This is a genomic window from Paracoccus lichenicola (assembly GCF_009708075.1).
Lineage (GTDB): Bacteria > Pseudomonadota > Alphaproteobacteria > Rhodobacterales > Rhodobacteraceae > Paracoccus > Paracoccus lichenicola.
In genome coordinates this window covers 1-115,343 of the sequence record NZ_WMBT01000010.1, presented here as the reverse complement: position 1 = coordinate 115,343, position 115,343 = coordinate 1, and the positions used below count along the sequence as shown (strand labels likewise).

Genomic DNA, 115,343 nt, shown 5'->3' with positions numbered 1-115,343 from the left:
GGCTTTTCAAGCCGCGTCCCGTGTCCTGCCGGGCCGCCCCTGGCCATCACGTTCGTTGCACCTTGACCGATCCTGCCCCAATTCATAAACGAACGTTCGACTATTGATTCGAGGTGGCTATGGGACGAAAGCGTACCATCGACCGGGATGCCCTCATGGGGGCCGTGGAAAGCGTGGCCCGGCGCGAGGGGGTCAGCGGTCTCAGCATCGACGCCGTGGCCAGGGAAGTCGGCATCAGCAAGTCCAGCGTCGTTTACGACTGCGGCAGCAAGGCCGCGCTGCTGGCGGCCTTTACGCGGCATCAGCTTTGCCAGTATCGCGCGCGCTTCGACGAAGCCCTCCAGGCCCATGCGGGACGGCCCAACGCCTGGTTGCGCGCGATGATCGACATGGCGCGCGACGCGCCCACGGACGACGACGTGGCGATCACCATGCTGATCAGCGCCAGCATGGGCGAACACGCCGAATGCCGCGACCTGATGCGCGCGTCCCTGGCCGAGGATGCGCAGCGCGTCGCGGCGGATGCGGAAGACCGGGCAAGGATGCTGCAGGTGCTTCTGGCGGTCCACGGCCTGTTCTTCCTGGAATGCTTCGGCCTTCACCGCTTTGACGAGATCACCCGTCAGGAACTGCTCGACGGTCTCGTGGACACTCTCGACACCGACAAGGGGGCGTCTGCCGCCTCCTCCGCCCCTTCCGATACATGACCCTCCTTTCCGAAAGACCGATCATGCACAGATCACGACTTCTGCCCGGGCTTCTTGCGGCGATGCTGGCCCTGCCGCTGGCGTCGCGCGCGACCGCCCAGGACATGCCGCCCACGCCGGTCAGCGTGCTGACCATGACCCCGCGACCCTTGCCCGTCGTGAACGAGCTTCCCGGCCGCGTGGCCGCGACGCGCACCGCCGAGGTGCGGCCCCGCGTGGGCGGCATCGTGGTCGAGCGGATCTTTACCCAAGGCTCCGTGGTGAAGGCCGGCGACGTTCTCTACAAGATCGACCCGGCCCCCTATGCCGTGCGCGTGGCCAGCGCCGAGGCCACCCTGCGACGGGCCGAGGCGACGCGGCGGAACGCCCAGGACCAGCTGGCCCGGACCGAGGCGCTGCGCGAGCGCCGCGTGACCGCCGGGGTCGAACTGGAAAACGCCGCCACCACCCTGGCCCAGGCCGATGCGGACGTGGCCATCGCCGATGCCAGCCTGCAGGAAGCGCGGCTGAACCTGGGCTATACCGACGTGACGGCCCCGATCGACGGCGTCGTCGGCCGCGCCCTGGTGACCGAAGGCGCGCTGGTCACGGCCCAGACCGACATCCTGGCCACCATCCAGCAGCTTGACCCCGTCTATGTGGACGTGACGCAATCGTCCTCGGAGCTGTTCGCGCTGCAACGCGCGCGGGCCACGGGCGAACTGATGATGGCCGAACCCGACAAGGCGCAGGTGCGGCTGTTCTTCGACGACGGGTCGGAATACCCCCATCCGGGCAAGCTGCTGTTTTCAGAAGCCAGCGTTGACAGCTCGACCGGTCAGATCACCCTGCGCGCGGAATTTCCCAATCCCGACGGAATGCTTCTGCCCGGCCTTTATGTCCGTGCCCGGCTGGAACAGGCGGTCCGCAAGGACGCGCTGAGCATCCCGCAGATGGCGGTCCAGCGCGACACCAACGGCCAGGCCTTCGTCTACGTGATGAAGGGCGAGGATGCCGTCGAGCGCCGCGACCTGACCCTGGGCCGGACCTCGGAAAGCGGCTGGCTGGTCGAGGAAGGCTTGCAGCCGGGCGAGCGTGTGGTCGTCGAAGGCGCGCAAAAGCTTTATCCCGACGCCAAGGTGGTTCCCGAACCCGTGGGCGCGCAGCCCCGGGCGGATGCCCAACCATCCGCCCCGCCTGCCGCGCAGGCCGCCAACACCAAGGGCTGAGACCGCAGCATGGCACAATTCTTCATTCTTCGCCCGGTCCTGGCCTGGGTGATCGCGATCTTCATCGTCATCGCGGGGCTGATCGCCCTGCCGCAGATGCCGATCGCGCAATATCCGCAGGTCGCGCCGCCGCAGATCCAGATCTCGACCGTCTATACCGGCGCCTCGCCGACCGAGATGTATCAATCCGTCGCCCAGCCGATCGAGGAGGAGCTGAACGGCATCCAAGGCATCCGGTATTTCGAATCCACCTCGGACGTGTCGGGGGCGATCTCGATCACGGCGACCTTTGAACCCGGAACGGATGTCGGCACGGCCCAGGTCGATATCCAGAACGCCGTCAGCCGGGTCGAACCCGTGCTGCCGCAAACGGTCGTGGACCAGGGCGTCACCGTCGAGGAGGCCGGCGCGGGCTTCCTGATGATGGTGTCGCTGACATCGACCGACGGGTCCATGGGCGACGTGGCGCTTGGCGACTATATCAACCGCAACGTCGTGGGCGAGATCCGCCGCATCGACGGGGTGGGCCGCGCCCAGGTCTTCGCGTCCGAGGAGGCGCTGCGGATCTGGCTCGACCCCGACAAGCTGACCGGCCTGAACCTGTCGCCTGCCGACGTGTCGGCCGCGATCCGCGCCCAGAACGCCCAGGTGGCGGCGGGCCAGATCGGCGCGGATCCCAATCCGGTGAACCAGCAGCTGACGGCAACCGTGCTGGTGCGGGGCCAGCTGACCCGGCCCGAGGAATTCGGCGACATCGTGCTGCGCGCCAACACCGACGGCTCGACCGTGCGGCTGCGCGACGTGGCCCGGATCGAGGTGGGGGCGGACACCTATACCTTCGCCTCGCGCCTGAACGGCCAGCCGACGGCGGCGGTGGGCATCCAGCTGTCCTCGACCGGCAACGCGCTGGCGACCTCCGAGGCGGTGCGGGCCACCATGGAGGAGCTGTCGGCCTTCTTCCCCGAGGGCATCGACTATGCGATCCCCTATGACACCGCGCCCTTCGTGGAAAAATCCATCGAGAAGGTGATCCACACCCTGGTCGAGGCGGTGGTCCTGGTCTTCGTCGTGATGTTCCTGTTTTTACAGAACTTCCGCTACACGCTGATCCCGACGATCGTCGTGCCGATCGCGCTGGCGGGCACCGTCGCGGTGATGCTGGTGGCGGGCTTTTCCATCAACGTGCTGACGATGTTCGCGATGGTGCTGGCCATCGGCATCCTGGTGGACGACGCCATCGTCGTGATCGAGAACGTCGAGCGGATCATGGCCCATGAAGGCCTGCCCCCCAAGGAGGCCACGCAAAAGGCCATGAACGAGATTTCGGGCGCGATCATCGGCATCACGCTGGTGCTGGCCGCCGTGTTCATCCCCATGGCCTTCTTTCCCGGAGCGACCGGGATCATCTATCGCCAGTTCGCGCTGACGATGGTGGTGTCGATCCTGTTCTCGGCCTTTCTGGCCTTGACGCTGACGCCCGCGCTGTGCGCGACCTTCCTCAAGCCCGTCACGGGCCATCACGAGAAGAAGGGCTTCTTCGGCTGGTTCAACCGCCGCTTCGACGCGGCCACCGAACGCTATGGCCGCGGCGTGTCGATGCTGACCCGGCGGACCGGGCTGGTGATGCTGGTCTATGCGGGCATCGTCGTGCTGACGGGCCTTGGCTTCACCGCCTTGCCGACGGGGTTCCTGCCCGACGAGGACCAGGGCTTCATCCTTTCGGACATCCAGACGCCGCCCACCGCCAGTTCGCAGCGCACCGACGCCGCCATCCAGGTGATCGAGACCCATTACGGCCAGAACCCGGCGGTCGAGAACGTCGTGGGGATCCGGGGCTTTTCGTTCTCGGGGCAGGGACCAAATGCGGGGCTGGCCTTCATCACCTTCACCGACTGGTCCGAACGCGACCAAAGCGCGAGCCAGATCGCCAACGACGCCAACATGGCCCTGTTCGGGACCAAGGACGCGCAGATCTATTCGCTGTCGCCCCCGGCCATTCCGGGCTTCGGCACCTCGGGCGGGTTCAGCTTCCGCTTGCAGGATCGCGGCGGCAACGGCCAGCAGGCCCTGACCGCGGCGGCCCAGCAACTGATGGCCGAGGCGGGGACCGGCGGCGTCGTCACCGGCCTGCGGGTCGAGGGGATGCCGGCGGCGGCCCAGGTTTCGGTCCTGATCGACCGCGACAAGGCCCAGACCTTCGGCGTGGCCTTTGCCGACATCAACCAGACGCTGTCGGCGAACCTGGGGTCGGCCTATGTCAACGACTTCCCGAACGAAGGCCGGATGCAGCGCGTGATCGTGCAGGCGCAGGAAGAAAGCCGGATGCAGGCCGAGGACATCCTGAACCTGACCGTGCGCAACGCGAACGGCGGCATGGTGCCGTTCTCGTCCTTTGCCACGGTGGACTGGAGCCAGGGCGCCAGCCAGGTGGTGGGCTACAACGGCTATCCCGCGGTGCGGATCGCCGGGAACGCCTTGCCCGGCTTCTCGTCGGGCGCCGCCGTGGCCGAGATGGAGCGGCTGGCGGCCGAACTGCCCGAGGGCTTCGCCTATGAATGGACCGGCCAGACGCTGGAGGAGATCAGCTCGGGCAACACCTCGACGATCCTGTTCGCGATGTCGATCCTGTTCGTCTTCCTGCTGCTCTCGGGGCTTTACGAAAGCTGGTCGATCCCGCTGTCGGTGATGCTTGTGGTGCCCTTGGGGGTGATCGGCTGCATCGCGGCGGTGATGCTGCGCGACATGCCGAACGACGTGTATTTCAAGGTCGGCCTGATCGCGATCATCGGTCTGTCCGCCAAGAACGCGATCCTGATCGTGGAATTCGCCAAGGATCTGCGGGAAGAAGGAATGAGCCTGATCGACGCGGCGGTCAAGGCGGCCAAGCTGCGCTTCCGCCCGATCCTGATGACCTCGCTGGCCTTCACCCTGGGCGTGGTGCCGCTGGCCATCGCCACGGGCGCATCGGCCGCGTCGCAGAACGCCATCGGCACCGGCGTGATCGGCGGCATGGTCTCGGCCACGATCCTGGCGGTGTTCTTCGTGCCGGTGTTCTTCGTCTTCGTGCTGGGCCTGTTCAGCCGGACGCGCCGGAAAGCCGCGAAACCCGCCGTTGCCTGATCCCCGGGCCGATCCTTCGCGGGCGGGGTCCGTCGATCCCGCCCCTGTCCCTTCGGACCGCTGCCGCCGGCCTTGGGCCATGTCGGGCCGCTGCGGTCCCACGTCCCCGATGCCCGCTTCCCGGGCACGAGGATCGTCCCGGCTCAGATGTCCTTCACCAGCCGCAGCGCGTCATAGATCGCGGCATGGGTGTTGCGGGCGGCCACCGCATCGCCGATGCGGAACAGGCGGAAGGCGCCGCCGGGATTGGTGCGCACGTCTTGCAATCCGCCGGTGGTCAGCGCCTCGTAATCGACCTCGCCCCCGTTCGAGGACAGGGGCTTCAGGTCGAAATACAATTCGTCCAGCGGCCGGGTGCCGTGGTTGACGACCACCTGATCCACGATCCGCTCGCGCGTGATCCCGCCGTAATCGCTGCCCAGGGTGGCGCGCAGCCGGTTGCCGTCCCGCGCGACCGATTGCAGCCGCCAGGTCACGGTGAAGGTCGTGTCGCGGGCCTGAAGGCTGCGCATGTAGGGGACCAGGTTCATGGCCATCACCTCGGGCGCGAAGGCGCGGTCGGGCGTCACGATTTCCACCCTGGCCCCGGTCGCGGCGATGAGATCCGCGGCTTGCAGCGCCGCGTGGTCGCCCGCGTCGTCATGGATCAGCACGTCGCCGCCCGGCTTCACGTCGCCCGACAGGATGTCCCAGGCCGAGACGACAAGGTCGTTGCCCTCTGTCAGAACCTCGGTATGGGGCAGGCCGCCGGTGGCGATGATCACCTCGTCGGGATCGGTGGCCAGCACGTCGCCCGCCTCGGCGACGGTGTTGAAGCGGAAGGTCACGCCGTGACGCTCGCACATGGCCTGGCGCCAGGCGATGATCGCCATCATCTCGCGCCGGCGTTCCTGCAGCGCGGTCAGGCGGATCTGGCCGCCGGGCCGGTCGGCGGCCTCGAAGACGGTGACGGCATGGCCGCGTTCGGCGGCGACGCGGGCGGCCTCCATGCCGGCGGGACCGGCGCCCACGATGGTCACGCGCTTTCTGATGGGCGCCGCCGGGATCACATGCGGCATCGTTTCCTCGCGCCCCGTGGCGGCGTTGTGCAGGCAGAAGGCCAGCTCGCCCTGATAGATGCGGTCCAGGCAATAGTTCGCGCCGACGCAGGGGCGGATGTCGTCCTCGCGCCCTTCGACGATCTTGCGCACCAGGTGCGGGTCGGCGATGTGGGCGCGCGTCATGCCGACCATGTCCACCAGGCCCGCCGCGATGGCGTGGCGCGCGGTCGGCACGTCGGGGATCTTGGCGGCGTGAAAGGTGGGAAAATCGGTGGCGCGCCGGATCGCACCCGCGAATTCCAGATGCGGGGCGTTGCGCATCCCCTGCACCGGGATCACGTCGGTCAGGCCCGCGTCGGTGTCGATGTGGCCGCGCACCACGTTCAGGAAATCGACCAGCCCGCTGTCCTTCAGCTTGTGCGAGATGGCGATTCCGTCCCCGGCATCGAACCCGCCCGCCAGGCATTCGTCGCCGGTATAGCGCACCCCCAGGATGAAATCCGGCCCGCAGCGGTCGCGGATGCCGCGCAGGATGTCGAAGGTGAAGCGCAGCCGGTTGTCGAGGGAGCCGCCATAGGGACCGTCCAGGTCGTTGGTCAGCGGCGACCAGAACTGGTCCATCAGGTGGCCATAGGCCTGCAATTCCAGCCCGTCCAGGCCCGCCGCCTTCATCCGTTCCGCCGCATCGACGTAATCGCCGATGATGCGGGCGATGTCCCAATCCTCCATCTTCTTCGGGAAGGACCGGTGCGCGGCCTCGCGTTCGTGGCTGGGCGAGACCACCGGCAGCCAGTCGGCCTTGTCCCAACGGGTGCGCCGGCCCAGATGCGTCAGCTGGATCATCACGGCGCAGCCATGATCGTGGCATTCGTCGGTCAGCTTGCGCATCCAGCCGACCACCTCGTCCTTCCAGGCCAGGATGTTGTTGAAGACCGGCGGGCTGTCGCGCGACACGGACGCAGACCCCGCCGTCATGGTCAGCGCCACCCCCGCCCTGGCCCGTTCCACGTGATAGGCGCGGTAACGGTCCTTGGGCATCCCGTCCTCGGGGTAGGCGGGTTCATGGCTGGTGATCATGATCCGGTTGCGAAGCGTCAGGTGCTTCAACCGATAGGGCTGCAAGAGGGGGTCGTTGGACATGATCTGCCTGCGAAAGGGGGGATTTGCGTGCCGGCGATGTTTCCCGGAATGTTCAGCCCTGTCAAGTTATAAAACATGGGTGAACGCAAGGCGTTCAAGGTTGGATGCGATGCTTGCCGGCAGGGGCGCGACAGCCTATCCAGGGGATCATGGATCAGGCGAATGCAGCGGATACCGGATGGCGCGGATCGCGCGAAGGCTGGCTCGAGGCCGGCTATCGGGCGCTGATCGAGGGCGGCATCGACGCGGTGAAGATCCTGCCCCTGGCCAAGCGGCTGAACCTGTCGCGCACCAGCTTCTACTGGTTCTTCGCCGATCGAGAGGCGCTGCTGGCCGCCCTGATCGACGGCTGGGAGGACCGCACGACCCGGCCCCTGGTGGATGCCACCACGCAATACGCCGAAAGCGTGTCCGAGGCGATGCTGAACGTCCTGACCTGCTTCCTGTCGGCGAACGTCTTCGATTCGCGGCTGGAATTCGCGGTGCGCAGCTGGGCCTTGCAGGACGAACGGGCCGCCGCCCGCGTCAAGGCCGCCGACGAGGCCCGGCTTGGGGCGCTGTCCCGGATGATGGCCCGCTGGGGCCATGACGAGGCCGAGGCCGACGTGCGGGCGCGCACGGTCTATCTGGTGCAGATCGGCTATATCTCCATGCAGGCCCGGGAAGACATCGAGACGCGGCTGGAGCGTATTCCGATGTACGTGAAGATCTACGCGGGCCGCGAGCCTGAGCCGCGCGAGATCGCGCGCTTCAACGCGGGCATCCGCCGCCTGTACGCTTGACCGCACCGTCATGCCTCGCCTTGGCGGAGCGGCCGTCACATGGCCGCGACGGCAGCACCGCGCAACGCTAAAGCCCCATGTAGGTTTCCTGGATCCGGCGGTCGTTGCGCAGCACCTCGGCCCGGTCCGATTGCACGATGCGGCCATGGTCCAGCACATGCGCCGTGTCGGCGACCTCCAGGGCCTCGGTCACGCGCTGTTCCACGATCACCACGCCCAGCGTCTCGCGCCGGGCCAGGGCGGTCACCGTGTCGAGCACCTTTTCCGTCATCAGGGGCGACAGGCCGACCGAGGGTTCGTCCAGCATCAGGAACCGCGGCCGGCTCATCAGGGCGCGGGCGACGGCGCACATCTGGCGCTCGCCCCCCGACAATCGTCCCGCAAGCTGGGTCCGCCTTTCGCCCAGGATCGGGAAGATGGCGATCAACTCCTCCATGCGGCTTGCGGATTCCCGCCTCGAGACCGCGCCATAGGCGCCCAGTTGCAGGTTGTCCTGCACCGACATGAACGGGAAAAGCCGCCCCCCTTCCGGCACCAGCGCCAGACCAAGGCCCGGCAGCACATGCGCCGGCAGGCGGGTGATGTCGCGATCCCCCAGGACGATCCTGCCCCCGGTGGGCCGGATCAGCCCCGCGATCGTGGACAAAAGCGTCGTCTTGCCCGCGCCGTTCGCGCCGACGATGGCGGACACCTCGCCCTCGGCCACGCTGAACGAGATGTCGCGCAGCACCCGGATCTGGCCATGGCCGGACGACAGGTCGCTGATCGTCAGCCGAAGCCCGCTCATGCCGATGTCCTTCCGATATAGGCTTCGATCACGGCGGGATCGCCCAGAACCTCGTCCGCGGTCCCCTGGGCCAGCAGGGCGCCGCGGTTCAGCACCAGCACCCGCCGGGCAAAGGCGCGCACGACCTTCAGGTTGTGCTCGATCACGAGAAAGGTCGTGCCCAGCCTGTTCAGCCGCAGGACGAGATCGACGATTTCCCGGACCTCGGTCTCGTTCAGCCCGGCCATCAAAAGGACGATCTTCGGGTCCATGGCCAAGGCTGCGTGTGGACGCGACCCCCAGTTTCTCGGAGTTCGATAAGGGGTGGAAAGCGTGGGCGCACGGGACGATGCCGTTGCGCGCGACTGGCTTGCTGTCCGAGGGCACCGCTTCCGTTTCGAGCGCCGCGCCGGATTTGAAGGATCCCACACGATCTAGAGGGGGCGCCGAAACGATTGCAAGCAGGATACCGCCCCGCCGGGGGGTGAATGTGGGTCAGAGCTTGGCAAGGCTGCGTTCAGGCCCGTGACCGGACGCGTCTTTGTCCTGCAAGGGCGCCCGGCAGCAGGCTCAAAGGTTCGCGCCGACCACGCGGGCGCACAGCGCCAGCGACACCGCGCCCGCGTCCGGGTGGCCCAGGCTGCGTTCCGCCAGGGGACGCGCGCGGCCCAGACGGGGGACCAGCCCGGCGGTGGCGTCCGCGGCCTCGGTCGCGCGGGCGGCGGCGGCGGCCCAGGCCACCCCCAGGGTTTCGCCCGCGCCAACCCGTTCGTCCAGCACCTGAACGAACGGCACAAGCGCATCGACCAGGGTCTTGTCGCCGACCTTGGCGCCGCCCAGCCGGACGATGGCATCCTGCGCCGCCCGCGCGCCTTGCGCGACGGTTCGGGCAGAGGGCTTGCCGGCATCGCCAAGCGCCTGGCCCCACGCCCGCAGCGCCACGCCCCACAGCGCGCCCGAGGTGCCGCCCGCGCGGTTCGCCCAGGCATCGCCCGCCCGCGACAGGACCGTGCCCGCCCCTGCCCCCGCCATAACCGCCCTTTCGGCAGCGGCCACGGCGGCGGCGGACCCGCGCGCCATGCCCTGCCCGTGGTCGCCATCGCCCGCCTGGGCGTCGATGCGGCCCAGTTCCTCCTCGGCATCGGCCAGGGCATTCGCGACATGGCCGATCAGCGCGGCCACGCGGCGACCGGCCTCTTGCGAGGCGGCGCTGCCGGGGGCGATCGCGGTCGCGGTCTCGGTGCCCGCGTCCACCGCCTCGGCGTCCAGGGGCCGCGCGACGGTGCCCTTGCGGAAGGCGGGGGCGTCGGCGGGGGCGCGCCAGTAGCCTTCAAGCTGATCGTCCAGCCAGGTCAGGGTCAGCGAACAGCCCGCCATGTCCAGGCTGGTGACGAATTCGCCGACCTCGGGGTCCACCGGGGTCAGGCCGGCGTCCGCCAGCATCCCGGTCAGGTGATGCCACAGGACGAACAGTTCCTCGTATTTCGTGCGGCCCAGGCCGTTGAGGATCACGGCCACGCGCCCGTCATGGTCCCCGGGGCGTTCGGCCAGCAGCGGTGCCAGCAGCGTGCGCGCCAGATCGGCGGCGGGCATCATCGCCTGCGTGCTGATGCCCGGCTCGCCATGGATGCCAAGGCCCATGCCCACCTGGCCCGCATCCACCGTGAACAGCGGCTTGCCCTGGCCGGGCAGCGTGCAGCCGTCGAAGGCCAGGCCGAAGGACACCGTGGCCCCGTTCGCCTTGGCCCCCACGGCCATCACCGCGTCCATGTCCAGGCCCGCCTCGGCCGCCGCGCCGACGATCTTGAAGACGGCCAGATCGCCCGCAACGCCGCGCCGCCTGGAACGCTCATGCGCCCCCGCGCTGGCCACGTCATCCGTCACGGCCAGGAGGCGCGCGTCGATCCCCTCGGCCCGCAGGCGTTCGGCGGCCGCGCCGAAGTTCAGCACGTCGCCCGCATAGTTGCCGAAGCCCAGGATCACCCCGCCGCCCCGGTTCGCGGCCCTGGCGACGCCGTAAATCCACGCGGCCGAGGGCGAGGCGAAGACATCCCCCGCCACCGCCCCGTCGGCGAACCCGGTGCCGACATAGCCCAGGAAGGCCGGGTAATGCCCCGACCCGCCGCCCACCAGCAGCGCCACCTTGCCGCGCGGCCCCGGCGCGGCGCGCACCGCGCCATGCGGGACGGCGCGCACGCGGTCGGCATTGGCGGCGCAGAAGCCCTGCAAGGCCGTTTCGGCGAACCGGTCGGGCGCGTCGAAAACCTGTGTCATGTGCGGATCCCCCCTCGTGATCTGTCGGATGCGGTCGCGGTTGCGGGCGCAGACGCCCGGGCCGCGGCCGTTGTGATGGTCCACCGGGAAGCGGCTGTCAAAGCCCGCCTGTTGATCGCGCCCCCCCGGCAAGGGCGCGGTCGCAAGGCCGGCCCCGGCCTACCGCCCCGCCAACAGCCGCCTGGCCGCCGCCACGGTGCGGTCCAGCCATTCGTGTTCCAGCGCGCGCGTGGCCTCCATGTCGTCGGACGGGGGCAGCCAGTGTTCCAGGATCACGCTCATGTCCGGGTCGCAATGGGCCAGCGCGTCCAGAACCTCGGCCAGTTCGGCGCGGCCCTGGCCTAGGGGCGTGCCGTGGATGCGGAAGCCCACGCCGTAAGGGTCGGGCGTGATCCGGTAATCCTTGAAGTGCAGGTTGATGGCATGGGGCGCCAGCATCCGCACGGTCTGCATCGGCCATTCGCCCGCGCAGATCGAATTGGCCACGTCCAGGCAGACGCCAAGCGCGTCGTCGGCCACCGCGTCCAGAAGCTGCACCATCCGGGGCGAGGGATAGTCGAAGTGGTTCTCGATGGCGAAGCGCAACCCCGCCGCCTTGCCGTCGGGCAGCAGTTCGCGCAGTTGCGCCGCCAGATCGGGCACCGGGATCAGCGCGTCCTCGGCATCCAGCGCCACGCGCAGGATATTCGACCCGATCCGCTGGCCGATGGGGATGTAGCGGGCCAGTTCGGCGGCATTGAAGCCTTGCGTGCCCAGTTCCAGCGTCATGCCGTATCCGTCCGCCCGCGCCTTCAGCGCCCGGTGGTCTTCGGCAGACAGCCGGTCCAGCGGCAGGTTGTCGGCATATTGCACGACGGACAGGCCGTGACGGTGCGCGATCTCCAGCACCTCCATCGCCGTCATGGGCGTTGGGGGCTGCCTGTCCTTGATGCCGATGGACCAGCGAAAGGCATAGCTGCCCAGGCCGAGTTTCACCAGGCGGACGGTGATGGCCAGCGTGGCCAGGATCACCAGGGCGGCGCCCCCGGACAGCGCGAAATAGCTGTAGGTGGCGGGCAGGCCCAGCACGGGGCTGAGGTCGATCCAGGACATGTTGCCCACCTGGAACGCCACCACCATCACGACGGCATTGCCGCCGATCACGCAAAGCTGGGCCAGGACGTAAAGCGCCTGCTTGCCGCGCCGGTCGAACATCTCGGGCAGGGCCTCGACCGGCCCCGGGGGCGGATGCGGCGCGGAAGGCCTCCTTGTCCAGCTCGTTGACCTTCAGGTTCGGGTCGGCGCTGAACTGGTCGAAGAACTTCCTTTCGCTGTCCGCGATCAGCCCGCGCTGCATCGTGGTCGCCGCATCCGCAGGCGGGCAGGACCGGCCGCATGGTCGTGGTTGTGGAAAACCACACCGTCATCGGCGGCCTGGGCGAGGCGGTCGCGGGCGTCCTGTTGCGCGCAGGCGTCGCCCCGAAGTTCCGCCATGTCGGCCTGCCGGACGCGTTCCTGGCGGCAGGCGCCCTGCCCACGCTGCACGACCGCTACGGCATCTCGGCCTCGGCCATCGCGGCCAGCATCAAGGGCTGGCTGTGACGAACGCCTGCCGCGCAACGCAGGTCGCGCGGCAGGCCCCCGGTTTTCTCGGTCCCGGCGCGATGGGCGTCCGGTCCCTGCCTGGCGGCGAAAGGCCCGGCCCTCGGGGCAGCACGTCCCCATCGCGGCCGTCGACAGGCCGGACGGCATGGAAAAGCCCCGCCGGGGGGCGGGGCCTTCGGTTTCATTGCCTTGCCTCAGATCTGGCGGCGGGTGGGGATCACGCGGTCGGCATAGACCGGATGCACGACCCCCGACCGGCCGCCCAGCCAGCCGGCGATGGCGCCCAGGACCAGGGCCACGAAGGCCAGGATCGCGCCGGTCGAGACCCCCGTCGCGGCGGCGTCCGCGGCCTCGGTCGCGCGTTGCTGGACCCGATCGACCGTCTGCTGATAGCGCTGCTCGATCTGGGCGACCTGTTGGGTCGCTTCCTCGACCGGGATGCCGCGGGCATTGGCAAGGGCCTGCGCCGCCTGCTGGCGGGCCTCGTCCCGGCCTTCCTCGTCGCCCGTCACGAGGGCGCGCGCGGCATTCACCGCCGCCGTGTTCAGGGCCTCGGGGTCGTTGCCGGTGGCGCGGACCTGGGATTCGATCTCGTCCAGGGGGTTGATGTTCTCGAGCGCGGGCGCGGCGGTCTGGGCGACTGTCTGGCTGACGCCGCCGATGGCGCTGGAAATGCCGCTGAAGGCGCCGCCGACAAGGCTGCCCACGGTGGTGGACAGGAAATACAGCACCAGAAGCGTGGTGAAGGCCCAGGTGGTCAGGCCGTGCAGCGCGCCGGTGGTGGGCACGGTCTTGCCCGACATCCGCGCGGCGATATAGCCGCCCGCGAAGGACGCGATGATGCCCGAGACGACGTACCAGATGCCCGCCGCGATCGAGAAGGTCGAGGCGGCCGGGTTGTCGGCGGTGCCGGGATCCAGCGTCGCAAGCCCGATGCCGACGCCCAGCATGGTCAGAAGCACCTGGACCACCAGCGCCACCACGACGCCCGCGAAGATCGCGCCCCACGAGACCTTGTTGACCATGATGGTGTGGGCGTCCTCGGACACGCTCGGATGGGTGTGGACGGTCCCGGCCGACAGGGGGGGTTCGCCGGAAGAATAGCTCATCTGTGGAAACCTCTTGCAGGGGCGACGGCAAGACCCGGCGCGGATAAGGAAAGTCTGCCCCTTAAACCATCCAGCAAGACTTTCGTTCCGACCGGGCCGGAGGCTCTGCCGCCCGGACCCTCTGCCCGTCGGGCTTCCCTGCTTGAGGATCCCCTTTCGGACGCCGGCCGCAGCGGGTCCCCGGGGCTTGAGCAGTCTTCCGCGACGGGACACGCCCGGCACGAGGGGATCACCCGCCCAGCGTCTGGTCCTGTTTCCCGAACCAGTCCAGCGCATCCTGGAAATGCTGCGGACTGAAGTCCGGCCAGTGCTGATCGACGACGAAGAAGTCCGCGTAAACCGATTGGACGGGCAGAAAGCCGCTCAGGCGCCTTCCGCCGCCCCACCGCACGATGAGATCAAGCCTGGACACGTCCTGCGAGCGGATCTGGCCCTGCTTCAACCCGGCAAGATCCCATTCCCAATGATAGTTCACCAGGAAATTGACCTTGATGCCTTCCCCCTGGCGGGTCCGGAAGGGCCGAAGCTCCTCGGGGAACTGCGGGGATCTTTCGTCGCCGACCACCAGAAGGGCAGCGCCCCGGCGGACGATTTCCGTGGCGAAGGCCACGCAGGCCGCGCGAAAGGCCCGGATCTGCTCGGAAGGCCGCTTGGTGTTGTCCTGGGTGAAGCCGAAGACCGAGACCTCGGGGATGCCCTGGCCCTTGCACATCTCGTAGAGAGCCAGCCCCGGCGCGATCCCGGCCTGATAGCCCGACTGCTTGGGCAAGCCCTGGCCCGCTGCCCAGCGTCGATTGCCGTCCGGAATGAAGCCGACATGGGTTGGAAGCGTCCGCCTTGTCATCATCCTGCTCCTGAGTGCTTGCTGGGGACTGCACTCCGACGTGTTCGGTTCCGTGACGGAACAGCCCAGGCGGCGCCTTCATCCTTGTGGACAACGCAGGTCGTGTCAACGTGATCCGACGACGGCCAGGGTCCCGCGCCGATGCCGGGCCTTCCCCTTGCCGGCAACGCGCGGCGGGTCCACAATATGGCCCGCTTGACCCCTGGGCCGCCCGTTGCCCTTCAGGAAAGCGCCGTGCGGAAACAAGACAGGAATTTTTCCTTTTAAAAGCTTGTTAGATTGTTGAAGCCCCTGCATTGTTTGCCTGGGGCAGCACGGGGGAAGGCTGCCCGGTCATGGACGATCGGCTTGCCAAGCACCGTCCGCAAGAGGAAAGCGCCCTTGGGAGAGAAAATGAACAGGATCCTGGTAGCAGCCACCGCAGTCGGCCTTTTCACGATGCCCGCCTTTGCCGAGATTTCGGACGGCATCGTCAAGATCGGCATCCTCAACGACCAGTCGGGCGTTTATTCCGATTTCGGCGGCAAGAATTCCTATGAAGCGGCCCTGATGGCGGTCGAGGATTTCGGCGGCACCGTGCTGGACGCGCCGATCGAGGTCGTGACCGCCGACCACCAGAACAAGGCCGACATCGCGTCCAACATCGCGCGCCAATGGTATGACACCGAACAGGTGGACAGCATCATGGAGCTGACCACCTCGTCCGTGGCGCTGGCCGTGCAGGCCCTGTCGCGCGAGAAAGGCAAGATCACCATGACCACGGGGGCCGCGACGACGGAACTGACCGGCGCGCAATGTTCGCCCTATGGCTTTCACTGGGCCTATGACACGCACGCCCTGGCCGTGGGCACCGGCGGCGCGCTGGTCAAGGAGGGCGGCGACAGCTGGTTCTTCCTGACCGCCGACTATGCCTTCGGCTATTCGCTGGAGGAACAGACCAGCGCCTTCGTCACCGAAAACGGCGGCACCGTCACCGGATCGGTGCGGCACCCGCTGGCCTCGACCGACTTCTCGTCCTTCCTGCTGCAGGCGCAATCCTCGGGGGCCAAGGTCATCGGGCTGGCCAACGCGGGCGCGGACACGCAGAACGCCATCAAGCAGGCCGCCGAATTCGGCATCACCCAGGGCGGGCAGAAACTGGCCGCGCTGCTGTTCACGCTGGCCGACGTGCACGGGTTGGGGGCCGAGGCCGCGCAGGGCCTGAACCTGACCGAAAGCTTCTACTGGAAGCGCGACGCTGCCAGCGAGGAATTCGGCCGCCGCTTCATGGAGCGCACCGGGTCGATGCCCAACATGATCCACGCGGGCACCTATTCCACGGTGATGTCCTATCTGAAGGCCATCGAGGCCGCAGGCACGGACGAAACCGAAGCCGTCGCCGCGAAACTTCACGAACTGCCGGTGAATGACGTGTTCGCCCAGGGCGGCAAGGTCGGTCCCAACGGCCGCCTGATCAAGGATGTCTACCTGATGGAGGTCAAGGCCCCCGCGGACATCACCGAGGACTGGGATTACTACAACGTCCTGGCGACCATTCCGGGCGACCAGGCCTTCCTGGATCCGGCGGAAAGCGGCTGCCCGCTGGTCACGCAGTAAGGCGCGGCCATGACCGTTGCGCCAGTCCTGACGCAATCTCAGCCGCGGGTGGTCCTGTCCGCCCGCGGCCTGGGCAAGGATTTTTCGGGCTTCACCGCCGTCAACGATGTCGATCTGGACGTGGAACACGCCCGCATCCACGCGCTGATCGGTCCCAATGGCGCGGGCAAGACCACCGTCTTCAACCTGCTGACCAAGTTCCTGCAACCCACGCGCGGCACCATCACCCTGCGGGGCCAGGACATCACCCGCGAACGGCCCGACAAGGTGGCGCGCATGGGCCTGGTGCGGTCCTTCCAGATCTCGGCGGTGTTCCCGCACCTGACGGTGCGCGAGAACGTCAAGGTCGCGCTGCAACGCCCGGCGGGCCTGGCCGTGCAGTTCTGGAAGCCCTTGTCCGCGCTGGACCGGCTGAACGGGCGCGCCGACGAGCTGATCGACGGCCTGGGCCTGTCGCCATACCGCGACCACCGCGCCGCCGACTTGTCCTATGGCCGCAAGCGCGTGCTGGAGATCGCGACGACCCTGGCCTTGGACCCCGAGGTCCTGCTGCTGGACGAACCCATGGCCGGGATGGGGCAGGAGGACGTGCGCATGGTCGCGAACATCATCCGCGACGTGGCGCAAACCCGCGCCGTCCTGATGGTCGAGCATAACCTGACCGTGGTCGCCGACATCTGCCACCACGTCACCGTGCTGCAACGCGGAGAGATCATCGCGACGGGCGATTACGCCACCGTGTCCGCCGATCCCCGCGTGCGCACCGCCTATATGGGAACCGAAGCATGACGGGTCCGCTTCTGGAAACCGCCGGACTTCAGGCCTGGTACGGCGAAAGCCATGTGCTGCACGGCGTGGACCTGCACGTCAACGAAGGCGAGATGATCTGCATCCTGGGCCGCAACGGCATGGGCAAGACCACGACCCTGCGCGCGATCATGGGCATCCTGCGCAAGCGCACGGGCCGCATCACCTTCGCGGGCCAGGACATGATGGCCGTGCCCCTGCACAAGACCGCCCGCGCGGGCCTTGGTTTCGTCCCCGAGGAACGCGGCATCTTCGCCACCCTGTCGGTCGAGGAAAACCTGATGCTGCCCCCCAAGGTGGCCGAGGGCGGCATGACCGTGGCCGAGATCTATGACCTGTTCCCGAACCTCCAGGAACGCCGCAACAGCCCCGGCACGAAACTTTCGGGGGGCGAACAGCAGATGCTGGCCATGGCGCGGATCCTGCGCACGGGGGCGCGCTGCCTGTTGCTGGACGAGCCGACCGAGGGGCTGGCCCCCGTCATCATCAACGCCATCGGCGACGTGCTGCGACAACTGAAACGACGCGGCATGACCGTGGTGCTGGTGGAACAGAATTTCCGCTTCGCCGCCACCGTCGCCGACCGCTTCTATCTGATGGACCATGGCACGGTGACCGCCGAATTCCCGGTGTCGGACCTGGCCCATCGGATGGACCTGCTGCATCGGGAACTGGGGGTTTGACATGACCATGATCTTCGGCATTCCCATCCAGGCCCTGATGGGGCAGTTGCTGGTCGGGCTGATCAACGGCAGCTTCTATGCGCTGCTCTCGCTGGGCCTGGCCGTCATCTTCGGCCTGCTGCGTGTCATCAACTTCGCCCATGGCGCGCAATACATGCTGGGCGCCTTTGCCGCGCTGCTGCTGCTGACGGTGGGGGGCGTCAACTATTGGCTGGCGCTGATCCTGGCCCCGCTGATCGTGGGCCTGTTCGGCGCCATCGTCGAGCGCACGATGCTGTCGCGGCTTTACCAGCTGGACCACCTGTATGGCCTTCTGTTCACCTTCGGCCTCGCGCTCGCGATCGAGGGGACGTTCCGGTACTTCTACGGCGCCTCCGGGATGCCCTATGCCCCGCCGCCGCAACTGACCGGGGCGGTGAACCTGGGCTTCATGTTCCTGCCGATCTATCGCGGTTGGGTGGTGATCGCGTCCCTGATCGTCTGCCTGGGCGTGTGGTTCATGATCGAGAAGACCAAGCTTGGCGCATACCTGCGCGCGGCCACCGAAAACCCGGTGCTGGTGCAAAGCTTCGGCGTCAACGTGCCCTTGCTGCTGACGCTGACCTATGCGCTTGGCGCGGGGCTTGCGGCCTTCGCGGGCGTGCTGGCCGCGCCCATCTATCAGGTCAGCCCGCTGATGGGGACGAACCTGATCATCATCGTCTTCGCGGTCGTCGTGGTCGGCGGCATGGGGTCGATCCTGGGGGCCATCGTCACCGGCTACATGCTGGGCGTGGTCGAGGGGCTGACCAAGGTCTTCTACCCCGAGGCATCGAACATCGTGGTCTTCGTCATCATGGCGATCGTCCTGATCCTGCGGCCCGCGGGCCTTTTCGGAAAGGATGCCTGACATGGCCGGAAAATCCGAACCTGTCCCCGGCGAACGGATCGCCATCCACCCCAGGGCCGGGACCATCCAGCTGGCGCTGCTGGCCGTGATCGCGGCGGGGCTGCTGCTCGCGCCGCAGTTCCTGTATCCGATCTTCCTGATGAAGCTGTTGGCCTTCGGCCTGTTCGCCGCGGCCTTCAACCTGCTCTTGGGCTACACCGGCCTTCTGTCCTTCGGCCATGCCACCTTCTTCGGCGGCGCAGCCTATTTCACCGCCCATGCGGTGAAGGAATGGGGCTGGCCGCCCGAGGCGGGGATCCTGCTGGGCGTCGTCGGCGCCGCCGTCCTGGGCCTGGTGATGGGCGCCATCGCCATCCGCCGCCAGGGCATCTATTTCGCGATGATCACGCTGGCGCTGTCGCAGATGTTCTTCTTCTTCTGCCTGCAGGCGGGCTTCACCCATGGCGAGGACGGCATCCAGTCCGTCCCGCGCGGCCGCCTGTTCGGGGTCTTCGACCTGTCCGACACGATGACCATGTATTACTTCGTGCTGGCGGTGTTCGTCCTGGGCCTGCTGGTGATCTGGCGCTTCGTCAACTCGCCCTTCGGCATGATCCTGAAATCCATCCGGGAAAACGAACAGCGCGCGATCTCGCTGGGTTATTCGGTCAGCCGCTACAAGCTGGGGGCCTTCGTGATGTCGGCGGCGCTTGCGGGCCTGGCGGGCGGCGTCAAGGCGCTGATCTTCCAGTTCGCGACGCTGACCGACGTGACCTGGCAGATGTCGGGCGAGGTGATCCTGATGACCCTTCTGGGCGGCATCGGCACGCTGGCCGGGCCGGTCGTGGGCGCGGGCGTGGTGGTCACGCTGCAGAATTACCTCGCGACCTCCGACTTTCCGGTGACGATCATCACCGGGGTCGTCTTCATGGTTTGCGTCCTTGTCTTCCGGCGCGGGCTGATCGGGGAACTTCTCGAAAGCGCGTTCGGCCGCCGCTTCTTCGCGGGGCGCCGGACGCGTGAGTGACGGCAGCGGGCGGGACGCAGCGAGGACGCGGCGGATGAATCGGTCTACGGACTGCCGAATATGCTTGATAAAAGGCCGGCAGTTCCTGTCAACTCCGCGGTATTGCGAAAAACGAACGGTTAGCTGGTAGCTTGTCTTGATCGCCCCTTCCCCCCTGCAGACCACGGACATGACCGCCGCCGCATCCGTCCGGTGGGACGCGGTCGTGATCGGAACCGGCCTGGGCGGTGCCCATGCGGGCGCGCGGCTTGTGCAGGCGGGCATGAAGGTCCTGTTCGTCGAACGCGGGACAAGGCCCCCGGACGCCGGCGATCCCGCCCCGCTGGAGCAGCTGGAGGCGGACGTGACGGTCAATGGCCGGGCCGCCCGGCGGGTCCCCACCTCGCTGTCGGCGGTCGGCGGAACCTCGGTCGTCTATGCGGCCTCGCTGGAACTGCCGGCGCGGCACGACCTTGACGATCTCGAGGAAGCGCCTCATCCGACCGGGGGCTGGATCGTCGGGTATGACGGGTTCAGGCCCTATTTCTCGCAAGCGCGCCGTCTTGTCGGCATCTGCGGCACGCGCGATGCGCTGTGCGCCGACGACGGGGACCCGTTCGCCGACCCGCCCCCGCTTTGCGCGGGCGATGCGGAAATCCGCGACGATCTGGCCCGGCGCGGATACCACCCTTATCGCGCGCATCTGGGGATCGCCTATCGGTCCCCGTGCCAGGAATGCATCGGCCGCGAATGCTTCAGGGCCTGCAAGGCCGATGCCCGCCAGCCCCTGGGGCAGGCCCTGGATTCCGGCCGCGCGGCCCTTTTGTCGGGATGGACGGCCCGCCGGATCGAGGCGGACGGCACGGCGGCAACCGGCGTCGTCGTGGGCCGCGCGGGCCAGGACCCGGTGACGCTTGCGGCCGACCGGGTGGTGCTGGCGGGGGGCGCCATCGGGTCGGCGCAGTTGCTTCTTGCGTCCCGCGGCGCGCACTGGGCGGACGGCATCGGAAACCGGGAAGGCCTGGTCGGGCGGAACCTGATGTTCCACCTGTCCGAACGCATGGCCGTATTCCCCAGGCATCGGGCGCCGCTGGGCTTTCCGGCCAAGTCGCTGGCCTTGCGGGATCTGTATCTTCGCGACGGGACCAGGATGGGGATGGTCCAGTCCATGGGGTTGCAGGCGGATTACGGCAACATCCTGATGCACCTGCGCGGCCGGTTCGACCGGGGGCGGCTGCACCGCGCGCGGCCGCTGCGGCCGTTCCTGCGCATCCCCGCCAAGATCGCCGCACTGGCCCTGGGGAACGCACGGGTCTTTGTCGGCATCCTCGAGGATCTGCCCTACGGGACGAACCGCATCCTGCCCGGCAGCAATCCCCTGGACCCCCCGGCGATCGTGTATGATGTCGCCCCCGAGCTTGCCGAGCGCCGGCGCCTGTTCCGCCGCGCGATCCGCGAGATGTTCGGGGGACGGCGCTTCTTCTTTCTGAACGATGATGTCGAACTCAACTATGGCCATGCCTGCGGCACCGCGCGGTTCGGGCGCGATCCGCGCGACAGCGTGCTGGATGCGGATTGCCGCGTGCACGGCCTGCGCAATCTTTACGTCACGGACGCGTCGTTCATGCCGACCTCGACCGGGGTCAATCCCGGTCTCGTCATCCTGGCCAACAGCCTCCGCGTGGCCGACCGCATCGTCGCGGCACGATAAGGGCGAACGGGGGCGCATCGTCGGTTGCGGCAGGCGCAGCCCCTCCCTAAGGTAAGGAATGACGGCGGCGATCACCCGAGGGTTGCCGTCCCCTTCCTTATTCGATTGATCTGCTCTTGACCAAACACAACCCCGACGAGATGGATCCGTCAACGACAGTTCTGGTGGCGACTGCGGCGGTCCTGGCCTTGTCGCGGTGGTTCGGGATGAACGACCTGGCCGTTTCCATCGGTGCGGGCAATCCCGGGCATGAATGCCGCGCGGTCATCCGGACCGGCATGACCGCAAGGGACATCGCCGACCTGCTGGAACCGCCGGTCCCCGCCTGGGGGACGGACGATCTGCTGATCGCTCCGGCACAGGCGCCGGGGGCGCCGGACCTGCCGGGCCTGCGCGCGCGGCGCGACGCAGGACGGGTGCGGTTCGAAAGCACCGATCCCCGGGACCCCGGCCTTGCGGACCTTGCCTCGCGGCTGCTGGCGGCGATCGCAAGCCAACCGGATGCAGACCTGTCCGAACTTGCCCCGGCCCGCTTCGCCCCGGTGGAAGGGCGGGCGCCGCCGCCCTTGCGCGGGCTGGACGGCGCGCTGGCCGGCAGCTGCGTGGACATGGCGACCGGCGAGACGCTGGCGGGCGAGGAGCTGGAGCGGCGGGTCGCCGCCATCGCCGGTCTGCTTGGGGACCAGGGGGCGGGACCGGGCACCATCGTGGGCGTGGCCCTGCCCCGCGGCATCGACGCGGTGGCCGCCTGGGCCGCCATCCTGCGCACGGGCGCGGGGTTCCTGCAGATCGACCCCGACCTGCCCGCCGGACAGCGCGGGCGGATGATCGAGGATGCCGCGCCCGCCTTTCTGCTGGTCGCGGACCCCGGCCTTGCCCGGGGGCTTTCCGGCGCGACCCGGACCCTGACCCTTCCGCCCGGGGACATGCCGCCCCGGACGGCCGCCCGCAGGCAGGCCGGACCCGAGGATCCCGCCTATCTGATCTTCACCTCGGGCAGCACCGGCCAGCCCAAGGCGGTGACGATCGGCCATGCCGCGCTGGACCACCATTCCCGCGCCGTCGCGGCGGCCTTCGCGCTTTCGCCCGCCGATCGCGTGCTGTCCTTTGCCGCCCTGGGCTTCGACGTGGCGATCGAGGAAATCCTGCCGACGCTTCGCGTGGGCGCCACGCTGGTCCTGCGCAGCGACGCGATGCTGGACACGCTGGAACGCTTCGTGGACGAACTGCACGACCACCGCATCACCGTGCTGAACATCCCCACCGCCTTCTGGCGGCTGCTGACCGGCAGCCTGCAGCACCCCTCCTCGCGCGGTCTTCCACCAGAGCTTCGGCTGGTGATCGTCGGCGGCGAACGGGTCCCCTCGGCCACGCTGGAGCAGTGGCGGAAGGTGGCGCCGGGCGTGGTCTGGATGAACGGCTATGGCCCGACCGAGACGACGGCGACCGCCACCATCCATGTCGATCGCGGCGCCCCGCTGGAACTGGACAGCGTGCCCATCGGCGCGCCCCTGGGCGCGGCGCGGCTTGTGCTGCTGGCCCCCGACGGCTCGCCCGCGCCGCCGGGACGCCCGGGCGAGATGTGGATCGGCGGGGCCGGGGTCGGCCTTGGCTATGTCAACCGGCCCGACCTGACCGCCGAAAAGTTCCGCACCCTGCCGGGACCGCCGGGGCGCGGCGATCCCGGGCGCTGGTACCGCACCGGGGACCGGGTCCAGCCGACGCCCGGCGGAGAGCTGGTGTTCATCGACCGCATGGACCGGCAGTTCAAGCTGAGCGGATACCGCATCGAGCCGGGCGGCATCGAGACCGCCCTGAAGAAGATCCCCGGCGTGCGCGAGGCGCGCATCGCGGCCCAGCATGGCGCCCTGGCCGTGTGGGTCGCGGCCGATGCGGATCATCCCGACATCCGCGCGGTCCTTCAGGCAGAGCTGCCCAAGGGCGTCTCGCCCCGCCTGATGGTCCTGCCCGAGATGCCGCTCAACGAACGCGGCAAGCTGGACGAGGCGGCGCTGCGCGCCATGATGGCCAGCGCGGGCGATCAACCGGCGGGCGCGCCGGCCGACCCGGCGGCGGCCGCCATCGGCCGGATCATGGGCGATCTGCTGGGCCAGCCGCCGCTGGGCGCCAGGCAGTCCTTTTTCGACCAGGGCGGCAACTCGCTGATGGCGATCGAGCTTTCGGAACACCTGGTGCGCCTGTTCGGGCGGCGGCCGACGCTGCCCGCGATCTACAACCACCCCACGCCGCAAGCCCTGGCCGGGATCATGCAGTCCGCCCATGCGCTGCCCGACGACAGCCTGATCGCCGTGCAGCCCGAAGGCGACGGGATCCCGCTGGTGGGCATTCACGTGCTGGGCACGAACGGGGATTTCTACCGCCCCCTTGCCGCCGCGCTGGAACCGCGCCATCCCGTCTGGGGGGTGACGACCGGCCTTCTGACCAGCGAGACGCCGACCGACATCGACGGGCTGGCGGACCTGTATGTCCGCCGCATCCAGCAGTTCCGCCCCCACGGTCCCCTGGCGCTGGCCGGCGTGTCGCTGGGTGCCTTCGTCGCCTTCGAGCTTGCCGCGCGGCTGCGTCGGGCGGGGCGCGAGGTGGCCATGGTGGCGATCTTCGACGCGGATGGTCCCGCCCCCTCGCGGCGGTCCACCCTGGCGGAACGGCTGGGCCGGGCGGCGTCGCGGATCCGGCAGGACCCGGGCGCCGCCCTGCGCCGCTATGCCGAACGGGCCGGGGGCGAGCTGATGCTGGCGCGCCAGGTGATCCGGCTGCGCCTTGACCGGCTGCGCGGGCGCAAGCGCGACGGGCACAGCCTGGACGAATTCATTGCCGCCAACATCGTCTCGGTCGCCGCCTACAGCCCCGCCGTCTATCCCGGACGGGTCGTGATCTTTGCCGCGCGGGACGATCTGGCGAATATCGACCGGGTGCGGCGGACGGCCCTGGGTTGGGCGCCCGTCGCGCCGGACCGGCGCTTCGTCTGCGTTCCCGGCAACCACCTGGGCATCCTGGACGACCCGGGCGTCCGCGACATCGCGCAGGTGATCCGGGAAGAACTGGGCCGCGTCAGCCCTGGGCGATGACCGGCTGTTCGGGCTGGCCGCGGCTCAGGTAAAGATAGCCGCCCGCCGCGATCGCGGCCAGGACGATGGCCAGGGCGACCCCGAAGCGCCTTGTCTGCAAGGCCCGCGCTTCGGCCGAGGGCAGCAGCGGCACCGCGGCGATGGGAACGACGCCCAGTTGCCGTTCCACCGACAGGGCGTTGCGCATCACCGGGCGGCGCAGGTCCAGCAGGAAGACCAGCAGCAGGGCGGCCCCGGCGCTGAGCATTCCGCCCATGGCCAGCAACCGCTTGCGGCTTGAGGCCAGGGCGTATTCCGGCGGCTGCGCGTCTTCCAGGACGATCATGCCGGCGGCGGTGCCGGTGTCCTGCATCGACCGCTGTCCCTGCGCCTGCGCCAGTTGAAGCGCCACCTCGGAAAGCTGCTGGACCAGCTGCGTCTGGCTGCGCGCAAGGCCGGCAAGCTCCTGCTCGACCTGGGGCATCCGTTCCAGGGCGCTCGTGATCTGTTGCTGGCGGGCGGAAACGACCTGCTTCTGGTCCTCGATCATGCGCCGCTGCGATTCGATCAGGTCCAGCTCGCGGTTGGCGATCGTTTCGCCCGCCGCCTCGGGGTTGTCGCGCAGGGCCTGGATTTCCGCCTCGATCCGCTGCACCTCGGGGTGTTCGGGGGGCAGGACGCGGCGGCTGCGCGCCAGTTCCGAATTCAGGCGCGACAAGCGCGCCGCCAGCGAGACATCGGCTTGCGCCGTCCCCTCGGCCTCGGGGCGCAGCTCGGCCTCCAGCCGGTCGCGCTCCAGCGCGAGAAGCTGGCGGTCCAGTTCCAGTTGCAAGTCGCGCAACTGGGTCAGCTCGGTGCGCAGGGATTCGGCCACTTCGGGAAGGGCCTCCTCGTTGGCGTTCTTCACCGCGCCGATGCGGCGGTCGATCTGCGCAAGCTGGTCGTTCAGCCGCCGCGATTCGGAGTCCAGAAAGCCCACCAGCTCCTCGACGGTGCGGGTGCGTTCTTCGGCATCCTGCGCCATCAGGCTGGCGGCAAGGTCGTTGGCCACCTGGGCGGCCTGCCGGGGATTGCCCGCCCGGCTGGTGATCAGCAGCGCGGACACCTGCGCGCCGGGACCGGGTCCCGCCCCCGTGGCGTCGATCATGCGGATGGTGTTCTGCTCGCGGAACGCGAACACCCGGTCGTCGTCCGACAGGGCGGGCTGGTCGGCGAAAAGCCCGTGCCTGTCGATCAGGGCCAGCACGTTCTCGCGCCGCATCAGGCGTTGTTCGATCACCTGCAACCGCCGCGCGGCGGAAAGCGAATCGTCCCCCGCAAGGCCGGTGTTGCGAAGCTGGATCAGCGAGGTCGCCTCATAGACCGAGGGCCGCGAAAGCGCATGGGCAAGGCTGGCCAGCAGCCCCAGCGACAGCACGAGCGTGAACGGCACGATCCTGCGCCGCAGCATCGAGACGACATCGGCCATGGACTGGATCGGACCCATCTACCGCTCCGCATCCACCAGGACCACGCCCAGGATCGGGGGACCCCCGTCCAGCAGGCGGTCGCATTGCCGCAGATCCGACGGAACCGTGCTGGTGCCGTCCGACACCATCAGCAAGGTCTCGGCCATGCCCGCCCCGGCCAGGCCCGCATCGCCTTCCAGGATGGGCGGCAGCAGCAGCAGCGTCACGTCGGGCGACAGATCCGCGACCAGCCGGGCAACGGACGCGGCCACCCCCGGTTCCTGAAGGGTTTCCGCGGACCGGGGATCCGCGACGGCGTTGCCGACAAAGGCAAGATTGTCGCCGAAGCGGCCGGCGGCCAGGCGCAGGTCCCTGCCCTCGCGCAGCGCCTGGCCCAGGTCGGGACCCTGGTCCAGTCCGAACATCCCCGTCAGCCGGGGAAAGCGCAGGTCCAGATCCGCCAGCACCACCCGCAGGCTTGGCCGGCGCGCAAGGCTGAAGGCCAGGTTTGCCGCGGCATAGGCGGCGGCGGGCCGGTTGCGAGGCTGGGTCACGCCGATCCGGCTCCAGCCGCTCTTGCCGGTCACGCCCAGCACCCGGGTCCGCAGCACGTCGAACTGCTCGGCCGCGGCAGAGAGGGCCGGCATCGCCGCCGGAAGCCGGTGCCGCAACGCCGGGGCGTCCGGCAGCCGCAGCGCGGGCAGATGGCTCCAGTCGCGGCCGGGCGGCGCGGGATCAGGGGGAACAAGGCCGCGCTGCGGCGGTTCGGACTGGATCACGCTGATGCTCATTCAATTTCGCTCGAAGCGTCCGGCTGGACGAGGATGGCTGAAGTCATCATTATGATAAGATCATCGCCCACGACAGCACAACCGGCACATGCAATCCGACACCCCGTCCTTTCCCGCAATCGGCGCCGTGGCCATCGGCCGGAACGAAGGCGAACGCCTTGCGGCCTGCCTGCGCTCGCTTGCCGGACGGGTGGACCGGCTGGTCTACGTCGATTCCGGTTCGACCGACAACAGCGTCCGGCGCGCCCGGGATCTGGGGGCCGAGGTCGTGCAGCTTGACCTGTCGCGTCCCTTCACCGCCGCCCGGGCCCGGAACGCGGGATTCGCGCAACTGATGGAAGGCGGGCGGCCGCCGGTCTTCGTCCAGTTCGTCGATGGCGACTGCGAGATCGTCGAGGGCTGGATCGAAACCGCCGCCGCCCGGATGCAGGCCGACCCGGGCCTTGCGGCGGTCGCGGGCCGCAGGCGCGAACTGCGCCCCGAGGCCAGCCGCTACAACCGCCTGATCGACGCCGAATGGGCCACGCCCGTCGGACCGGCCCGCGCGGTCGGCGGCGACGCCATGCTGCGCGCCGCGGCCCTGGCGGGGATCGGCGGCTATCGCGGCGACCTGATCGCCGGCGAGGAACCCGAGATGTGCCTGCGCCTGTTGCGCGCGGGCTGGCGGATCGAACGGCTGGATGCCGAGATGACGCGCCACGACGCCGCGCTGCTGCGCTTTGGCCAGTGGTGGAACCGGTCGCGGCGCGCGGGCCATGCCTTTGCCGAAGGCGCGGCGCTGCATGGCCTGGGTCCCGAACGGCACTGGGTGGCCGAAACCCGCCGCGCGGTCCTGTGGGGGGCGGCGCTGCCGGCGGCTGTGCTGGCGTCCCTGGCGGTCAGCCCGGCCGCCGCCGCCGCGCTGCTGCTGGCCTATCCCCTGCAGGTCGCCCGCCTGAGCCGCCGCATGGGACTGGAACGGGCGCTGTTCACGACCCTGGGCAAGTTCCCCGAGGCGTTGGGCGCCATCGAATACCACCTGCGCCGGACGCGCCTTGCCCGCCCGCGCGGGCTGATCGAATACAAATGACCGGCCCTTCCCTCAGCATCATCATCCCGGCCAGCAACGAAGCGGCACGGATCGGCGGGTGCCTGGACGCGCTGCTTGCCCAGCAGGGGCTTGGGGACAGGACCGTGCAGGTCGTGGTGGTGCCGAACGGCTGCCGGGACGACACCGCCGCCGTCGCGCGCGCGCGCGAACCCGCGTTTGCCGGCCGGGGCTGGCCCCTGACCGTGGCCGAGCTGGACGAGGGCGGAAAGATCGGCGCGCTGAACAAGGGCGACGAACAGGCCCGGGCCGCGGCGCGGCTGTATCTGGACGCCGACATCCTGTGCGGTCCCGGTCTGCTGCGGGGGCTGATGGATGCGCTGGACCGCCCCGGTCCCGTCTATGCCGGGGCAAGGCTTCGGGTGCCGCCGCCCGTGTCCGCCCTGTCGCGGCGCTATGCCCGGTTCTGGCAAGGCCTGCCCTTCCTGACACGCGGGGTGTCCGGTGCCGGACTGTTCGCGGTGAACGGGCCGGGGCGCGAACGCTGGCACCGCTTTCCCCCGATCATCGCCGACGACGCCTTCGTGCGCGGCCTGTTCGCCCCGTCCGAGCGGGTCCTGGTCGATGCCCCCTATTCCTGGCCCATCAGCGAAGGGTTCCTGGCGCTGACACGGGTGCGGGGCAGGCAGAACGACGGGATGCGAGAGCTTGCGCGGCTTTACCCCGACATGATGCGGAACTTCGACGACCGGCCCGCCTGGCCAGAGCTTGGCCGCCTTGCCGCAGCCGACCCGCTCGGCTTTCTCAGCTACGCCGCCGTGGGCATCGCCACGCGGCTGCGCCGCAAGCGGAACGGCTGGGCGCGGAACCGCTAGGGCGCCCGCCGCGGGTGTTCCGCGCCGCGCAGGCATCACCCCTGACGCGATCACCCTTGACGCGAACGCCCTGTCCCGAATCCGGTCTCCGCCGGAACCGGTTTCGTGCGTTAACGTTAACGAAACGCCGCGCCTAACCAAAAGGATAGTCAAATAACACCAATTACCAACTTCCCAAGTGATCCCATGTTATGCAATCGTTAAGAGAACATTAACGGGCAAAAAAAGCCGAGAATTTTACCGAGTTCAGTGTTTCAGGGGCTGTCGGCAATGTTTCACAATTCTGAGTTGCAGTTTCTCGATATTACACCAAACGTGATTTGTCCTCCGTCGGAATCCCCGGGCCTGTATCGCCGGGCCGGCAAGCGCGTCCTGGACATCGCCATCGTTCTTGCCGCCGCCCCGATCGTGCTGTTCCTTGTCACGATGCTGGCCGTGATCGTGGCCTGCGACCGCTCGAACCCCTTCTACAGCCAGAACCGGGTCGGCCTGGAAGGGCGCACGTTCCGGCTGTGGAAGCTGCGAAGCATGGTGCCGGACGCCGACACCTGCCTGGCCGCCTATCTGGCCACGAACGAGGAAGCCCGGCTGGAATGGGAGGTGACGCAGAAATTGCGCAACGATCCCCGGATCACCCGCTTCGGCCGTTTCCTCCGGCGCAGTTCCCTGGACGAATTGCCCCAGCTTTTCAACGTCCTGCGCGGGGACATGAGCCTGGTCGGGCCGCGCCCGATGATGGTCGAGCAGCGCCCCATCTATCCCGGGACGGATTATTACCTTCTTCGCCCCGGCCTGACCGGCCTATGGCAGGTGTCGGAGCGGAACGGCACGAGTTTTGCCGAGCGGGCCAAATACGATGCCGAATACAATGCCACGCTTTCCCTTGCCGCCGATCTGCGGACCCTCTGGCGGACGACCTCCGTCGTGATGCGGGGCACCGGGGTCTGACCCTTCACGGGGCGCCCGTGCGGATCCCAGGTCGGCGCCGTTGCCGCCAAGCGGCATCGGTCCCTGACCCGATCCCGAACGCATGTCCCGGATCATCCCAAGCACCAGCAGGACAAGGGCGCCGCTGACGGTATAGGCCACGATGCCCCACCAGATGCCCAGGAACCATGCCGCCAGTCCGCCTGCCGTCATGGCGAACACGATCGCGGCCAAGAGAGAAGCTACCGTCACGGGCGACCCAGAATCTATTTCAACCAAGGATGGAACTAGTGCGTCATTAACCACGTTACGTCAATCGGCGTCGTGGGAACATGAAAACCCTGCCCGCCCGAACCGCCTCGGCGGAGCCTCGCCGACCGGCAGCGGCGGTGCCTGTCAGATCGACCAGAACAGGGCCGCGGCCACCGCCCCTCCGGCCAGTCCCAGCAGCATGTCGGACCGGGGCTGCCAGGCGCCATAATGGCGCACCATCATGACCGTGACCGGATACATCAGCACCGCGGCCGCCGCCTGCCCGCCAAGGGCGCCATGAAGCCCCCAGACATGCGCGCCCGTCAGCAGGCAGCCCATGTAGATCACGGCGCGGATCGCCTGCACGACGAAAAGCCGCCGGGAATCGCCCCGCGCCAGGGCGATCACGTCATAGCCCAGGATGACCAGCGCCGGGATCTGGATCAGCGCGATCAGCTTGACCAGGTATCCCGCGCTGGCATAGCGCGGATCATAAAGCAGGTTGACCAGCCACTCTCCGCTGAAGGCCAGCACGGCCACCAGCACCAGCAGAAAGCCCGACAGGCGCAGCCTGATGGCGGCGATGCGCCGGGCGTTTTCGGGTGATTCCGCCGGCGGCGAATCGCGGTACAGCGGAATGAACAACCGCCCCGAGATCGCCGAACCCAGCAGGATCGGCACGCTGCCCAGGAAATAGGCGATGTTGTAGATGCCAAGCTCGTCCATCGAAAGATAGGCGCCCAGCACCAGCCGGTCGCCGTTGAAGATCAGAAAGCCGCAGATCGTGCTGAGAAGGATCCAGCGCCCGAAGCCGCTGAGTTCCTGCAAGGGTCCGGGCGCCCAGCACAGGCGGTTGGCGCGGCCACCCAGGCCGAACCGCATCACCGCCACGCTGATGGCGCTGGAAACGACGCCCCCCCAGACCAGCGCCCAGACCGATCTCATGGCGGCGGCCAGCGCGATGGTGACGGCGATGCCCAGCAGTTGCGCCAGCAGTTCCAGCCGGGTCAGCCTGCCCACCTGCAGATGCCGCATCGCGGTATCCACCGCCGTCGGCATGAAGCCCCCGATGAACAGGGAAAGCGCCGCGACGGGAAAGACCTGCGCGAAGATCGGCTCGCCGTAAAGCCAGGCCACGGGCCAGGCGATCGCCGCGGCCAGACCCGTCAGGACGACGCCCCGCACGACCTGCACCGTCCAGACGGTGTCCAGGAATTCCGGGTCGTCGCCGCTTGCGCTTTTCTGCACCGCCGGACCCGTTCCCATGTCGCTGAACATCTGAAGCCCGACGATCAGCGAGGTGACCAGCGCCATGACCCCGAAGGCCTCGGGCACCAGCAGGCGCGTGAGGATCAGGTTCGAGGCCAGCCGGATGGCTTGCGAGACGACATAGCCGAAGGTGGTCCATGTGGAACTGCGCAGCGCCCGGGCACCCAGGCTGTCGCGACGCCACATCATCGAAAGGCTGGAAATCGGTTTGGTCAAGATACGTGGTCAACCATGCGGAGGGATGTCGGGAAGGGCAGGGCCGGGGCCGGTCAGGCGGCCTCTATGGACTTTGCCGCCTGCTGCGTCCAAGGTAAAATCGCCCCTGCCCGAGGATCCAGATGACTTTCGGCCACAAGCCCGCGATCGGTTATGTCATCAACACCTATCCCCGCCCGTCGCACAGCTTCATCCGCCGAGAGATCCTGGCGCTCGAAGCCGCGGGCTGGACGATCCATCGCTTCGCCATGCGCGGCAACGCGGCCGAACTGGTCGATCCGGCCGACCAGTCGGAACATGCGCAAACCGAACATGTCCTTGAATCGGGGGCGATCCGCCTGGGGCAGGACTTCATGCGCGCGGCCTTGCGTGCGCCTGCTGCGGCCCGTTCGGCGCTGCGGGACGCGCGGCGCGGGGGCGTCCGGCACCTGGCCTATCTGGCGGAAGGGGCGCGGGTCGCCAACCGGGCGCGCGCGCTTGGCATCAGTCACCTGCACGCCCATTTCGGCACCAACTCGACCGACGTGGCGCGCCATGCCGCCCGGCTTGCGGGGATCGGCTACAGCTTCACCGCCCATGGTCCCGAGGAATTCGACGCCCCGCGCGCCCTCCGCCTGGGCGACAAGCTGGCCGGGGCGCGCTTTGCCGTGGCCATCAGCCATTACGGGCGCAGCCAGCTTTGCCGCTGGGTGGATCACCGCCATTGGGACCGCATCCATGTCGTGCATTGCGGCATCGAACCGGCCCGCTTTCCCGATCCGCCCCCCCTTCCGGTCGCCCGCCCGCTGCGGCTGGCGGCGATCGGGCGGTTTTCCGAACAGAAGGGCTTTCTTGCGCTGCTGCCGGCGCTTGCCGCGGCCCGCCGCAACGCCGACATCCGCCTGACGCTTGTCGGCGACGGAGAGTTGCGCCCCGAGATCGAGGCGCTGATCGCCGCCCATGCCCTGGGGGATGCGGTGACGCTGACCGGCTGGCTGGACGAGGCGGGGGTGCGCGGCCAGCTGGCCGCCAGCCATGCGCTGGTTCTTCCCAGCTTCGCCGAAGGCCTGCCGATGGTCGTCATGGAGGCGATGGCGCAGGGCCGCCCCGTCCTGGCGACGGCCATCGCCGGCGTGCCCGAACTGGTCCGTCCCGGAGAGACCGGCTGGCTTGTCCCCGCCGGCGACGAGGCCGGGCTTGGCGAGGCGATGGTCGCCCTGGCCGCGACCCCGGTCGAGGTGATGGCCGGGATGGGCCTGAACGGCCGGGCGCGCGTGCTGGCCCATCACGACGTGGCGGCCGAGGCGGAAAAGCTGGGCGCGCTGTTCGCCGCCGCCTGCCGCGGGCAGGCCGCCTGAACGCGGCCTTCCCGCTGGTCGCGTCCCCCTGTCAAAGCTGGTGCCCCTGCTGGCGCAGGGCACGGCGGCGGGCCATGGCGTCCGCCTGATTGCCCGGCCCGGGGGCAGGCGCCGCCTCTGGCGCGGCAACGGTTTTCGGGGCTTGGGCCGGCGCGGCGCCGTTCCCCGGCGCCGCTGCCCTGCCGCCCACATGCGCGGCAAAGTCGCCCAGGACCGGAAAGCGGAAGATGTCCGTGATGGAAAGCCGCGGCAGGTCCAGATCCGCCTTCATCGTCCGATGCACCTGCACCGCCAGCAGCGAATGCCCGCCAAGCGCGAAGAAGTTGTCGCGCGACGACACGCCTTCCAGGCCCAGGGCCTTTGCCCAGATCGCGGCCACCCGCGCCTCGAACTCTGCCGGATCCCGGGACGGATGGGGATCGGCAGCCGCCGCCGCGATCCGCACCGCGGGGGCGGGCAACGTTTCCCGCGACGGGGCGGTTGCCACGGGCAGGTCCATCCGGGCCAGCATCTTGCGGTCCAGCTTGCGGTTCGGGGTCAAGGGCATCTCGGGCAGGACGACGACCCGGGACGGAACCATCACCTCGGGCAGGACATCCCGAAGCGCCGTCCGCAGCGCGGTCGGGTCAAGGCCGGGATCGCCTGCGGCAAAGGCCACCAGCGCCACGCCGCCCGCCGCATCGGGGCGCGCCACGACCGCGGCTTCGCGCACGCCGGGCTGCGCTTCCAGGCGGGCCTCGATCTCGCCCAGCTCGATGCGGTGGCCGCGCAGCTTGACCTGCTGGTCCACGCGGCCCAGGAATTCCGGCACGCCTTCCTCTGTCCAGCGGACAAGATCGCCCGTGCGGTACATCCGCGCGCCGTCACCGGGCGCGAACGGATCGGGCCGGAAGGCCGCGGCGGTCAGATCCGCCCGGTTCCAGTAGCCGCGCACCACGCCCGCCCCGCCGATCCACAACTCGCCCGCCACGCCGGGCGGCAGAAGGCGGCCATCCGGGTCCAGCACGTAAAGGCGCGTGTTGCTGATCGGCCGGCCCAGCGTGACCTGCGCGCCGCCCGCGCCGAGGTCGGCGGTGGTGGACCAGATCGTTGTCTCGGTCGGGCCATACATGTTCAGGATGCGGGCGCGGGTCAGCGCCTGCAATTCCGCCAGCAGCGCGGGCGGCAGCGCCTCGCCGCCCAGAAGCAGCGCGTGCAGCCTGCCGATGGCCCGGGCCGCAGCCGGGTCGGCGACCAGCAGCCGCGCCATGCTGGGCGTGCATTGCAGATGCGTCACCCCATGGCGGCGGATCTGCGCGGCGATGGAAAAATCGTCATGCGCAGGCCCGGCCGCCGCGTTCACCCGCCGCACCAGTTCGGCCAGGGGCCGCAAGCCGTGCATCACCGTCGCCTTGGGAATGCCATAGTCGATCAGGCAGGCGACCTCGGTCACGCCGATGTCGTGAAGCTGGGCCACGCGGGCGGTCGCGTCCTCGATGGTCCCGAACAGCCCGCTGTCGTTGAAATAGCGCAGGAACGCGAATTCGAGGATCCCTTCCAGCTCGTCGTCGGTCAGCGTGCTGAGGTCGATCGCCATCGGATCGCTGACGCCCGCCGGCTTCTTGAAGGCGGGAAAGGCCCAGGCGTATTGCTTGACCAGTCCGGCGGCGGCGCGCAGGTAATCCTTCATCGGTCCGCGCGCCACCTCCATCGCCTCGTCGCGGCTGTCGGCCAGGAAGGTGTGCAGCATCAGCGTGACGGTGAAATCGGCCGGATCGTGGCCCGCCTCGCGCAGGGCGGCGTGATATTCGGTGATGCGCTGCTTCACGTCGGCGATGCTTTGTCCCAGAAGGTGCGTCAGCACGTTCGCGCCATGCCGCCCCGCCTCGGCCCAGGTGGCGGGGCTTCCGGCGACGGTGACCCAGACCGGCAACTCCTTGGACACCGGGCGGGGCTGCGTCACCACGCCGAAGGTGCCGCCCGCCGCCGTCGGGAAATCGACCGCCTCGCCGCGCCACAGGCGGCGGACCTGATCCATCGCCGTGAACATCGCCGTCTTGTTGGCGGGGGGCGTGTTCTCGGGGCGCAGCACGAAGTCGTCGGGCTGCCAGCCCGAGGCGATGGCGATGCCGGCCTTTCCGTCGGTCAGGTTGTCGATGACCGCCCATTCCTCGGCGATCCTGGCCGGATGGTGCAGCGGCGCCACGCAACTGCCGGCCCTGACGGCCAGGTTCTTCGTCACCGCCGCCACCGCCGCGCCCGTGACCGAAGGGTTGGGATAAGGGCCGCCGAAGGCATGGAAATGCCGCTCGGGCGTCCAGACCGCCTTGAAGCCGTGGTTGTCGGCAAAGCGCGCGCCGTCCAGAAGCAGGTCGTACTTGCGCGCGCCGACGCCGTCGTCGTTGCCCCAGTAATACAGGCTGAAGTCCATGGCCCCGCCCTGCGCCTGCCCGCCGACCGCGCCCTTCATCGCATCGCCCGCCAGCACCACGGTGAAGCCGCGCGACAGCGTCCAGAAGATCTCCAGCACCGAGATGTCGAAGGACAGGCTTGTCACGGCCAGCCAGACGCCATCCCCGTCATGCGGGATCCTGTCGTCCATGCCGGCAAAGAAGTTGGCGACGTTGCGGTGTTCGACCATCACGCCCTTGGGCGTCCCGGTCGAGCCGGACGTGTAGATGAGATAGGCGAGGTTATCGGGCGTGGTCCCGTTCCCGGGCGCGGTGTCGGGTTGCGCGGCGATCAGGGGATCGCCGAAGGTCAGCACCCGCGCCCCGTGGGCGGGAAGCTGATCTGTCAGGCCGGCGTCCGACAGGATCACCGCCGCACCCGAATCGGTGATGTAATGGGCGATGCGGTCCGCCGGATAGGCGGGGTCCAGCGGCACATAGGCCCCCCCGGCCTTGAGGATGCCAAGCGCACCCGCGACCATGTCGGGACCGCGCGCGGCGAACAGCCCGACCGGGCGGTCCGGTCCCGTGCCAAGCGCCTTCAGCGCATGGGCGATCCGGTTCGACAGGCGGTCAAGCTCGGCATAGCCGATCTTGCGGTTCTCGAAGACCAGCGCCGTCGCCTCGGGCGTTTTGGCGGCCTGGGCGGCAAAGGCCGCGTGGATCGTCACGGGGTCCACGGATCTTGCCGTGTCGTTCCAGGGACCCAGGATGCGGGCGCGGTCCTCATCCGTCACCAGTTCGGCGGCGCGAAGCGGCGCATCTGCCGGCGCGGCGGCCAGGCGGGCCATCAACCGCCCGAGGCCCTGGACCGTATGCGGCGCAAGCCGGGCCGCATCGAAGGACAAGGCCAGCCGGTCGGCCCGGCCCTGCGGCAGGCCAAGCGTCAGGCCCGGGGCATGGGCCGCCGCCCCGGGGGCGGCCACCGTGGCCAGCGGGCGCTGCATCGACGCAAGCTCGGGCACCCGCAAGGGCAGGTCGGCAAGCCAGCCCGCGCCTTCCAGCGTTTCGCGCGTCCTGGCGATCTGCGCGGCCAGCCCGTCCAGCGTCAGGCCGGGATCGCCGGCATCGACATGCAGCGGCACCCAGTCGGCGACATGGCCCGCGGCATCCTGGGGCACGGCGCGGGCGAAGGCCAGGTCATGCGCCTCGAGGTCGGCGGCCCGCGCCAGGGCGGCGGCGAACAGCGCGATGGCCTCGTCGCCCGAGACCGCGCGGGGCAGCACCACCTCGGTCACGCGGGGCCGGGCCTCGCCCGTCTCGGGCAGCAGCTCCAGCACGGCGGGCGTCATCCCCACCAGCCGCCGGCGCCAGAAGCCTTCGCGCAGGGCGGCCGCGCTCACGGCCTGGTCCAGCGCCCCGGAGTCCCCCGGCGAGGGCAGAACGCGGCCGGGCGGGAAAGAGAAACCATCCGTGCGCCCGTCCGCCGGGACAAGCCGGTCCAGCCGGACCGCCCCGTCGGCGCAGGCGACCACGATGGCGTCGCCGTCACGCGCCAGGATCGTTCCGGGCGCGCCCCCTCCCGACGCAGGCTCGATCGCGCCCACCGCGAAGACCCGCCCGTCCAGCGCGATCTTGGCCGTCAGCAGCGGGTTCGCATAGGGTCCGTGGTCCAGCCCGCGCACAAGCGCGACCAGTTCGGCCGCCGGGCGCGTGAAGTCCAGCCGCCCCGCCGCGCGTGGCCGCTTGGCCCGCTCGAACAGGCTGCGCCGCGACAGATCCTGCACCATGCCCGGCGCGTCCGATTCAATCGCGTCCAGCAGGTCGGGAAAGCTTTCCCGCCCCGCCTCCCAGGCCTTGGCGTTCAACGTCAGCGCGGTGTCCTCGGGTTCGATGGCGAAGGGACGCTGGACAAGGATGCGGCCCTCGTCGATCCCGCCCTCGATCCGGTGCCAGGAAATGCCGTGCCGCCGTTCGTCCGCGATCCGCGCCCAGGCCGGGGCATTGAGACCCGCATAGCGCGGCAACGGCCCGTCGTGAAAGTTCACCGCCCCCTTCCGGGCCAGCGCCAGAACCGCGTCGGGCACCAGGTTCAGGTTCGCGATGCTGAGGATCCAGTCCACCTCCAGGCTCAGGGAGCCGTCCCGCAGGCTGGCGGGCGCGTGAACGGGGATGCCCGCCTCGCGCGCCCAGGTGGCGGTTCCGGGATGGCGGGTCACGACCGCGGCGATCCGGTGTCCCCGTGCCGCGGCCAGCAGGCCGCATTCCCGCGTCAGGGATTCATTGCCGATCAGCAGCAGGGTGAGAGGGACCATGATTACCTCTTGCGTCGAAGTGAGAAACCGTGCCGGGCGATGGCACGCAGATGTCCGGGACCGTCGCGGTCCAGATGCCGCTCGACCATGCAGCGCAGGCGGAACAGCAGGCCCCCGGCGATATGCGCCAGGTTCGCCGCCACGGCGCCGGCCGGTCCCAGGGTCTTGCGAAAGTAATGCTGGCGCGAGTCGAACCAATAGGCCGGCGGCAGCGCCATTTCCTTGATCCCGGTGCTGGCCGATCCGACATGCGTGACCACGCTTTCGGGCACGTAATGGGTGAACCAGCCCGCGCGCGCCGCGCGGCGGCAAAGATCGGTTTCCTCGAAGTAAAGGAAGAAGGTCTCGTCAAAGCCCCCGATCCGGTCCAGCATGGCGCGCCGCATCATCAGGCTGGCGCCTGCCGTCCAATCCACCCTGGCCGCGCTTTCCGGCACCGGCAGGGACACGACATGGCGGCGCAGCAGGCGCGTCACGGGACCGGTCCGGATCGCGCCCTCGAACTCGCTGGCGACCGAGGGAAAACGGAACGCCGTGTCGTGCAGAACGCCGTCTTCCCCGACGATCCTGCTGCCCGCCAGCCCCACCGAGGGGTGCCCGTCCAGGTAATCGCGCAGCGTCGTGATCGCATCGGGTTCGGGAAAGGCGTCGGAATTGAGAAGATAGACATAATCCGGCGCCCCGCCCCCCGGCAGCGGGTCGAACATCGCGACGTTGTTGCCGGCCCCGAAGCCGCCGTTGCGGCCCGATTGCACCACCCGCACCCGGTCGAGACCGGCATGGGCCACATGCGCCGCGATGCGTTCAAAGCTGCCGTCGCCGGAATCGTTGTCCACGACGGTGATCATGCCCCGGACGGGCTGCATCGCGGCGGCGGCATGGTCCAGCGCCCGGATCGTCATGTCGGCGGTGCGCCAGTTCAGGATGATCGTGTGCACGCTTCCCGCCATCTCAGGCGGCCCCTTGCAGCAACCGATCGGCACCCCGGTCGCGGGCATCGACGGCCTTCAGCTGCTGCGCGATGCGCGCGGCCAGGATGCGGACCGACGGCTCCAGCACCATCGAATCGTGGTCGCCCGGCACCTCGGACACCTCCAGTCGCGGCAGCCACGGTCCCCAGTCGTTGTCGGCCGAGACGTATTCGCGCCCCGTGCTGACCCAGCGTCCCTGCGACACCTTCCAGCGGCGGTCCAGGCGCGGGCGGTAAAGCGTCACCGGCCCGTCCCAGACCTGCATCGGAAAGCCCGGCAGCGCGGCCAGGAAGGCGGCATGGATGGCATCGTTGTGAAAGCTTTGCGCGCCAAGCTGCGCCTGTCCGGCCGCGCGGCGGCGCAGTTCGCGTTTCCAGGCGCGGCGCTTGCGAAGATATTCGCCCAGGAAGGCCCCCTTCTGTTCCCGCATCTCGCCCAGCCGGATCAGCAGCCGGTCGCGGCGGCTGAGCGCGGGCCGCAGCGGGATCGGCGTATCCAGAAGGATCAGGCGCCCCACGTCCTCGCCCGCCGCGTCAAGCTGCCGCGCGATTTCCAGCGCCGTCAGGCCCCCGCCCGAGAAACCGCCCACCAGCCACGGTCCCTGCGGCTGCACCTGGCGCATTTCCGCGATGCAGCTGGCCGCCGCGTCGGCAAAGCTGTCGTGCGGCGCATCCTCGCCGTAAAGCCCGCGCGCCTGCAATCCATAGACCGGCCGGTCCGCAGAAAGCCGCTGCGCCAGCGAACGCAGGTTCAGCACGTTGCCGAACATCCCCGCGACGATGAAGAACGGCAGCCCCGGTCCCGGCGCGCCGCCGTTCATCGGCACCAGATGGGTAAAGCGCGACGCGGGCGCGACCGCGACAAGGCGCGGCCGTTCGGACGCCTGTTCGCCCGATGCGGGGTCGATCCCCGTTTCGGCCACGATCCTTGCGGCGATCTGCGCGATGGTGGGCGCCTGAAACAGGGTCGAGATCGGCAGGTCGGCGCCATAGTTGCGGCGGATCATCGCGAACAGGCGCACGGCCAGCAGCGAATGCCCCCCCAGGTCGAAGAAGCTGTCCTCGACGCCCACCGCCGAGACGCCCAGAAGGTCGCGCCAGTAACCGGCCAGCGCGCGTTCCAGATCGCTGCGCGGCTCGACCATGGCGGTGCCCAGGTCGGGCCGCTCGAACCCCGGCGCGCCGTCCGCAGGGGCGCGGGCGCGGGACGCGGCCTCTGCCTCGGCCTTCAGTTCGGCCAGATCCATGCTGGACACGGCGAGGACGGGATGGCGCGCCGCCAGCGCGCGGCGGAACGCCTCGGGACCCCGCGCTTGCGGGATGCCTTGCGACAGGTTGTGAAGCAATCGCCGGCGCCCCGGATCCTGTTCGGCATCGGCGGCGGGATCGCGGACCAGCTGGCCCCTGGCCGACAGCACGTCGGCCGCGTTGCCGATCAGGCGCAGCGTCAGCCCCCGCGCTTCCACCAGGACCTCGCCGTCCGGGCTGGCGATGGTGATGTCGAAGCGGGCAAAGCCGTCCTCGGCATGGTTGCGGTCGGCATTGCGGACCCAGCTGACGATCCGGGCGGGAAGCGGTCCCCGCACGACCACGCGTTCATAGGACACCGGAACCCACAGCGATTGCGGCGACCAGCCCTCGATCAGCTCCATCGCCCAGCCGGTCGCGATGTCCATCAGCGCCGGATGCAGGATCCAGCCCGCGGCAAGATCGGCCTGCGCGGCCTCGGAAAGGCACAGGCGCGCCAGCCCCTCGGACGCGCCAAGGCGATAGCTGCGCAGCACCCGCCAGCGCGGGCCGAAGTCCAGCACGTCTTCCTGCGCCAACCGGAGGGGATGCCCGCGGTCCCCGACCTCGCGCGGCATCCGCGCCGCCAGCGCGGCCAGGTCCACGCGGTCCGCGGCCGCCGCCCCGGTTCCCGTGATCCGCCCCGTCGCGGTGCGCAGGCGGGTGCCCGCATCGCCGGTCGTGCCCAGGATGTCGAACCGCTGCCCGTCGTCGTCCGGCACAAGGGTGATCCGCAGCCCCCGGCTTTCGCCGTTCCCCACGGCGAAGGGGCTGAGGAAGGTCACGTCCTCCAGCGCATAGGGGGCCTGTCCGCCGGCGGCGGCCACGGCCTCGGCCGCGATTTCCAGAACCCCGGTGCCCGGCAGCAGCGCGTCGCCGCTGGCGCGGAAGCGGTGTTCGCCGACGATCCAGTCCCCGGTGGACAGCGTGCCCTCGAAGCTGGTGGCGCCCTGCCCGTCGATCCGGCTGCGCAGCAGCGGCAGGCCCGCCACCGGGCCGCGCGCGTCCCGGTCCCGGCGCGACAGCGCGGCGGCGGCCATGCCGGTATCGGCCCAGATGCCCCAGTTCACGGCGACCGTGCGGCCAAAGGCGGCAGGCCGGGCCAGGGCGAGGGCGTTCAGGTATTCGTTCGCCGCCACATAGTCCACCTGACCCGCAGGCGCGATCGCCGTGCTGGTCGATGAGAACAGGACCGTCAGCGCCAGCGGCCGCGCCGCGAACACGTCCAGCAGCGCGCGGCTGCCATGAACCTTGGCCGCGAACACGTCCTCGATCTCGCGCTCGGTCCTGGTCAGCAGGGGACCGTCATCGACATGCCCTGCCGCGTGAAGCAGCACGGCGACCGGGCCAAGCCGCCGCTCGACGACGGTCACGGCAGCGGCCAGCGATTCCCGGTCGGCCACATCGCCGGAAACGACGATCACCTCGGCCCCGCCGCGGCGCAGGTCGCGCAGGGCCGCAAGGCGCAGCGCCAGGGTCGAACCGGGGTCGGCCGCGACAAGGCCGTCCCATTCGGCCTCGGGCGGAAGCGGCGTGCGGGACAGCAGCGCCAGGCGCGCCCCCCGCCGCCGGGCCAGATCCGCGCCCAGCGTCAGGCCGATGCCCCCCAACCCCCCGGTGATCAGGACCACGGCGCCTTCCGGCACCTCTGCCTGGTCCACGGGTTCGGGCAGGGGCGCATGGACCCAGGTGCGGGCAAAGCGCCTGCCGCCCCGCCAGGCGGCAACGGGCGGGCCGTCGCCGGCCAGCAGATCCTCGGCCAGCCGGTCGGCCAGATCTTCGGTGCCCCCCTTGCGGGCGGCGGCATCGACATCGACCAGCCGCGCGGTCAGCCAATCCAGTTCCCGCGGACCGACGCCCACCGGGCCGAAGGCCAGGGCGTTTTCGGGGAACGGCACCGGCTCGTCGGCCACGGCCAGCGCGCCGGTGGTCACGGCGACAAGCTGCAGCGGCTTTTCCGCCCCTTCGTCGGCCAGCGCCTGCAGCAGATACAGAAGGCTGTAGAAGCCCTGCTCCAGATGGCGGTGGAACAGGCTCGATCCCGCGCGGGCCGCCTGGCGCGGATCGGCCAGCCACAGATGGGCCACGCGGTCCGGCAGGCGGTTCTGCAACATCAGCGCGGCGACCAGCAGGTCCACGTCCCGGCGGCCAAGCTCGGGCGAGATCTGGAAGCGGTCCGGTCCAAGCTCGGCATAGCCGTCGCCCGCCACGACCTCGATCACCGACTGGCCATGGGCGCGCAGCCGGTCCGCCACCGCCTGGCCCAAGTCGGATTCATCGACGAAGACCAGCCAGGTGATCGCGCCGTCCGCCGGAACGGACCGGCCGTCCGGGCCGATCTCGACATCGGGGGCGCTTTGCCGCCAGGCCGGACGCCAGCCCCACCCGGCCAGATCCTCGCGCCGCATCGGCAGATCCGCCGCCTCGTCCGCGCGCGGGGCCGAGGCCTCGATGAAATAGCGCCGCGACTGGAAGGCATAGGTCGGCAGGGGAACGCGGTTGCGCGCGGCCTCTCCCCAAAGGGGCGTCCAATCGACCGGCGCCCCGGTCGCCCACAGGCGGCCCAGGGCGGTCACGAACCACCTGTCGTCGGCGATGGCGTCATCGCGGTGCCGCAGCGCGCTGACCACCCGGTTGGCGGGAAAACCGTTGGCCTGGGACAGCGCGCTCATCGCGCGGCCCGGCCCGGCTTCCAGGATGACCCGTGCGGGATCCTGCTTCAGGGTGGCGGCGCAGGCGGCGAAATCGACGGTGCCGCGCAGATGGGCCACCCAGTATTCCGGGTCGGTCGCCTGATCCGCCGTCAGCCAGGTCCCGGTCCGGTTGGACACCACCGGAATGGCGGGCGCCGACAAGGGGATCGACCGCAGGAAAGCCCGCCATTCGTCCAGCATCGGTTCCAGCATCCGCGAATGGGCGGCGATGTCGATGGCGATGCGCTGGCACTCGATCCCTCGGGCGGTCAGCGCGGCCTGCAAGGCATCCACGCGGTCCAGAGGACCCGACAGGACGCTGAGCGCCGGTCCGTTGACGGCGGCCAGATCCAGCCCCTCACCCGCCTCGGCCATGGCCTCTGCGGCGGGCAGCGAGACGCTGAGCATCCCGCCCGCGGGCACCCGGTCGAAAAGCTGCCCGCGCAGCAGCACCAGCCGGATCCCGTCCTCGAACGAGAACACGCCCGCCAGGCAGGCCGCCGTGTTCTCGCCCATCGAATGACCGCCCAGGGCCGAGGGCTGGACCCCCCAGGACATGAACAGCCGGGCCAGCGCGTATTCGGTGATGAACAGCAGCGGCAACTGGACCGACGGCCGGGTCAGCGCGGCATCGGCCCCTGCCTCGTGCCCCGGTTCGGGCAGCCACAGCGGGCGGGGATCGGTGCCGGTCAGCCCGGCCAGGGCCCCAAGCCCCTTGTCCATCCAGTCGCGGAATTCGGGTTCGGTCGCATAAAGGTCACGCGCCATCCCGGCATATTGCGCGCCGCCCCCGGGAAACAGGAACGCGACCGAGGCCACCCCGCCGGCAACAAGGTCGTGGTTGAAGACGCGCCGCGTGTCGGCGGCCTCCAGCAGTTCCGCCGCCTCGGCCGCGTCGCGCGCGACCAGGACCCGGCGCTTGTCGAACGGACGGCGGCCTTCCTTCAGCGTCCAGGCCACGTCGGCCAGGTTCGCCCGGGGATTGGCGCGCAGATGGGCGGCAAGCGCCGCGGCATTGCCGTCAAGCGCCGCCCGGTTGCGGCCCGAAAGCACCAGCAACTGGAACGGCCAGTCGGATTGCCCGCCATCCTCGCGCGCGGGGGCCGCCTCGATCACCGCATGGGCGTTGGTCCCGCCCACCCCCAGCGAGTTCACCGCCGCGCGCCGGGGCCGTCCCCGGTCGGGCCAGGGCGTCAGCCGGTCGTTGACGGCAAAGGGCGACGCCTCGAAGTCGATCACCGGGTTCGGCGCCTCGTAGCCCAGGCTGGGCGGCATTTCCCCATGATGCAGCGACAGCGCCACCTTGATGAGGCCGACCCCGCCGGCCGCCGTGTCGAGATGGCCGATATTGGTCTTGACCGAGCCGATCCGGGCCTGCGCCGGTCCGCGCGCCGTCCGGGCAAAGGCGTCCGTCAGGGCCGCGACCTCGATCGGGTCGCCAAGCGCCGTGCCGGTGCCGTGGCATTCGACATAGTCGATCCCGTCCCCGCCGATCCCGGCGGCATGATGCGCCTGGACCACGGCCTGCGCCTGGCCGCCGACGCTGGGCGCAAGATAGCCCGCCTTGTCGGCGCCGTCGTTGTTGACGGCGGTGCCCTTGATCACGGCCCAGACGTGATCGCGGTCCCGGACCGCATCCTCCAGCCGCCGCAGAAGGACGACGGATGCGCCGCTGCCGAACACCGTGCCTTGGGCGCGGTGATCGAAGGCGTGGCAATGGCCGTCGGGGGACAGGATCTCGTTGGGGTTGTAAAGATAGCCGCGGCCATGGGGCAGCTCGATGGTCACCCCGCCGGCCAGGGCGGCGTCACATTCGCCGTTCAGCAGCGACTGGCAGGCCTGGTGCACCGCGACAAGCGAGGTGGAACAGGCCGTCTGCACGTTGATCGAGGGACCGCGCAGGTCGAAGACATGGCTGACCCGGGTGGACAGGAAATCCTTGTCGTTGCCGGTATGGCGCAACAGGAACGTGCCGGTGTTGTCCACCAGGTCGCGGTTCGTCATCACGTTGAAATAGAAATAGCTGCCCATGCCGCAGCCGCCGAAGACGCCCGTGGGACCCAGGCTTTCCGGCCTGTGGCCCGCATCCTCGATCGCCTGCCAGCAGCATTCCAGGAACTTGCGGTGCTGCGGATCCATGATCGCCGCGTCCTTGGGGCTTAGCCCGAAGAAGTCGGCGTCGAAGCTGTCGAACCCTTCCAGGATGGCGGCGGCGGGCACATAGCGCGGATCGGCGATCCGGGCCTGCGCTTCCCCGCGTTCAAGCAGCTGTTCGGGGGACAGGCGGGTGATCGATTCCACGCCGTCGCGCAGGTTCGTCCAGAACCGGCGGTGATCCAGGGCGCCCGGCACCTGCAACGCCATGCCGACGATCGCGACATCACCAACGGATTGCGGGGAAGCGGCGGATTGGGAAATGCTCACTTGAATGACCGTCTTGAAATTAACGCAGAGGTTGCGCCCACCTTAACCTCATGCGCGGCGTTCCACCAATAGCCAGAAAGGACAAGTTTACAGGATTGTCCGCAGCCCGGGCGCCCGGCCAGCGGCGGCGGGCGCCGCCGCCGGGCCGGGACCCGCGCCCGCGCGGCGGGGCGCGCCTTGCGCCGCGGCCAGGCGCAGGTGTTCCACCCGGCCCAGGACCAGGCCCGCCGTCAGGAACGTCAGGGGCGTCAGGGTCGCGTTCGGGATCAGGTCGATCAGCATCACGGCATGGATCAGGACCAGCGACGCCAGCAAGGGTTCGTCGCGCACCGCGGGCGTGCGCCAGGCGGCGATGACCGGCAGGGTGAACAGCCCGAATTCGGCGACATAGCCCGGCAGGCCCGCGACCCCCAGCGTGATGATCCAGCGCCCGTCCGCGATCGTCTCGTACGCCCCGCTTGCCGGGTTCACGAGGAGATTGCGCCCGTATCCGCCCCAACCGGTCCACAGCTTCTCGACCGCCCGGTCCAGCAGGATGCCTTCGTTGCGCAGGCGGAAGATCAGCGAGGCCGCGCGCTCGGCGTCGATGGCCAGGGCGGCGGCGGTCACCTGCTCGACCGGGATCAGGCCGGCCAGGCGCAGCAAGGGAAAGACCAGCACGGTCGCGGCGATCACGGCGGCCACGGACAGCATCAGCCGGGGCGGGACCAGCAGCAGCAGGGGCAGGACGGCCAGCGCGTAAAGGATCGGCGCCATGCTCTTGCACAACAGCAGCATCAGCCCGAGCCACAGCACCGCCAGCACCGTCCTGCGGGTGAACCCCTGCTCTCGGGCCAGGGCCGCCGCCGAGGCGAGCGCCGAGAACGTGAACAGCGCGACCCACAGGCCATGGCTCATGAACACCATGGGGCGGAACCCGCCATAGCGCATCATCTGGATGAAATCATGCGCGAAATAGCCATAGATCCAGACGTTGATCTGCGGGCTGAGCCGCACCTCGACCAGCATGGGCAGGGAATAGGCAAGCCCCCCGACCAACAGCGCGCGCAGCATCAGCCGTTCGCTTCCCGGCGAACAAAGGACGTTGCGGGCGGCCAGGAAGGGCAGCAGCATGAAGGCCTGCCCGATCATCGTCGAAAACGTGTCATAGGGCGTCAGCCCCGGACGAAGGCTCGTGCCCGCCACCAGCGGTTCGGGATTGCCCAGCATCGTGGCCCAGGGCCACAGGACGAAGACCAGGATCATCGCCCTCAGCACCGGGTCGCGGGGCAGCGCGAAGACGCGAAAGCCCGCGCCCAAGGCCAGCAGCGCCGCCGCCCCCGTGGACAGGGAATCCTTGCCCAGGTCCGGGATCACCGGCATCGCGATGGAGGTCAGCGGCGACAACAGCATGTAGGCGCCCAGGATCGACCAGATGAAGGCCAGCCGCGCCTCGAGCCGCCGGAACAGGACCGCCGAGACGACCGGCCAGCTCAACAGCATGAGATAGGAGAAGGCGTTTCCCATGGCGCGCCGCGTGATCCTGCTTGCAAGTCGCCCCCGTATAGACTGACTACACGGACAAGGCGAGCGGACAGGCGCGCCCTCTTGGCGGTTTGCGGGCGGAGGAAGGGCATTGGAGTTCAGGGTCGGCGGAGAGGTTGTCCGAATCACCTGCCGGGACCGGCAGGCGCTGCTGGAGGAGGTGCGGCACCGGCTGGCCCTGGGCCGGGGCTTCACGCTGGCGACCCTGAACGTGGATCACCTGGAAAAGCTGCGCCGCGACGGGGATTTCCGCCAGGCTTACGGGGCGCACGACCTTGTCGTGGCCGACGGGAACCCGATCGTCTGGCTGTCCCGCGTCGCCGGGCATCCGGTCGGGCTGGCGCCCGGCTCGGAACTGGTGGAGCCTCTGGCCCGGATCGCGGCGGGGGCGGGGGCGCCCGTGGCGCTGGTGGCCGGCAGCGATGCCGCGGCCCGGGGCGCGGCCGCGCATCTGAAGCGGATCGTGCCGGGGTTGCAGGTGGTGCTGCAATCCTCGCCGGGCTTTCCCTTCGATCCCGTGGGCGCGGAAGCCCGGGCCTTGGCCGAGGCGATCCGGGACAGCGGCGCGCGGTTGTGCTTTCTGGGCGTCGGCGCGCCGCGGCAGGAACGCTTTGCCGCCTTCGCGGCCCCGATGCTGCCGCAGGTGGGCTTTGCCTCGGTCGGCGCGGGGCTGGACTTTCTTGCGGGATTGCAGCGCCGCGCGCCCGCGGTTGTCCGCCGGGCACGGATGGAATGGCTGTGGCGCGCGCTGTCCAGCCCCCGGCGGCTTGGCCCGCGCTATGTCAAGGGCGCGACGATCCTTCCGGGGCACCTGCTGGATGCCTTGATGCAGCGCCGCGCCCGCTGAAGGCCGGGCGGCGGGCGATGGCCGCCAGGTGTTCCATCCGCCGGGCGAATTCCTGCTCGAAGTCGTGGGCGCGCGCGAAATCCAGCGCGTGCCGGCCTGCGGCGGCGATCCTGTCGCGCCGCGCCGCAAGCTGCGCCATGCAGTCCGCCACGGCCCCGGGCCGGCCCATGGGCAGGACCCATCCGGCCTGCGTGTCGGCGGCCATCGGGCGCCACATCTCGTTCGCGGTGCCGATCACGGCAAGGCCGCAGCCCATCGCCTCGAGATAGCTGCAGGACGGATCGCCCTGCCGGTGGCAGCTGAGGAAGATGTCCGCGTCACGCCGCATCCGCGGCACCAGCCCGGTCTGGAAATCGACGGGGGGGTGCAGCCGCACCCGGTCCCCGACATCGCCCCCGGCGATCGCGGCGGCGATGGCAGGCGCCAGGGTGCCCGCGCCGAAGATGTCCAGCGTGAAATCCACGCCCGCCTTCCGCATGGCCCGGGCCGCCGGCACCAGATCCTGCGCCCCCTTCATCGGCTCCAGCCGCCCCGAGGCGATCAGCCGGATCGGCCCGCCGGCCCGAAGCCGCGCGGCGCGGTCCATCATCTCGTCCTCGGTCGCCATCATCGCGCGGCTCATGCGCCCGTCGAAATACAGGCACCCGCCGGGATCGAGCGCGCGATAGGCCCCGTGGGCCGGATAGCCGTTGAACTGCAACCCCGCCGCCGCCCCTAAGGCCCGGCGGCGGCGGCGTTCCTGCCCAAGCACCCAGGCTGCCGACCGCAGCCGCCGCAAGGGGCCGCGCTGCGGATCCATCAGCGCCGTGCGAAGCCGGGTGGGCAGCGTGTATTCCACGGCATAGACCAGCCGCGTCCCGGTCGCGGCGCAAAGCGGCGCCAGATCCATCTGGTCATGGCTGTCGCCCGAGGCCAGCAGGACATCGGCGCCCGCCAGATGCCCGGCCCGGATCGGCTCGTCCGCGCGCAGCAGGCGAAGCTCTCCGGGAAAGTCGGCTTCCGTCACCAGCCGGGAAAACGGCAAGGGCGCGCTGTCCACCCGCAAAAGGATGCGCATCGGACCGTCCCACATCTCGGCATGGCGTTGCAGGCCGGACAGGAACTTGTCGTCGGCCCGCAGCCCGCCGTCTTCGGCGATGATGTGCACGGAAGGTGCCAGAACCAGAAGGGGCATCGTGGTCGTCCCTCGAAACGCCTGCACCCTGCCCTAGGCGCGGCCATCATGCAATCCTTGCCGGACGGCCCCGCCGCAGGCAGGCGGGCGGGCCAGGTTTCGGTTCCCGTCGGGACCCGGATTGTCTAGAACGGTGCGGTGGCGCCCGGTCACGGAGCCGGGACTTGGCAGAAGGTTGCATCGCGGCATGAATCGGCGCATCGCCCTGGGATCGTTGCTGGCCGCCGCGGGCGGGCTTTCGGCTTTCGCCTGGCACCGGCGCGGCAGGCAGCCCCCCGTGATGCCCGCCACGGTGCATCCGCCCCTGCCCGCCCCCGAAAGGATCGGCAGCATCTATCACCTGGGGCACAGCCTGGTGGGACCGGACATGCCCGCCATGCTGGCGCAGCTTGGCGGCCATGCCTACGCCTCGCAGCTTGGCTGGGGCACGACGCTGAAGCAGCATTGGACCGACGGCAAGGACATGCCCGGCTTCGAGTTGCGCGCCGGGGGGATTTCCCCGGTCCCGGCCCGGCAGGCGCTGGCATCGGGCGCCTTCGACGTGCTGGTCCTGACCGAGATGGTCGAGATCCGCGACGCGATCCGCTGGCACGACAGCGCGGCGTGGCTGGCCGCATGGGCCAGGCTTGCGCGCCAGGGGAACCCCGCCATCCGCGTCTATCTGTATGAAACCTGGCACAATCTCGACGATCCCGCCGGCTGGCTGGAACGGATCGAGACCGACCTGCCGGAACAATGGCTGGGCCGCGTCCTTGCCCCGGCCGAGGCGCGCGAGGGCACGGGCGACATCTTCCTGATCCCCGGGGGCCAGGCGATGGCCGCCGTGGCCCGCGCGGCCGAGGCGGGCCGCCTGCCCGGCGTCTCGTCGCGCGACGACCTGTTCCGCCGCGATGAAAGCGGTGCCCTGGACACCATCCACATGGGCGATCTGGGCGCCTATGTGGTCGCCCTGGCGCATTGGGCGGTGATCTGGCAGCGCAGCCCCGTGGGCCTGCCCCACCGGCTGAAGCGCGCCGACGGCATCGACGCCCGGTGGTTCGACGAAGACGCCGCCCCCCGGGTGCAGGCCATCGTCCGCGATGTCGTGGCCGGGATGCCCCATGCGGGCGTGCCGCCGGACAGGCTGATGGACGGGGGCGGCGCGGCGGGCTGAACGGCGTTCCGCCCGCGTTCCTTCAAGGCGTCCCGCGCCAGACGACCGTCAGCACATGGCCGGCGGCCACGGCCTGGAAGGCCGCAAGGCGCGTGCCCGCCCGCCATTCGCCGCCCCAATCCTCGGCCAGCGTCAGTTCGACGCCCGGCGATCCGGGCCGGAAGGACGCGGGCCAGCGGACCCTTGCCGCCTCGAAGCCGCGGAACCGGCGGGTGTGCGGGAACAAGGCCTTGTAAAGCGCCTCCTTGGCCGAAAAGGCCCGCGTGATCTCCTCGGCCAGCGGCAGGCCCGAGGCGCCGGGCAAGGTCTCGGGCATGATCGTCGCGGCAATGTCGGCGGCCGTGTCCGGGTCGATAAGGGGTTCCAGGTCGATCCCCAGGACCGGGACTTCGCCGCCCCTGACGGGCACGGCAATGGCCGTGGCGACCGTTTCGGCGTGGCTGATGCTTCCGAACCAGCCCGGCGGCCAGGCGGGCAAGCCGTCCGGCCCTATCCCCGGGACGGTGTCGCCCCGGCATCCGGCCGCGCCAAGCGCCCCCGCCGCCGCGCGCCGTCCCGCGGCAAAGCCGTTCCGGCGGCGCGCGGCCCAGGTCCGGGCCGCCTGGGGCAGACGGTCGGGGTCCGCCGGTTCCACCGGCACGAAGGCCAGCCGCGCCCCGGGCGGCAGCGGAATGGCCTGCGACGCCCGCGCCAGGGCATCGGCGGCCTGCCCTGCAAGGCACACCTCACCCGCCGCCGCTGTAATGCGCATCGGGATAGGCCAGCAGGACCCCGTGGACCAGTTGCTTCATCCAGGCCGCCGTGGCGGGGTCGCGGGGTCCCATCCCGCCCCGCGCATCCGACAGGGTCCGGGGGTCGATGTCGTAAAGGACCGCGAAATGCGCCAGGGCGATCAGATAGGCGCCCATGTCGTTCACATGGATGTCGTCCTCGAACAGATCGGCGATCGCCCGGATGCCGGGGGCATCCCCGGCCGCGATCGCATCAAAGGCGGCCGCCATCACCAGGGGTCCGGGGATCACCCGCATGGGCGGCGATCCGGGCGGGCGCCGGGCGTTGACATGGTCGGCGATGGCCTGCCAGCGCGCCATCTCCAGCGGCAGCCGGTCGCGGAAGGGGACATGCGCCTCGGGGTCGTTGTTGGGGTTCGGGTTGCCCGGCCCGCTGTCAACCTCGACCCAGGTGGCGTAAAGCACCGTTTGCGCCCCCTTGCCGCCTCTGCCATGGGTCCAGCTGTTCTCGAACCAGCGCAGGGCCATGTTCTCGGAATCGTGCCAGGGCACCGTGTTGGCCAGCGATCCGCGTTCGGTGATCACCAGCACGTCATAATCGGCGATGTCGTGGCGGGCATCGGGACCGGGCCGGACGCGATGGTTCCAGCGCCATTCCATCGGACTGCCGGGAATGGTCGAGCGTTCGATCCGCTGCGGCCTTGCCGGCGCGACCCCCTCGGCCGCGAGGATCGCGTTCAGCATGGGCACGATGGGATCGGTCAGGGAATGGCCCGACTGGATCACCCGCAGCGCGAAGCGGTCGTCGGCAGGTCCCGCCATCGCGCGTCCTGCCAGCGCAAGCGCCAGGGACAGCCCCAGGACGGCGCGCCTGCCCCAGGTCTTGCCGCCACGGCGCGGATCCTTGTTCACGGTCATCCTGACAGCCCTTCGGAACGTTCGATCGCCAGCCGGTCGCCCCGTCCCGTCTTCACGACCGGGGGATTCGCGGCCAGCAGGATCATGCCTGTTGCTTTGGTCCCGTCCAGCGGCTTTCTCGGCCGCATCCTCGGCCCCCATCGTGGCCGCGGCAGAAAGCCGGCCCGGAACACCGGGATGGACCGTCACGCGAACGGGTTGCGGATCCGCAACTGGCCTTCGACCAGCAGGCCGTCATGCATGTCCTCGGACCAGAGCGTCTCGCACCCCGCGATCAGGGCCGCGGACACGATCATGGAATCATAGACCGAAAAGCCGTAGCGGGCCTGAAGGGCAAGGCCGACATCATGGGTGGGCAGGTCCAGGTCCCGCACCCGGCACAGCCGGCGGATGCCCGCCAGGAATTCCCCGGCCTCGTCCCGGTCCATGCGGGCCTTGCGCAGGCAGTTCACCAGGGTTTCGTTCAGGACCTGGACGCTGATGGTGCCGCCTTGCGCCAGCAGCGCCTCGGCCCGGTCGCTCTTGGGACCGTCGTCCAGCAGATAAAGGATGACGTTCGTGTCGAAAAAGCCGCCCGGCATCAGCGGCTGTTCGCCCCGTCCCGATCCAGCCGGTCCCCTGCCGCCAGACGGCCCCGGAAGCGGCGCAGCCCTGCCAGGATCTCGGCGGGCCGGGGCTGACGGGCCACGGCAAAGCCGTCAGGGTCGGGCCGAAGGTCGATATGGTCCCCCTCGCGCAGGTCCAGCGCCCGAACCAGATCCGCGGGCAGCCGCACGGCCAGCGAATTGCCCCATTTCGCCACTTGCATGACCGGTCTCGCCTTTCCCTGATCTACACGGGGGAATGTATATCCTTGCGCGCGTTTGCGCAAGGGCAGGGGCTTGGGCGGTTGGCGCCTCCGCCAGGACGGCGCAGGATCCGAAACATATGGTGACGCTTCGCGACATGCTGTCTTGGCCGCGCTTCAAGGCGGTTCTGCGGATTACTGGATGATGCTGCCGATGACAGGCTAGGCTCTCGGAAAATCCCCTTCACCCGCGCGTCCCGGTCCCCGCGCCCCGCAGCCAGCGCAGGTTTTCCATCCCGGGCCGCCTGTTGCAGTTCCTTCCAAACGACCGTTTCCTCGCACCTTCCTGAATTGTATGCAGGTCCCGCCGTTGCCCTTCAGCCGATCTGGTCCAGAAGGGCCGCCACTGCCGATTCCAGCTTGCGCCTGTCCACCGTCGAGAAATCGCGCGGCAGGCGGATCTCCAGCCGGCCGTTGGCGGCGGTGCATTTCGCGTTGCCTTGCGGCCGGGGGATCTGGAAGGTCGTCTTGGCGCGGCCCTGGGGCAAGGGGGCATGGGCGGGCTTGGCGGGGGCGGGCAGGTCCTCGGACGGCTCGGCCCCCTGCCCCGCGAAGCGGCGCAGCATGTCGAGTTCGTCCTTGATCGACCGCGTGTCCCAGTCCTTGAATTCGGCAGCGATGGCGGTGGCAAGGCCCGGCATCTCCTGCAACCGCTGCGCCAGCGACAGGCCGAGCGCGCGGGGGATCTCTTGCGGATACATCAGCACCTCGCCCAGGGCATGGACCACGGGGATGAAGTTGCGGATGTAGCTGCGCTTCTGGTAGCCCGCCGACTTGAACAGCACCGCCACCGCGCGGTCGGGATCGTGTTCGGCGGTCTGCGGGTCCATCGCGTAATGCAGGGCCAGCTGCGCCATCTCGGCGAAAGAGATGTCCTTGCGCACCATGTTCTCGTCGACCATGCGGCGGTAAAGCTGTTCCAGCGCGTCGCCGCGCGCGGCGATGCCCGCGGGGATGCGGCCCCAGGTATCCGCATCGCCGGTGTCCTCCAGCAGCTTGCGAAAGGCGCACAGGCGGCGCCAGCCCTGGATCAGCTCGTACCGGCCGTCCCTGCCCGGCTCGACCCGGATCGGGTTCGACAGGCCGATGTCGCGGATGGACTGCACCAGTTCGGCCAGCTCGAAATCGGCCGCCGGCGCGCGGTCGCGGATCAGCTTGTGGGTGTCGATGGCGTCCAGCGGGATCAGATCGACGATCAGGCCCGCGCGCTTCAGCCGCACGTGTTCCTGGGCCAGCGCGTCGTTTTCGGCGCGGATGCTGGCCTCGACCAGGGCGCGGTCGCGGGTAGATTCGGCGGTTTCGGAAATCGCGGTCGCCATGGGTCCGCGGCGCTTGCCATCCTCCTTCCCCGCGGGGAAGGTTTCGGGTTCCTCGGACGGAACCTCGATGTCGAACATGCGGCGCTTGCGGGTCATGCCTTGTCCTCCAGCTTGTCCCAGGCAGCCAGCACATGGGACCGGAATTCCTCGTAGGCCTGGTCGAAAGTGGCCCGGGCGCGTCGCCAGGTGCCGCGCGTCATCTCGCGATAGTCGATTTCATAGACCGAGCTGAGAAAGCGGCCGGACTGTTCGACGGCGCGGGTCAGCTCGATGGGATGTTGGGCCATGCGGTCGCCGAAGACCTGACGGAAGGCGCCCAGCATGGCCTGGTGCAGCTCGTTCGCAGGCTCGAAGCGGGTCATCAGGAAGCGGATGTCGGCAAAGGCCTTGGGCAGGGCGATCTTCCCCGTGGGGAAGTTCTCGAAGCCGTGGGACAGATCCTCCAGCGCCTCGGCCAGCTGGCCGATGAAGCTGGTGGTGGAATCGTATTCCCAGTAACCGGGACCCGAGGGGATATAGAGCATGTCGGCGGCAAAGACCGCGTTCATCGACTGGTATCCAATGGCCGGGGGGCAGTCGAACAGGATCAGGTCATAGGCCTCGTCCGGCAGGGAATCGAGGAAGCGCGACACCGCGCCGAAGAAGGTCCATTCGGGGTTCAGGTGCCGGTACTGGGCGCTGGCGAATTCCACGAAGGCCGCGTTGGCGCAGGAGGGCACGATGTCGATGGTGGGCCAGGCGGTCGGCTTGATGAAGTCGGCGGGGCGCAGGGAACCCAGACCCATGTCCCGGATCGAGGCCGGCAGCTTCCGCCGGGGCAGGCTGGTGCCGCTTTCGGCGCCTTCGGCGGCGGTGTTCATGCGGTCGGTTTCGCGTTCCAGGTCGCGGGCCATGATGCCCCAGACGGTGTGATCCTCGCCCACGTCGGTCAGGCCCATGGAATGCGAGAGCGTCGCCTGGGGGTCGAAGTCCACCAGCAGCACGCGGTAGCCGTCCAGCGCCGCGGCATGGGCGAAGTGCAGCGCCACCGTGGACTTGCCCGCGCCGCCCTTGAAGTTGGCGATGGCGGCGCGAAAGGCGCGGCGGTTCGCCGGGCGGGGCGGCATCAGGGATTTCTTGCTGACCCGGATGCGGCGGCGCAGCTCGTTGATCTCGTCGAGGGAAAACCACCGCTGCCGCCCGTCCTCCTCGACTTCCCCGAGGGGAAGGTTCGGGTCGGCCGCCAGCTTGCCCCGGAAGGTGGACTGGTTCATGCGGAAGATCAGCTCGGCCACCTCCCAGCTGGAAAAGCGGCGCAGGGTCTTCTCGTTGTCCGGGCTGAAGGTCTGGCGGCGGATCCAGCCCTGCATCTTCAGGGACTGGGCCTGCAATCGGGCAAGGTCTTGGTGGGTGTACATCATGGGCCTGTCGCAAAGGACGCTGTTTGTCGTCGTTTCCGCTTTTACGCCGGATTTGCGTTCTTGGCAAAAGGCAAGTTCACTGAACCCGCAGGATAGCACAACCGCAGCCCCTGTTGCGCGAATCGCCCCTGGTGCGCGCGGCGGTGTTGCAATCACGGCGCAACCGATTGGGGGACATGCGGAAAACGACCACAGCCGATTGGGGGACATTTCCGCCGCATTGGGGGACATCCAGCCTGTCCCCCTATACCAGTGATACCGGTTTTTCATCGACCGGAAGCGCGCGTTGCTTCGGCAACAGGCCGAATCCCTTGACAGAATCGGAAAGCCGGACGCAAATGGGGGTGCGATGGTGAAAAGCGTTTGAATGCCCCCCTCCACGGCCGAGGGGCACCGCCGCAGGGGCAGTTCGGACAAAGGCGGGGCATGACGGGAATGGGGCTGATCCGGGCCGTCGGCCGAGAGGCGGCGGCGAAGAAATACGACATCCTGTCGGCCATGATGGCCCATGCCCTGGCGGGGGATCCCGGGGACCAGCGGCTGGTGCTGCGGCTAATGGCGCTGATCACCACGCGCTACAACTGGCAGGGCGACGAACTGGCCATCGGCCAGCGCGAGATCGCCCGGCTGTGGTGCGTGGACGAACGCACCGTCAAGCGCGACATGGCCCGGCTGCGGGCCTTGGGCTGGATCACCGTCAAGCGCCAGGGCGCGCGGGGCAGGGTGTCGGTGCTGGGCCTGGATCTGGAGCGCATCCTGCTGGACACCCGGCCCGCCTGGGCGAACATCGGGCCGGATTACCTGGCCCGCATGGGCGGCGACAGGCCCGAGGCCGCGGCCCCCCCCGATACCACCGTCGTGCCCTTCCGCCGCCCCGAGATCGCGCCCGCCGACGGGGTCTGGGGCAGGGCGCGCGCCCATCTGGCCGCCGAGGACCGGGCGCTGTTCGACGCCTGGTTCGCGGGCCTTGCCGATGGCGGGACCGAGAACGGCTGCCTGGTGCTGATCGCCCCCAGCCGGTTCCATGCCGCCTATCTGCGCACCCACCTTCTCGAACGGCTGCGCACCGCCGTCCGGCGCGCGGACGGGGGCATCGCCCAGGTGCGGATCGAGGCGGGGTAGCCCCTGGCCCGCGACCGGGGGTGGCCTGCCTGGACGCCGCCATGTCCGGCGACATCGAAGCGGTTCGGTCTTTCGGTGACAGGTGCCCGGGCGATCGGTCCCGCCATCCGACAAGGCTTCCCAAAGGGCAATCCGTGCCCTATCGAGAAGAAAAACCTTCAGGGGGCGGCCATGGACATCGACTACAATCAGATGACGCTTGAACAGTTGAAAGAGATCAACCGGAAATCGGCCGCCGCCATCGCGGATCACGAAGGCCGCCAAAGGAAACAGGCGATCCAGAAGGCCACCGAGATCGCCAGGGCGGCAGGCTTTTCCTCGCTCGAGGAGATGATCGCGGCCGGGCCGGCGAAGAAGGCCCAGGGCGAGGCCAGATACCGACACCCGGACAATCCCGCCATGACCTGGACGGGCCGGGGCCGCAAGCCGGGCTGGATCGTCGAGGCCCTGGCGGCGGGACGGTCGCTGGACGATTTCGCGATCTGACCCGGGGGCTTGAGGGGGCAGGGGAAAGCCCCTGGCCCCTTGCCGCCGGGATCGGTGCGCCTGCCGGAAAGGCGAGGGGCCGGGCCGTGGGGGGTGCCGGCCGGACAGCGACGTGCCCGGCCGGCCTGGTCGTGCCGCTGCGGATCAGCCCGCGGCCATCGCCTCGACCGAGATCGACACCTCGACCTCGTCGGACACGGCGGGGGCGAACATGCCCAGGTTGAAGTCGCTGCGCTTCAGCGTGGTGGTCGCGGAAAAGCCCAGCCAGGGCTTGTTCTCCATCGGGTGGTTGCCCTGCTGGTTCAGCACGGTGTCCAGCACGGTTTCCTTGGTCACGCCGTTCAGCGTCAGGTCGCCCGTGATCAGCGCGGTGTTGTCGCCCGTCACCTCGATGGATTTCGACACGAAGGTGACCTCGGGCGCGGCGGCGGCGCTGCCGAAGAAGTCGGCGGACAGGAAATGCTCGTCCCGGCCCTTGTCGCCGGTCATCAGCGAGGCCACCGGGAAGCTGGCGTTGACCGAGGATGCGGCGGGGTCTTCGGCGTCAAAGGCGATGGTGCCGGTGATGCCGCCGAACATGCCCGTCGTGGTCGAGAAGCCCAGGTGGTTGTAGTCGAAGACGATCTGGCTGTGCGCGGTGTCGAAGGCATAGTCCTGCGGCTCGGCCAGGGCGGCGGTGGCGGCCAGGGCCAGGGCGGCGGTCAGGGTGGCGGTCTTGAACATGAAGGCTCCTTGGTGGGTTGTGGCATGATGCCGGGGGAAAACGGGGATCAGCGGGTGGCGGTCAGTTGCACCGTCAGCCGCACGGGGAAACCGACGGTGGCTTCGTCGCCATAGCCCGCGCCGATGGTCCAGTCGCGGCGGTCGAGCACGGTTTCGCCCGACATGGTGGCGGTGCCGTCCGCGATCTGCAGGGAAAAGGGCAGGGTCACGGGGACCTCGCGGCCCTTCAGGGACAGCGGGCCTTGGGCCAGGTAGCCGTCACCCTCGGGGCGGATGTCGGCGCGGAAGACGGCAACGGGGTGCTGCGCCACATCGAAGAATTCGGGACCCTTCGCCTGGTCGGTCACGGTGCCGACCGTGGCCGAGGCCATGTTGATCGTGACCTCGACATGACCCGTGCCGGTGTCGGGATCAAAGGCGATGGCGGCGGTCCAGTCGGAAAAGCCGCCCGCGACCTCGGTCCCCATCTGGCGGATGGAAAAGCCCAAGGTTCCTTCGGTGACGCGCCAGTCCGAGGCCGCCTGTTCCAGCGGCGCGCCGGCTGGCGGTTCCGGGGCGCGCGGGGCGACGGCCAGGGCGGTGCCCGCCGCGAAGACGGCGATGGCCGCCAGGGCGGGGGTCCGGCTGTGGCGCGCGGTGGCCGGGCCTGCGGGACGGCCGCGCAGCATCCGGGCCAGCACGCCGTCGCGGTCGATCAGCGCGTGCTTCAAGGCGCCGGCCACATGCAGGGCGACCGCGCCGATCAGCAGCCAGGCGAAGGTCCCGTGAACCGCCGCCATGGTTTCGGCCAGATGCGGCGATTTCGGGACCAGCGGCAGGCCCTGGCCCAGGGACCAGAGGATCGGGGCATAGCCCTCGGTCGCGGCATGTTCGATCCAGCCGGTCAGGGGCACCAGCAGCAGCGCGGCATACAGGATCCAGTGGACGCTTTCGGCAAGAAAGGTTTCCAGCCTGCGTTCGGGATGGACCGGCACCGGGCGCGGCTGGCTTATGGCCCACAGGATGCGGACAAGCGCCACCGTGAAGGCCGCGATCCCCAGCGTCTTGTGCAGGGAAAACAGCCGCACCTTGGTCTCCAGCGCCTCCAGCGGCAGGCGGTTCGCCACCAGGCCCAGGGCGATGTTGGCCAGAATGATTAGGGCCGTCAGCCAGTGCAGCGTGCGGGCGATGCCGCCATAGCGGTGGGGCGTGTTGCGGGGCATCTTTTCTCCTGGCGGGTCCTTGGGGCTTGTCTAGCGGGACTTGGGCCGGAACTGAATGGGACCGGGCGCACAGGGGCTGTGCGCCACCGCAGGGCCGATGCTCCTCTGGACAGGGGGCGCGCCTTGTGCCTTGCTGGGACGGACCGCTGCGGATGGAGGAGGGCCATGCGCGACAGGGACCATGTGGCCGAGATCGACCGCGTGCTGAAGGGGCAGGCCACCGGCCGCGACAGCGTGGTGTCGCGCAGCTGGCGGCGCTGCGTGGAACGCCATGGCCTGGACCCCGCGCGTCCCTCGCCTGCCCATATCGTGACCGCCGCCGAACTGCGCAGCCACCGCGAACAGTCCGAACGCCTGATCGCCATCGCGCGGTCCGGTCTTGGCGCGCTGTTCCGGCAGGTCGCGGGGCAGAACTATGTCCTGCTGCTGGCCGATGCCAAGGGCGTGACGGTGGATTTCTTCGGCGATCCCCGCTTCGAGGGAGAGCTGCGGCAGGCAGGGCTTTACCTGGGGTCCGACTGGTCGGAACACCTGGCGGGCACCTGCGGGGTCGGGGCCTGCATCGTCACCGGCGAACCGGTCACGATCCACCAGACCGATCATTTCGACCTGCATCACACGCCGTTGTCCTGCACCGCCGCGCCGATCTTCGACACGGCAGGGCAGTTGACGGCGGTGCTGGATCTGTCGCTGCTGCGATCCCCGCAGCCCAAGGCCAGCCAGAACCTGGCGATGACCCTGGTCCGCACGGCGGCCCGGCGGATCGAGATGGCGAACCTGATGGCGGTGTCGCGGCGGGACTGGGTGCTGCGCCTGTCATCCAGCCCCGATTTCCTGGAGGTGGACCCCGAGGCCGCGATCGCGCTGGACGCCGCGGGCCGGGTGATCGGCATGACCCATGGGGCGCAAGCGGCCCTGGGCGCGGACCTGCTGGGCCGGCGCCTGGACGAGGTGGCCGAGGCCAGGATGGACGACCTGCCCGACCTGATGCGCGGCCGCCCCGCCGAGGACCGGGTGATCCGGTTGCGCGACGGGCGGGCGCTGTTCGGCCATGCCATCGCGCCCCCCACCGCCCGCCTGCCGCGCGGCCAGCCGCTGCTGCCGGGGGGCCTGTCCAGCCTGGCCGGTTCCGATCCCGCGATGGGGGCGCTGCTGGCGCAGGCCGCGCGTCTGGCGGCCAGCGCGGTCCCCCTGCTGATCGCGGGCGAGACCGGCACCGGCAAGGAACGCCTGGCCCGCGCCATCCACATGTGCCGTGCTGAGGCCGCGCCCTTCCGGGTCATCGACTGCGCCGGGCAGGACGCCGCCGCGCTGGCGCGCCTGGATCTGGGGGACGAGCCGTGCGGCACGCTGCTGCTGCGCGGGATCGAGGATCTGGACGCCCCTGCGCAGGCCGTGCTGCTGCGCCGCCTGGACGGGTGCAAGCTGCGCATCATCGCCACCGCCCGGCGCGACATGGCGGGGGCGGTGGCAGCGGGTGCCTTTCGCACTGACCTGTTCTTTCGCATCGCGGGCGCGGCGCTGCCCGTGCCGCCCCTGCGGCTGCGGCAGGATTTCGACTGGCTGGCGGACCGGCTGCTGCGCGCCGCCCATCCGGGCGAGTTGCGCCTGTCGGCGGGCGCGCGGGCCGATCTGAAGGCGCGGGACTGGCCGGGCAACCTGCGGGAACTGGCGGCGACGTTGCAGGCCGCCGCCCTGCTGGCGGACGGTCCGGTGATCGACGCGGCCGACCTGCCCCCGCCGCTGCTGGCCCCCGCCCCCCGCCCCGATCCGCAGGCCGAGTTGCAGGCCGTGCTGGAAGCCTGCAACGGGAACATGGCGCTGGCCGCGCGCCGGCTGGGCGTCAACCGGTCCACCGTGCTGCGGCGGATGCGACGCGGGGGCGCGGCCCCCTGATCCGTTGCGCGGGTGTTGCACGTGCAACGCTTTTGCGCTGCGGCATGGATTTGCCGCGCTGCGGCGGCGGTTTTTCCTGTTTCCGCCGCCCGCCCCGTTCCAGCCTGCCCCCCGGGAGAACCACTTTACGGGAGGATGACATGCTCGATTTTTCGGTGACCGACCGCGCCCGCGCGGTGCTGGACGACCTGGGCGCGGCGCTTGAAGCGGGCGACATCGACCGCGCGGCGGCGCTGTTCGTGACCGACTGCCATTGGCGCGACCTGGTGAGCTTCACCTGGAACATCCGCACCATGGAGGGACCCGACCAGGTGGCCGACATGCTGCGCGCGCAACTGGGCCACATCAAGCCAACCGGCTGGCACCTGGACGAGAACGAGGCGCCGGGAGAGGAGGACGGCATCATCACCGCCTGGTTCCGCTTTGAAACGGCGGTCGGGCGCGGCCAGGGACTGGTGCGGCTGCGCGATGGGCGCATCTGGACGCTGCTGACCGCGTTGCAGGAACTCAAGGGCTTTGAGGAAGCCAAGGGTTTCGCCCGGCCCCTGGGCGCGAAGCACGGCGCGGGCAAGAACCGCCCAAGCTGGAAGGAGGAACGCGAGGCCGAGGCGGCGGAACTGGGCTATACCCGCCAGCCGCACACCCTGATCGTGGGCGGCGGGCAGGGCGGCATCGCGCTTGGCGCGCGGCTGCGGCAGCTTGGGGTGCCCGCGATCATCGTGGACAAGCACGACCGCCCGGGCGACCAGTGGCGCAACCGCTACAAGTCGCTCTGCCTGCACGACCCGGTCTGGTACGACCACCTGCCCTATCTCAAGTTTCCCGACACCTGGCCGGTCTTTGCCCCCAAGGACAAGATCGGCGACTGGCTGGAGATGTACACCAGGGTCATGGAGCTGAACTATTGGACGCGCAGCGCCTGCAAGTCCGCCAGCTACGACGCGGCCACCGGCGAATGGACCGTGGTGATCGACCGCGACGGGCAGGAAGTCACGCTGCACCCCAAGGAACTGGTGCTGGCGACCGGCATGTCGGGCAAGCCGCGCCTGCCGACCTTTCCGGGCATGGAGCGGTTCCGGGGCGAGCAGCACCATTCCTCGGCCCATCCCGGTCCCGACGCCTATGCGGGCAAGAAGGTGGTGATCGTGGGATCCAACAACTCGGCCCACGACATCGCGGCGGCGCTGTGGGAACACGACGCGGACGTGACCATGGTGCAGCGGTCGTCCACCCATATCGTGAAATCCGACAGCCTGATGGAGATCGGGTTGGGCGCGCTTTATTCCGAAGAGGCCGTGGCGGGCGGCATGACCACGGAAAAGGCCGACCTGATCTTCGCCTCCCTGCCTTACCGCATCATGCACCAATGGCAGGTGCCGATCTATGACCGGATCCGCGAACGCGACGCCGACTTCTATGCGGGACTGGAAAAGGCGGGCTTCCGGCTGGACTTCGGCGACGACGATTCCGGGCTGTTCATGAAATACCTGCGGCGCGGCTCGGGCTATTACATCGACGTGGGGGCCAGCCAGCTGATCATCGACGGCCAGATCAGGCTGGCCCACGGGCAGGTGCAGGAGATCACCGAGAACGGCGTCCTGCTGGACAACGGCCAGGAGCTGCCCGCCGACCTGATCGTCTATGCGACGGGCTACGGGTCGATGAACGGCTGGGCGGCGGACCTGATCGGGCAGGACGTGGCCGACAAGGTGGGCAAGTGCTGGGGCCTCGGGTCCGACACCACCAAGGATCCGGGTCCGTGGGAAGGCGAGCAGCGCAACATGTGGAAGCCCACGCAGCAGCCGGGATTGTGGTTCCACGGCGGCAACCTGCACCAGTCGCGGCATTATTCGCTGTATCTGGCGCTGCAACTGAAGGCGCGGCAGGCCGGGATCGACACGCCCGTCCACGGGTTGCAGGAGGTCCATCACCTGAACTGACACGACTGCCGGGGCGGCGTCCCTAGCCGCCCTGGCCGCCTTGGGACAGCGTGAAGGCCACCAGCAGGCCCATCACCACCAGCACGCCGGTCATCCCGCCCTCGACCTCGACCGCCTCGGGTATCATCGTGTCCGCGATCATGGTCAGCAGCGCCCCGGCCGCGACGGCGCCGACGGTGGCGATGACTTCGGGCGGGGCATCGCCCAGAAGCCCCGCCCCCAGGGCCGAGGCGATCCCCGACATCAGCGCGATCCCCGTCCACAGGCCCAGCACATAGGTCTTGCCGCGCCCGGCCTTGCGCATCCCGGCGGCGCTGGACAGCCCTTCGGGCAGGTTCGACAGGAAGATGGCGGCCAGCATCGCCACGCTGATGCCGTCGCCGCCCACCAGGCTGACGCCCAGGACGACCGATTCCGGGATGCCGTCCAGCAGCGATCCCACGGCGATGGCAAGCCCGCCGCCCTCGCCGGCCTCGAGCTGCTGTTCGCCCGACCGCTTGCGGTGGGGGGCCTTGCGCGACACCGCCCGGTTCGCCAGGGCGAAGGCCGCCGATCCCGCCAGCGCGCCCACCACGATGGGCCGGATGCTGGCCTGGTGGTATCCTTCCAGCAGCAGGTCATAGGCCACGGCCGAGATCAGCACCCCGCAGCCGAAGGCCATGATCCCCGCGGTCACCCGTCGGGGCAGGTCCACCAGGCAGGCCAGCGCCGCGCCGATGACCAGCGCCGATCCCCCCAGAAGCCCCCAAAGCCCCGCCTGCTGCCACAGCGCCATGGCCCTATTCGCCGGGCCGCAGGGCGGGGCGTGGTGCCGTCGCCTGTCCGAATGCCATGATGCCGCCCCTCTGCCGCCTGCCGCAGGAAAGGCAACCGGCCAGCCGGGGGGTTGTTCCGCGTCCCGGGTCCCCTCGGGATTAACCCTTGGGGCAGGGGGCGTTCCCCTTTGGCGTTAGCCGTTCCGTCATCCCCCCTCGCCTGATGGCCACTGGCCGCCGCGTTCGTTGATCCGCATCCGGTCCGCGCGGGATGATCGGGCTTGCAGATTCGCTGCGGCAAACGGGTGCGGGCCAGCCTGGCATCCAGCGGAGGGGAAGCGCAGATGCCGACGATAGATGGTTCCATGACCGACTGGACCCCCGTGGCCCGCCTGGACACGCCCGCGACGGGAACCGCGGGCCATGGCCTGTGGGGCATCGCCGAGCCGGGCTATCTGTCTTTCGCGTTCACGGCCGACAGCGCCGTCATCGGCGACAACACCACGCTGTGGCTGGACACCGACCTGAACCGGGCCACCGGATACCAGATCTGGGGATGGGCCGGGGGCGCGGAATACCATGTCGAGATCGCGGCGGACGGCACCGCCCGGCTTTACGGCGGCGGTCCCGAGCAGACCCTGGTGGCGGAACTGGAGGAAGCGCGCAGCGCCGATGGCCGCGTGCTGGAATTCCGCATCGACCGCACCCTGCTGGCCGGAAACCCCGCGTCCGTGCGCGTCTATGCCGACGTGAACGATTCCGTCTTCCTGCCCAATTCCTATGGCACCGCGAACCTGCTGGTCAGCGACCCGGTCCCCGTGGTGACGACGGGCGGCAAGACGCTGGACGGCAGCCTGGGCGAATGGGCGGCCACCACCCGGCTGGACAATGCCGCGACGGGGGCTGCGGGCTATGCGCTGCACGGCGACCTGCAAGGCGGCGCCTATACCTTTGCCATCGCCAGCGACGCCGTGCAGGTCGGCGCGAACACCACGATCTGGCTGGATACCGACCGCAACGGCGCGACCGGATACCAGGTCTGGGGATGGGCGGTCGGCGCGGAATACAACATCAACATCGGCGCCGACGGGGTGGCGCGGCTTTACAGCGGCGGGGCGGGCCAGACCTTCGTGGCCAACCTCGACCATGGCCGCAGCGCCGACGGCCGCACCATGGAATTCGCGATCGGCCAGGCGCTGCTGGGCGGCGCGGCCTCGATCCGGGTGTTTGCCGACGTGAATGACTCGGCCTTCATTCCCAACAACTATGGCAGCGCGAATTTCGTCGTGGGAAGCCAGCCTCCGACCGTGGTGGGGGGCGTCACGCTGGACGGGTCGCTGGGGGAATGGGCGGCGGGCAGCGTGCTGACCACGCAGGCGGGCCACACGCTGCGCGGCCAGCTTGTGTCCGACCCGGCGGGTGACAGCTATGTCTTCGCCATCGGCGGAACGGCGGTCGGGGCGAACACCACGATCTGGCTGGACAGCGACGTGAACAGCGCCACCGGCTACAAGGTCTGGGGGTGGGCCGGGGGGTCGGAATACAACATCAACATCGGCGCCGACGGCACCGCGCGGCTTTACAGCGGCGCGGCGGGCCAGACCTTCGTGGCCGAGCTGAAATTCGGCCGCAGCGCCGACGGCACCGGGTTCGAGGTCGCGGTGCCCAAGGCCCTGCTGGCGGGCAATCCCGGCCAGGTCCGCGTGCTGGCCGACGTGAACGATTCCGTCTTCCTGCCGGGCGACTATGCCAGCGCCAACCTGGTCGTGGGCACGGCCCCGCCGCCGAACCCCGTGGACGCGCCGCAATCGCGCATCGCCATCGTCTATTCGGACACCTCGGCGGCCAATTTCTATGACAAGACCGCCTACGGGCAGTTGTTCATGGCCGCCCAGAACCAGGCCATGCAGGCGGGCGTCCCCTTCGACCTGCTGACCGAGGCCGACCTGCTGAACCCGACCGCGCTGGCGGGCTATGACGCCATCGTCTTTCCCGGCTTCTCGCATGTGCAGGGGGGGCAGGCCGCGGCCATCGCCACGTCGCTGGCGACCGCGGTGCGCGATTACGGCGTGGGCCTGATCGCCGCGGGCAACTTCATGACCAATGACGAGACGGGGGCGGCGATCGCCGGGGATTCCTATGCCCGGATGAAGTCGCTGCTGGGCGTCACGCTGGAAGGCTTCGGCGCCACGGGCGGGGTCACGCTGCGCGCGGCGGGGGGCGCGGTCCATCCGATCCTGGACGGCTACGGCGCGGGCCAGGTCGTCGGCACCTATGGCAACACCGCCTATCTGAACTTCACCGACACCACCGGCACCGGCAAGGTCCTGTTCGAGCAGGTCGTGACCGGCGGCGTCCACGACGCCGTGATCGCCACCCAGACCGGGGGCCGCAACGTCCATTTCGCCACCGACGCGATCATGGGCAACAACAACATCCTGGGCGAGGCGATCGACTGGGTGCTTCAGGACAATGCGCCCGATGTTTCCCTGCTGATGACGCGCCACAAGTCGCTGTTCTATTCGCGCAACGACATGGACCAGTCGCAGGAAACCTATGATGTCAGCGACCGGGATCCCGGCATCTACGACGCGCTGCTGCCCATCATCGAGAACTGGTATGCCCAATACGGCTTCGTCGGGTCCTATTACGTCAATGTCGGGGCCTATGCGCCCGACCAGGTGACGAACTGGGCGGTCTCCAAGCCCTATTACGACCGCATCCGCGCCCTGGAAAGCGAGATCGGGTCCCATTCCTTTACCCACCCCCACGACACCAACCTGCTGCTGCCCGATGTGATCACGGACCAGATGCTGCAGGCGCGGATCGCGGCCTATGCCAATGTCGTGAATGCCGGCGTGCCGGTCTGGTCGCCCTATGCGACCCACGAGGATGCCGACGCCGCCGTGCTGAACACCCTGTCGCGGATGTCGGCCAGCCAGATCAACGCCATGCTGGCCGACCTGCTGGCCCGCACCAACCCCGCCAACCCGAACGCCGTCAGCGTGCTGGCGCTGACCGAGGTGGAACGCGCGGTCCTGGAATCGTCCTATACCTTCCAGTTCAAGTATTCCAAGCTGATCATCGAACGCGAACTGGGCATCCCCATCACCGGCGCCGCCGTTCCCGGCGCGCCCGAGCGGCTGGACGCCACGCGCGAGATGATCGGGTTCTTCGATTACCTCAGCGGCGGCTATTCGGGCACCGGGGCGGGCTATCCCGGGGCCTTCGGCTATCTGACGCCGGGCGAGAAGGGGCAGGTGTATCTGGCCCCGAACATGTCCTTCGATTTCTCGCTGGTCGGTTGGGGCGGCATGACCCCGCAGCAGGCCGAGGCCGCCTGGCTCAAGGAATTCTCCACGCTGACCGCCAACGGGACGACGCCGATCCTGGCCTTTCCCTGGCACGACTATGGCCCGACCAACTGGCTGAACGATCCCGCGCAGGTTTATAACCTCCAGATGTTCCAGTCGCTGATCGCCGCCGCCGCCGCCGGCGGGGCCGAGTTCGTCACCGGCAAGGATCTGGCCGATCGGATCGACAGCTTCGCGGCAAGCACCCTGACCGCCACGCGCGCGGGCAATGTCGTCACCGCGACCGTGGGGTCCAGTGACGCGGGCAATTTCGCGCTGGACATGGGCAAGGAAGGCCGCATCGCCTCGGTCGCCAACTGGTATGCCTGGGACGAGGATTCCGTGTTCCTGCCCCGCGCCGGCGGCACCTTCCAGGTCACGCTGGGCAGCACGATCGCCGACGTGACCCGCATCGCCGCCCTGCCGATGCGGGGCGAGCTGATCTCGGTCACGGGCAACGGCTCCGACCTGAACTTCAGCTTCCAGGGCAAGGGAGAGGTTCTGGTCGATCTCAAGACCCAGGGCAACATCCCCGTCCGCATCACCGGCGCGGACGGCGCGACGCTGGGCGCGGGCACCGTGTCGCTGGCCTTCAACACCCTCAAGCAGAACGCGGCCCTGGTCGATTTCCTGACGGCGGGGGCGAACCTGGTCGGCGGCAGGGCCACCGACATCCTGCTGGGCGGCACCGGGGCCAACCGGCTGGAAGGCCGTGGCGGCAACGACGTGCTGTTCGGCGCAGGCGGCGCGGACCGCTTCGTCTTCCGCGCGGGTGAGGCCTTTGACCGGATCCTGGATTTCGACAGCGGCGTGGACCGGCTGGAATTGCGCAACTTCGGGTTCACCAGCGCCACTGCCGCCCGCGCCGCCTTTGTCGATACCGCCGACGGGCTGGAGCTGGTCCGGGGCACCAGCCACCTGCTGCTGGCGGGGCTGGACGCCGCCGACCTGCTGGCCTCCGACATCGTCAATTCCTTCCTGGTCTGAAGCCGATCCGAGAAAAAACGAGGGGACATCGCCATGGACAAGAAGCTTTTCGGAACCGATGGCGTCCGGGGACGCGCGAATGTCTGGCCCATCACGCCCGAGGCCGTCATGCAGCTTGGCCGCGCGGCGGGGCGCCATGTCCTGCGCGCGGGACAATCGCGCACCGTGGTGATCGGCAAGGACACGCGGCTGTCGGGCTACATGGTCGAAAGCGCGCTGGTGGCGGGCTTCACCTCGGCGGGGATGAACGTCCTGCTGACCGGCCCGCTGCCCACGCCCGCCATCGGGATGCTGACCCGCTCGCTGCGCGCTGATCTGGGGGTGATGATCTCGGCCTCGCACAACCCGCACCCCGACAACGGCATCAAGTTCTTCGCCCCCGACGGCTTCAAGCTGTCGGACGCGGACGAGGCCGCCATCGAGACCGCGATGGGCCGGACCGGCGACCTGGCAGAGCCTTCGCTGATCGGTCATGTCAGGCGCATCGACGGCGCGGGCGAACGCTACATGGAATTCGTCAAGCACGCCTTTCCGCGCGGGCTGCGCCTGGACGGGCTGCGCGTGGTCGTGGACGCCGCCAACGGCGCCGCGCACCGCGTCGGGCCGGACCTGATCTGGGAACTGGGGGCCGAGGTGATCCGCGTGGGCACGGAACCCAACGGCACCAACATCAACGCGGGCTGCGGGTCCACCGCGCCGCAGGCCTGCATCGACGCGGTCCTGGCCCATGGCGCGGATCTGGGCATCAGCCTGGACGGCGACGCCGACCGGGTCCACCTGATCGACGAGAAAGGCCGTCTGGTCGATGGCGACCAGCTGATGTGCGTGATCGCCGAACGCGCCCATGCCCAAGGAAAGCTGGCCCATGACACGCTTGTGGCCACCGTGATGTCGAACTCCGGGCTGGAACGCCACCTGGCCGCCCGGGGCATCGGCACCATCACCACCAGGGTCGGCGACCGCCACGTGGTGGAACGGATGCGCCAGACCGGCTGCACGGTGGGGGGCGAGCAGTCCGGCCACATCATCCTGTCCGAGTTCAGCACCACCGGCGACGGCCTGGTCGCCGCCCTGCAGGCCCTGGCCGCGATGCGCGAGGCCGACCGCCCCGCCTCCGAGGTGCTGTCGCGATTCGAGCCGCTGCCCCAGATCACCCGCAACGTCCCCGTCGAGCGCGGCACCGCGCCCCTGGACCGCCCCGCCGTGATCGACGTGATCGACCGCATGACCCGGCGGCTTGGCGGCGCGGGGCGGCTGATGGTCCGCCCGTCCGGGACCGAGCCGCTGGTGCGCATCATGGCCGAGGGCGAGGACGCGGACCTGCTGGCCGCCATCGCCGACGAGGTCAGCCACGTGCTGCGCGGCGATGTCCTGCCCCCCCGTCCCGCCGCCTTCGCGACGGTCCCCGCGCGGCCCCCGCTGGCCCGCAGCGCCTGAGGAGAATGAACCATGTGCGGCATCGTCGGCGTCATCGCCAAGGAACCCGCGGCCCGGATCCTGCTGGCCTCGTTGGGGCGGCTGGAATACCGCGGCTATGATTCCGCGGGCCTGGCCATCCTGGAAGGCGGCGTGCTGGACCGCCGCCGGGCCGTGGGCAAGCTGTCGGCCCTGGCCCGGCTTGTGGCCCAACAGCCGCTGCCCGGCACCACCGGCATCGGCCATACCCGCTGGGCCACCCACGGCGGCCCGACCGAGGCCAATGCCCATCCCCACCGCTGCGGTCCCGTCGCGGTGGTCCACAACGGCATCATCGAGAACTATCTGGAACTGAAGCGCGACCTTGCCGCCGCAGGCTACGGCTTCGAGTCCCAGACCGACACCGAGGTGATCGCCACGCTCTGCGCATCCATGCTGGCGCGGGGGCTGAGCTGCGAGGACGCCGCCGCCGCCACCATCGCCAGGCTGCGCGGCGCCTATGCGCTGTGCTTCGTCTTCGACGGACGGCCCGACCTGCTGATCTGCGCCCGGCGCGGATCGCCGCTGGTCATCGGCCTGGGCGAGGGCGAGAACTTCGTGGGCTCCGACGCCATCGCGCTGGCCGCGATGACCAACCGCATCTGCTATCTCGAGGAAGGCGATTGGGCCGTCCTGACGCGGGGCGGCGTGCGCATCCACGACGCGGGCGGCAACCCTGTGGCGCGCGAGATCCAGACCGTCGCGCTGGACACGATCATCGCCGACAAGGGCCAGCACCGGCACTTCATGGCCAAGGAGATCCACGAACAGCCCTCGGTCATCGCCCGCGCGCTCGGGGCCTGGATCTCGGACGACCGCCAGCGCATCGCCTGCGCGGCCGAGGCCGTGGACTGGGCGCGGATCCCGCGCCTGACCATCGTCGCCTGCGGCACCGCCTTCTATGCCGCCCACGTCGCCAAGGTCTGGATGGAACGCGTGGCCCGCCTGCCCGTGGAAATCGAGATCGCGTCCGAGTTCCGCTATCGCGAGCCGCCGCTGCCCGCGCGGGGCGTCACGATGGTCGTCAGCCAGTCGGGCGAGACCGCCGACACGCTGGCAGCCCTCCGCTATGCCAAGGCGCAGCGCCAGGTCACGCTGGGGCTGGTCAACGTCACCACCTCGACCATCGCGCGAGAGGCCGACATCGTGTTGCCGATCCATGCCGGACCCGAGATCGGCGTGGCCTCCACCAAGGCCTTCACCGCGATGGTGCTGTGCCTGTCGGCGCTGGCCGTGATGATCGCCCGCAAGCGCGGCGAAATCGACGGGGCCGGGGAACGCGCCCATGTGGACCTGCTGTCCACCGTCCCGCGCCTGATGTCCGAGACGATCGCGCTGGAAGGGCAGTTCGAGGCCCTGGCCCGCGACATCGCCGAGGCCAGCGACGCGCTGTTCCTGGGGCGCGGGCTGATGTTCCCGCTGGCGCTGGAAGGGGCGCTGAAGCTCAAGGAGATCACCTATATCCACGCCGAGGGCTATGCGGCGGGAGAGATCAAGCACGGTCCCATCGCGCTGGTGGACGAGGCCACGCCCATCATCGCCCTGGCCCCCCATGACGCCCTGTTCGAGAAGATGGCCTCGAACCTGCGCGAGGTGATGGGGCGCAAGGGGCGCGTGGCCCTGATCGGGGACGGTGCCGCCTGCCGCGCCATGGCGGACGAGGTCTGGCGCAGCGTCACCCTGCCCGCCGTCGATCCGCTGCTGGCCCCCTTCGTCTATGCCGTCGCGGTCCAGTTCATCGCCTATCACGCCGCCGTCGCCAAGGGCACGGACGTGGACCAGCCCCGCAACCTTGCCAAGTCCGTCACGGTGGAATGATGCCCAAGCCAAAGGTTTCCAAATCCCCCCAGGCCAGGACCATCCTGGCGACCGGCGGCGCCGGATATATCGGCTCGCATGTGGTGGTCGAGCTGCTGGAGGCGGGCCACCGGGTCGTCATCCTCGACAACTTCGAGAATTCGGACCGCCGCACCGTCGCCCGCATCCCCCAGATCGCCAGGGGCACGGTCGTGCTAGTCGAAGGCGATGTCCGCGACCGCGCGGTCGTCACCGAGGTCCTGCGGCAATACCGCATCGACGCGGTGATCCACCTGGCCGGCAAGAAGGCGGTGGGCCAATCGGTGGCCGACCCGCTGCTCTATTTCCGCGACAACCTTCTGGGGGCCATCTCGCTGTTGCAGGGGATGCAGGCGGCGGGGGTGGGCAAGCTGGTCTTCTCGTCCTCGGCCACGGTTTACGGCATCCCCAAGGTGCTGCCGATCCCCGAGACCGCGCCCACCGGGACCACCAACCCCTATGGCCGCACCAAGCTGATGATCGAGGAGATGGTGGACGACCTGGTGACGGCCGATCCGCGCTTCCAGGCGATCTCGCTGCGCTATTTCAATCCGGTGGGCGCCCATCCCAGCGGGCTGATCGGAGAAAACCCGCGCGACGTGCCCAACAACCTGTTTCCCTATGTGGCCCAGACCGCCATCGGCCAGCGCCCCGAGGTGCAGGTCTTCGGCGCCGACTACGACACGCCCGACGGCACGGGCGTGCGCGACTATATCCACGTGATGGACCTGGCGCGGGGCCATGTCGCCGCGATCGAGCGGATGTTCGGTCCCGGCTTCGAGGACCGCCACATGCGCATCAACCTGGGCACCGGCACGGGCTACAGCGTGCTCCAGATCATCGACGCCTTTTCGCAGGCCTGCGGGTTCCCCGTCCCCTACCGCGTGACCGCCCGCCGCCCGGGCGATGTCGCGGTGTCGCTGGCCGATCCCTGCCGCGCGGGCGCGGTCCTGGGATGGCGCGCGACCCGCGACCTGGCCCGGATGTGCGCCGACCACTGGACCTTCCAGCAGCAGGCGGCGCTGGACAGCAGGCCCTATCTTGTGGCGAGATCGGATCTCGGACCAATGGCTGCGGCCCCGGGCCTGCGCACCGCCACCTAGGACCTTGCATGGATGATCCCGGGGAACGGCGATGCCCTGCACGCGCCTGATCCGGCCCCGCGCCGGGGGGCGGCGCCTTTCGGGAAACACGCCTTGAACACCACGTCCCTGCTTTGGCCCGCCGCCCTGTCCGGGCTGATCGCCGCCGGCCTGCCCGGCGGCATGGTCCGCGCCCAGGATGCCGCCCTTCATCCGCCGCCTCGCCAGGAATGCCTGATGTCGGGTCCACGCGCCCGCGCCGCCCGGCTGGCCGAAACCCTGCAGGACGGCTTCGCGGTCCAGTACTGGGGCACCACCTATGACGCCGACACGCTGTCGCGCCAGCCGCACGGGCTGCTGATCCTGGAAGTCACCCGGATCGGCGCGCCCTACAGCGACACCGGCCGTGAGGTCCTGTTCACCCCCGAGGAGATGGCCAGGATCAACCGGGGCGGCGCCCGCCCGGCGCTCGGCTATCTGAACGTCACCGAGATCGAGCATTACCGCGACTACTGGATCGACCGGATGGGCGGCATTGACGCGCCCCCGCCCGCCGTCCTGCCGGACTGGTACGGTCCCGCCACGGTTCACAAGGAACACCTGTCCGCCTTCTGGACGGACGCCTGGCACGCCATCCTGCTGGAACGGGTGGACCGGCTGATGCAGACCGGGATCGACGGGCTGTTCCTGGACGACGTGCTGCATTACTACAGCCACGCGATGGACAAGACCCTTGTCTGGCCCCCGGGCAAGCGCCCCGACGGACCCAAGGATGCCCCCGGCATGGCGCGCGAGATGATGCGCCTGGTGGGACTGGTGGCCGACCGGGCGCGCCAGTGGAAATGCGACGCCTTTGTCGTGGTGAACAACGGCGTCTTCATCGGGCGCGATGCCGCCGGGGACGCGGATCCCCGGGGCCGGGCGGCGTTTTCCGACTATCTGGACCGGATCGACGCCATCATGGTGGAAAACGTCTCGGCCCCCTCGACCCATGTCCACACGACCGAGGCCCTGCAAGAGGATTACCGCAGCCAGGGCGTGGCGGTCCTGTCGCTGGACATCGCCACCCAGTTCCCCCCGCAGCAGCCCGAGGCGCTGCGCGCGCTGATCGCGCAAAAGGCGGCAGAGGCGGGGTTCTATCCCTATGTCACAGCGGACAACGTCTTCAACCAGGTTTATCCGGCGATGCGGACAGCGCCGCGCGGGCCGGGCGCGCCGGAATGACGCTGTCGCGCAGGCGCTGGCGCAGGCCGGGATGGTCCACCGCCCCCGCCAGCAGCACCCGGTGAAAGGGGCTGCCCCGCAACCCGTCCAGCAGCGACATCCAGATCAGCTGGTCCCAGTCCGACAAGGGCTGGTTTGATGCGGCGACCAGGTGGCGATAGGTCGCGGGCCGGTCGCCCCGCCAGTTGGCCCAGGCCGCGCCGACCAGGGGGACCTCCTTGAAGACATCCTCGCTCAGCAGCCCGCGCCAGGGCACCAGCGCCCCCGCGCCGCGATAGCGCACGAACTGCATCAAGGCCTGGCCCAGTGCCGGGGCGCCCGCCTGCCCCCCGCCTGACGCCAGCGCAACCTGCAACCCCCGCATGTCGCCGGTGCTTTCGGCCAGATGGGTCAGCGTGGCCCATTCCGCGTCCGACAGCGTGGGGCGGCTGGCCAGCCATTCCCCTTGCAGGAGGCGCGCCACCCCGCCATGGCCGCTGCGGGCAAAGACCGGCAGCGCCACATGGCTGTCCCCCGGCGCCAGGCGGAACCCGTCGCGCGCGACCAGGATCGCGGCGTCAATGGCCCCCCGGCCGATCAGCGCCCGGACCGAGGCTTCCAGCGCGGCGGCCCCCTGCGGCCCTGCGGTCCAGCGGGCGGCGGCGGCGACCGCCTCGGCGGGGCGGCCGGATTCGACCAGGAATTCCAGCAACCGGCGCTTGAAGGACAGGTGCCCCTCGGCCGTGCTGTCGGCCAGGGTGGTGAACAGCGCCTCGTAATCGGCGATGCGCCCGTCGCGGATCAGCAGCAGGCCCAGGCGGTCGATCTCTCCGGGCGTCAGGACCGTCGGATCCTCGGACAACAGCAGGTCGCGCTCGGCCTCGGGCTGGCGCAGGGCCTGGTACCAGCCGCCAAGCCGCAGCCGCCGGTCGGCCGAGGGGAAGGCGTCCTGGGCCTGCCGCAGGAAGGCCGCCGCCGCCGCCAGGTCGCCCGCTGCGGCCTCGATCCCCGCCAGGGTTTCCAGCACCTCCTCGGACGGGCTGGCCTGCGCCTGAAGCCGCCGGAACGACCGGCGGGCGCGGTCCAGATCGCCGTCGGCCAGCGACAGCCGGCCGTAAAGCAGTTCCAGGTTGTCGTGAAAGGCGATGCGGCCCTCGGCCCCGCGCAGCTCGCGCAGGGCGTCCTCGGGTTCCAGGCGCGACAGTTCGGCCTCCAGCCGCACGGCGGGGTCGGGGCGCAGGGCCATCACCCCGGCCATCGCGCCCCCGCACAGCGCCAGCGAGGCCAGGACCACGGTGCGCATCACGTCGGGCATCCTAGCACCCCCCCTTGACGGACAGGCCGCGCAACCCGCCGGGCGCGGCGGGCACCCGGATGGTCAGCACCCCCGCCGCATCCGCCGCCACCGCGCGGTGGCGGTCCCCGTTCACGCCGGTGATGGCGACCCCGTATTCCGCCTGCGGCGGCGCGGCCAGCACCACGTCGCCTTCCGCAAAGCCCGAAAGCTCCAGCGCCACGCTGCAGGTGCCGCGGTTCCAGCTTTCCACGACGGGCCGGCTGTCCAGCAGCGCGGGCGCGTCCGACCCCAGGACGATGCCGCTGGGGTGATCGCCGTCGGCCAGGGCCACCAGCGGCGCCTCGGCCCCCGGATCCAGGGCGACGTAAAGGCTGTCGCCCTTGCGCCGGGCGCCCATCACCCCCTGGCTGGCGGCCATGTCCAGCGCACGCGTCCGGGCGTGGTCCAGGCGCAGGGTTTGCAGCGCCCCCCGGTCGCGCACGCGCCACAGGCCCGGTCCCTCGGACGCAATGCGCGCCGACAGGAAGCCCCGGACCGCCGCCACATGGGCCGATGCGCGGATCGGCACCACGGCGGACGACCGGGCCAGTTGCAGAAAGGTTTCCACCGCGCGCCGTGTCTCGAAATGCAGCATCGTGCGGGCGGCGAAGGACAGGTGGAACGGGCGCAGCCGGCGCGGCTCCTCGGTCCGGCGCAGGGTTTCGCGAAAGCCGTGAAAGCCGTAAAGCGCGCCGGTCCAATAGTCCGTGTAGACCGCGTCCCCGCCAAGCGCGTCGTTGATCTGGCGCTGCCCGCCCACCTGCGCGGACAGCGGCCACAGCCCGGTTACCGAGGGGCGGGCCGCGTCCATGACGCCGCCGCCGCCGCCCATGCTGGCCACGCCCGTCCGCTCGGCGGCCTCCAGCGCGGCCTCGAAGGGGCGGGCATTGCCGCTCCAGGCGTAAAGGCCCACGGGGCGTTCGCCCCCCGACAGCGCGTTCACCCCGTCGATCGCGCCCCCCACCTCCTGCCCCAGGTCGAAGGGGGCGGCCGCGTATTTCCTGGGCGCCCCCGGCGTGCGCGAAAAGGTCGAGGCGCCGGTGTCGGCGAAGGCGTCGCGCAGCGTCTGCATGGCCGAACTGACCAGCGCGCCCTGGTCGTCCGCGGCCTCGGGGGCGACCAGCATGGCGGCCTCGCGGTTCGGGTCATAGGCCGCGAAGAAGGACCAGTCGCGGATGTCGCTGAAGCCCTGCACGGCGGTCTCGACGTTCGGCGCGGCCAGCGCCCGCAGCGCCGCCTGCCGCCCGCGTTCGGCGGCCGCGCCGCCGAGGCCCGGCGACAGGTCGCCGGCCAGGATCGCCACCGTGATCGGCAGATCGGCGAACCGTTCGACCAGCCGTTCGGCCAGGACCTCGGACGCCAGCCGCTGCGCCTCGCCGAACGCCTGCGCGGGCATCACGTCCAGCCAGCCGACCGCCGACACGGTGACGAAGAAGGTCCGCAGCCCCTGGAAGGTCGTGGGATCGGGCCGGGGCACGCCGTCGTCGTCCAGGACCGCCTCGAAGAAGCCGAAGGGGTCGATGATCCAGGCGGTCCGGCCCTGCGTCCCGGGGTCGATGGCGGCGCTGGCATGGACATAGCCCCCCGCCGGCCCGATCACCGCCAGGGCGATGAGGGTGCCCTGGGCGTCCATCCGCAGCAGCGGCCGGGCGTCGGGCAGGGCCGCGACGCCCCGGTAATCGCCCGGCCGGATCAGGAAATCGCTTTCATGGTCCAGCAGGCTGTCGTCCTTGGCCGCGACCGTCGCCGATACGCCGACCGCGTGAATCACGCCGTCCGTGGCGATGCCCATGCCGCCCATCGCCCTTGACGACAGGCCGGGCCGCAAAGCCGTCCAGAATTCGAGATTGTCGAAGGCGACGATCTTCGGGCCGCCGTTGCAAAACGCCGCGTCCCGGGCCAGCCAATCGCCGAAGCCGGCGGTTTCCGCCACGGGTTCGTCGAACCACGACAGGACAAGCCCGACCTGGCCGGGATCGGTCTGGGGCGGGGTGTCGCGGCTGATGTCGTGATAAACCACCACCTGCCCCAGGTAATTCAGCACGAGTTCGGCAAAGCGGTAGATGCGGGTATTGCGGACCTCTCCCTCGCGGCGGGCGTCATACAGCGCCAGCGTCGTCCGGGGCACGGTGTCGCAGGCCCGGGCCGAGGCGGCGGACGGATCAAGGGCCGGCGCAAGGGCCAGAAGCGCCGAAAGGACGCGCAATATCCGCAGGGGTTGAAAATGGTTCCGGGTCATTCTCTTTTCCGGGATATTTCTGACCGCATTTGAAAGCCCCCCTGTTATGCGGGATAAAGGGCCGCCTTTCTACGCGACAAAGGTGAAACGAACGGCCCCCTCACGTTTCGGATAGGGCGCATTGAACCATCGATCAGTTCATTCACCCTTTGATGGGCATCGTCCCGCGAATGACGGGCCATATTCCCCCTTGAGGCCAGTTGAGCCGTATTTCCCGCTGTCGTAATTTCACGAGGCTCCAAGGGAATGTCCGGCGGCGCGGCGAAAGCGACCAGGCAGGGGAATCGGCATGTCGAATGGACTGGGCGGCTTTCTTGTCAGCGCGTCGATCGTCGCGGCGGGATTGGGCGGGGTCTGGGCCTGGCCCCACCTGCAGGACGGCGGCTTCCGGTCGCTGGCGGCAGAGGCCGCGGGCCTTTACCAGCGCGCCGAGATGCGGCTGCGCCCGGCCCTGGCCGCGCTGCAAACCCCGCCCGCCATGACCGGCCAGCCCGGGGTCGAACCCGGCGCCATCGCCGAATCCCTGCCCCCCGCGGGCCTGTCCCCCGTCCCGCCGCTGCGGACCGAGGCCACGGTCCCCGCGGTCGAGGCCCGTTGCGAGGGTCCCGAAAGCGACGCGGACACCGCCGTCATCGGTGACAGCGTGCAGTTGCGGATCTTCGAAAGCGCCGCCCTGGCCGCCGCGCCCGCCCCCGAGGGGACCGAAGCCCCCCCGACCGACATCGTGTTCGAGCGGCTGGATCTGTCGGGAACCTACGAGGTGGGCACCGCCGGGTCGGTGTCGCTGCCCGCCATCGGCCATGTCGATGTCGCGGGCCACGGCCTGTCCTGCATCGAGGCGCTGGTGTCGCGCGCGGCCTTTGACCTGATGCGCAGCCGGAACAGCGTCAGCGCGGCCTTTGCCGCCCGCCCGCCGGTCCTTGTCCGCGGGGCCGTCCGCTCGCCCGGGGCGCATGGCTACACTCCCGGCCTGACGGTGGAACGCGTGCTGGCCCAGGCCGGCGCGCTGGACGACCGCGACCCGGCGGCCCGGGTCCGGCTGATCGCGCTGGACGCGCGCCGGTCGGAACTGGACAAGACCCGCATCGGCCTGTCGCTGGAACGGATGCGCATCGAGGCGGCGCTGAACGACCGCGACACCCTGCCCGAGGACAACCCCGTGATCCGCGCCGCCCTGACGCTGCTGGGCCGGGAACGGCTTGCCAGCGAACGCGCGGCCCTTGTATCCGAGATCGAGGCAAGCCGCCTGCGCCGGGCGCAGACCGAGGCCACGCTGGCCGATCTTGCCGCCCGGATCGACGCCGCCCGCCGGCAAAGGGATCTGGCGCGGACCCAGATGGCCTATCACGCCGAGCGCCACGACCAGCAGAGCGAGATGCTGCAAAGCGGCCTTGTCACCGATTCCCGCCTGAACGACACGGCGGTGCGGGCCATGGACGCCGAACGGATCCTGCTGGAAAAGGAAGACCTGCTGTTCCGCCTGCAAGCCGAGCGCCGCGCGGCCGAGCAGGATGCCGAACTGGCCCGCGTGGACCGCATCAAGGCCCTGACGGCCGAGTTGCGGCAGGTTTCCGCGGCGCTGGACGCGGCCGACAGCGAATTCGACACCGTTGTCGCCGAACTGGAGCTTTACGAGAAAGACAGCCTGCGCCTGACCGTCACCATCGAGCGTCCGGTGGATGGCGCCCGCGCGCGTACCCTTGCCGCCCGTGCCGATACCCTGGTCCGTCCCGGCGATCTTGTCACGGTGTCCGCCGGCCAGGCCGACGACAGGGATCTTGCCGACGCGGCGGATCCGGTCCCGTCCCCCCTCATTCGGAGCGCCCTGAAGGAATGACCCAGCTAGACGACGCCGCCTTCCAGCCCCCCGCCACCCCGCGTCCCGGCACCGGCCAGTTCCTGCGCGGCTTCATCGGCAGCGCGGTCCTGCTGGTCGCCATCGACGCCGCCGAGCCGCTGTTCTTCGGCGAGGGCTATTTTGCAAGCCTGACCTTTCATCCGTTCTGGATCGTGATCCTGCTGGCCGCCGTCCAGCATGGGCTGTTCGTGGGCCTGTCGGTGGTGGGGCTGGCGACGATGATGATGGACTGGCCCTCGCGGCCCGTGGGCATGGACATCACCGAACATTACGTCGACATCGCCATCGCCCCCGCGCAATGGCTGATCGCGGCGCTTCTGATCGGCCTTTACCGCCAGCAGCAGATCCGCCACGAACACGCCCTTGGCCGCGAGAACGACCGGTTGCGGGACATCAACCGCACCCTGGCGGCCGAGATCCACCGCCTGGACGCCTTTGTCGCCCGCGCCGAACTGGCCGCCGCCACGCGGTCCCTGCCTGCGGGGACCGAGACCCAAGACCCCCTTGCCGCGCTGGATAGGCTGGCCGGGGCGGATGCGGAGGGGCGCGCGCCCGCCTTTGTCGAGGCGGCCCGCGCCTGCCTGCCCGGATCCGTCGCCTGGCTGAGGCTGGACGAGACGGGAACGCTGACCCCTGCCGCCATGACGGACGACGGCGCGGCCCTTCCCGGGATCTCGACCGCCGCCGACCTGCCGCTGCCGCTGCCGGTCGTCGGGCAGGCCTTGCCTTTGGCCCGTGCCGAAGGCGCGGCCCCCGACGCCCATCCGGCGCTGTGCCGCGTGGTGGCGCCCGGGGACGATCCCCAGGGCGTGCTTCTGGCGCAGTCGCCCGACCATGACGCAGGCTTGCTGGTGCCCGGCCTAAACGCCCTGGCCCGCGCGCTGGAAGACAGCCTGCGCCGGACGCCGGACACCCTGCCCGCCGCGCCACAGACCCGGGGGGCGGTCCGTCTTGGCGCGTGAACTGGCCAGGCCCTTGCCGCGCAGCGCCGGGTTCGCGCCCAGCCTGCTGACGGGGCTGGCCGCCCTGGGCGACATCCTGCTGCTGCACGCCTGGCTGGTCCACGATCTGCTGATGATCGCCGTGATGGCGCTGCATCTGTGCCTGGCGCTGGCCTTCGGGGCGCTGGCCCGGCTGGTCTGCGGCCAGACCCCGTCCCGGGCGCTGGCGGGCCTTGCCATCCTGGCGCTGTTCGGACCGTTCGGGGGTCCCGTGCTGATGATGATCGGCCCGGCCCCGGTCGCCTTGGACAGGCCCGCTGTCCCTGTCGCAGGTCGGCCTCTGTCGCCCTTGCCGCCGCGCGATGCCGCCGACGACCTGTTCGACCAGATCCGCCAGCACCGGCGGCACCCCCTGCCCGGGGACGGTGTTCCGGGTTTCCTGCAAACCTTCCGCACGGGCACGCTGCGCCAGCAGCAGGAAGCCATCGCCGCGATCTCGCGCGGGTATCACCCCGACATGCGCCCGGCGCTGGCGGCGGCGCTGGCCTCGCCCGTGCCCGCGCTGCGCGTCCAGGCGGCGGCGGTCCATGCCAAGCTGCGCGGAACCCATGGCGCCCGCGCCAAGGCGATGCTGGCCGATCCCGGACAGGCCCGCGACCGGGCCGCCTTGCTGGAGATCGCCGCCTCAGGCTTTGTCGATGAGGACACCTGCGCCCGGCTTCTGGACCTGGCGGCCGAGGACAGCCCGTCCGTCGCCGCCCCGCCGATGCGGCCCGCGCTGGCGCCGCCGCCCCGGCTGAAGCGATATTCCTGCGGGGGGCTGGCATGACCGCCGATCCCGCCCCCGTCGATGTCTGCCCCGTCGATGTCTGCATCGTGGTCGAGGGCTGCTATCCCTTCGTCGCGGGCGGCGTGTCGTCCTGGCTGGACTGGCTGATCCGCACCCAACCCGGCACCACCTTCGGCGTGGTCGCCATCGTCGCCGACGAACGCCCGCGCGAAATCCGCTATGATCTTCCCCCGAACGTCGTGCATTTCCAGGTCCTGCCGCTTGCGCCCAAGGCCCGCAAGCCCCCGCTGCGCCGCCCGGCGCTGGACGGCGCACGGTTCGCCGACCTGATGCACCGCGTCCTGCGCGACGGCGATCTGGAGGGGTTCGACGGCCTTTTGCGCTTCGTCGCCGAACCCGTGCGGCGCGAACCGTTCGGCTTTCTGGACAGGCCCGCCCCGCCCGACTACGGCGACCTGACCGCCTCGCCCGCGGCCTGGCAGGCGATCACCGAATGTTATCGCCGCATCGCGCCGCAGGCGGCCTTCAGCGATTTCTTCTGGGCCTGGCGCAACCTGGCGGGCAGCCTGCTGGCCATCGCCACGGCCCCGGTCCCGCCCGCGCGGACCTATCACGCGATCTCGACCGGATATGCGGGGCTGTTCGCGGTGCGCGCGGCGCGGGCCGCCGGGCGCACGGCGGCCATCACCGAACACGGCATCTATACCAACGAACGCCGCATCGACCTGGTGATGGCCGACTGGATCGCCGACACCATCGACAGCGGGTTGTCCGGGAACGACAACCGGACCGATGTCCGGCGGTTCTGGATCGACGCCTTCGAATCCTTTGCCCGCATCGCTTATGACGGCAGCCACAGGATCACCACGCTTTACGGCGCCAACCAGTCCTTCCAGCGGACCCTGGGCGCGGCGGACGCCAAGCTGCAGGTCATCCCCAACGGCATCGCGCTGGAGAAATTCGACGCCATCCGCCCGCAGCAGAACCGCCGCCCCACCGTCGCCCTGATCGGCCGCGTGGTGCCCATCAAGGACATCGAGACCTGCATCGCCGCCGCCGCCATCATCCGCCGCGCCATCCCCGACGTGCAGGTTCTGGTGATCGGTCCCACCGACGAGGACGAGGATTACTTTGCCCTCTGCAAGCGCCGCGTCACCGAACTGGACCTGACCGAGACGGTCCTGTTCACCGGCAAGGTCAACATCATCGACTGGCTGCCCCGCATCGACGTGATGGTGCTGACCAGCATCAGCGAGGCGCAGCCCCTGGTCCTGCTGGAGGCCGGGGCCGCGCGCATCCCCTGCGTGGCCACCGATGTCGGGTCCTGCCGCGAGATCATCGAGGGCGCGCCGGACGAGCATCCGAACCTCGGCCTGGCCGGGCGGGTCGCGCCGCCCATGGACGCGGGGGCCATCGGCCGGGCCATCGTCGAGCTGCTGGCCGATCCCGCCCTGCGCGCCGCCTGCGGCGAGACGCTGCGCCGGCGGGTCGAGACCCATTTCACCTCGGACATCTCGGCCGCGCGCTATGGGGCGCTTTACCGCGAGCTTGTCGCCTGATGGCCCGCCTGGCCCGCCTGCGCGACCGGCTGCGCGGCCCCGCCGCGGATGCGGAATGGCTGGGGGCCGATCCGCTGCTGGCCTCGGTCCGCCGCTTCGGGGCGGCGATCATCGTGGCCGCCGGTCCCTGGCTGGTGTCGGTGGCGGCGCTGGCGATCATCTCGGTCACGATGACCCCGGTGATGGGTTCCGCCGCCGTCGAGGATCTGCGCCTGACGGTGGTCTATGCCTTCTGCATCGCGCCGCTGGTCGCGGGGCCGGTGGGCGCGGTGGCGGCGCGGCGCATCTCGGCGGCGGTGGACGGGGAGAACACGGCGGTCGTGGCCGAACTGTTCCTGGCGGCGGCGGCGCTGTCGGGGGTGGCGGCGCAGGCCATCGCGCTTGCCGTCTGCCTGGTCCTGGGGATCGGGCCTGCGGGGGTCGCGGCGGGCTTCGTCTTCCTGACGGCGGCGGCGGCGCTTTTGTGGACCAGCTTTGCCGTGCTGGCGGCGGTCCATTCCTATGGCTTCCTGATCGCGGCGTTCACGGGCGGCATGGTCCTGTCGGTCGCCTGCGCCCTGCTGGCCGCCGTCCATGCCCCCACGACCGAGGTGCTGATCTGGTCCTTTGCCGCGGGCCTGTCGCTGTGCGTGGCGCTGTCGATCCGCCATGTCCAGCGGCTGTTCCCCTCGGGATACGACGGTTTCGCCGGCACCGTGGGGGACCTGCTGCGCCGGATCCGCGACAGCCGGGTGCTGTGCGCGGGCGTGTTCTTCGCCATCTGCGGCGTGTGGGTGGACAAGTGGGTGTTCTGGTTCGGACCCGAGGGCGCCCGGTCGGCGGCGGGCTTCCTGCATTCCAGCGCCTATGACAGCGTGATGTTCCTGGCGCATCTGTCGGTCATTCCCACCTATGCGGCGCTCTTGGTCTTTCACCACGGCGACCTTGTGGCCGCCATCGAGCGGTTCAAGGCCGCGATCCGGTCCCGTTCGACCCACGGGCTGATCCGCGACCGCCTGGCCGAACTGGAACGGGTTTCCTGGACCGGCATCGGGACCATCGCCTTTGTCCAGGGGGCCGTGACCGTCGGCATCGTGCTGATGTCGCCCCTGCTGGCCAAGGCGCTGGATTTCAGCTTCGGCCAGTTCCTGATGCTGCGCGTGGGCCTGATCGGGGTGTTCTTCCATTCGGTGATGTTTTTGTGCTGCGCGCTGCTTCTGGTGGCCAACCGCAACCGTCACTTTGCCATCATGCAGGGGGCGTTCCTGGCTCTGAACGGGGGCATCAGCCTGGTTCTTCACGCGGCGATCGGCATGTCGGCCTATGCCTTCCTGGCCAGTTCGCTGCTGGGCGCGGCGGCGGCCTTTTACGCGTCCTGCAAGGCGCTGAACGCCTATGACTACGACTTTTTCCTGGGCGAGAACGATTCCCTCTATCCCCGGTGATTCGCGGGCGATTCGCGCGCGGCCCGCATCGGCAATCCCAAGGTTGTATGCCTTCGCATCCGTTATCTTCATGATTGCCGCCGCAATCCGGCAATCCGGCCATTCCGGCGGGCGGCTTCGGGATCCCTTGCCGATAAATCCATGTCATACAGAATATTACAAGGTCTTAGCTGTTCCTAATATAAAGGCAATGACAGCGTTATTCTGCGGCGTTAACCTTGATTCCGGGGGGATTGGAATTCCCGGCAATTCGTCTTGTTAACCGGTCGCGTCTTTAACTTGAACGGGGGGAAAATATTTGCCATGAGCATCTCTGCCTTGGTCCTGGTCGATTCCAACGAATTGCGCACGGCCGCATTCGCCGCTTTCCTGGAACCCTGGGCACGCCAGTCCGACATCGGCCTTCATGTCGTCCACGACCCCGAGGATCTGGCCAGCCTGCCGGCCCACGGCGCCGCCGCCTGCCTTTATTCCATCGGCGGCCTGTCCCTGCGCGACGACGGGGTGGGCCGGACCATCGACCGGATCCGCGGCCTGTTTCCCGACAGCCCGCTGATCGTCCTTTCGGACATCGCCGACAGCCTCGAGATCGCCATGGCGGTCTATCTGGGCCTGCGCGGCTTCATCCCGACCACCATGCCGTCCCACGTGGCGCTGGCCGCCATCCAGTTCATCCTGAACGGCGGGACGTATCACCCCCATTCCGCGGCAGGCGCAAGGCCCGCCCCGCAGCCGATGCCCGCCTCGGCCATGATCCGGCATATCGACGACCACCGGCCCGCGAAGGCCACGGCCTCTGCCGCGCCTGCCTCGGGTCCGGCCGCCGTCGAGCGGCCCTGCGAGCGCGCCCCATCCCTCGCGGCGCTCGATCCGCCGACGAAACGGCGCCATATCGAGGTCCTGGAATTCCTGACCCAGGGGGAAACCAACAAGGAGATCGCCCGCCACCTGAACCTGACCGAGGCGACGATCAAGGTCTATGTCCGCGAACTGATGCGGCATTTCGGGGCGAAGAACCGGATGCAGGTCGCGCTCAAGGCGTCCGCCGTTCACGACGCCGATCCCGCAAGCCTGGCCGCGGTCCAGGAGCTTGCCCCCCCGCCGGTCGCGGGGGCCTTTTCGGGGACGCGGGGCTGGTGATCGCGGCCTACATCCTGGCGCGGCCGATGCGCGCCAGCAGGATCACGGGCAGGATGCCCACCGCGACGATGGCCAGGGCGGCGATGGCCGCTTCCTCATAGGTGCCGCGCGCGGCCTCGCCATACAGGTGGGTCGCCAGTGTTTCAAAGTTCAGGGGGCGCAGCAGCAGGGTCGCCGACAGTTCCTTCATGCAGTCCACGAAGACCAGCAGCCCGCCTGCGGCCAGCGCCGCGCGCGACAGCGGCAGGTGGACATGGCGCAGCGTGCTGCCGATGCCGTGGCCCAGCGTGCGCGCCGCCTGGTCATAGCTGCGCGGGATGCGCGTCAGCCCCGCCTCGACCGAGCCGATGGAGATGGCCAGGAACCGCGCCAGATAGGCATAGCCGAGCGCCAGCCCCGACCCGATCAGCACCAGGCCGGGGTCGATGTCGAACAGCGCCCTGGCGGTGCGGCCGATCCAGCGGTCGAGGCCGCCGGCGGCGATCAGGATGCCAAGCGCCAGGATCGTGCCCGGCATCGCATAGCCCAGGGATGCGGCCCGGTGGATCACCGCCATCCCGCGCTGCGGGAAAAGCCGCGCGGCCAGGGCCACGACCAGCCCGCAGGCCAGCACGGCAAGGGTCGCCAGCGCGGACAGGACAAAGGTGTTGCGCGCCTCGGCCAGAATGCGGGGAGAGAGGCCCGCGAACCGGAACCGCTCCCACGCTTCAAGGGCCAGATAGGCGGCGGGCAGGACGAAGCCCAGCACCACGGGCAGCAGGCAGAGGCACAGCGCCCTCCAGCGGGCGGCGCCATGCAGGGGCTGGCGCGCCATGGGCCGGGCGCGCTGCGCGCTGACCGAGTATCGCTGCTTGCGCCGCGCCCACCGCTCCAGCGAGATCAGCGCGACCACCAGCACCAGCATCGCCAGCGCGATCTGCGACGCCCCCGCCAGATCCGACCGCGTGACCCAGGTCGTATAGACCGAGATCGTCAGCGACCGCACGCCCAGGAATTCCGATGCGCCGATGTCGTTCAGCGTTTCCATCAGCGCCAGGCTGACGCCCACGGCGATGGCGGGGCGCGCCAGCGGCAGGGCCACGCGATGGAAGATCTGGCGGCGCGTGGTGCCCAGGGTATGGGCGACCTCGACCAGGTTGGCGGCCTGCGTCAGGAACATCGCCCGCACCGGCAGATAAACGTAAGGATACAGCACCAGGCCCAGAAGCAGGATCGCCCCGGTCATCGACCGGATGTCGGGCAGGCGGAAATCGCGCGGGCTGTCGTATCCCAGGGCCGCGCGGACCGCCCCCTGGAACGGTCCCAGCGGATGCAGCATGTCCAGATAGGCATAGGCCACGATATAGGTGGGCACCGCCAGCGGCAGCAGCAGCGCCCATTCCAGCATCCGCCGCCCCGGGAAATCGTAAGCCGCCACCAGCCAGGCGACCGATGTGCCGATCCCCGCCGTCAGCACCCCCACCCCCGCCATCAGGATCGCCGTCTGCGCCAGCGCATGGGGCAGGACATGGGCCGCCAGATGCGACCACAGCCCGCCCGACCCCTGCGCCGCCTGCCAGCCAAGCGCCAGCACCGGCACCAGGACCAGGGCCGCGACACCCAAGCTGGCCGCAACCCAGGACCCCCCGCGCAGGCGGAGGGCCGGGGGCGTCAGCAGGACGGAACCACGGCGGGGCCTGGCCCCGTCAGTTGTCGAAGCCAACGCGATCGACCAGTTCGCTGGCCTGCTTGCGGTTCTGGACGATCTGGGTCAGCGGCACGGGATCGACCTTCAATTCGCCAAAGGACGCGATGATCGGGTCGATGGCCGCGCCCGCCTTGACGGGGTATTCATAGTTCGCCTCGGCATAGATCTTCTGCGCCTCGTCGGACACCAGGAACTCCAGCAACTGCACCGCCTGCTCGCGGTTCGGCGCGTGTTTCGCCACCGCCGCGCCGCTGATGTTGACGTGGGTGCCGCCGTTCTCGAAGGTGGGCAGGATCACCTTGATCGCCTCGCCCCAGGCCTTCTGGTCCTCGCCGCCCTTGCCCGACCGCATCAGGCCCACGTAATAGCTGTTGGCGATCGCGATGTCGCAGATGCCGCCAAGGATGTCCTTGGCCCCGTCCCGGTCGCCGCCGCCCGCCTGCCGCGCGAGGTTGGCTTTCAGGCCCGTCAGCCATTCTTCGGTCTCGGTTGCATCGTGATGGGCCATGAAGGCGGAAAACAGCGCGGTGTTGTAGGGGTGCTGGCCCGAGCGGATGCAGATCCGGCCCTTCCATTCGGGGTCCGCCAGATCCTCGTAGGTGATGGCGTCCAGGTCCAGGTCGCTGGCGGCATAGACCACGCGCGCGCGCATCGACAGCGCGAACCACTGGTTGCCGGGATCGCGCAGGTTTTCCGGCACCGCCGCCGCCAGCACGTCCGATTCGACCGGCTGCGTCAGGCCGCGGTCCACCAGGTCGGCCAGGTTTCCCGCATCCACCGCCATCAGCAGGTCGGCAGGCGAGCTTTCGCCCTCGGACGCCACGCGTTCGGCCAGCCCGTCCTTGAGGAACACCGTGTTGACGGTGATGCCGGTCGATTCGGTGAAGGCCGCCAGCAGCGGCTCGACCAAACCCGGCTCGCGCGAGGTGTAAAGGTTCAGTTCCCGGGCCTGAGCCGCGCCCGTGGCCAGGCTGGCCAAGACGATGACGGATGCAAGTTTCATGATGTCCCCCTCAAGATTGTCCGGGGAAGACATAGGCCAGGGGGCGGCGGTTAGTCTAGTATTTTCGTCAGCTTTCCGGCCGGGCCGTGGCGGCGTCCTGCCCGTCGTCGGGAAAGACGTGGATCTGGGCGCCGTTCAGTTGCAGGCTGACCTTGTCGCCGACCCCCATGGGGATGCGGAAATGCGAATGCATCCGCAAGGTCTGGGCCAGCGGGTGGACCATGATGTCGATCTGTTCGCTTTCCCCGGTGAATGTCTTGGCCACCACGCGGGCGGAAATGCCCTGCCCGTCGGGACCGATCGACAGGGCCTGCGGGCGGATGCAGGCCAGGGCCAGCGCGCCGTCGGGCAGATCCAGCGGGGCCGGAAAGGTGCCGATGGGCGTCTCGATCCGGCCCGCCGACCAGATGCCGGTCAGGCGGTTGCAGGGACCCATGAACTCGGCCGCATAGGGGGACCGGGGGCGGTCATAGATCTCGAACGGGGTGCCCGCCTGCTCGATCCGGCCCGCGCGCATCAGCACGATCAGGTCGCCCGTGGCCAGAGCCTCTTGCGGGTCGTGGGTGACGATGATCGCGGTGGTCCCGGTCCGGCGCAGGGTGTCCACCGTTTCGCGCCGCACCTTTTCGCGCAAGCCCTGGTCCAGGTTGGAAAACGGCTCGTCCATCAGCAGGATCGCGGGTTCGGGGGCCAGCGCGCGGGCCAGGGCCACGCGCTGCTGTTCGCCCCCCGACAGCGAATGGGGATACCGCTCCAGCAGATGCGCGATGCCGATGCGTTGGGCCACCCGGGCCACGCGGGCGGCCCTGGCGGGCGCGGGCAGGGCGCGCAACCCGAAGGCCAGGTTGCCCGCGACGGACAGATGGGGGAACAGGGCATAGTCCTGGAACATGAAGCCGATCCGGCGGTCCTCGGGTTCCACGAAGCGGCGGGGACCGACCAGCTCGACCCCGCCGGCGCGGATGCGGGTGCCGGGGTCGGGGCGGTCCACGCCCGCGATGATCCGCAGCAGGGTCGATTTGCCGCAGCCCGATTGCCCCAGCAGGCAGGTGATCCGCCCCGCCGGCACCGCCAGCGAGATGCCGGACAGCACCGCCCGCCCGTCGAAATGGCGCGACAGGTTTTCAAGCTCCAGCGAGGATGCCGGTTCCATGCACAGCCCTTCCGTTCCGCCGCCGTCGGCCTGCCGATGTGCTTATGCGATCCGGGGGGCGTTCTCCAGCCCGGCATGGGGGGGCGTGCGGCGCTTTGTCTCGGCCCGGGGGCAGGGCGGTCCGGTCGGGATGGGCGTCGGGATCATGGGGCCTGCGGTCCCCGTTCAGAGGGGGCGGCGCCGTCGTCAGTCCAGGGACAGGTCCGACAGGATCTGGCGGATGCGCTGAAGGTCGCGCTTGGGCAGGCCTTGGGCGATACGTTCCTCGTGGTCGCGGCCGATCTTCAGAAGATCGCGGGCCGAGCGTTCGCCCGCAGGGCCGAGGCTGACCAGAACCCTGCGCCGATCCGCAGGATCGGGCAAGCGCACGACCAGACCCTCGGACACCATCCTGTCGATGATCTTCGTCAGCGTCGCCGGCTCGACCAGGACGCGGGCGGCAAGTTCGCCCATGGCCAGCGGGCGTTCGTGGTCAAGCACCTTCAGGATGCGGAACTGGTCGATCGAAAAGCCGTCCGGTTGCAGACGGCGGGTCAGATCGTCTTCCACCATGCGGTTCACGCGGGCGATGAGATAGCTCAACTGCTGGCTCAAATCGGCATTGGTCATCTGATATCCAAAATTGCTGTCGGATCAGAATATCGCAGGATCAACGATCCTCGCCACAGAAAACCGCGTTCGCCCCCTTACGCCATCCAGCTTTGGCGGACGCGGAAACCGGTGCCGTCGGCTTCGGCCAGGGCCACGCGGGCGCTGATCTCGGACCGGCCGATCATCCGGTACGCGAAGGAGCGCGGGATCCGCTGCCGCAGCACGCGCGCCATCAGGTGCCCGTCCACGCGGCCGACATGGCGGGCCAGGCCTGCGACCAGATGGATCGCGTCATAGCAGTTCAGCGAGTTCGTCGTGACATCCGGCAGCCGCCCGGCGAAACTGCGCCGGTATTCGTCCAGCAGCCGCTCTCTGCCGTGGCCGGTGATTCCGCTGAAATAGCTTGCGGTTGCGAAAAGGTTCTCGGCGTTTTCGGGGGCGACGCCCAGCAGTTGCGTTTCCTCGAAGGCCAAGGCAAGGCGCAGGACCCGCTGCGACAGCCCCGCGTCGGCGAAGGCCCGGTTGAAGGCGACCGCATCCTCGCCCAGCAGGGCCACCACCACCAGATCCGGGCGGGCGGCGGCGATGGCCGCCATGACGGGGGCATAGTCGCGGCCGTGCAGGGACAAAAGTGCATGGCCCACCATCCGCGCGCCGCCCAGGCGGACGGCGGTCTCGGCCGTGCCATGCGCCACGCGGGGCCAGATGTAATCGTTGCCCGCGAAGAAGACGCGCGACACGCCGCGATGCTCGGCCAGCCAGGCGATCGCCGGGTTCAGGACCTCGGCATCGGTGACGCCAAGCGTGACGACACCCGGGCCGCAATGACCCCCCTCGTAGTGCGGCGTATAGACATAGGGCGCCAGGCCATGCAGCCCGTCCCGGACGGCCGACCGCAGGTGGGATGCCTGAAGCCCGATCACCGCGTCGGCACGTTCGTCCACAACCAGCCGTTCGGCGGCGGCGCGCGCGCTGTGCGCGGTTTCGCCGGAATCCTGGAGGATGATCCGGACCTCCTGGCCCAGCACGCCGCCCTGCGCGTTCAGTTCGGCCGCGGCCACAAGCGCCGCGCCCTGACAGCCGGGCGTCCACAATCCGGCCAGACCGCCATGTGACAGGATGACTCCGATACGCATGGGCCATTGGTGCCATGCAACGGACCCGATTGCGAAGACATCCGTGCATCCGGCCCGAAAGATCCGGGGTGATGCCCGATCCGAAGGCAGTTCCGCAAAACGGGGGCAGGACAGGGCGCGCGTCCCGAAAAATACTTGAAAACGACACTATTGAATAATCCACTAGGGCGACAAACAGGAGGTTTCATGAACACCCACGCCCCCATCCTGGCAGCCGCGAGCGACATCGCGGACCTGTCCCTGACCCAGGTGTCGCGCCTGATCGCCACCGGCGCCGCCACCCCGGCCGAGGTCACCGAGGCCGTCCTGACGCGGATCGCGCGGCTCGACCCGCATCTGAACAGCTATCAGGTCGTGCTTGCGGACCGCGCCCGCGAAAAGGCCGCGCAGGCCACCGCCGAACGGCAGGCGGGCCTGGATCGCGGCCCGATGCACGGGGTGCCGATCGCGCTGAAGGACCTGTGCGAAACCGCGTTCGCCCCGACCGCCGCAGGCATGGCGATGCTTCGCGGCAACGCGACGGGCCGCGATGCGACGGTGACGGCGCGGCTGGAACAGGCGGGCGCCATCGTGCTGGGCAAGCTGGCCATGACCGAGGGCGCCTATGCTGGCCACCACCCCGACATGCCGGTCCCGAAGAACCCGTGGAACGGCCGGCTTTGGGCGGGATCGTCGTCGTCCGGGTCGGGCGTGGCGGTGGCGGCGGGGCTGTGTTTCGGCGCGCTCGGGTCCGATACGGGCGGCTCGATCCGGTTTCCGTCGGGGGCGAACGGCATCACGGGGATGAAGCCCACCTGGGGCCGCGTCAGCCGCCACGGGGTCTTTGCCCTGGCCGACAGCCTGGATCACATCGGGCCGATGGCGCGCACCGCCGCCGATTGCGCGGCGATGCTGGGCGTGATCGCGGGGGCCGATCCGAACGACCCGACGGCGCTGACCGCGCCCGTGCCGGATTACCTGGCGGGCATCGGGGCGCCGATCCACGGGCTGCGCATCGGGGTGGACGCCTCGGTGCTGGAGGGCACGTCCGCGGAAACGGCGGCGATGCTGGCCGATGCCGTTGCCGCGCTGACATCGCTGGGCGCGGTGATCGTGCCGGTGGCGCTGCCCTTCCTGCCGGACGTGACCGAACACTGGACCGCGCTTTGCGGGATCGAGGTCGCCCTGGCCCACAAGGCCACCTATCCCGACCGCGCCGGCGAATACGGTCCCAGCCTGGGCGGACTGTTGCAACTGGGCCATGCGCTGACCGCCGACCAGGTGGGCCGCGCGATGCAATGGCGGCTGGTGTTCAACGGCATGGTCGAACGCGCGATGTCGGCGGTGGACATGGTGCTGCTGCCGGTGCTGGGCGCGCCGCTGGCCATGCTGGACAACGCCATCGGCGCGCCATCGGCCGATCCGGCCAATGCCGACCTGGGCGATCTTCTGAAATTCACCGCGCCCGCCGACCTGACCGGGTATCCGGCCCTGACCCTGCCGGGCGGCTTCGACGCGCGTGGCGGCCCCATGGGGCTGCAACTGATGGGCAAGCCCCTGTCCGAGGCGCTGCTGTTCCGCGCGGGCCACGCCTTCCAGTCCGTCACCGACTGGCACACCCGCCGCCCCATGCCGGAGGCCTGAGCGATGCACAGGATCGACGTTCCGCCCGACATCCTTGCCCGCGCCCAAGGCCGCCGCGGCCCGCGCAGCTTCACCGACATGCTGGATCCCACGACCACCGCCCATGTCGTGATCGACATGCAGCAGGGTTTCCTGCGCCCCGGCGCCCTGCTCGAGGTGCCCGTCGCGCGCGAGATCGTGGGCAATGTCAACCGCATCTCGGCCGCGCTGCGGCAGGCGGGGGGGCATGTGGCCTTTACCCGCTTTGCCTGGCTGCCCGACGATCCCCTGGACTGGCAGGTCTTCTATCGACGCTTCCTGAACGCGTCTGAGGCCGAGGCGCAGCGGCACGGCTTTGGCCCGGCGGGCGCGGATCTGCCGTTGTGGCCCGACATGGACGTGGCGCCGGGGGATTTCGTGGTGGACAAGACGCGCTACAGCGCCTTCACGCCCGGCACCTCGGGCCTGCCGGACTGGCTTAAGGCAAAGGGCATCCGGACGCTGATCATCACGGGCACCTTGTCGAACTGCTGCTGCGAAAGCACGGCGCGCGACGCGATGCAGGGGGGCTATGACGTGATCTTTGTGGCGGACGCGAACGCGACGCTGACGGATTACGAACATAACGCGGCCCTGGCCAACATGATGACGCTGTTTGCCGACGTGATCGACACCGGCACGCTGCTGGCGCGCCTGTCCTCGCGCGCCGCGGCCTAGAACGCGGCGCGCAGCCGGGCACGCCACAGGTCCAGGGCGGCGGACAAGGCGCCGCCCGAGACTGCGGCAAGCCGGACAAGGATCCCGGCATCGCCGCGCAGGACCGACGCGGCCCCCCAGACCCCATCCGCGTCGGAAGGCCCGGGGCCGATCCCGGGCAGCGCCCTGTCCGTCACCAGCAGGATCTGCCCGAAGGCCGTCATGCCCCCCGGCAGCCCGGCGATCCGCGCCAGCTGGTCCGGGTCCACCCGCTGGTCGTCGCGCAGCAGGATGCGGCCGCCGCGGCGGATCACCGTTTCCGACCGCCAGGCCGCCCCGCCCCCGCGCAGGCAGAAGCCATCCATCACCGCCAGGTCGGCGCCGGGACCCAGGTCGATCTCCTGGCGCTGGTGCATCTGCGCACCGGGCGACAGCACCCAAGGGTCGGGCAGCATCGCCAGCCTGCCCGCCGCCGCGACCGAGACCTGCCAATTGACCCGAGACGGACCGCCGGAATGCGCCAGCCCCGCGCCTGCGGTGACAAGGTGCAGGTGCCCGTCCTCGACCGCGATCCGGTGGCGCCAGTGATCGCCGGGCAGCAGCGCCGCGCCCGCCGCCTGCGGCAGCACGGTCAGCGGGCCGTCGCGCCCCGCCAGCCGGAAGCCGCGCGGCAGCGACCAGGGCCAGGCCACGTGGCGCGACAGGATCGCGGTGCCGCCGTCGCGGCCCCGGCCCACGCGCAGGTCGAACTGGCAGGGCGGCGGCGTGCCCGCATGATCCTTCACCGGAACAGCACCTCGCGCCGCAGCAGATCCAGGATCCCCGCCACCCCCTGGTCGCGGCGGCAGACGGTCGCGATGACCGGGCGGCCGCCGCGCACCGCCTGCGCCTGGTCCAGCATCAAGGGCAGATCGACGCCCACATGCGGGGCCAGGTCGGCCTTGTTGACCACCAGCAGGTCGGCCTGCAGGATGCCCGGTCCCTTCTTGCGCGGAATGTCGTCGCCCCCCGCCACGTCGATCACGAACATCCAGAAATCCACCAGATCGGGCGAGAAGGTGGACGCCAGGTTGTCGCCGCCCGATTCGATCAGGATCAGGTCCAGGCCCGGAAAGTCGCGCTCCAGCCGATCGGCGGCGGCGATGTTCAGGGTCGGATCCTCGCGGATGACGGTGTGGGGGCAGGCCCCGGCTTGAACGGCCAGCACGCGTTCGGGCGGCAGCTGCCCGCCGCGCCGCAGGCGTTCGGCGTCCTCGTCCGTCACCAGGTCGTTGGTGATCACGGCGGTGTCGATCCCGGCGGCCGCCAGATGCGGCAGGATCGCCTCGATCAGGGCGGTCTTGCCCGATCCGACCGGCCCGCCGATGCCCACGCGCGCGGCCGTCATCGCAGGAAATACCGGCGCGACATCGGCACCTCCGTTGCCGGGTCGCAGGTCAGCAGGCGGCCGTCGGCGCGGACGGCGAAGGTCTGGGGATCGACCTCGATCCGGGGCAGGGCGTCGTTCAGGCGCATGTCGGCCTTGGTCAGCGCGCGGACCGAGGCGATGGGCACGAAGGGCTTGAGGCAGCCCAGCTGGTCATGGGTTCCCGCCTCGATGGCCAGACGGCTGACGAAGGTCACGCCCAGCCGGTGCCGGACCGATCCCAGCGACCCCCACATGGGCCGGTGAATCATCGGCTCGGACCCGACGAAGCTGCCGTTGCCGTCGCCCATCGTGGACCAGACGATGGTGCCCGACTTGATCACGGTCGCGGGCTTGGCCCCGAAGAAGGCAAAGGGCCACAGCACCAGGTCGGCCATCTTGCCCGGCGCGATCGACCCCACATGCGCGTCGATGCCCGCAGCAATGGCCGGGTTGATCGTCAGCTTGGCGATGTATCGCAGGATGCGCGCGTTGTCGGCGCCGGGGAACGGTTCTTCCGGCAGGGGACCCGCCCGGTCCTTCATCACGCTGGCCAGTTGCCAGCATTTCGCCACGTTCTCGGCCAGGCGGCCCATGCCCTGCGTGTCGGTCGCGAAGATCGAGATCGCGCCCATGTCGTGCAGCAGATCCTCGGCCGCCATGGACTGGGGGCGGATGCGCGCCTCGGCGAAGGCCACGTCCTCGATCAGGTCGAAGCTCATCATGTGGGCCAGCATGGTCATCGGCACCCCTTCCTCCAGCGCGGGGGCGGTGAAGGGGTTGGTGGGGTTCGTGGAGGACGGCAGGACGTTGGAAAAGCCGTTCACGGCCAGGATGTCGGGCGCGTGGCCGCCGCCCGCGCCCTCGGTGTGGTACATGTGGATGGTGCGGCCCGCGATGGCGGCCATGGTGTCCTGGTAAAATCCGAACTCGTTGATCGTGTCGGTGTGCAGGTGGACCGAGAAGTCGGCCGCGTCCGCCGCCCGCAGCGATCCGTCCATGACGGCGGGCGAGGCGCCGAAATCCTCGTGGATCTTCACGCCAAGCGCGCCGCCCGCCACGCTTTCCGCGACCGCCCCCGGATCCGAGCAGCCGCGCCCCAGGAAGCCGAAGTTCAGCGGGTATTCGTCGGCGGCCAGGATCAGCCGCCCCAGCGTCAGCGGACCCGAGCAGGAAACGTCGAAGTTCGGTCCCGGCGACATGCCGATCATGGTCGTGGTGCCGCCCGCCAGCGCGTGATGGGCCTGTTGCGGCGACAGGAAATGGGCGTGCGCCTCGACCGCGCCCGCGGTGACGAAATGGCGGTCGCCATGGACGACGGTGGTGTTCGGTCCCGTCACCATGCCCGGCGTCACGCCCGCCATGATGTCGGGATTGCCCGCCTTGCCGATCCCGGCGATCAGCCCGTCGCGGATGCCGATGTCGGCCTTGATGATGCCCAGTTCGGCGTCGATGATGACCGCGTTCTGGATCACCATGTCCAGCGCGCCGTTGGCCGCCGTGCCGGTGGTGCAGAACCCCTCGCCGTCGCGCATGGCCTTGCCCGCGCCGGTGGTCAGTTCGTCCCCGTGATGGGTGTGGTCGGTCTCGATCCGGGCCAGAAGCGCGCTGTCGCCCAGCCGGACCCGGTCGCCCGTGGTCGGCCCGTAAAGCGCCGCATAGTCACGCCTGCTGATCCTCACAGATACCCCCTGTCCCTGGCGCGCGCCATCGCGGCGTCGCGCATCTCCTCGGCCTGGCCCTCGACCAGTCCGGCGAACCCGTGGATGCGCCGCGTCCCCGCATAGGGCACAAGCGCGACCTGCCTGGCGATGCCCGGATCGAAGCGCATCCCCCCGCCCGAGGGCCGGTCCAGCCGCATCCCGTAGGCCGCGCGGCGGTCGAAGTGCAGGGCGCGGTTCACCTCGAAGAAATGGGCGTGGCTGCGGACCTGGATGGTGCGGTCGCCGGTGTTCAGGACGGTGACCACCGTGCCGTCGCGGCCCGCGTTCAGGATGATGTCGCCGTCCTCGGGGATGACCTCGCCGGGGACGGGGTCGTCGGGGGCGGGCTGGATCGGGTCGAAGACCGTGACCAGCTTGGTGCCTTCGGCCATCGACACCTCGACCGAGAATGTCTTCAGCAGATGCGCCACGCCGGGCTGGACCTGGTCGGCGGTCAGCAGCGTCGCGGCATGGGCCACGATCTGCGAATGGGGGGCGTCCTGCCGGGCCAGGGTCAGCAATTCGTCGGCCAGAAAGGCCACGGCCTCGGGGTGGGCCAGGCGGATGCCGCGGCGCAGATAGCGGCGGGCCAGCTCGGCGGCGGTGAAGATCGTCAGCCGTTCGAGTTCCGTGGGGGTCAGGTGCATGGCGGTCCTTTCAGTTCACGAACAGCCGCGAGGCCAGTGGCCGCATCAGCGCGATGTCCGAGATCGGGGCGAAGCTGGCGGGCAGGTCGTCGGGGCGCGGCGGGTCCGTCAGCGCGGCGATGCGGGGCAGAAGGGCCAGCAGGTCTCGCTGCACGGCGACCGCGCCCACGCGGCCCAGCCGGACCGCCGCCGAGGCCAGCCCGCGCGCCATCCCCATGGCCGACACCGCCAGCGCGTCGGGCAGCGTCAGCCCGGACAGGCGCAGGAAACGGCCATGCACCACGGGCGCGTGGCCGTCGTCCAGCGCCACGCCGATGCGCCGCGCCGAGGCCGCCAGGGCCGCGCCCGCCTGCAAGGACTGCTGCCGCTGCATCTCGGCCGGGATCGAGGCATCGACCAGATCGTCCCAGTCGGCCAGCCCCGCGCCGTCCAGACGCCAGCCCCCGGCCAGCGCCACGCGGTCGAAGGGGTGCCAGCGGCCATGCAGTTCGGCACCGATCCAGCCCGCCAGATCGCGCGGGTCGGCCTGGCCCTCGGCCAGCGCGGCCTCAAGCCCCCAGGAAAAGGCGAACAGCCCGGACGGAAAGCTGCTGTCGGCCAGGTGCATGGCCGTCAGCAGGGGCAGGGCGTCAGGGGTCATGCGGGGCCTCGACGGTGAAATCGGCCAGCCCGTGCAGGTCGCGCAGCCGGTCCAGGTATCGCTGCACCGGGCCTTCCAGCACGACCTGCATCGCGCCGGGCAGGAACACCACCTTCCAGTGCAGGTTGCCGCACCAGTGGCCCAGCCTCAGCGCGTCATCGACCGATGCCGGCGTCAGCCGCAGCCGCGCCGCGCCATCCACCCGGGCGACGATGGCCAGCCGGTCATCGCAATAAAGCACCGCCCCGTCGGACAGCGACTGGTCGCGCGACAGCGCGATGGCGCAGTCGCGGCCCCGGTCGGACCGCACGCGCATCCGCTTGCGCGCGGCCTCGGCCTCGGGGATGGCCAGGACCTCGACCTGGCCCAGATGCTCCATCGCGTGCAGGCGGTCGTGCCAGTCGCGGTCCCCGGCATGGCCCAGGACCGACAGCAGCATCAGGGGTTCACCAGTCACGCCAGTCCCCCGATGTCTCGAAGGCATGGGCCAGGGTATAAAGCGTGCCTTCGTCCCACATCCGGCCCACCATCATCAGGCCCACGGGGCGGCCCTCGACGGTGCCGCAGGGCAGGCTGATCGCCGGGTGGTGGGTGATGTCGAAGGGGCAGGTGTTGGTGATCATCTCGAAGGCGCGCTGCACGATCTCCTCGCGGCTGGCGCCGGGTTCGGGCAGCGGGGTCGCGGTCATGGGGGTGGTCGGCATGATGATGGCGTCGTATTCCGCCAGCACCGCGTCATAGGCCGCCCGCAGCGTGCGGCTGAGGTTCATGGCCTTGCCGTAGAACCGCTTGCCGTGCATGTCGTCGGCATGTTGGGCGAACAGCATCGACAGCTTCAGCGTTTCCGACAGCTCGTCCGCGCGCTGCCGCCAGCCGCGGTGGAAATCCATGAAGCCGGTGACATACAGATCCTGGCGGCTGGTGCCGTAGCCGTCGCCCAGCATCATCGTCTGGGTCAGGCCCTGCAAGCCGATGGGCGTCCAGATCGCGGCGCCGTGCAGGTGCATGGGAACCGACACCTCGTCCACGGCGACGCCCAGGGCCGCCAGGCGGTCGGCGGCCTCGCGCACGGTGGCGTTCACGGCGTCCTCGGCGCCCGGCTGCATGAACCCCTTGGTCAGGACAGCGACCTTCAGGCCGGCGACAGGCTTGCCCAGGGCCTCGGCATAGGGGGCGGTGGTGCAGCCGATCTGGCGGCTGTCATAGCCGTCGGGTCCGGCCAGCACCTCGAGCATCAGGGCGTTGTCGGCCACCGTTGCGGTCATCGGGCCGGTGTGATCGACGTGAACCTCGATCGGGACGATGCCGGTATAGGGGACCAGCCCGTGCGTGGGCTTCATGCCGACGATGCCGCAAAACGAGGCCGGTATCCGGATCGACCCGCCCTGGTCGCCGCCGATGGCCATGTCCACGGCGCCCGTGGCGACCAGCACGCCCGATCCCGACGACGACCCGCCCGCCGACCGCGACGGATCATGGGGGTTGCGGACCGGACCCTTGGCGCCCGTGTGGCTGCCGCCCGACAGGCAGAAGCATTCGCAATGCGCCTTGCCCAGGATCGTCGCGCCCGCGTCCAGAAGGCGCGTCACGACCGTCGCATCCACGTTGGGGACATAGCCTTCCAGCGTGGAGGATCCGTTCATCATCGGCACGCCCGCCAGCATCACGTTGTCCTTCAACGCGACGGTCCGGCCCGCCAGCTTGCCGGTCCCGGACCCCGTGACGGTGGTCTTGACGTACCAGGCGTTCAGGGGGTTGTCCGCGGGGTCGGGGGGGATGCCGGGGGTGCGGGGGTATGTGACCGGGGGCAGGTGGTCCGGCATCCGGTCCACAAGGTTGTAGGCCTCGACATAGCCCGCCATCAGGCCCTTGAAGGACCCGACATCGGCGGGCGACAGGTGGAAGCCCAAACCCTCGGCCACCTTGGCCAGTTGCGCGTCGTCGGGCAGTGTCACGGGCATTCGCGTCTCCGTTGCTGGGCGTGCGGCGCAGGCCCGGCGCCCATGGGAACCGGATCGCGCGGTGTCATGGGGCGGGTGTCAGGCGGTGACGAAGCCCATGAATTCGCTGACCGCGCGGCGATCGGTCAGTTGCTCGCGCGGGATCTGGCGGTCCAGCACGCCGTTCGAGATCGCGTAAACCCGCTGCGCCAGCCCGGTGATGAAGTCCAGGTTCTGTTCGACCAGGACGATGGTGATGTCCTGCCTGCGGCTCAGTTCCTGCAGCGTTTCCGAGATCTCGTCGTTGATCGAGGGCTGGATCCCCTCGGTCGGCTCGTCCAGCAGCATCAGCCTGGGCTTGCGGCACAGGCAGCGCGCCAGGGCCAGCAGTTGCTGTTCGCCCCCCGACAGCGCGCCGCCGCGCCGGTCCAGCAGGCGTTTCAGGCGCGGGAACAGATCCAGCACCCCGGCCACCGTGCCCGCCATGTCGCCGCCCGCCCCCGCGATGCCGACCTGAAGGTTCTCCTCGACCGACAGGTTGGGAAAGATCTCGCGCCCCTGCGGCACCAGCCCGATGCCGGCGCGGGCGCGGGCATTCACGGATTGGCCCAGCAGCGACTGGCCGTCAAAGGCGATCTCTCCTCCGGTGACCTTCACGAAGCCCATGATGGCGCGCATCAGGGTCGTCTTGCCCATGCCGTTATGGCCCAGGATGCCCACGACCTCGCCGGGATCGACATAGAAATCGACGCGGTGCAGCGCGGGCACCAGACCATAGGCTGCGGACAGCCCCTTCACCTCAAGCAGCGGCATCGGCCTGTTTCCCCAGATAGATTTCCTGAACCGCGCGGTCGCGCATGATGTCGTCGATCATCGCCTCGCGGAAGATCGCGCCGCGATTGAAGACGGTGACGAACCTGGCGATCTGGCGGATGAACTGCATGTCGTGTTCCACGACGATCACGGCGGCGGTCCGCGCGGCCTCCAGCACCAGTTGGGCCAGCCGGTCGCGTTCGTCGCCCGTCATGCCCGCCGCCGGTTCGTCCAGCAGGATCAGGTCGGGCGAGGCCGCCAGCACCATCGCCAGTTCGACCAGTTGGCGCTGGCCATGGGCAAGCTGGCCCACCTCGCGCCTGATCAGGTGGCGGATGCCGCATTTCTCGATCGTCGCCTCGGCCACGTCGCGGGCGATCCGGGCGGTGTGCTTGCGCCGGGCCGACAGGCGCACGTTTTCATAAACGGTGATGCCGTCGAAGACGTTGGGCACCTGCGTCTTGATGCCCACGCCCATGTTCACGATCTCATGCGTGTTCAGGCCGGTGACGGGCTGTTCCTTCAGCAGCACCTGTCCTTCGGACGGCACGAGCTGGCCGGTCAGGCACTTGAAGAAGGTCGATTTCCCGGCCCCGTTCGGTCCCAGCAGGCAGCGCAGTTCGCCGTCGCGCAGGTCGAAATCGACGTTGTCCACCGCCGTTACGCCGCCAAAGCGCATGGTCAACCCGCGCGTGCGCAGGATGCGATAGCCGTCGTCCCGTGTCGCGTCAGTCATCGGATGCCACCTTCTTCACGCGGCCGCCGACACCGCGGCCGCGACGCCATAGCGTCCAGCCCGCGACGGCCAGGGATTTGAACGTCGGCACCAGCCCCTTGGGCAGGGCCAGGACCAGCACCATCATGATCGCGCCCAGCACGACCAGGCTGTTGAGGAAATCGACCATGCCCATCTGAAGCGTCAGCCATTGCAGCCCGATCACGCCCAGGATCGGACCCAGCAGCGTGCCCACGCCCCCCGCCATGACCCAGATCAGCGCCTTGGCCGACATCTCCATGCTGAAGGCGTTGGGGTCGATGAAGGACTGGTAGGTCGCCCACATCGCCCCCGACAGCCCGGCGATGCCGGAGCCGATGGCGAAGACGATCACCTTGTGGCGGCGGATGTCATAGCCCAGAAGCGAGGCACGGACCTCGTTTTCCCGGATGCCGATCGAGATGCGGCCGAAATCGGACGCGATCAGGATGCGCAGCGCGACATAGACGATGACCAGCACCGCCATGAAGAAGCGGAACAGCTGCGCCGGATCCAGCCAGGCGTCGGGCTGGCCGGGGATGTTGATCGTGGGGATCGACGGGATGCCGTTGAAGCCGCCCAGGCGGACGCCCGCGATGGAATATTCCGGGCCTGCCGTGTGGTTCGCCAGCTTCCAGAAGATCAGCGTGACGACCATGGTGACGACGCCCAGATAGACATCCGACAGCTTGCCGTAGAACATGAAGTATCCAAGCGCCACCCCGAAGGCCGCCGGGACCGCGAAGGACAAGAGCAGCGGCACCGTCGTGTCGCCCATGCCGATCGACGACACCGCGAAGGTATAGGCGCCCAGGCCGAAGAACGCCGCCTGCCCGAAGCTGAGGATCCCGCCGAAGCCCCAGATATAGGCCAGCGACAGCGCGAAGACCGACAGGACGACGTATTGCGTGATCTGCATGATGGTGAACATGTCGATCAGGATCGGACCCAGGATCATCAGGGCCAGCCCGATGGAGACCATGATCCAGAAACCCGGATCGCGCGTCAGTGATTTTTCCATCCGATGGCTCCTTACAAGGCGCGCTTGAAGATGCGGCCGGTGATGCCCTGCGGCAGGATCCGCAGCAGGATCAGCGCCACGACCAGCAGGGCGGCATCGCCATAGACCGGCCCGGCCCAGAAGGTCGTGCCCTGGCTGATCGTCCCCAGGATCGTGGCCGAGGACAGCGTGCCGGTGATGACCGCCGCGCCGCCGGTGATGACGGTGATGAAGCTTTGCCCGACCAGGCTGGCGCCCATGGCGGGCACCACGCCCGTGACCGGCGCCAGCAGCCCGCCCGCAAGACCGGTCACGGCCGATCCGATCCCGAAGGTCGCCATGTAGACCAGGGTGGTGCGGATCCCCAGCGTCTCGGCCATGTTCGGGTTCTGCATGGTCGCCCGCGCGATCAGTCCCGCGCGGGTGAATTTCAGCACCGCCCAGACCGCCAGCAGGATCGCTGCCGCGAAGAAGATCAGCACGAAGTTGTAGATCGGCATCTGGTAGGTGCCGATGCGGACCCCGCCGAAGGGGGTGGCGACGCCCTGGACGGTGTTGCCGAAGATCAGCGTGACGCCGCCGATCATCAGCATCGACAGCCCCCAGGTGGCCAGCAGGCTGTCCAGCATCCGCCCGTAAAGCTGCCGGATCACCAGCCGTTCCACGACGACGCCGAAGAGGCCCACGACCAGCGGCGCCAGCAGCAGGATCGCGACCCATTCGTTCACGCCCGCCCCGGTCGAGACGACGACCGTATAGCCGCCCAGCATCAGGAATTCGCCATGGGCGAAGTTGATGACCCGCATCATCCCGAAGATGATGGCAAGCCCCGCGGCCAGAAGGACAAGCCAGGCAACCGCCCGGACCATCTCGAGCGCGACGACGATCGCATAATCCATGCGTCGGTCCCCCCTTTGGGTTACAGGCTGATCTCGTAATGCTTGTTGGCGCGCGGATCGGCGATCAGGTCGCAGACCATCTGCGTGTCGGCAGGCTGGGATTCGGGGAAGGATTCCTTGATCACGAATGTCTGGTCCTGCAATTCGGCGATATAGACATCGCGGATCGCGTGCTGGGTCTTGGGGTCGATCTTCACCTTGCCCGCCGGCAGGTCATAGGTCTTGCCCTTGGCGATCACCTCCAGCACCGCGTCGCGTTCGATGGACCCCGCCTCGCGCACGGCATCGGCCCAGATCATCATGCCCTCGTAGGTGCATTCCGAGATTTCGGACATGATCGGCGTGTTCGTGGGATATTCCGCCTTGATCCGTTCCAAAAAGGCCTTGTTGGCGGGATTGTCCACCGCCTCGAAGTAACCGAAGGACGACAGGATGCCGTTCCCTTCGGCGGCGGTCAGCACGATCTGGTCGTTGCCGCCCGCCCCCAGCACGGTCGAAATCATCGGGATCTGTTCCTTCATCCCGGCCGCCGCCCATTGCCGGTAGAAGCCCAGATGCGAGCTGCCGACCATGGCGGAACAGACGAAGTCGGGCTTGGCCGCCTGGATCTTGGAAATGGTCGAGCCGAACTGGGCCACGTCAAGCGGGAAGAACTCGGTCGCGATGACCTCGCCGCCCTGTTCCTCGACATAGCGCTTGATCCAGGCCGAGGTGATGTGGCCATAGTTGTAGTCGGCGGCGACGGTATAGACCTTCTTGCCGTAAAGGTTCATCGCATAGGGGATGATCCGCGCGACCGTCTGGGCGGGGGTGGTGCCCAGCGTGATCTCGTTGCGGTCGCAAACCCCGCCCTCGTATTGGGTGTTGTAGAAATACAGCGTCTGGAACTTGTGGAAGATCGGCCGGATCGTCTCGCGGCTGGCCGAGGTGATGCCGCCCATGACGACCGCCACCTTGTCCTTCAGCGCCATCTGCGTGGCGTATTGCGAATACATCGACATGTTCGACTGCGGGTCATAGACGACGCCCTCGACCTGCCTGCCCAGAAGGCCGCCGCCTTCGTTGATTTCCTTGATGGCCATCTGGAACACCTGGTCCATCGGGATGCCGACCAGATCCAGCGCGCCGGACAGGTCGTGCAGCCCGCCGACCTTGATGGTGTCCGCTGCGGCGCGCGCGACCAGCGGCGCGGCCAGCGACAGCGCGGCGGCGGCGCCGGTGGACCGAAGGAATTGCCGTCTTTTGATGATCATCTGCGAGTGTCCCTCAAGCATGATTGCAGGATCAGGATGGCATTTTATTTGAAACCGAGAATATTGTTTTTGACAGAAAATTCCCGGTTTTCGCCGTGTTGCCCATTTTGATGCCAGTTGGGAAAACCAAGGCCGGAACATGGGCAGTCTGTGACCGGGCGGCTGTTCCGTGCGTCGGGAATGAACGGGTTCCCGTTCTTGCGGCGGCCGGGGATGTCCCGCCCGCCGGGGTCTTTCGCGCCGCCGAATCAGACGGCGGGCTTGCGGTGCCGCGTCGCCTGTTCATAGGCATGGGCCTGGTTCAGCAATTCCGCCTCGGACCATTGCAGGCCCAGGAAGATCAGGCCAAAGGGCGCCCCCGAGGCGTAGTATCCGGCAGGAACGGTGATGCCCGGGATGCCCGCGATGTTCAGTTCGCCCACGGTGGTTTCGCGGATAGCCTGGCCGGATTGCAGGTCGGGCAGTTCGTTCAGCATCTGCGGATAGACCAGCCCGTCCAGATCGTGTTCGGCAAAGACCCGGTCCAGCAGGTCCAGATAGCGCCGCTTCAGTTCGGTGAAGGCGGGAAGGGCCGGGGGCGTCTCGGGATCGGCAAGGCAGGGCGCGAAATCGGGCAGCTCGTGCAGGTATCCAAGGATCGCGCCCTTGGCCAGGACATCCTCGGACGCGGTGGCGGCGATGAAATCGTCCCATGACTTCAGCGCGGCATCCGGTCCCAGGCGGCGCAGGTAGCAGGTCATGTCATAGGGCAGCGATTCCAGCCCGCGCCCGTCGAAGAAGGGCGTGCCGGGCGTAATTTGGCGCAGGCTGGCGAAATCGGTGCCGGCAAAGGGATCCTCGACCAGGATCGCGCCCGCCGCCTCCAGTTCGTCCTTGGCGCGGTCGTAAAGGCGCGCGGCCTCGTCCGACAGCGCGTCGGGCCGCCAGCCCGGCCCGTAAAGCCCAAGCCGCTTGCCGCGCAGCCCGTCCGCCGACAGCCCCGCCGCATAGCCGCCCGCCGGGATCTTGCCGACGGACGCCAGCGTCTTCGGATCCTCGGTCGTGAAGCCCGCCAGCGCCGTCAGGCATTCGGCGGCGTCCGCGACCGTGCGCGCGACAGGACCGACCACGTCGCGGTTGGCCGACAGCGGCACCACGCCCGCGTTCGGGACCAGCCCGATGGTCGGCTTGACGCCCACCAGATCCTGGGCCGAGGCCGGGTTCTGGATGGAACCGCCCGTTTCCTCGGCCAGTCCAATCACCGCCATGTGGGCCGCGACCGCCGCCGCCGATCCGGCGCTGGATCCGCCCGGGACGCGGTCGGGTGCGGCCGGGTTGATCGTCGGCCCGGCCCAGCTGTCATGGGCATGGGTTCCGGTCCAGCTGAGGATCGGCACGTTGGTCTTGCCGATGATGACCGCATCGGTTGCGCGCATCCGCGCCACCACCGGGCTGTCGCGATGGGGCATCAGATCGACGCCGCCCGCCCCCGAATACAGCAGCCGCCAGCCTGCGGTGGACGGAAAGCCCACCATGTCCATCGGATCCTTGACCACGACGGGCACGCCCGCCAGCGCCCCCACCGGCTCGCCCGCCGCGATGCGGCGGTCGATGTCGCGGGCCGTGTCCAGCGCCGCGTCGTTTTCGAAGATGATCGCGTTATACGTGCCGTTCGTCGCCCGGACCTGGCCGATGGCGGCCAGGGCCAGCGCCTCGGCGGTGAAGGCGCCGCTGGCCAGGCCGTCGCGGATCGTGGCGACGGTCAGGTCGCCCAGGGGCGGAAGCATGTCCTTCATTGCGCGATCCCCACGATGGATTTCAGGACGGATGCCCCGACGGTGTATTTCGGGTCCACCATGTTGCCCAGCCGGATGCGGCCGCACTGGGTCAGCAGCATGTAGGCGTCGATCTCGTCAAAGCCGAAATCGGCGGCCATCCAGCGGATCAGCTCGCGATAGGCACCGCGCGCGGCGTCCTCCATCGGGCGCGAGGATCCGATGGTCATGTAGAACCTCTCGTTTTCCAGACGCGGGGCCTTGATGGTCCAGCCCTTGATCAGATCGACGCGCACGGTGGTGACGGTCGGGTGTTCGATCGCGACGCCGCACAATTCGCCGTCGCCCTGCGCAGCATGGCAGTCGCCCAGGAACAGGAACCCGCCCTCGGCCTGGACGGGCAGATAGACGACCGCGCCCGGGGCCACGTCCGGCAGATCCATGTTGCCGCCGTAATAGTCGGGCACCAGCGAGGATATGGCCTCGATCTGCGGGGCGGTGCCGATGGTGCCGATGAAGGGTTCATAGGGCAGGGTGACGCGGTCGTTCCAGACGGTGCCGTCCTCGGTCACGTGCAGCTTGCGCACGCGTTCGGGCAGGGGGGCGGTCAGCAGGGCGGTGTCGGCCGTGGGCACCAGCCCGCCGAATTCGGGCATGATGACGGTGGTGCCCCGGGGTTGGGGACCGCGCGGGACGATGCTGTCGATATGCACGGCGATGGTGTCGCCCTTTTCCGCGCCATTGACCCGGATCGGCCCGTTCTGTGGGTTGAGGAACGGAAAGTTCAGCTTTTCCGTGGGCTTGTCGGTTTCATGGGTGATCGCGCCCTCGAAGGCGTCATGGGTTTCGCAAGTGACGACCGTGCCGGGGTCGATGGTCAGCGCCGGCGGGATCGCGGCGCTGTAGACGTAGTGATAGCGGCCCTGCTGCGCCTCGGTCAGCGAGGCCTCGGCCCGCGCCTCGCCCCGGGCTATGGCCTTGCGGGCCATGATGGAGTCTTCGAACCAGCTCATGGGAATGCCTTTCTTGGATTGGGGGTCAGACGGACAGATAGCTGCGGATGCGGTCCTGGTCGTCCAGGTCGGCGCGGGTCAGCGCGGCGGTGATGCGGCCCTTGTCCATGACGTAGCAGCGCTGCGCCATGGCGCGGATCATGTCGATGTTCTGTTCGACGAAGACGACGCCCAGGCCGGATTTCGCGTTCAGGTCCACCATGATCCTGGCGATCGACTGGACGATGTTGGGCTGGATGCCTTCGGATGGTTCGTCCAGCAAGACCAGCGACGGCCCGCCCATCAGCACGCGGCCGATGGCAAGCTGCTGCTGCTGGCCGCCCGACAGGGTGCCCGCGCGCTGGCCGGCGCGTTCCCGAAGGATGGGGAAGTGATGATGGACCTCGGCCAGCTTGCCCTCCAGCGTGCGGCCGGAAATCGACTGGCCGACCAGCAGGTTTTCCAGCACGGTCATGCGCGGAAACACGTCGCGGCCCTGTGGCACGTAGCCGATGCCAAGCCGCGCGCGGCGATGGGCGGACAGGCCATCGACCGGCTGGCCCCTGACCCGGACCGATCCGCTCTGGCTGGGCAAAAGGCCGATCAACGTCTTCATCAGCGTGGACTTGCCCACGCCGTTGCGGCCGATGATGGCGACGATCTCGCCTTCGTTCACGGCGATATCGACGCCTTGCAGGACGGGCTTGCCGCCATAGCCGCCATGCAGCGCGACGGTTTGCAGAAGGGGTTCAGGCATCGGCCTCTCCCAGATAGATCCTGGCGACGCGGGGGTCGGCGGTGATGTCGTCGATGCTGCCCTGGGCGAAGACCTTGCCCAGATGCAGAACCGTGACGCGGTGGGCGATCTGGCGCACGAAGGCCATGTCGTGTTCGACCGCCAGCACCGTCATGCCGTCCGCGTTCAGCCGGTGCAGCATCTCGCCCGTGGCATGGGTTTCGTCCGGGGTCATCCCGGCGGTGGGTTCGTCCAGCAGCAGCAAGCGCGGCTTCAGCGCGATGGCCATGCCGATTTCCAGCCATTGCTTCTGCCCGTGGCTGAGATTGCCGGCAAGCTGCGCGTGGTCCCCCGACAGGTTCAGGAATTCCAGCAGCCGGTCCACGTCCCGCGCCAGGTCGCGCGGCGGGACATGGTGTTGCAGGGCGATCACGAGGTTCTGGCGGGTGCTGAGCGCCTTGAAGATGCCGGGCACCTGGAACTTGACGCTGATGCCCTTGCGGATGCGCTGGAACGGCTTGGCGCGGGTGATGTCCTGATCGGCGAACAGGATCTGGCCGCTGTCGGGCCGGTGCTCGCCCAGGATCAGGCGGAAGAAGGTGCTTTTACCCGCGCCGTTCGGACCGATCAGGCAGTGCATCTCGCCCGGTTGCAAGGCGAAATCGACATTGCCGGTGACGTGCAGGCCGCCGAAATGCTTGTTCAGCTTGCGGGTTTCCAGGATGGCCATCAGCGGGCCTCCTTGCGGCGCAGCAATCGGCCAAGGGCGTCCACGATCCCCATGACGATGCCGCGCGGCGCGGCCAGCACGGTCAGGACCAGCAGGACGCCCATCACGACCAGCGCATACTGGCTGCCGTGGATCGTCAGCATCTGGAACACGATCAGCACGGCCAGCGTGCCCACCAGCGTCGTGGTCAGGTCGCCCCGTCCGCCGACCGCCACCCAGACGATGGGCAGCGCCGCCGCCGTCATCCCCATCGAGGCGGGCGTGATGTAGTTCCCCCAGGACGTGTAAAGCACCCCCGACAGCCCCGCCAGCGCCGATCCGATGACAAAGGCCACCAGCTGGAACTTGCGGATGTCATAGCCCAGCATCTCGGCCCGCTCGGGGTTTTCGCGGATCGCGACCAGGACGTTGCCGAAACGCGAATTGACCAGCATCCGCAGCGCCAGATAGACGATCAGCAGCAAGGCCAGCGTCAGGTAATAAAGCGGCAGGTCGGGAAACAGCGCGATGTCCCCGCCCGGCCAGGGGATCGTCAGCGAGGGCATCCCGCCCATGCCGTTGAACCCGTTCAGCCGGGCCGATCCGATGGCCCATTGCGGCCCGGCGGTCTGCGCCATGAAGCGTTCCAGCACCAGCGTCACCGACAGCGACACGATCCCCAGGAACACGCCGTTGATGCGGCCGAAAAACATGAAATAGCCCAGCACGGCGGCCAGGGCCGCGCTGATGCCCACGGCCAGCACAAGCGACAGCAGCGTCAGCCCGTAGGCATCGCCCAGGTTGATCGTCAGCACGCCATAGGAGTAGCCCGCGACGCCGAAGAAGGCCGTCTGCCCGAAGCTCAGCGATCCGCCATAGCCCCAGATCAGCGACAGGCCCATGGCCATGAACAGCCAGTTGAAGAAATAGACGTTGTTGCCCACGTCATAGCTGTCGGCAAACATCGGATAGGCGCAGGCGCAGGCCAGCACCAGCGCGACGCCTGCCCAGAACTTCGGTCGGCGGCCGATGGTCTGCGGTCCCTCGATCAGGCGCAGGGCGGCGCGCAGCCGGGATTGGTCGGCCATTCTCAGGCCCTTTCCTTGAGGATCTTGCCGCTGATCCCGCGTGGCAGGATGCGGATGACGATGATGACGGCGATCAGCAGGCCGATCTGCCCGGCAAGCTGTCCCTGCCAGCCGGTCAGCGCGGCCTTGATGACGGCCAGCACAGCGGCGGCGGGCGCGGTGCCCAGGAAGATGTCGGCCCCGCCGACGACGACGGTGACAAAGGCCTCGACCATGAAGGACGCGCCCATGGTGGGCACCAGCGTCATGGTGGGCGCGTAAAGCCCGCCCGCAAGCCCCGCCAGGCCGGCGCCAAGGCCGAAGGTCAGGCTGTAGATCAGGTTGGTGTTGACGCCCATGGCCTCGGCCACATGGGGAACCTGGATGGTGGCGCGCGACAGAAGGCCAAAGCGCGTTCGGGTGAACATCAGCCACAGCAGCGCCAGCGTGCCGACGGCCGCGATCATCAGGATGACGCGGTAGACCGAATAGGAATAGCCGCCCATCGTGAAGCTGCCGAAGGGGGTGCCCACGCCCTGCAGGCTGGGACCAAGCACGATCAGCGTGCCTTGCGTCACGATCATGGAAATGCCCCAGGTCGCGACGATGGTGTCCAGCGGGCGCTGGTACAAGGGCCGGATCACGACCCATTCGACGATCATGCCCGCGATGCCTGCGGCAACCGCCCCGGCGACGATGGCAAGCGGCAGAGGCAGGCCCGCATGGGCCGCGCTGGTCGAGACATAGGCCCCGCACATGATGAATTCGCCATGGGCCAGGTTGATGACGCCCATCATGCCGAAGATGACGGCCAGCCCGCAGGCGCTGAGCACCAGAAAGGCGAAGGCGTCGCCGAACTGGTAAAGAAAGCTGAAGATCAGGTTGAAGATGTCCACGGGGCGGCCCCTTCGATCGGTTGCGTCCGGGCGGGCGGAACCGCCCGGACAGGGCAGGGATCAGCCGTTCGACGGGGGCGGGTTCGACGGCGTGTATTGCTCGCTGGGGTCGCTGACGGTCAGGTCGCAGCCCGCCTCGCCCAGCCAATAGGGCTGGATCGCGTCCCACTTGGTCGGAAACTCGACCGAGTGATCCGCGGTGACATGCGCCAGATGGATCGTGTGCGAGACGTGCTGGCTTTTGGGATCGATGCACATCTGGCCGCCGGGACCATCGACGCAAACGTCGCCTTGGGCGATGACCTTGCGGATCTCGGCCAGGTCGGTCGATTTCGCGCGTTCCACCAGCTGCTTGTAAAGATAGACGGCGGCGTAGGAGTTGCTGGCCTCCTGGTTGATGTAAGGCTCGTCGGGGAACTTGGCGCGGAACTTTGCCACGAATTCCTTGCTGGCCGGGCTGTCGATCTCCTCGACATAGTTCACGGTCGCATACATGTCCTTGAGGCTGGGCGGCGTGAACCGCTTGTGTTCATAGCCCTGGCCCACGTTGACCGACGACGCCATCGGCAGGTTCAGGTTCGCCGCCCCCGCCTGTTCGTAATAGGACGACTGCGCCGTGCCCACCAGCAGCGTCACCACGAAGTCGGGCTTGGCGCCCTGGATGTTCTGGATCGTCTGCGAGAACTGCGACACGCCCAGCGGGATGAACTCCTCTCCCACCATGGTGCCGCCGTTTTCGGCCACGATGTTGCGCACCCATTCGGCCGAGATCTGGCCGAAGTTGTAGTCGGCCGCGATGGTATAGACGTTCGGGCCGTAGGTCTTGATCATGTAGGGCAGCAGGGTCGAGAACTGCTGTTCCGGCACGGCGCCGGTCACGATCATGTTCGCGTCGCAGACGCCGCCTTCATACTGGTTGTTGTAGAAGGCCAGGCCGTCGAACTGGTTGACGATCGGGCGATACGCCTCGCGCGAGGCTGATGAAAAGCCCGCGAAGACGGCGTCCACCTTGTCGCGCTGCAACACGCGGCGCATGAATTCCTGGTATCGGGTGTTGTCGGACTGGGTGTCGTATTCGACCAGCTCCAGCGGACGGCCGCCGATGCCGCCTGCGGCGTTGATCTCCTCGGCCGCAAGCTGGATGGCGTGGACCTTGCCGATGGTGGCCAGGGCGAAATCGCCGGACTGGTCCTCCAGCACGCCCAGCCTGATCGGTCCGGCGTCCTGCCCGAAGGCGGCGCCCGCAAGCAACAGGATTCCAAGCGCCGAAGCGGCGCTTCTTGATGGGTTCGACATGGACAACTCCTTGTTGGTTCGTGACGCGGGCGTCAGGCCCGGCGTCGCCTTTCCTCGGTCGGCGAGGCTTCTTCGTCCTCGTTGCATTTCGGTGCGCGCAGGGCTTCGCAGAAATCCTCGACGCTCTGGCGGGCGTGCATCGCGTTGCGGCGCAGGCGGTCATAGGCCTGGTCCGGGTCGATGCCCTCGCGCAGCACCATGGCGGTCACGGCGTGCAGGACATGGGCGCGGCCCTTGCGGCGCTGCATCAGGTCCTCGATCCGGTCCTGCGTGGCCATGCTGCGGTTGAAGGAATTGACCGCCAGGAACAACGCCGAATAGACCGAGCCGCTGTGGACGGGCTTGGTCAGGAAGGCCTGCGCGCCCAGGCTGACCAGGCCGCGCAGACGGCTGGGGGCCTCGGACCCGACAAGGCCCACGATGGCGCAACCGGGGGGCATCCCGGGTTCCTCGCCCACGGGGGGCAGCGCCATGTCGCCGTCGATGAAGACCACGCGCGGCCCGGGCGCGGGTTCGACGGGCAGGGTTTGGCGGATCGCATCGACCACCAGCCCCAGGCGGGGTAGCACGGTTTGCAGCGTGGTCACGGTGCGGCTGTCCGATGTCACCACCGTGGCCCGGAAGTCGCGGAAGTTCTGCGTCACGCGGGGCTGTTTCATGTCACGATCCTCAGATGCGAGGGCGGGGATGGCAGTTCCAGGGTGCGCGACCACTCTACCAGATAGGGGTCGGGCTTCACCGGCGCGGGGCTTTCGATCAGCACGTCGAATTCGCAATCGCTGCGCGAAACGCCGATATGGGGCGTCAGGCAGGCGTGCAGGGTGTCGGGGTCGATCCGCACCGGTCCCTGCGGGGCGTCGAATTTGCAGGCGGTGACGGCGGCGCGGACCTGCGCCACGCCATCGCCGCCCGCGCGCGCCACCGCGCGGGCCAGCAGGTGGATGGCGATATAGCTGGCTTCCGCGTCCGCGCAGGCCGCCGGGCCGTTCGGAAAGGCCCGGCGATAGGCGGCGACGAAGTCGGCGTTGCGCGCCGTCCGCAGGGACGAGAAATAGACGCTGGAGGTGATCTGCCCGTCCGCCGCATCCGGGCCGATGGCGTGCAGTTCCGGTTCGGACAGCGTGCAGCTTGCCACCGGCATGGCGCGCGGCTGGTCGATCCCGGCGGCGGCGCAGGCCCGCCGCAGGCGGCGCAGGAATTCATAGGACGACGACCCGATCAGCGAATTGAAGATGTAATCGGGCCGCAGCGCCAGGATTTCCCGCACATACCCGTCCAGGTCGGTTTCGCCCACGGGCACATAGCGTTCGGCCGCGATCCGCCCGCCCAACCGGGTGATGCCTTCGCGGAAGACGCGGTTGCTTTCCCATGCCCAGATATAGTTCGACCCGATGCAATAGGCCGCCGGGCCGTATTCCCGGAACAGGAACCCGATCAGCGGCGTCAGGTGCTGGTTGGGCGAGGACCCGGTATAGACCACGTTCTGCGAGGTCTCGAACCCCTCGTAATGGCTGGGATACCACAACAGCGCGTCGCGCTTTTCGATGATCGGCAGGACCTCCTTGCGGCTGGACGAGGTGTAGCAGCCGCAGACATGGGTGATGCCCCGGTCCAGCATCGCCTGGATCCCGGCGCGGTAATCGTCCAGCCGGCCGCGGGGATTGATGTGGAACGGCATCAGCCGCAGGGGCAGGGCCGGATCCCCGTTCACCTGCCCGCAGGCCAGCATCGCCCCGTTCAACAGCGCCTGCGCGACCGTGCCGTACGGTCCCTCGGTCGAGAACAGCAGGCCGATCTGGAGGGGAATGCGGTCCAAGGTCCTGTCCATGTGAAAACGGCCCTGAGGCAGCGCGTGCCCAGGGCGGAGATGCCGTCATGTCGAAGTCATAGGGATCGTGCGTCGCGGCGCAGTTGCCTTGCACATCTCGGACGCTAGGGCCGCGACGGGCGGCCTGTCAATCTTCAAACCGCCGCGGCGGCAAGGGCTGCCCTTCTTTTCGGCAACCGCATCCCGCGAGGAGGGCGCAGAACACCCGACGAAGGGCGCCGGGGGACAAGCGGGAACCGGTTCCGGCCCCGTGCATCCCCGGGCCTGCCCGGAGGGGCGCCGGGCGGATGCCTCGGCCCCCCCCCGGGGGGTCTCGCGATGCCGCCGAGGCGGTGGCCCTTGCGGCTAGACCGCCTTCTTGACCCGGCGCAGGTTCAGGATCGAGCGGATGGCCATGCGTTTCGCGTCATCGGGCGCGACGCCCAGTGCAGCGCAGTTCCCCAGGATCGCCTGCATGATCATCATCTCGCGGCTGTCATCGGCAGGCCCCGCCTCTGCGGGGGGTGCGTGGGGGGTCATCGGCTTTTCTTCGCGACAAGACCGGACACCGCGTCCTTGGTGCTGGGCGCGGCGGCGATCACCTTGGGCTTTTCCTTCTTGGGCTTCTTCTCGTCGCGTTTTCGCTTGTCCATGCCCTTGGCCATCGGTCGGCTCCTTTATGGCCGGCGATAAGCGCCGGCATGCCATGGTAACCCCTTGGCGGCAGGATGGATACACACGTCTGCGGCATGGGCCGCGCGCGGCGTCCTTTGCAAGGCGCGCGACGCCCGCCCGTCAGGACCTTTGGCCCTGGCGCGCCTTCCGGCTAGCATAGCGCCGGTCGCGTTCCGCCTTGCGCGTCGCCTCGTCCGCAAGGACGCGGGCGACCCGGCTGTCTTCCGCCGTTTCGCGCGCGTCGCGGGCGGCCAGGGCGGCGGCGGCAAGGGCCGTTTCCTGCTGGTGCAGATGGGCCTCGTGCCGCGCCTGCGCCTCGTGGCGTTCCTGCTCGCGCAGCGCGCGGCGCCGTTCGCGGGCTTCCGCCAGGGCCAGGCGCTCTTGCTGGCGCGCCTCGCGGTTGGGTTCCGCGGCCTCCTGGGCCTCGCGGTAGGCCCGCAAAAGGGCGGCCTTGGCTTCGGCGGCGTTGCCGAGGCGGTCGGACAGTTCGACTTTTCTGATGTTTCTCACGGTTCCGTTCCGGTGGGATGGCTGGTGGCCCGGCTCAGGGCCTTGGGCGTCTCGAGGCAGGGGGGGTCTTTTCGGGCGCCTTGCCCTGTTCTTCCTTGGCCAGACGGGCTTCGCGCAGCTTGAGGGTCTTTTCCTCGCGCGCGGCCTTGATCATCTCGATTTCCTCGAAGGCCCGGTCGCGGGCAGAGGCCTTGGTGTGGATATCGGCAAAGGCCATTTCCGCGCGCCGGCGCGAGGCACTGTGGTTTTCCGTCACGGCTGTCCTCCTGGGAAGGCTCGCCAGGCGAGCGGGTCATGGAAAGCGCTCATGGAAAAGGCCAGGCGGATCGCCTGGCCTTCCCGTGCGGCAAGCAAGCCCCGGGCCTTTGTCGCGATGTCTGCAGGACGGGGCAACCTGTCTCAGGCAGCTTGAAGATTGCAGGCGGACATCTTGCCCGACTTGCGGTCGCGCTCCATCTCGAAGGAAATCTTCTGGCCTTCCACCAGTTCCCCCATCCCCGAGCGTTCGACGGCCGAGATGTGGACAAAGGCGTCCGGGCCGCCGTTATCGGGCTGGATGAAGCCGAAGCCCTTGGCGGAATTGAACCATTTCACGATGCCAGTGGTCATGATGAACCCTTTCATAGCACTATTGAGGACCGCGGCGCGACTGCGCAGCGGGTAGACACGGCGATTTTGAAAGGGAGATGAGTTCAGAACGCGGTGCCAAACGCGCAACAATCATAGCTCGGCAGACAAATATCGGTGCGTCCCCGATAAAGGCAATGACCGCGAAGGTCAAGCATTAGTTTTGCACGCCCGCAAGGCCGGGCCGCGGACCTTGCTAGATCCCGTCCTGCCTTGCGGCCAGCCCCTTCGCCAGGATCGCCCCGGTCGGCCGGCCGGTGGGCGAGCCTCCCACGGGTTCCAGGGTGATCTCGTAAAGCTGGCCGTCGGCGGGTGGGGGCAAACGCGGCGGGTCCAGGTCGGCTCCGGTGGCGTCCATCAGCAGACCCAGCGACACCGGGCCCGTTTCGGCCGATGGCAGCGTCCAGACCTGCATCTGCCGACCCTCCGGAACGGCGATGGAACCGACAAAGCGGATCCGGGCATCCGAGGCGCCGAAGTCCTCGATCACCGCGGTCGGGGTGCCTGCGCCGTCCACCAGGACCGCGATCACCACGGGATCGGGCACGAACCAGGATCCGCCCAGGACCGCCCCTGCCAGGATGCCGATTGCCGCGGCGATGCCTGCCGGCGCCCAGCGGACGGGCGGCCGGGGATCGTTCGCGGGCAGGGGGGCGGCCAGGGGTTCGGCCCGGGCGGAGGGTTCGGCCCGTTCCAGCTTCGGGGCGATGGCGTCCCACAGGCCTGCCGCGCCGGGCAGTTCCGCGGCCGTCATGTCCAGGGGCAGCAACCGGTCGCGCGCGCGCCCCACCGCGGCGGCCCATGCCCGGTCGCCGGACAGGGCCGCGTCCAACTCCGCCTCGGTCCTTTCGTCCAGAAGGCCCAGGACAAAGGCGTCGGCGCGCGCGTCCAGGTCGTCGCGGCTCATGACAGGCACCGCCGCAGCAGGTCCAGGCCGCGCCGGATCCAGGACTTGCAGGTGCCCAGCGGCACCGACTGGATCGCCGCGATCTCGCCATGGGTGAAGCCGCCGACATAGGCCAGAAGGATCGCGCGGCGCGTGGCAGGCTCCAGCCCGGTCAGGCAATCCTTCAGCGCCACGCGGTCGCCAAGCGCGTCCAGCCCCGCGCCCGCCGCATCCAGGCGGGCGTCCTGCATGGCGGTCAGCGCCTCGGGCGGCAGGCTTTCCAGGCGGCGGCCGTCGCGCAGGATGTTGAGGCAGCGGTTGCGCAGGACCGCGAAGATCCAGCCCCGCGCCGACCCTTCGCCCGCCCGGAACTGATGGGCCTTGCGCCAGATCTGGACCATGCCGTCCTGCACGGCCTCCTCGGCCAGGTCGCGGCGCTGCAGCATCCGCAGGGCCAGGCCCAGCATCCGCCCGCCCTCGGTGTCCAGGATCAGCCGCAAGGCCTGCTGCTCGCCCCGGGCGCAGCGGGCCAGCGCGTCGGCCAGATCCACGGTTCCGTCCGTCGCCGCCGCGGCGGATGTCGTCATGCCCTTGTCCCCCTTGTCGCGGCGCATGGTGGCATGGACGGGCAAGACCGGTCCAGTGCCCGCGTCGCGGATGCCATGCCCCGATGACACGGCACGTCCGAAAGCGGATGCGGCGCAAGTTTTTTT

General features: G+C 69.3%; 94 protein-coding genes. 35 read left to right on the top strand and 59 right to left on the bottom strand.

Features of this window, described 5'->3' with window-relative positions; all coding sequences use genetic code 11:
• The first annotated feature begins 119 nt into the window (after positions 1–119).
• Genes GIY56_RS14730 through GIY56_RS14720 form a run of 3 tightly spaced genes read left to right on the top strand, consistent with a single transcriptional unit; the run spans position 120 to position 5,035 of the window.
• Positions 120–707 carry a TetR/AcrR family transcriptional regulator gene (locus tag GIY56_RS14730; RefSeq protein ID WP_154765609.1) on the top strand — a complete coding sequence of 196 codons (588 nt, stop codon included), beginning with the start codon at positions 120–122 and terminating at the stop codon, positions 705–707.
• 23 nt (positions 708–730) lie between these two features.
• A complete protein-coding gene (locus tag GIY56_RS14725; RefSeq protein WP_154765608.1) occupies positions 731–1,915 on the top strand; it encodes an efflux RND transporter periplasmic adaptor subunit in 1,185 nt (394 codons plus the stop codon).
• A gap of 9 nt (positions 1,916–1,924) precedes the next feature.
• Complete coding sequence (locus GIY56_RS14720) at positions 1,925–5,035, top strand: efflux RND transporter permease subunit (RefSeq protein ID WP_154765607.1); 3,111 nt, start codon at positions 1,925–1,927, stop codon at positions 5,033–5,035.
• 143 nt (positions 5,036–5,178) lie between these two features.
• Here the strand turns inward: GIY56_RS14720 and hpbA are convergent, their stop codons facing one another.
• Complete coding sequence (gene hpbA / locus GIY56_RS14715; protein WP_154765606.1) at positions 5,179–7,215, bottom strand: N-methyl-L-proline N-demethylase HpbA; 2,037 nt, start codon at positions 7,213–7,215, stop codon at positions 5,179–5,181.
• A 149-nt stretch (positions 7,216–7,364) separates the two neighbouring features.
• Between hpbA and GIY56_RS14710 the strand changes: the two genes are divergently transcribed.
• Entirely contained in the window at positions 7,365–7,997 is a 633-nt protein-coding gene (locus tag GIY56_RS14710) for a TetR/AcrR family transcriptional regulator (RefSeq protein ID WP_154765605.1), read from the top strand.
• A 67-nt stretch (positions 7,998–8,064) separates the two neighbouring features.
• Here the strand turns inward: GIY56_RS14710 and GIY56_RS14705 are convergent, their stop codons facing one another.
• From GIY56_RS14705 to GIY56_RS14690, 4 genes are all read right to left on the bottom strand, one after another.
• Entirely contained in the window at positions 8,065–8,784 is a 720-nt protein-coding gene (locus GIY56_RS14705; RefSeq protein WP_154765604.1) for an ABC transporter ATP-binding protein, read from the bottom strand.
• Positions 8,781–9,035 carry an ABC transporter ATP-binding protein C-terminal domain-containing protein gene (locus GIY56_RS14700; RefSeq protein WP_230312547.1) on the bottom strand — a complete coding sequence of 85 codons (255 nt, stop codon included), beginning with the start codon at positions 9,033–9,035 and terminating at the stop codon, positions 8,781–8,783. Before GIY56_RS14700 ends, GIY56_RS14705 begins: the two co-directional genes overlap by 4 nt.
• 298 nt (positions 9,036–9,333) lie before the next feature.
• Positions 9,334–11,037, bottom strand: a complete 1,704-nt coding sequence (locus tag GIY56_RS14695; protein ID WP_154765603.1) for a dihydroxyacetone kinase family protein — start codon at positions 11,035–11,037, stop codon at positions 9,334–9,336.
• 159 nt (positions 11,038–11,196) lie between these two features.
• The gene (locus tag GIY56_RS14690) at positions 11,197–12,240 is read right to left on the bottom strand and encodes a sugar phosphate isomerase/epimerase family protein (protein WP_328288570.1); all 1,044 of its coding nucleotides are present in this window, start codon (positions 12,238–12,240) and stop codon (positions 11,197–11,199) included.
• A 171-nt stretch (positions 12,241–12,411) separates the two neighbouring features.
• Here GIY56_RS14690 and GIY56_RS14685 point away from each other — a divergent pair, with 171 nt between their 5' ends.
• A complete protein-coding gene (locus tag GIY56_RS14685) occupies positions 12,412–12,618 on the top strand; it encodes a transketolase C-terminal domain-containing protein (protein WP_230312545.1) in 207 nt (68 codons plus the stop codon).
• A gap of 197 nt (positions 12,619–12,815) precedes the next feature.
• Here GIY56_RS14685 and GIY56_RS14680 read toward each other — a convergent pair whose 3' ends face one another.
• Positions 12,816–13,730: a PhnA-like protein gene (locus GIY56_RS14680; protein WP_154765602.1), complete on the bottom strand. Its 915-nt coding sequence runs from the start codon at positions 13,728–13,730 to the stop codon at positions 12,816–12,818.
• A 229-nt stretch (positions 13,731–13,959) separates the two neighbouring features.
• Positions 13,960–14,574, bottom strand: coding sequence for an undecaprenyl diphosphate synthase family protein (locus GIY56_RS14675; protein ID WP_154765601.1), 615 nt, complete (start codon positions 14,572–14,574; stop codon positions 13,960–13,962).
• 393 nt (positions 14,575–14,967) lie between these two features.
• Here GIY56_RS14675 and GIY56_RS14670 point away from each other — a divergent pair, with 393 nt between their 5' ends.
• The 7 genes from GIY56_RS14670 to GIY56_RS14640 all read left to right on the top strand — a co-directional run bounded on the left by GIY56_RS14670 (position 14,968) and on the right by GIY56_RS14640 (position 24,334).
• Positions 14,968–16,170, top strand: a complete 1,203-nt coding sequence (locus GIY56_RS14670; RefSeq protein ID WP_154765600.1) for an ABC transporter substrate-binding protein — start codon at positions 14,968–14,970, stop codon at positions 16,168–16,170.
• A 9-nt stretch (positions 16,171–16,179) separates the two neighbouring features.
• On the top strand, positions 16,180–16,959 hold the full coding sequence (locus tag GIY56_RS14665) for an ABC transporter ATP-binding protein (protein ID WP_154765599.1): 780 nt from the start codon (positions 16,180–16,182) through the stop codon (positions 16,957–16,959).
• A complete protein-coding gene (locus GIY56_RS14660) occupies positions 16,956–17,660 on the top strand; it encodes an ABC transporter ATP-binding protein (protein WP_154765598.1) in 705 nt (234 codons plus the stop codon). Before GIY56_RS14665 ends, GIY56_RS14660 begins: the two co-directional genes overlap by 4 nt.
• 1 nt (position 17,661) lies before the next feature.
• On the top strand, positions 17,662–18,549 hold the full coding sequence (locus GIY56_RS14655; protein WP_154765597.1) for a branched-chain amino acid ABC transporter permease: 888 nt from the start codon (positions 17,662–17,664) through the stop codon (positions 18,547–18,549).
• Between the two features lies 1 nt (position 18,550).
• Positions 18,551–19,555: a branched-chain amino acid ABC transporter permease gene (locus tag GIY56_RS14650; RefSeq protein ID WP_154765596.1), complete on the top strand. Its 1,005-nt coding sequence runs from the start codon at positions 18,551–18,553 to the stop codon at positions 19,553–19,555.
• A 136-nt stretch (positions 19,556–19,691) separates the two neighbouring features.
• Entirely contained in the window at positions 19,692–21,245 is a 1,554-nt protein-coding gene (locus tag GIY56_RS14645) for a GMC oxidoreductase (RefSeq protein WP_230312544.1), read from the top strand.
• A gap of 116 nt (positions 21,246–21,361) precedes the next feature.
• Complete coding sequence (locus GIY56_RS14640) at positions 21,362–24,334, top strand: amino acid adenylation domain-containing protein (protein WP_154765595.1); 2,973 nt, start codon at positions 21,362–21,364, stop codon at positions 24,332–24,334.
• Here GIY56_RS14640 and GIY56_RS14635 read toward each other — a convergent pair.
• Positions 24,318–25,799 carry a GumC domain-containing protein gene (locus GIY56_RS14635; RefSeq protein ID WP_154765594.1) on the bottom strand — a complete coding sequence of 494 codons (1,482 nt, stop codon included), beginning with the start codon at positions 25,797–25,799 and terminating at the stop codon, positions 24,318–24,320. The two genes, GIY56_RS14640 and GIY56_RS14635, sit on opposite strands and share 17 nt — an antisense overlap.
• Entirely contained in the window at positions 25,800–26,552 is a 753-nt protein-coding gene (locus GIY56_RS14630; RefSeq protein ID WP_154765593.1) for a P-loop NTPase family protein, read from the bottom strand.
• 88 nt (positions 26,553–26,640) lie between these two features.
• On the opposite strand from GIY56_RS14630, the gene GIY56_RS14625 reads away from it, so the two are divergent.
• The 3 genes from GIY56_RS14625 (at position 26,641) to GIY56_RS14615 (ending at position 29,402) form a co-directional block, all read left to right on the top strand.
• Positions 26,641–27,621, top strand: a complete 981-nt coding sequence (locus GIY56_RS14625; RefSeq protein ID WP_154765592.1) for a glycosyltransferase — start codon at positions 26,641–26,643, stop codon at positions 27,619–27,621.
• On the top strand, positions 27,618–28,454 hold the full coding sequence (locus GIY56_RS14620) for a glycosyltransferase family 2 protein (RefSeq protein ID WP_154765591.1): 837 nt from the start codon (positions 27,618–27,620) through the stop codon (positions 28,452–28,454). The genes GIY56_RS14625 and GIY56_RS14620 overlap by 4 nt, the downstream gene beginning before the upstream one ends.
• Before the next feature lie 270 nt (positions 28,455–28,724).
• Positions 28,725–29,402 (top strand): sugar transferase, encoded by a 678-nt coding sequence (locus GIY56_RS14615; RefSeq protein WP_154765590.1) that lies wholly within the window; start codon positions 28,725–28,727, stop codon positions 29,400–29,402.
• A 375-nt stretch (positions 29,403–29,777) separates the two neighbouring features.
• Here the strand turns inward: GIY56_RS14615 and GIY56_RS14610 are convergent, their stop codons facing one another.
• Positions 29,778–31,091 carry an oligosaccharide flippase family protein gene (locus tag GIY56_RS14610; RefSeq protein ID WP_154765589.1) on the bottom strand — a complete coding sequence of 438 codons (1,314 nt, stop codon included), beginning with the start codon at positions 31,089–31,091 and terminating at the stop codon, positions 29,778–29,780.
• A gap of 149 nt (positions 31,092–31,240) precedes the next feature.
• Here GIY56_RS14610 and GIY56_RS14605 point away from each other — a divergent pair, with 149 nt between their 5' ends.
• A complete protein-coding gene (locus tag GIY56_RS14605) occupies positions 31,241–32,455 on the top strand; it encodes a glycosyltransferase (protein WP_154765588.1) in 1,215 nt (404 codons plus the stop codon).
• Positions 32,456–32,486: 31 nt separating this feature from the next.
• On the opposite strand, the gene GIY56_RS14600 is transcribed toward GIY56_RS14605, so the two are convergent.
• From GIY56_RS14600 to GIY56_RS14585, 4 genes are all read right to left on the bottom strand, one after another.
• Complete coding sequence (locus GIY56_RS14600; protein WP_154765587.1) at positions 32,487–37,139, bottom strand: MupA/Atu3671 family FMN-dependent luciferase-like monooxygenase; 4,653 nt, start codon at positions 37,137–37,139, stop codon at positions 32,487–32,489.
• A gap of 2 nt (positions 37,140–37,141) precedes the next feature.
• On the bottom strand, positions 37,142–38,089 hold the full coding sequence (locus GIY56_RS14595; RefSeq protein WP_154765586.1) for a glycosyltransferase family 2 protein: 948 nt from the start codon (positions 38,087–38,089) through the stop codon (positions 37,142–37,144).
• Between the two features lies 1 nt (position 38,090).
• The gene (locus tag GIY56_RS14590) at positions 38,091–44,513 is read right to left on the bottom strand and encodes a type I polyketide synthase (protein WP_328288569.1); all 6,423 of its coding nucleotides are present in this window, start codon (positions 44,511–44,513) and stop codon (positions 38,091–38,093) included.
• Between the two features lie 87 nt (positions 44,514–44,600).
• Positions 44,601–46,019, bottom strand: a complete 1,419-nt coding sequence (locus GIY56_RS14585; protein WP_154765585.1) for a hypothetical protein — start codon at positions 46,017–46,019, stop codon at positions 44,601–44,603.
• Positions 46,020–46,128: 109 nt separating this feature from the next.
• On the opposite strand from GIY56_RS14585, the gene GIY56_RS14580 reads away from it, so the two are divergent.
• Positions 46,129–46,884, top strand: coding sequence for a WecB/TagA/CpsF family glycosyltransferase (locus GIY56_RS14580; RefSeq protein WP_154765584.1), 756 nt, complete (start codon positions 46,129–46,131; stop codon positions 46,882–46,884).
• Here the strand turns inward: GIY56_RS14580 and GIY56_RS14575 are convergent.
• A complete protein-coding gene (locus GIY56_RS14575) occupies positions 46,820–48,058 on the bottom strand; it encodes a glycosyltransferase (protein ID WP_154765583.1) in 1,239 nt (412 codons plus the stop codon). The genes GIY56_RS14580 and GIY56_RS14575 overlap by 65 nt on opposite strands.
• A gap of 187 nt (positions 48,059–48,245) precedes the next feature.
• Here GIY56_RS14575 and GIY56_RS14570 point away from each other — a divergent pair, with 187 nt between their 5' ends.
• Entirely contained in the window at positions 48,246–49,211 is a 966-nt protein-coding gene (locus GIY56_RS14570) for a hypothetical protein (protein WP_154765582.1), read from the top strand.
• A gap of 22 nt (positions 49,212–49,233) precedes the next feature.
• Here GIY56_RS14570 and GIY56_RS14565 read toward each other — a convergent pair whose 3' ends face one another.
• From GIY56_RS14565 to GIY56_RS14540, 6 genes are all read right to left on the bottom strand, one after another.
• Entirely contained in the window at positions 49,234–49,962 is a 729-nt protein-coding gene (locus GIY56_RS14565) for a 4'-phosphopantetheinyl transferase family protein (RefSeq protein ID WP_154765581.1), read from the bottom strand.
• Positions 49,937–50,860, bottom strand: coding sequence for a hypothetical protein (locus GIY56_RS14560; RefSeq protein WP_154765580.1), 924 nt, complete (start codon positions 50,858–50,860; stop codon positions 49,937–49,939). The genes GIY56_RS14565 and GIY56_RS14560 overlap by 26 nt, the downstream gene beginning before the upstream one ends.
• Positions 50,861–51,045: 185 nt before the next feature.
• Positions 51,046–51,441, bottom strand: a complete 396-nt coding sequence (locus tag GIY56_RS14555; RefSeq protein WP_154765579.1) for a PIN domain-containing protein — start codon at positions 51,439–51,441, stop codon at positions 51,046–51,048.
• Entirely contained in the window at positions 51,441–51,668 is a 228-nt protein-coding gene (locus tag GIY56_RS14550) for an AbrB/MazE/SpoVT family DNA-binding domain-containing protein (protein WP_154765578.1), read from the bottom strand. Before GIY56_RS14550 ends, GIY56_RS14555 begins: the two co-directional genes overlap by 1 nt.
• Positions 51,669–52,024: 356 nt before the next feature.
• Positions 52,025–53,122 carry a ParB/RepB/Spo0J family partition protein gene (locus GIY56_RS14545; protein WP_154765577.1) on the bottom strand — a complete coding sequence of 366 codons (1,098 nt, stop codon included), beginning with the start codon at positions 53,120–53,122 and terminating at the stop codon, positions 52,025–52,027.
• Positions 53,119–54,423: an AAA family ATPase gene (locus GIY56_RS14540; RefSeq protein ID WP_154765641.1), complete on the bottom strand. Its 1,305-nt coding sequence runs from the start codon at positions 54,421–54,423 to the stop codon at positions 53,119–53,121. The genes GIY56_RS14545 and GIY56_RS14540 overlap by 4 nt, the downstream gene beginning before the upstream one ends.
• 438 nt (positions 54,424–54,861) lie before the next feature.
• On the opposite strand from GIY56_RS14540, the gene GIY56_RS14535 reads away from it, so the two are divergent.
• Both GIY56_RS14535 and GIY56_RS14530 read left to right on the top strand, forming a co-directional pair.
• Complete coding sequence (locus tag GIY56_RS14535) at positions 54,862–55,548, top strand: hypothetical protein (protein WP_154765640.1); 687 nt, start codon at positions 54,862–54,864, stop codon at positions 55,546–55,548.
• A gap of 171 nt (positions 55,549–55,719) precedes the next feature.
• On the top strand, positions 55,720–56,034 hold the full coding sequence (locus GIY56_RS14530; protein WP_154765576.1) for an H-NS histone family protein: 315 nt from the start codon (positions 55,720–55,722) through the stop codon (positions 56,032–56,034).
• A 144-nt stretch (positions 56,035–56,178) separates the two neighbouring features.
• Here the strand turns inward: GIY56_RS14530 and GIY56_RS14525 are convergent, their stop codons facing one another.
• Both GIY56_RS14525 and GIY56_RS14520 read right to left on the bottom strand, forming a co-directional pair.
• Complete coding sequence (locus GIY56_RS14525; RefSeq protein WP_154765575.1) at positions 56,179–56,757, bottom strand: YceI family protein; 579 nt, start codon at positions 56,755–56,757, stop codon at positions 56,179–56,181.
• A gap of 47 nt (positions 56,758–56,804) precedes the next feature.
• Entirely contained in the window at positions 56,805–57,959 is a 1,155-nt protein-coding gene (locus GIY56_RS14520; protein ID WP_154765574.1) for a cytochrome b/b6 domain-containing protein, read from the bottom strand.
• 165 nt (positions 57,960–58,124) lie between these two features.
• Here GIY56_RS14520 and GIY56_RS14515 point away from each other — a divergent pair, with 165 nt between their 5' ends.
• A complete protein-coding gene (locus GIY56_RS14515; protein WP_154765573.1) occupies positions 58,125–59,855 on the top strand; it encodes a sigma-54-dependent Fis family transcriptional regulator in 1,731 nt (576 codons plus the stop codon).
• A 140-nt stretch (positions 59,856–59,995) separates the two neighbouring features.
• Positions 59,996–61,795: an NAD(P)/FAD-dependent oxidoreductase gene (locus GIY56_RS14510; protein ID WP_154765572.1), complete on the top strand. Its 1,800-nt coding sequence runs from the start codon at positions 59,996–59,998 to the stop codon at positions 61,793–61,795.
• 22 nt (positions 61,796–61,817) lie between these two features.
• Here GIY56_RS14510 and GIY56_RS14505 read toward each other — a convergent pair whose 3' ends face one another.
• Positions 61,818–62,570 (bottom strand): ZIP family metal transporter, encoded by a 753-nt coding sequence (locus GIY56_RS14505; protein WP_154765571.1) that lies wholly within the window; start codon positions 62,568–62,570, stop codon positions 61,818–61,820.
• A gap of 324 nt (positions 62,571–62,894) precedes the next feature.
• Here GIY56_RS14505 and GIY56_RS14500 point away from each other — a divergent pair, with 324 nt between their 5' ends.
• From GIY56_RS14500 to GIY56_RS14480, 5 genes are all read left to right on the top strand, one after another.
• Positions 62,895–66,890: a hypothetical protein gene (locus tag GIY56_RS14500; RefSeq protein ID WP_154765570.1), complete on the top strand. Its 3,996-nt coding sequence runs from the start codon at positions 62,895–62,897 to the stop codon at positions 66,888–66,890.
• A gap of 33 nt (positions 66,891–66,923) precedes the next feature.
• Positions 66,924–68,327, top strand: a complete 1,404-nt coding sequence (glmM, locus tag GIY56_RS14495) for a phosphoglucosamine mutase (protein WP_154765569.1) — start codon at positions 66,924–66,926, stop codon at positions 68,325–68,327.
• A gap of 12 nt (positions 68,328–68,339) precedes the next feature.
• Positions 68,340–70,163 carry a glutamine--fructose-6-phosphate transaminase (isomerizing) gene (gene glmS / locus GIY56_RS14490; RefSeq protein WP_154765568.1) on the top strand — a complete coding sequence of 608 codons (1,824 nt, stop codon included), beginning with the start codon at positions 68,340–68,342 and terminating at the stop codon, positions 70,161–70,163.
• On the top strand, positions 70,160–71,284 hold the full coding sequence (galE, locus tag GIY56_RS14485) for a UDP-glucose 4-epimerase GalE (protein WP_230312543.1): 1,125 nt from the start codon (positions 70,160–70,162) through the stop codon (positions 71,282–71,284). The genes glmS and galE overlap by 4 nt, the downstream gene beginning before the upstream one ends.
• A gap of 93 nt (positions 71,285–71,377) precedes the next feature.
• Positions 71,378–72,487: an endo alpha-1,4 polygalactosaminidase gene (locus GIY56_RS14480; protein WP_196053640.1), complete on the top strand. Its 1,110-nt coding sequence runs from the start codon at positions 71,378–71,380 to the stop codon at positions 72,485–72,487.
• On the opposite strand, the gene GIY56_RS14475 is transcribed toward GIY56_RS14480, so the two are convergent.
• Positions 72,429–73,781, bottom strand: a complete 1,353-nt coding sequence (locus GIY56_RS14475; RefSeq protein WP_154765566.1) for a tetratricopeptide repeat protein — start codon at positions 73,779–73,781, stop codon at positions 72,429–72,431. The genes GIY56_RS14480 and GIY56_RS14475 overlap by 59 nt on opposite strands.
• A gap of 1 nt (position 73,782) precedes the next feature.
• Positions 73,783–76,041 carry a polysaccharide deacetylase family protein gene (locus GIY56_RS14470; RefSeq protein ID WP_154765565.1) on the bottom strand — a complete coding sequence of 753 codons (2,259 nt, stop codon included), beginning with the start codon at positions 76,039–76,041 and terminating at the stop codon, positions 73,783–73,785.
• A gap of 289 nt (positions 76,042–76,330) precedes the next feature.
• On the opposite strand from GIY56_RS14470, the gene GIY56_RS14465 reads away from it, so the two are divergent.
• The 6 genes from GIY56_RS14465 to GIY56_RS14440 all read left to right on the top strand — a co-directional run bounded on the left by GIY56_RS14465 (position 76,331) and on the right by GIY56_RS14440 (position 83,753).
• Complete coding sequence (locus GIY56_RS14465) at positions 76,331–77,878, top strand: polysaccharide biosynthesis/export family protein (RefSeq protein WP_154765564.1); 1,548 nt, start codon at positions 76,331–76,333, stop codon at positions 77,876–77,878.
• A complete protein-coding gene (locus GIY56_RS14460) occupies positions 77,875–78,861 on the top strand; it encodes a hypothetical protein (RefSeq protein ID WP_154765563.1) in 987 nt (328 codons plus the stop codon). Before GIY56_RS14465 ends, GIY56_RS14460 begins: the two co-directional genes overlap by 4 nt.
• Positions 78,851–79,669, top strand: a complete 819-nt coding sequence (locus tag GIY56_RS14455) for a hypothetical protein (protein WP_154765562.1) — start codon at positions 78,851–78,853, stop codon at positions 79,667–79,669. The genes GIY56_RS14460 and GIY56_RS14455 overlap by 11 nt, the downstream gene beginning before the upstream one ends.
• Positions 79,666–81,189, top strand: a complete 1,524-nt coding sequence (gene pelF, locus GIY56_RS14450) for a GT4 family glycosyltransferase PelF (protein ID WP_154765561.1) — start codon at positions 79,666–79,668, stop codon at positions 81,187–81,189. The genes GIY56_RS14455 and pelF overlap by 4 nt, the downstream gene beginning before the upstream one ends.
• Positions 81,189–82,613 carry an exopolysaccharide Pel transporter PelG gene (gene pelG, locus GIY56_RS14445; RefSeq protein WP_154765560.1) on the top strand — a complete coding sequence of 475 codons (1,425 nt, stop codon included), beginning with the start codon at positions 81,189–81,191 and terminating at the stop codon, positions 82,611–82,613. Before pelF ends, pelG begins: the two co-directional genes overlap by 1 nt.
• A 303-nt stretch (positions 82,614–82,916) precedes the next feature.
• On the top strand, positions 82,917–83,753 hold the full coding sequence (locus tag GIY56_RS14440) for a helix-turn-helix transcriptional regulator (protein WP_154765559.1): 837 nt from the start codon (positions 82,917–82,919) through the stop codon (positions 83,751–83,753).
• A 7-nt stretch (positions 83,754–83,760) separates the two neighbouring features.
• On the opposite strand, the gene GIY56_RS14435 is transcribed toward GIY56_RS14440, so the two are convergent.
• From GIY56_RS14435 to GIY56_RS14415, 5 genes are all read right to left on the bottom strand, one after another.
• Positions 83,761–85,356, bottom strand: coding sequence for an ABC transporter permease (locus tag GIY56_RS14435; protein WP_230312542.1), 1,596 nt, complete (start codon positions 85,354–85,356; stop codon positions 83,761–83,763).
• 82 nt (positions 85,357–85,438) lie between these two features.
• The gene (locus GIY56_RS14430) at positions 85,439–86,443 is read right to left on the bottom strand and encodes a Fe(3+) ABC transporter substrate-binding protein (protein ID WP_154765558.1); all 1,005 of its coding nucleotides are present in this window, start codon (positions 86,441–86,443) and stop codon (positions 85,439–85,441) included.
• Between the two features lie 67 nt (positions 86,444–86,510).
• Positions 86,511–87,596: an ABC transporter ATP-binding protein gene (locus GIY56_RS14425; protein WP_154765557.1), complete on the bottom strand. Its 1,086-nt coding sequence runs from the start codon at positions 87,594–87,596 to the stop codon at positions 86,511–86,513.
• 186 nt (positions 87,597–87,782) lie between these two features.
• Positions 87,783–88,205, bottom strand: coding sequence for a MarR family winged helix-turn-helix transcriptional regulator (locus GIY56_RS14420; protein ID WP_154765556.1), 423 nt, complete (start codon positions 88,203–88,205; stop codon positions 87,783–87,785).
• 77 nt (positions 88,206–88,282) lie between these two features.
• Positions 88,283–89,323: an ABC transporter substrate-binding protein gene (locus GIY56_RS14415; protein ID WP_154765555.1), complete on the bottom strand. Its 1,041-nt coding sequence runs from the start codon at positions 89,321–89,323 to the stop codon at positions 88,283–88,285.
• A 186-nt stretch (positions 89,324–89,509) separates the two neighbouring features.
• Here GIY56_RS14415 and GIY56_RS14410 point away from each other — a divergent pair, with 186 nt between their 5' ends.
• Both GIY56_RS14410 and GIY56_RS14405 read left to right on the top strand, forming a co-directional pair.
• Entirely contained in the window at positions 89,510–90,946 is a 1,437-nt protein-coding gene (locus GIY56_RS14410) for an amidase (protein ID WP_154765554.1), read from the top strand.
• Positions 90,947–90,949: 3 nt separating this feature from the next.
• Positions 90,950–91,642 (top strand): cysteine hydrolase family protein, encoded by a 693-nt coding sequence (locus GIY56_RS14405; RefSeq protein WP_154765553.1) that lies wholly within the window; start codon positions 90,950–90,952, stop codon positions 91,640–91,642.
• On the opposite strand, the gene GIY56_RS14400 is transcribed toward GIY56_RS14405, so the two are convergent.
• The 28 genes from GIY56_RS14400 to GIY56_RS14270 form a co-directional block, all read right to left on the bottom strand.
• Complete coding sequence (locus tag GIY56_RS14400; protein WP_328288568.1) at positions 91,639–92,406, bottom strand: urease accessory protein UreD; 768 nt, start codon at positions 92,404–92,406, stop codon at positions 91,639–91,641. The two genes, GIY56_RS14405 and GIY56_RS14400, sit on opposite strands and share 4 nt — an antisense overlap.
• Positions 92,403–93,008, bottom strand: coding sequence for an urease accessory protein UreG (gene ureG, locus GIY56_RS14395; RefSeq protein WP_154765552.1), 606 nt, complete (start codon positions 93,006–93,008; stop codon positions 92,403–92,405). The genes GIY56_RS14400 and ureG overlap by 4 nt, the downstream gene beginning before the upstream one ends.
• Positions 93,005–94,708 carry an urease subunit alpha gene (gene ureC / locus GIY56_RS14390; protein ID WP_328288567.1) on the bottom strand — a complete coding sequence of 568 codons (1,704 nt, stop codon included), beginning with the start codon at positions 94,706–94,708 and terminating at the stop codon, positions 93,005–93,007. Before ureC ends, ureG begins: the two co-directional genes overlap by 4 nt.
• Positions 94,705–95,376: an urease subunit beta gene (gene ureB, locus GIY56_RS14385; RefSeq protein WP_154765551.1), complete on the bottom strand. Its 672-nt coding sequence runs from the start codon at positions 95,374–95,376 to the stop codon at positions 94,705–94,707. Before ureB ends, ureC begins: the two co-directional genes overlap by 4 nt.
• Positions 95,377–95,386: 10 nt before the next feature.
• Positions 95,387–96,016 carry an urease accessory protein UreF gene (locus GIY56_RS14380; RefSeq protein WP_154765550.1) on the bottom strand — a complete coding sequence of 210 codons (630 nt, stop codon included), beginning with the start codon at positions 96,014–96,016 and terminating at the stop codon, positions 95,387–95,389.
• Positions 96,006–96,473: an urease accessory protein UreE gene (locus GIY56_RS14375; RefSeq protein WP_328288566.1), complete on the bottom strand. Its 468-nt coding sequence runs from the start codon at positions 96,471–96,473 to the stop codon at positions 96,006–96,008. Before GIY56_RS14375 ends, GIY56_RS14380 begins: the two co-directional genes overlap by 11 nt.
• Positions 96,463–97,977 carry an amidase gene (locus tag GIY56_RS14370; RefSeq protein ID WP_154765548.1) on the bottom strand — a complete coding sequence of 505 codons (1,515 nt, stop codon included), beginning with the start codon at positions 97,975–97,977 and terminating at the stop codon, positions 96,463–96,465. Before GIY56_RS14370 ends, GIY56_RS14375 begins: the two co-directional genes overlap by 11 nt.
• 78 nt (positions 97,978–98,055) lie before the next feature.
• Positions 98,056–98,769, bottom strand: coding sequence for an ABC transporter ATP-binding protein (locus GIY56_RS14365; protein WP_154765547.1), 714 nt, complete (start codon positions 98,767–98,769; stop codon positions 98,056–98,058).
• Positions 98,756–99,505 carry an ABC transporter ATP-binding protein gene (locus GIY56_RS14360; RefSeq protein WP_154765546.1) on the bottom strand — a complete coding sequence of 250 codons (750 nt, stop codon included), beginning with the start codon at positions 99,503–99,505 and terminating at the stop codon, positions 98,756–98,758. Before GIY56_RS14360 ends, GIY56_RS14365 begins: the two co-directional genes overlap by 14 nt.
• The gene (locus GIY56_RS14355) at positions 99,498–100,544 is read right to left on the bottom strand and encodes an ABC transporter permease subunit (protein WP_154765545.1); all 1,047 of its coding nucleotides are present in this window, start codon (positions 100,542–100,544) and stop codon (positions 99,498–99,500) included. Before GIY56_RS14355 ends, GIY56_RS14360 begins: the two co-directional genes overlap by 8 nt.
• Positions 100,545–100,555: 11 nt before the next feature.
• On the bottom strand, positions 100,556–101,422 hold the full coding sequence (locus GIY56_RS14350) for a branched-chain amino acid ABC transporter permease (protein WP_154765544.1): 867 nt from the start codon (positions 101,420–101,422) through the stop codon (positions 100,556–100,558).
• Between the two features lie 20 nt (positions 101,423–101,442).
• Positions 101,443–102,675: an urea ABC transporter substrate-binding protein gene (locus GIY56_RS14345; protein ID WP_154765543.1), complete on the bottom strand. Its 1,233-nt coding sequence runs from the start codon at positions 102,673–102,675 to the stop codon at positions 101,443–101,445.
• A 248-nt stretch (positions 102,676–102,923) separates the two neighbouring features.
• The gene (locus GIY56_RS14340) at positions 102,924–104,450 is read right to left on the bottom strand and encodes an amidase (protein ID WP_154765542.1); all 1,527 of its coding nucleotides are present in this window, start codon (positions 104,448–104,450) and stop codon (positions 102,924–102,926) included.
• Entirely contained in the window at positions 104,447–105,442 is a 996-nt protein-coding gene (locus GIY56_RS14335; RefSeq protein ID WP_154765541.1) for an acetamidase/formamidase family protein, read from the bottom strand. The genes GIY56_RS14340 and GIY56_RS14335 overlap by 4 nt, the downstream gene beginning before the upstream one ends.
• A 25-nt stretch (positions 105,443–105,467) precedes the next feature.
• Entirely contained in the window at positions 105,468–106,178 is a 711-nt protein-coding gene (locus GIY56_RS14330; RefSeq protein ID WP_154765540.1) for an ABC transporter ATP-binding protein, read from the bottom strand.
• Entirely contained in the window at positions 106,171–106,887 is a 717-nt protein-coding gene (locus GIY56_RS14325) for an ABC transporter ATP-binding protein (RefSeq protein WP_154765539.1), read from the bottom strand. Before GIY56_RS14325 ends, GIY56_RS14330 begins: the two co-directional genes overlap by 8 nt.
• The gene (locus GIY56_RS14320; RefSeq protein WP_154765538.1) at positions 106,887–107,954 is read right to left on the bottom strand and encodes an ABC transporter permease subunit; all 1,068 of its coding nucleotides are present in this window, start codon (positions 107,952–107,954) and stop codon (positions 106,887–106,889) included. The genes GIY56_RS14325 and GIY56_RS14320 overlap by 1 nt, the downstream gene beginning before the upstream one ends.
• A 2-nt stretch (positions 107,955–107,956) precedes the next feature.
• On the bottom strand, positions 107,957–108,829 hold the full coding sequence (locus GIY56_RS14315) for an ABC transporter permease subunit (RefSeq protein ID WP_328288565.1): 873 nt from the start codon (positions 108,827–108,829) through the stop codon (positions 107,957–107,959).
• 60 nt (positions 108,830–108,889) lie between these two features.
• Entirely contained in the window at positions 108,890–110,125 is a 1,236-nt protein-coding gene (locus GIY56_RS14310) for an urea ABC transporter substrate-binding protein (RefSeq protein ID WP_154765536.1), read from the bottom strand.
• A gap of 32 nt (positions 110,126–110,157) precedes the next feature.
• On the bottom strand, positions 110,158–110,784 hold the full coding sequence (locus GIY56_RS14305) for an ANTAR domain-containing response regulator (RefSeq protein ID WP_154765535.1): 627 nt from the start codon (positions 110,782–110,784) through the stop codon (positions 110,158–110,160).
• Entirely contained in the window at positions 110,781–111,953 is a 1,173-nt protein-coding gene (locus GIY56_RS14300) for a transporter substrate-binding domain-containing protein (RefSeq protein WP_154765534.1), read from the bottom strand. Before GIY56_RS14300 ends, GIY56_RS14305 begins: the two co-directional genes overlap by 4 nt.
• Before the next feature lie 345 nt (positions 111,954–112,298).
• Positions 112,299–112,472, bottom strand: coding sequence for a hypothetical protein (locus GIY56_RS14295; protein WP_154765533.1), 174 nt, complete (start codon positions 112,470–112,472; stop codon positions 112,299–112,301).
• Positions 112,469–112,597, bottom strand: coding sequence for a hypothetical protein (locus GIY56_RS18790; protein WP_268866582.1), 129 nt, complete (start codon positions 112,595–112,597; stop codon positions 112,469–112,471). Before GIY56_RS18790 ends, GIY56_RS14295 begins: the two co-directional genes overlap by 4 nt.
• Positions 112,598–112,727: 130 nt before the next feature.
• Positions 112,728–113,117, bottom strand: a complete 390-nt coding sequence (locus GIY56_RS14290; RefSeq protein WP_328288564.1) for a DUF6481 family protein — start codon at positions 113,115–113,117, stop codon at positions 112,728–112,730.
• Positions 113,118–113,151: 34 nt separating this feature from the next.
• Entirely contained in the window at positions 113,152–113,373 is a 222-nt protein-coding gene (locus GIY56_RS14285) for a hypothetical protein (protein WP_268866581.1), read from the bottom strand.
• Between the two features lie 143 nt (positions 113,374–113,516).
• Positions 113,517–113,726 carry a cold-shock protein gene (locus GIY56_RS14280; RefSeq protein ID WP_154765531.1) on the bottom strand — a complete coding sequence of 70 codons (210 nt, stop codon included), beginning with the start codon at positions 113,724–113,726 and terminating at the stop codon, positions 113,517–113,519.
• A gap of 214 nt (positions 113,727–113,940) precedes the next feature.
• Positions 113,941–114,651, bottom strand: a complete 711-nt coding sequence (locus tag GIY56_RS14275; RefSeq protein ID WP_154765530.1) for an anti-sigma factor — start codon at positions 114,649–114,651, stop codon at positions 113,941–113,943.
• Entirely contained in the window at positions 114,648–115,217 is a 570-nt protein-coding gene (locus tag GIY56_RS14270; protein WP_154765529.1) for a sigma-70 family RNA polymerase sigma factor, read from the bottom strand. Before GIY56_RS14270 ends, GIY56_RS14275 begins: the two co-directional genes overlap by 4 nt.
• Positions 115,218–115,343 lie beyond the last annotated feature (126 nt).

Bases quoted from the DNA above. Each gene is read 5' to 3' on its own strand.
- GIY56_RS14730 (WP_154765609.1), top strand. From the start codon at position 120: ATGGGACGAAAGCGTACCATCGACCGGGATGCCCTCATGGGGGCCGTG.
- GIY56_RS14725 (WP_154765608.1), top strand. From the start codon at position 731: ATGCACAGATCACGACTTCTGCCCGGGCTTCTTGCGGCGATGCTGGCC.
- GIY56_RS14720 (WP_154765607.1), top strand. From the start codon at position 1,925: ATGGCACAATTCTTCATTCTTCGCCCGGTCCTGGCCTGGGTGATCGCG.
- hpbA (WP_154765606.1), bottom strand. From the start codon at position 7,215: ATGTCCAACGACCCCCTCTTGCAGCCCTATCGGTTGAAGCACCTGACG.
- GIY56_RS14710 (WP_154765605.1), top strand. From the start codon at position 7,365: ATGGATCAGGCGAATGCAGCGGATACCGGATGGCGCGGATCGCGCGAA.
- GIY56_RS14705 (WP_154765604.1), bottom strand. From the start codon at position 8,784: ATGAGCGGGCTTCGGCTGACGATCAGCGACCTGTCGTCCGGCCATGGC.
- GIY56_RS14700 (WP_230312547.1), bottom strand. From the start codon at position 9,035: ATGGACCCGAAGATCGTCCTTTTGATGGCCGGGCTGAACGAGACCGAG.
- GIY56_RS14695 (WP_154765603.1), bottom strand. From the start codon at position 11,037: ATGACACAGGTTTTCGACGCGCCCGACCGGTTCGCCGAAACGGCCTTG.
- GIY56_RS14685 (WP_230312545.1), top strand. From the start codon at position 12,412: ATGGTCGTGGTTGTGGAAAACCACACCGTCATCGGCGGCCTGGGCGAG.
- GIY56_RS14680 (WP_154765602.1), bottom strand. From the start codon at position 13,730: ATGAGCTATTCTTCCGGCGAACCCCCCCTGTCGGCCGGGACCGTCCAC.
- GIY56_RS14675 (WP_154765601.1), bottom strand. From the start codon at position 14,574: ATGACAAGGCGGACGCTTCCAACCCATGTCGGCTTCATTCCGGACGGC.
- GIY56_RS14670 (WP_154765600.1), top strand. From the start codon at position 14,968: ATGAACAGGATCCTGGTAGCAGCCACCGCAGTCGGCCTTTTCACGATG.
- GIY56_RS14665 (WP_154765599.1), top strand. From the start codon at position 16,180: ATGACCGTTGCGCCAGTCCTGACGCAATCTCAGCCGCGGGTGGTCCTG.
- GIY56_RS14660 (WP_154765598.1), top strand. From the start codon at position 16,956: ATGACGGGTCCGCTTCTGGAAACCGCCGGACTTCAGGCCTGGTACGGC.
- GIY56_RS14655 (WP_154765597.1), top strand. From the start codon at position 17,662: ATGACCATGATCTTCGGCATTCCCATCCAGGCCCTGATGGGGCAGTTG.
- GIY56_RS14650 (WP_154765596.1), top strand. From the start codon at position 18,551: ATGGCCGGAAAATCCGAACCTGTCCCCGGCGAACGGATCGCCATCCAC.
- GIY56_RS14635 (WP_154765594.1), bottom strand. From the start codon at position 25,799: ATGGGTCCGATCCAGTCCATGGCCGATGTCGTCTCGATGCTGCGGCGC.
- GIY56_RS14630 (WP_154765593.1), bottom strand. From the start codon at position 26,552: ATGAGCATCAGCGTGATCCAGTCCGAACCGCCGCAGCGCGGCCTTGTT.
- GIY56_RS14625 (WP_154765592.1), top strand. From the start codon at position 26,641: ATGCAATCCGACACCCCGTCCTTTCCCGCAATCGGCGCCGTGGCCATC.
- GIY56_RS14620 (WP_154765591.1), top strand. From the start codon at position 27,618: ATGACCGGCCCTTCCCTCAGCATCATCATCCCGGCCAGCAACGAAGCG.
- GIY56_RS14615 (WP_154765590.1), top strand. From the start codon at position 28,725: ATGTTTCACAATTCTGAGTTGCAGTTTCTCGATATTACACCAAACGTG.
- GIY56_RS14610 (WP_154765589.1), bottom strand. From the start codon at position 31,091: ATGATGTGGCGTCGCGACAGCCTGGGTGCCCGGGCGCTGCGCAGTTCC.
- GIY56_RS14605 (WP_154765588.1), top strand. From the start codon at position 31,241: ATGACTTTCGGCCACAAGCCCGCGATCGGTTATGTCATCAACACCTAT.
- GIY56_RS14600 (WP_154765587.1), bottom strand. From the start codon at position 37,139: ATGGTCCCTCTCACCCTGCTGCTGATCGGCAATGAATCCCTGACGCGG.
- GIY56_RS14595 (WP_154765586.1), bottom strand. From the start codon at position 38,089: ATGGCGGGAAGCGTGCACACGATCATCCTGAACTGGCGCACCGCCGAC.
- GIY56_RS14585 (WP_154765585.1), bottom strand. From the start codon at position 46,019: ATGGGAAACGCCTTCTCCTATCTCATGCTGTTGAGCTGGCCGGTCGTC.
- GIY56_RS14575 (WP_154765583.1), bottom strand. From the start codon at position 48,058: ATGCCCCTTCTGGTTCTGGCACCTTCCGTGCACATCATCGCCGAAGAC.
- GIY56_RS14570 (WP_154765582.1), top strand. From the start codon at position 48,246: ATGAATCGGCGCATCGCCCTGGGATCGTTGCTGGCCGCCGCGGGCGGG.
- GIY56_RS14565 (WP_154765581.1), bottom strand. From the start codon at position 49,962: ATGCGCATTACAGCGGCGGCGGGTGAGGTGTGCCTTGCAGGGCAGGCC.
- GIY56_RS14560 (WP_154765580.1), bottom strand. From the start codon at position 50,860: ATGACCGTGAACAAGGATCCGCGCCGTGGCGGCAAGACCTGGGGCAGG.
- GIY56_RS14555 (WP_154765579.1), bottom strand. From the start codon at position 51,441: ATGCCGGGCGGCTTTTTCGACACGAACGTCATCCTTTATCTGCTGGAC.
- GIY56_RS14550 (WP_154765578.1), bottom strand. From the start codon at position 51,668: ATGCAAGTGGCGAAATGGGGCAATTCGCTGGCCGTGCGGCTGCCCGCG.
- GIY56_RS14545 (WP_154765577.1), bottom strand. From the start codon at position 53,122: ATGACCCGCAAGCGCCGCATGTTCGACATCGAGGTTCCGTCCGAGGAA.
- GIY56_RS14540 (WP_154765641.1), bottom strand. From the start codon at position 54,423: ATGTACACCCACCAAGACCTTGCCCGATTGCAGGCCCAGTCCCTGAAG.
- GIY56_RS14535 (WP_154765640.1), top strand. From the start codon at position 54,862: ATGGGGCTGATCCGGGCCGTCGGCCGAGAGGCGGCGGCGAAGAAATAC.
- GIY56_RS14530 (WP_154765576.1), top strand. From the start codon at position 55,720: ATGGACATCGACTACAATCAGATGACGCTTGAACAGTTGAAAGAGATC.
- GIY56_RS14525 (WP_154765575.1), bottom strand. From the start codon at position 56,757: ATGTTCAAGACCGCCACCCTGACCGCCGCCCTGGCCCTGGCCGCCACC.
- GIY56_RS14520 (WP_154765574.1), bottom strand. From the start codon at position 57,959: ATGCCCCGCAACACGCCCCACCGCTATGGCGGCATCGCCCGCACGCTG.
- GIY56_RS14515 (WP_154765573.1), top strand. From the start codon at position 58,125: ATGCGCGACAGGGACCATGTGGCCGAGATCGACCGCGTGCTGAAGGGG.
- GIY56_RS14510 (WP_154765572.1), top strand. From the start codon at position 59,996: ATGCTCGATTTTTCGGTGACCGACCGCGCCCGCGCGGTGCTGGACGAC.
- GIY56_RS14505 (WP_154765571.1), bottom strand. From the start codon at position 62,570: ATGGCGCTGTGGCAGCAGGCGGGGCTTTGGGGGCTTCTGGGGGGATCG.
- GIY56_RS14500 (WP_154765570.1), top strand. From the start codon at position 62,895: ATGCCGACGATAGATGGTTCCATGACCGACTGGACCCCCGTGGCCCGC.
- glmM (WP_154765569.1), top strand. From the start codon at position 66,924: ATGGACAAGAAGCTTTTCGGAACCGATGGCGTCCGGGGACGCGCGAAT.
- glmS (WP_154765568.1), top strand. From the start codon at position 68,340: ATGTGCGGCATCGTCGGCGTCATCGCCAAGGAACCCGCGGCCCGGATC.
- galE (WP_230312543.1), top strand. From the start codon at position 70,160: ATGATGCCCAAGCCAAAGGTTTCCAAATCCCCCCAGGCCAGGACCATC.
- GIY56_RS14475 (WP_154765566.1), bottom strand. From the start codon at position 73,781: ATGCCCGACGTGATGCGCACCGTGGTCCTGGCCTCGCTGGCGCTGTGC.
- GIY56_RS14470 (WP_154765565.1), bottom strand. From the start codon at position 76,041: ATGACCCGGAACCATTTTCAACCCCTGCGGATATTGCGCGTCCTTTCG.
- GIY56_RS14465 (WP_154765564.1), top strand. From the start codon at position 76,331: ATGTCGAATGGACTGGGCGGCTTTCTTGTCAGCGCGTCGATCGTCGCG.
- GIY56_RS14460 (WP_154765563.1), top strand. From the start codon at position 77,875: ATGACCCAGCTAGACGACGCCGCCTTCCAGCCCCCCGCCACCCCGCGT.
- pelF (WP_154765561.1), top strand. From the start codon at position 79,666: ATGACCGCCGATCCCGCCCCCGTCGATGTCTGCCCCGTCGATGTCTGC.
- pelG (WP_154765560.1), top strand. From the start codon at position 81,189: ATGGCCCGCCTGGCCCGCCTGCGCGACCGGCTGCGCGGCCCCGCCGCG.
- GIY56_RS14440 (WP_154765559.1), top strand. From the start codon at position 82,917: ATGAGCATCTCTGCCTTGGTCCTGGTCGATTCCAACGAATTGCGCACG.
- GIY56_RS14430 (WP_154765558.1), bottom strand. From the start codon at position 86,443: ATGAAACTTGCATCCGTCATCGTCTTGGCCAGCCTGGCCACGGGCGCG.
- GIY56_RS14425 (WP_154765557.1), bottom strand. From the start codon at position 87,596: ATGGAACCGGCATCCTCGCTGGAGCTTGAAAACCTGTCGCGCCATTTC.
- GIY56_RS14420 (WP_154765556.1), bottom strand. From the start codon at position 88,205: ATGACCAATGCCGATTTGAGCCAGCAGTTGAGCTATCTCATCGCCCGC.
- GIY56_RS14415 (WP_154765555.1), bottom strand. From the start codon at position 89,323: ATGCGTATCGGAGTCATCCTGTCACATGGCGGTCTGGCCGGATTGTGG.
- GIY56_RS14410 (WP_154765554.1), top strand. From the start codon at position 89,510: ATGAACACCCACGCCCCCATCCTGGCAGCCGCGAGCGACATCGCGGAC.
- GIY56_RS14405 (WP_154765553.1), top strand. From the start codon at position 90,950: ATGCACAGGATCGACGTTCCGCCCGACATCCTTGCCCGCGCCCAAGGC.
- ureG (WP_154765552.1), bottom strand. From the start codon at position 93,008: ATGACGGCCGCGCGCGTGGGCATCGGCGGGCCGGTCGGATCGGGCAAG.
- ureB (WP_154765551.1), bottom strand. From the start codon at position 95,376: ATGCACCTGACCCCCACGGAACTCGAACGGCTGACGATCTTCACCGCC.
- GIY56_RS14380 (WP_154765550.1), bottom strand. From the start codon at position 96,016: ATGACCCCTGACGCCCTGCCCCTGCTGACGGCCATGCACCTGGCCGAC.
- GIY56_RS14370 (WP_154765548.1), bottom strand. From the start codon at position 97,977: ATGCCCGTGACACTGCCCGACGACGCGCAACTGGCCAAGGTGGCCGAG.
- GIY56_RS14365 (WP_154765547.1), bottom strand. From the start codon at position 98,769: ATGCCGCTGCTTGAGGTGAAGGGGCTGTCCGCAGCCTATGGTCTGGTG.
- GIY56_RS14360 (WP_154765546.1), bottom strand. From the start codon at position 99,505: ATGACTGACGCGACACGGGACGACGGCTATCGCATCCTGCGCACGCGC.
- GIY56_RS14355 (WP_154765545.1), bottom strand. From the start codon at position 100,544: ATGGAAAAATCACTGACGCGCGATCCGGGTTTCTGGATCATGGTCTCC.
- GIY56_RS14350 (WP_154765544.1), bottom strand. From the start codon at position 101,422: ATGGATTATGCGATCGTCGTCGCGCTCGAGATGGTCCGGGCGGTTGCC.
- GIY56_RS14345 (WP_154765543.1), bottom strand. From the start codon at position 102,675: ATGATCATCAAAAGACGGCAATTCCTTCGGTCCACCGGCGCCGCCGCC.
- GIY56_RS14340 (WP_154765542.1), bottom strand. From the start codon at position 104,450: ATGAAGGACATGCTTCCGCCCCTGGGCGACCTGACCGTCGCCACGATC.
- GIY56_RS14335 (WP_154765541.1), bottom strand. From the start codon at position 105,442: ATGAGCTGGTTCGAAGACTCCATCATGGCCCGCAAGGCCATAGCCCGG.
- GIY56_RS14330 (WP_154765540.1), bottom strand. From the start codon at position 106,178: ATGCCTGAACCCCTTCTGCAAACCGTCGCGCTGCATGGCGGCTATGGC.
- GIY56_RS14325 (WP_154765539.1), bottom strand. From the start codon at position 106,887: ATGGCCATCCTGGAAACCCGCAAGCTGAACAAGCATTTCGGCGGCCTG.
- GIY56_RS14320 (WP_154765538.1), bottom strand. From the start codon at position 107,954: ATGGCCGACCAATCCCGGCTGCGCGCCGCCCTGCGCCTGATCGAGGGA.
- GIY56_RS14310 (WP_154765536.1), bottom strand. From the start codon at position 110,125: ATGTCGAACCCATCAAGAAGCGCCGCTTCGGCGCTTGGAATCCTGTTG.
- GIY56_RS14305 (WP_154765535.1), bottom strand. From the start codon at position 110,784: ATGAAACAGCCCCGCGTGACGCAGAACTTCCGCGACTTCCGGGCCACG.
- GIY56_RS14300 (WP_154765534.1), bottom strand. From the start codon at position 111,953: ATGGACAGGACCTTGGACCGCATTCCCCTCCAGATCGGCCTGCTGTTC.
- GIY56_RS14295 (WP_154765533.1), bottom strand. From the start codon at position 112,472: ATGACCCCCCACGCACCCCCCGCAGAGGCGGGGCCTGCCGATGACAGC.
- GIY56_RS18790 (WP_268866582.1), bottom strand. From the start codon at position 112,597: ATGGCCAAGGGCATGGACAAGCGAAAACGCGACGAGAAGAAGCCCAAG.
- GIY56_RS14280 (WP_154765531.1), bottom strand. From the start codon at position 113,726: ATGACCACTGGCATCGTGAAATGGTTCAATTCCGCCAAGGGCTTCGGC.
- GIY56_RS14275 (WP_154765530.1), bottom strand. From the start codon at position 114,651: ATGAGCCGCGACGACCTGGACGCGCGCGCCGACGCCTTTGTCCTGGGC.
- GIY56_RS14270 (WP_154765529.1), bottom strand. From the start codon at position 115,217: ATGACGACATCCGCCGCGGCGGCGACGGACGGAACCGTGGATCTGGCC.